We start from the raw sequence: 115,343 nt of genomic DNA, 5'->3' as shown, positions 1-115,343 counted from the left end.
CCGCCCCCTCCTGGAGAACGAACGGCCGCGGCCGCGTCCGACGCCCGAGCCGCCGTCGGCCCAGCCGGTCGATCCGGTCACGCCGGTGGGGGCCCAGCGCTCGGTCCTCGGCTTCCGCCTGCCCTTCCAGCGCGACCGGGACGAGGACGAGGACCGCCCGTCGACGCCCGCGCCCCGCCTCGCCGCCCCCGTTCCCGGCGCGCCCGCGCCGCCGGCGGGCGCCGACGCCTGGCAGGTGCGGCCCGACACCCTGAGCGACCGGGTCGGGCGCGGCCTGCGCACGCGGGGGCCGGGCTGCGTCAGCCCTCAGCTATTGAGCCGCGAAGAGCGCGCCGTCTGCGAGGAGCGCTTCGGCGAACGGGCCGCCGCCGCGCCTCCGATCGAGGGCACCGGCAATCCCGAACGCGACGCCCAGTTCGCCCGCGAGGGCGCGCGGGCCCTGGCGCAGTACGAGGCCCGCCGCCGCCCTCTGGCCGGCGGGACCGGCGTGGTGGGCGTGCAGGACGGCCCCGGCTCCAACTTCGGCATGGGCGTGGCGGGCGCGCATCTGGATCCGTCGTTCCAGCCGGATTCGACCCAGAACATCCGCACCCGCCGCGACGGCCCCCGTCCGGGCGGCGGGTCTCTGACCCCCGGCTCATCTGCCCCAAGGGACTAGGATCGCCCCCGTTACGGCCCGGTCCGGGTTCCCAGCTCCAGATAGCCGCCCGGCAGGAACCGGACCGTCAGCGGGTCCCCCGCGTCGGCGATCGATTCGTCGCTGACGTCGCGGCCCGTCCCGTAGTTGATCTGGACGTCAGGCCGGAACGGAACCCCGACCAAGGCGACGATCCGACTGCCCGGAGCCAGCCGGATTCCGGCGACCGTTTCGCTTTCGAACGCCAGACTGCGAGGCTCGCCCGGCGTCAGAAGGCGGCGGACCCGCCGGTCGCCCACATAGCTGGCGCGGCTCATCCATGAGCTCAGTCTGAAATAGCCGCCGTCCGCGCGGTGTTCGAACAGGGTCACCTCCAGATCCACGTCGCGCTTGTTGGTGACGATCTCCAACCGCCCACGGAAAGCGCCCGCGATCTCCAGGCCCTGCGCAAACGGCTCGGTCTCAAACAGCAGGGCGCCCGTCGTGACCAGCCGGTCGGGCGGAACCTCGGCGTCCAGGCCGCTGCGGTCGGCCAGGTCCACTGTCAGATCGATCGCCGCGTCAGCGGCCGGGGCCGTCGGGGACAGGACGTACGCGCCGCCCGCCTCGGCCGCCGCGCCCAGGAACAGCCGCAGGCGATCCGGAGCCATCGCCTCCAGCGTCGGAACATGACGCCAGAGGTCGGCGCCCATGACTTGGAAATTCACCCGATCGCTCAGGGCTTCGGGCAGGGGCGCGCCCCGGAACACGTGGTCGAACCACTGCATCCGGATCTCCGTCAGATCGACCAGGGCGCTGCGGTCCAGATCATAGCCGTTGATCGACGCCAGGACCCCCGACTGCTGGGCGGTGTGGTGATAGGGACCGACGATCAGGCGGTGGTCCGCGCCGGGTCGATAGCGCAGATGCTCCCGGAAATAGTGCAGCGCCCCGACCATGCCGCCGTCGAAATAGCCGGTCTGGACGTAGACCGGGATGTCGATGTCGGCGAACTCCGCCCCCTGCGGGATCATCGCCTGCCAGAAGGCGTCGTAGTCCGGATGATCCAGCCACGAGGCGAAGATCGGATTGGCTCGCCCGTCGATCCTCGGCAGGTCGCGATAGGGCCGCCCGCTCAGGAACCATTCCCGGTTCAACCGCGCCCAACGCTCAGTGTCGCCGTAGGTGGTCTCGTCCAGCGCCGATCCGCTCGCCGCATACAGGGGCCAAGGGTACATGAAGCTCTGGAAGATCCCGCCCTGCATCGGCGTATCGATCCCGGGGGCGTTGGAGGCGTTGGTGGCGATGGCGCGCAACGCCTTGGGCCGATGCTTCAGGGCCGCCCACTGGGTGAAGGCGTTGTAGCTGCCGCTGAACATCCCGACCCGGCCGTCGCTCCAGTCCTTCGCGGCCAACCAATCGATCACGGCCGCCGCATCGGCGCCGTCGTGCAGATAGGGAACCGGGTCGCCGGTGCTCCGGCCCTTCCCGCGCGAATAGGCCACCGCGCCCGCATAGCCCCTGGACGCCATCTGGACGGCGTCCGCGAAGCTCCAGTCGTCGCGATTGTAGATGGTGAAGCTCATCAGGGTCGTCAGCCGCTCCGCAGGCGCCGTCCGGAGCCGCACCAGCAGGACCGCGATCTCGACCCCGTCGGCGGTCGGAACCAGAAGCGTGTCATCGACGATGAAGCGGCGTTCGGCGTCGGCGCGGATCAGCGCTTCGGACGCCGGGATCAGATAGCTCCAGGCCTCCAGGGACGCCCGGGCCGACACCGCGTCGGCGCCGGTCTCGCACTCCGTCAGGGCGACCCCCGCGCAGGCTGCGGCGGTCTGCGTCGCCCGCTCGCGCATCTGCTCAAGGTTCGCGCCGTAATACGGCAGCACCGCCGCCATCTCCCGGTCCGGCAGCACGGCGTACAGTTCCGCGAACGCCCGGCCGAGAGCCGCGTCTTTACCGGCCCCCTCCCCTTCATAGGCCCGCGCCCGGGCGTAGATGCGCAGCGGCGTCAGGGCCGCGGCGCTCCCGGGCTGCCGCGGGCGAAGCTGGTTGGCCAGCATCACCGCCATCGCCTCGGCCTCGGCATAGCGTCCGGCGGCCAGCAGCAGTCTCAAGCGCTGGCCCGTCGGCGCGCTGTCGGCGGAACGCTCAAGAATGCGACCGGCGGCGACGGCGAAGCGCGCGTCGGGTGTCGGCGCCTGGGCGAGAACACCCGAGGGCCAGACATACAGGGCCAACGTCAGCACCAGACCGGGCGACAGAAAACGGATCATCGGGGACACCTCCAGCTCCATGCCGGGATAGCGTCGCCGTGACGGAGCGGGGCGGAATGCGGTCGTTCGACATCCGGCGTCGGTGAACCGACGGCTGGTTTCGGCTAGAGGACGCGGTCGCGCACGCGCTTCGAACCCGCGCGGCTGGTCTGGATCAAATCCCCGTCCTCCATGTGCAGCAGCAGGCGTCCATTGCCCGCCGGCTCGGCCCGGGCGATGCGGTCCAGATTGACGATGTGCGACCGGTGAACCCGGGCGAAACGGTCGACGTCCAGGGCCGCCTCGAACTCCGCCAGGGTCATTCGCACCAGATGGCGGCCGCCGGTCGTCTTCACCTCCGCATAGTCGTCGGCGCCGGCGATGCTGACGATGCCCGCCACCTCGATCGGCCGCAGGTCGTCGCCGCTGCGGATGAAGTATCGCGACAGGCTGTTCGGTTCAGCCTCCGCCTGCCCCGCCTCGACCAGAACGGCGGGCGCCGCGACCGGCCGCGCGTCCAGATGGGTCAGGGCGGCGATCAGGCCATAGGTCGTCAGGTTCTGCAGCGACTGCCAGGCCATCGCCCGGGGATCGAAGGGACGCACGTCGAACTCGGTCGCCGACACGCCGTTGACCAGACCCAGAAGGACCAGCAGCAGCCAGTAGGCCAGCAGGACGAACGCCGCGGCCAGGACCGCGTGCCCCACCGCGGTCCTCACGGGCGACCGGCCCAGCAGATGGCGGATGATCAGCTCGCGCGCCGCCAGTCCCAGCAGGACCACGGGGACGGCGTTGGCGATCGCCCCCGCCAGCGCCTCTGGAACCCCGCCGACGCCGACGACCAGGAACACCGTCGTATAGGCGGCCACGACCAGACAGACCCCCGCCGCCGCCCAGCGAAGGGACAATGGTCGAACGGACTCTCGCGGCGGGGCGGTCTCGCGGCTCATCCGAGGCTTATGTTATCCGCGCGGCCCCGCGCGCAATAGCGACGGTCGGCCAATTGAAAAGGGGCGGCTCCGTCGCCGGAACCGCCCCCGTTTCAGTCTTTCAGGTCCGTGACCCGGATCAGCCTTCCGACTGTTCCAGCTCCAGGGCCAGGTCGGCCGGCAGCGGCTCGACCGAGTCCTCGCGGGCCTGGGTCAGTTCAGCGTCACGCTCGTTGGCGATCTTCTGCAGGGCCCGCAGGTAGGCGCCCGTACCGGCCGGGATCAGGCGGCCGACGATGACGTTTTCCTTCAGGCCTTCCAGGGTGTCGCGCTTGCCGTTGACCGAAGCGTCGGTCAGCACGCGCGTCGTTTCCTGGAACGAGGCCGCCGAGATGAAGCTGCGGGTCTGCAGCGACGCCTTGGTGATGCCCAGCAGGACCGGCTGCGTGGTGGCCAGACGGCCGCCGCGCTTCTCGACCTTCTGGTTCTCCAGAACGGCTTCGGCCACTTCGACGGTGTCGCCGCGGATCAGGGTGGTTTCACCCGAATCCAGCACTTCCACCTTCTGCAGCATCTGACGGACGATGACCTCGATGTGCTTGTCGTTGATCGGCACGCCCTGCAGTCGGTAGACCTCCTGCACTTCGTTCACCAGATACTCGGCCAGCGCCTCGACGCCCTGGATGCGCAGCAGATCGTGCGGATCCGGGTTGCCGTCGATGATGTAGTCGCCCTTCTGGATCAGATCGCCGTCGTGGACGGAGATGTGCTTGCCCTTCGGGATCAGGAACTCGACCGCTTCGCCCTGGTTGCCGTCGGCATCCGGCTCCGGGGTGATCTTGATGCGGCGCTTGTTCTTGTAGTCGCGACCGAACTCAACGCGGCCATCCATCTCGGCGATGACGGCGCAGTCCTTCGGACGGCGGGCTTCGAACAGTTCGGCCACGCGCGGCAGACCGCCGGTGATGTCGCGGGTCTTGGCGCCTTCGGTCGGGACGCGGGCGATGATCTCGCCCGGCTTGACCTCGTCACCATTGTTCACGGACAGAACCGCGCCCACCGGCAGCAGGTAACGGGCGTCGGAGCCCGAGGCCAGCTTGGCGTAGGCGTCGCCGTTGGTCACGCCCATGGCCGGACGCAGGTCCGAACCGCGGGGCGAGGCGCGCCAGTCGCTGACGACGCGCTGGGCGATGCCCGTCGCTTCGTCGGTCTCTTCCTTGACGGAGAGGCCTTCGACCAGGTCCTCGAAGCGCACCGTACCGGCGACTTCCGTCAGGATCGGGGTGGTGTAGGGATCCCACTCCGCCAGACGTTGGCTCTTGGCGACATCGCCGCCTTCCTTGACGCGGATGCGGGCGCCGTACGGGACCTTGTGGGTCTCGCGGTCCTTGCCGTCGACCACGATGGTGATCGTGACGTTGCGGCTCATGGCCACCAGATCGCCGTGCGCGGCCTTGACGGTCGGGCCGTTGATCCGGGCGGCGCCGGGGTTGGTCGCCTCGTAGAACGAGGTTTCCGCCACCTGGGCCGTACCGCCGATGTGGAAGGTCCGCATCGTCAGCTGGGTGCCGGGCTCGCCGATCGACTGGGCGGCGATAACGCCGACCGCTTCGCCGATGTTGACGTTGGTGCCGCGCGCCAGGTCACGGCCGTAGCAGAAGGCGCAGATGCCGGCTTCGGCTTCGCAGGTCAGGGCCGAACGGACCTTGATCGACTGCACGCCGGCCTTGTCGATGACCTCGACTTCTTCTTCCTGCAGGTAGGTGTCCGCCGGGAACAGGACGGTGTCGCCGCCCGGCTCCTTGATGTCCTCGGCCGCGTAACGGCCCAGGACGCGTTGACCCAGCGAGACCAGCACGTCGCCGCCTTCGACCACGGCGCGCAGGGTGATGCCCCGCGTCGAGCCGCAATCGTCCTCGGTGACGATCGAGTCCTGCGCCACGTCGACCAGACGGCGCGTCAGATAGCCGGAGTTGGCGGTCTTCAGCGCGGTGTCGGCCAGACCCTTACGGGCGCCGTGGGTGGAGTTGAAGTATTCAAGGACGGTCAGGCCTTCCTTGAAGTTCGAGATAATCGGGGTCTCGATGATCTCGCCCGACGGCTTGGCCATCAGGCCGCGCATGCCGCCCAGCTGCTTCATCTGCGCCTGCGAACCACGGGCGCCGGAGTTGGCCATCATGAACACCGAGTTGATGTCGGGGTTCTGACCCTTGATCAGCACGCGAGGCTGGGCGATCTCGCCCATCATCGCGTCGGCGATCTTGTCCGTGGCCTTGGCCCAGGCGTCGACGACCTTGTTGTACTTCTCGCCCTTGGTGATGAGGCCGTCAGCGTATTGCTGCTCGTACTCTTCCACCTGGGTGCGGGTGTCGGCGACCAGACCGGCCTTGGCGGCCGGAATGACGATGTCGTCCTTGCCGAACGAAATGCCGGCCTTGGCCGCTTCGCGGAAGCCCAGCTGCATCATCTGGTCGGCGAAGATGACCGTCGCCTTCTGACCACAGTGACGGTAGACCTGATCGATCAGGTTGCCGATTTCCTTCTTGGTCAGGTTCTTCTCAAGCAGACGGTAGCCGATGTTGGCGTTGTGCGGCAGCAGCGCGCCCAGCTTCATCCGGCCCGGGGTCGTGTCGATGACCTTGGTCACGACTTCGCCGGCGGCGTTCATCTCGGTCCAGCGGGCTTTGATCTTGGTGTGCAGCGTCACGACCTTGGCGTCGAGCGCGGCGTCGATCTCACCCATGTTGGCGAACAGCTTGCCTTCGCCGACTTCGCCTTCCTTGACCAGCGACAGGTAGTACAGGCCCAGGACGATGTCCTGCGACGGCACGATGATCGGCTTGCCGTTGGCGGGCGACAGGATGTTGTTCGTCGACATCATCAGGACGCGCGCTTCCAGCTGGGCCTCGAGGCTCAGCGGGACGTGCACGGCCATCTGGTCACCGTCGAAGTCGGCGTTGAACGCGGTACACACCAGCGGGTGCAGGCGGATGGCCTTGCCCTCGATCAGCTTGGGCTCAAACGCCTGGATGCCCAGACGGTGAAGCGTCGGCGCGCGGTTCAGCAGGACCGGGTGCTCACGGATGACCTCGTCCAGGATATCCCAGACCTGCGGCTGCTCGCGCTCGACCATGCGCTTGGACTGCTTGACGGTGCCCGACAGGCCCTTGGCGTCCAGGCGCGCGTAGATGAACGGCTTGAACAGCTCCAGCGCCATCTTCTTGGGCAGGCCGCACTCGTGCAGCTTCAGCTCGGGACCCACGGTGATGACCGAACGGCCCGAGTAGTCGACGCGCTTGCCCAGAAGGTTCTGGCGGAAGCGGCCCTGCTTGCCCTTCAGCATGTCGGCCAGCGACTTCAGCGGACGCTTGTTGGCGCCCGTGATCACGCGGCCGCGGCGGCCGTTGTCGAACAGGGCGTCGACGGATTCCTGCAGCATCCGCTTTTCGTTGCGGATGATGATGTCCGGCGCGCGCAGCTCGATCAGGCGCTTCAGGCGGTTGTTCCGGTTGATGACCCGGCGATACAGGTCGTTCAGGTCGGAGGTCGCGAAGCGGCCGCCGTCCAGCGGCACCAGCGGACGCAGTTCCGGCGGGATGACCGGCACGACCGTCAGGATCATCCACTCAGGCTTGTTGCCGCTCTCGAGGAAGGCCTCGATCAGCTTCAGGCGCTTGGAGGCCTTCTTGGCCTTCATTTCCGAGGGGCTGTCGGCCAGTTCGCCGCGGTGCTTCTCGGCTTCCTGGTGCAGGTCGATGCCCATCAGCAGGTTGCGCACGGCCTCGGCGCCGATCTCGGCGGTGAAGCCGTCATCGCCGAACTCTTCCTGGTAGCGGTAGAACTCGTCTTCCGTCAGCAGTTGGTTCTGCTTCAGCGGGGTCAGGCCCGGCTCGGTGACGATGTAGTTCTCGAAGTACAGGACGCGTTCCACGTCCTTCAGCGCCATGTCCAGCATCAGCGAGATGCGCGACGGCAGCGACTTCAGGAACCAGATGTGGGCGACCGGCGAGGCCAGTTCGATGTGGCCCATGCGCTCGCGGCGGACGCGGGCCAGGGTGACTTCAACACCGCACTTCTCGCAGATGATGCCCTTGTACTTCATGCGCTTGTACTTGCCGCACAGGCATTCGTAGTCCTTGGTCGGGCCAAAGATACGGGCGCAGAACAGGCCGTCACGCTCGGGCTTGAACGTGCGATAGTTGATGGTTTCCGGCTTCTTGATCTCGCCGAACGACCACGAGCGGATCTTCTCGGGCGAGGCCAGGGCGATCCGGATCTGGTCGAAGGTCGGGGTGACCGGGACCGGGTTGAAGATGTTCAGGACTTCCTGGTTCATCTTTATTCCTTCTGCGGCAGAGCCGCCTAAATTCATTCAGGTGGAGAGAGCGAGAGACCGTCCCTCCCCGCTTGCGCGGAGAGGGATCATTCGGTCGGTCAGCTGTTCTCCAGCTCCACGTTCAGGCCCAGCGAGCGCATTTCCTTCACGAGCACGTTGAACGACTCGGGGATGCCCGCCTCGAAGCTGTCGTCGCCGCGGACGATCGCCTCGTAGACCTTGGTCCGGCCGGCCACGTCGTCGGACTTCACCGTCAGCATTTCCTGCAGGGTGTAGGCCGCGCCGTAGGCTTCCAGCGCCCACACTTCCATTTCGCCGAAGCGCTGGCCGCCGAACTGCGCCTTGCCGCCCAGCGGTTGCTGGGTGACGAGCGAGTAAGGGCCGATGGAGCGGGCGTGGATCTTGTCGTCGACCAGGTGGTGCAGCTTCAGCATGTAGATGTAGCCGACCGTGACCGGACGCTTGAACTGCTCGCCGGTCTGACCGTCATAGACGATCGACTGGCCGGTGCGGTCCAGGCCCGCCTTCTCCAGCAGGTCCTCGATGTCCGAGATGTGCGCGCCGTCGAAGACCGGGGTCGCGAACGGAACGCCCTTGGACAGGTTGCGGGCCAGCTCGACCAGGTCGTCCTCGCCTTGCGGCAGGGGGGTGTCCGGTCCGTAGATGCTGCTCAGGTGGTCGATCAGCGCCTGCTTCTGGCCGCCCTGTTGCCAGGCTTCCAGAAGGCCCTGGATCTGCTTGCCGAGACCGGCGGCGGCCCAGCCCAGGTGGGTTTCGAAGATCTGGCCGATGTTCATGCGCGACGGCACGCCCAGCGGGTTCAGAACGACGTCCACCGAGGTGCCGTCTTCCAGGTGCGGCATGTCCTCGATCGGCAGGATCTTGGAGATGACGCCCTTGTTGCCGTGACGGCCGGCCATCTTGTCGCCGGGCTGAAGCTTGCGCTTCACGGCCACGAAGACCTTGACCATCTTCATCACGCCCGGGGGCAGTTCGTCGCCGCGTTGCAGCTTCTCGACCTTGTCCTCGAAGCGGCGGTCGAGGGCCTTACGGGCGTCCTCGAACTGCTTCTTCATGGCCTCCAGCTCGCCCATCGTCTTCTCGTCGTCGAGAGCGATCTGCCACCACAGGCCCTTGGACAGCTCACCGAGCTTGGCGTCCGTGATCTCGCCGCGGCCCAGGCCCTTCGGACCCGAGACGGCGGTCTTGCCCAGCAGCAGGGGCTGCAGGCGACCGTACACGTTGCGCTCAAGGATCTTGAGCTCGTCGTCGCGGTCCTTGCCCAGACGTTCGATCTCGGCGCGTTCGATCGCCATGGCGCGCTCGTCCTTGTCGACGCCGTGGCGGTTGAAGACGCGCACGTCGACGATCGTGCCGGCGACGCCGGGCGGCAGGCGCAGGCTGGTGTCGCGGACGTCCGAAGCCTTCTCGCCGAAGATGGCGCGCAGCAGCTTCTCTTCCGGAGTCATCGGGCTCTCGCCCTTCGGCGTCACCTTGCCGACCAGGATGTCGCCCGGCTGGACTTCGGCGCCGATGGCCACGATGCCCGCTTCGTCGAGGTTGCGCAGGGCTTCCTCGCCGACGTTCGGGATGTCGCGGGTGATTTCTTCCGGACCCAGCTTGGTGTCGCGGGCCATCACCTCGAACTCGTCGATGTGGATCGACGTGAAGATGTCGTCGCGCACGATGCGCTCCGAGATCAGGATCGAGTCCTCGAAGTTGTAGCCGTTCCACGGCATGAAGGCGACGAGCGCGTTCCGGCCCAGGGCCAGTTCGCCCAGGTCCGTCGACGGGCCGTCGGCGATCACGTCGCCGGTCTTCACTTCATCGCCCACGCGCACGATCGGGCGCTGGTTGATGCAGGTCGACTGGTTGGAACGCTGGAACTTGGACAGGCGGTAGATGTCGACGCCCGAACGACCGGCTTCCAGGTCGCCGGTGGCGCGCACGACGATGCGGGTGCCGTCGATCTGCTCGACGACGCCGTCACGACGGGCGACCACGACGGCGCCGGAGTCCACGGCCACGACCGCTTCCATGCCGGTGCCGACCAGCGGCGCGTCCGACTGCACCAGCGGCACGGCCTGACGCTGCATGTTCGCACCCATCAGGGCGCGGTTGGCGTCGTCGTTTTCCAGGAACGGGATCAGGGCGGCGGCGACCGAAACGACCTGTTTCGGCGACACGTCCATCATGTCCACGTCGGCCTTGATCAGCAGCTGGGATTCACCGTTGATCCGGCCGGGGACCAGGTCCTCGACGATCTGGCCGTCCTTCAGCTCGATGTTGGCCTGGGCGATCGTGTATTTCGCCTCTTCCATGGCCGAGATGTAGACCACCTCGTCCTGAGCCTGGCCGTCCTTCACGCGGCGGTACGGGCTCTCGATGAAGCCGTACTTGTTCACGCGGGCGTGGGTGGCCAGCGAGTTGATCAGGCCGATGTTCGGGCCTTCCGGCGTTTCGATCGGGCAGATCCGGCCGTAGTGGGTCGGGTGCACGTCGCGGACTTCGAAGCCCGCGCGCTCACGCGTCAGACCGCCCGGGCCAAGCGCCGAAAGGCGGCGCTTGTGGGTGATCTCGGACAGCGGGTTCGTCTGGTCCATGAACTGCGACAGCTGCGACGAGCCGAAGAATTCACGCACCGCGGCCGCGGCCGGCTTGGCGTTGATCAGGTCGTGCGGCATGACCGTGTCGATATCGACCGAGCTCATGCGCTCCTTGATGGCGCGTTCCATGCGCAGCAGGCCGACGCGGTACTGGTTTTCCAGCAGCTCGCCCACCGAGCGGACGCGGCGGTTGCCCAGGTTGTCGATGTCGTCGATCTCGCCCTGGCCGTCCTTCAGGCCGACCAGGATCTGCAGGACCTTCAGCACGTCTTCCTTGCGCAGGACGCGGATCTCGTCCGAGACCTCCGGGCTTTCCAGGCGCATGTTCATCTTGACCCGGCCGACGGCCGACAGGTCGTAGCGCTCGCTGTCGAAGAACAGCGACTGGAACATGGCTTCGGCGGCCTCCGGGGTCGGCGGCTCGCCCGGGCGCATCACGCGATAGACGTCGAACAGCGCGTCCTCGCGGCCGGTGTTCTTGTCGATGCGCAGGGTGTTGCGCATGTAGGCGCCGACCGTGACGTGGTCGATGTCCAGCACGTCGATGGTGGTGAAGCCGTAGCTTTCCAGCAGTTCGATCGTGGCCTGGTCCAGCTCGTCGCCGGCCTCGGCGTAGATCTCGCCGGTCTCGTAGTTGACGGCGTCGGCGGCCAGATAGCGGGTCAGCAGGGCGTCGGCGGCCAGCGACAGCGAGGTCGTGGTCTCGCCCAGCTTCTTGGCCTGACGGGCGCTGATCTTGGTGCCGGCGGCGGCGATGACTTCACCGGTGTCGGCGTCGACCAGGTCGAACTCCGGCTTCACGCCGCGCCAGCGCTCGGCCTTGTAGGGCGTGACCCAGCCTTCGCCGCGCTTCTCGTAGGGCACGGTGTCGTAGAAGGTCTTGAGGATCTCCTCGCCGTCCATGCCCAGGGCCATCAGGAAGGTCGAGGCCGGCAGCTTCCGGCGGCGGTCGATGCGGACGTAGACGATGTCCTTGGCGTCGAACTCGAAGTCGAGCCACGAACCGCGGTACGGAATCACGCGGGCGGCGAACAGCAGCTTGCCCGAGCTGTGCGTCTTGCCCTTGTCGTGGTCGAAGAAGACGCCCGGCGAACGGTGCATCTGGGACACGATCACCCGCTCGGTCCCGTTGACGATGAAGGTGCCCTTGTCCGTCATGAGCGGGATGTCGCCCATGTAGACGTCCTGCTCCTTGATGTCCTTGACCGAGCGCGCGCCGGTCTCTTCGTCCATCTCGAACACGATCAGGCGCAGCTTCACCTTCAGCGGCGCGGCGTACGTCATGTCGCGCTGGATGCACTCCTCGACGTCGTACTTGGGCTCTTCGAACTCGTACGAGACGTATTCCAGGATGGCGCGTTCGTTGAAGTCCTTGATCGGGAAGACCGACTTGAAGACCGCCTCGATGCCTTCATCGGTGCGCAGGCCCGGACGGCCCTCGCGCTGAAGGAACTGCTCGTACGACGCGCGCTGAACCTCGATCAGGTTCGGCATCTGCACCGCTTCCGGAATACGACCGAAGGAGTGACGGATGCGCTTCTTGCCGGTGAACGAGGTGGCGGTGAGGAACTGACCGCTGACGGTGAGTTCCGCTTTGGACTTGGCCATTCTGTCTTCCCAATGCGGCCCGGGCAGGCCGCTTTAAATGCAGCAGCCACGGCTCGCCGGACGGCGACCCGTGACAATCGGTTTCGGCGTCCACCCTCGGGCCTCGCGGTCCCAGGACACCTGAATTGTATGGCTCCTATGGGGAGGAGCGCGCCTTCGCACCGGTCGGAGGGCGACAAACCGGGCCTCGGCGCTTTCGCGCGGGACTCTTTGAGAGAGATTGCGGAACCGGGTGATATACTCGCTTTGGCGGCGAAATAAAGGTCGCTGTGGAAAATCTTGGCGCCTCGGCGGAATTCGCCTTGCCCTTCCCGCAACACCTGCCGCAGCCGCACGATATGGGGTCTCTTCCCGTCACCGCCAACTCCCTGCTAGCGTCGCCGTATGACCCGTATCCTGACCCTCTCCGCCGCCACCCTGATCGGGGCCCTGTCGCTCGCCGCCTGCGCCTCCGCGCCCGAGGCCCCCGCCCCCGTGGCGCTGGGGACCGGCACCGCCGAGGGCTGGACCGCCGGCAACCTCGAATACCTGCGCGTCAACGGCGCCCGAAAGGGCTGGACCACCACCGAAAGCGGCCTCCAGTACCGCCGCGTCGGCGCCGCCCACCCGGAGGGCCGCCAGCCGGTCGCCGCCGATACGGTCAAGGTCCACTATCGCGGGACCTTCGTGGACGGCCGCCAGTTCGACAGCAGCTATGACCGCAACGAGCCCGCCGAGTTCCCGCTGGGCCGCGTCATCAAGGGCTGGACCGAGGGCGTCGCCCTGATGCGCGAGGGCGAGAAGTTCGAGTTCGTGATCCCCGCCTCCCTCGGCTACGGCGAGCGCTGGGTCGGCGGCGACGAGCTGCCGCCCAACTCGACCCTGCTGTTCACGGTCGAGCTGCTGGAAGTGAAGCCGGCGGCCTAATTCAGCGCCGCGCCCGGCCGCCACCCGCTGGCGGCCAGGAAGGCCTTCGCGTCCGTCATCCGCAGCATGTCGGCGACCGCCTGTCGCTTGTCGGCGGCGTTGCCGTGATACGCCTTGGCGATCCGGTAGCCGACCCAATAGCCAAGGTCGCCGGGCGCCTCCGGCGTGGAATTGTAGACCCAGGCCGACAGATCGGTCTTGTCCACGTCGGGCGCGAAGGCGGCCTCGATCTCGGCCTCGCGCCCGGCGACCAGGGCGTCCAGATAGGCGTAGGCCCCGTCGCCGGAGACCAGTTCGGTGACGAACTCGGCGATCCCCTCCACCAGGGAAACCTCCAGCACCGTCAGCCCCTCCTTCTCGGTCAGCGCGGCCGCCTGTTGGCTGTGCACATACTCATGCACCAGCACCCGCACGAAGCGGTCCTCCATGTCGGGATTGATGAAGTCGCTGGCGCACAGCGCTTCCAGTCCCACCTGGATGCCGGTCACGGGACTGCCGATCGCGATCGGCTTGCCGCGCCCGATGACGAAGGTCGCCGGCGGGAAGCGCGCTTCGGGATAAAGGTCGGCGAATCGCTCCATCGCCGAGGTCACCCGCGCGCGGACCTGCGGCAGCATGCGGGCGCAGTCCCGCGCCTCGACATAGATCTCGGGCCGCGAACCGATGGCGTCGGCGATCCGAGCGCCCGTCACATTGCGCACCCGGGCCAGGTTCCTGAGTCCGTCCGAGCCTTCGTCCAGATAGGCCTGCAACTGCTCCGCCGTGGGCCGCCCGTCCGCGTCGTCGTACAGGGCGTAAAACCGGTCCACATCGACAGTCTCGATGACCGGCCCCCGCGCTTCGGACGACGGCGCCGTCTCCTGCGCGGCGCTGAAGGTCGCCGCACCGGCCGTCGCCAGACAGGCCGCGACGCAGGTCAGGATGCGATGCAGGCGCATGGGGTTTCTCTCGGTCTCGTGGCTTTGAGCGCCTTGGCTATCACGCGACCTTGGCCGGACAAGTCCATTCCGCCCGAGGCGACGGATTCGGAACATGACGGCGATTTAATGCAGCGGCCGTCCCATCGGGTTGACCACTGTCCCGGCGCGCAGTGATCTGCGCCTCCCTGCCGCTCACGAGTGCCCTGTGATGATGCGTCCGTCCGTCCGCCTGCTCGCCTCCGCCTGCGCCGCGGCCCTGCTGCTGGGCTCCGCGCCCGCCCTGGCCCAGGTCGGCACGCCGGCCCTGCCGGTGGCTCTGGCGCCGATCCCCGCCCCGCGCGACGTCGCCTATCCGGGGGTCATCGGCATCGAGGTGGACGCCACCGACATCGACCGCCGCATCGTCTCCATCAAACAGACCGTGCCGGTGACCGGCCCCGGTCCGCTGATCCTGCTCTATCCGCAGTGGATCCCCGGCAACCACAGCCCGGCCGGCCCGGTCGACGACATCGCCGACCTCAGCATCACCGCCAACGGCCAGCCGCTGCGCTGGGTCCGCAACACGGTCAACACCAACGCCTTCCAGGTCCAGGTCCCGGCCGGCGCATCGGCGGTCGAGGTCACCTTCAAATGGCTGACGCCGATCGAGGGCAATCAGGGCCGGATCGTCATCACCGACGACATGCTCAACATCCAGTGGGAGAAGGCCCTGCTCTATCCGGCGGGCTACTATTCCCGCCAGATCAGCTTCCAGCCGACCCTGCGCCTGCCCGCGGGCTGGCAGTACGGCACCGCGCTGGACACCCGCTCGTTCCAGAACGGGGTCGCCGTCTTCGCCCCCATCACCCTGGATCATTTCGCCGACAGTCCGCTGTTCGCCGGCCGCTACTACCGCCAGATCGACCTGGACCCGAACGGCCGCTCGCCCGTGCGCCTGAACGTGGTCGCCGACACCGCCGAGCAGTTGGCCGCCACCGACGCCCACATCACCCAGCACCGCGAGCTGGTGCGGCAGGCCGACCGCCTGTTCGGCGCCCGGCACTATAATCACTATGACTTCCTGCTGGCCGTCACCGACCGGCTGGGCGGGATCGGGCTGGAGCACCAGCGCTCGTCCGAGAACAGCGTCGACACCAAATACTTCACTGATCCGACCGGGACACTGGCCGACCGCGACCTGTTGGGCCACGAATACACCCACAGCTGGAACGGCAAATGGCGTCGCCCCGCCGACCAGTTGACGCCGACCCTGAACGAGCCGCTGCAGAACTCCCTGCTGTGGGTCTATGAGGGCCAGACCCAGTACTGGGGCCTGATCCTGACCGCGCGGGCGGGCCTCATGACCAAGCAGCAGGCGCTGGACGTCTTCGCCAACACCGCCGCGACCTACGCCGACGGCAATCCGGGGCGCGAATGGCGCGCCATGCAGGACACCACCAACGATCCGATCATCGCCCAGCGCCGGCCCCAGCCCTGGCCGAGCCGCCAGCGCAGCGAGGACTACTATCGCGAAGGCGCGATGATCTGGCTGGACGCCGACACCCTGATCCGCGAACGGACCGAGGGCCGCAAGTCGCTGGACGACTTCGCCCACGCCTTCTTCGGCGTGCAGGACGGAAACTGGGATCCGGCGCCCTATACCTTCACCGACGTGACCTCGACCCTGAATGGGGTGCAGGCCAATGACTGGCCGACCTTCCTGCGGGACCGTCTGGACGCCGTCGGCCCGAACGCCCACGGACCGCTGGCCGGGATCGAGCGCGGCGGCTACCGGCTGGTCTGGCGCGAGACGCCCAATGACTATTCCAAGGCCCTGAACACCGAACTGGGCCGGGTCGATTTCCAGTACTCGCTGGGTCTGTCGCTGAACGCCGCCAACCGGGTCACCGGCGTCCGCTGGGGTTCGCCCGCCTTCGAGGCCGGTCTGACCTCGGGCTGGGAAGTCGTGGCGGTCAACGGCCGCGCCGCCAGCGCCGCCGCCATCGCCGCGGCCATCACCGCCTCCAAGAACAACAGCACGCCCATCCAGATGATGCTGAAGAAGGACGAGCGCTTCCGCACCATCGACTTCGACTACCACGGCGGCCTGCGCTACCCGCACCTGGAGCGGATCGACGGCGCCCCCGACCGGCTGGGCGACATTCTCGCCCCGCGCCGCCGCTAATTCCGAGGACCGACCGCATGCTGAAGCCCGCCGCCCTCGCCCTTCTGCTCGCCTCGACGGCTCTGCCCGCCCTGGCCCAGACGCCCGCCTCTCAGGCGCAGACGCCCCTGCCCGCGCCCACCAGTCTGCCGCACGCCCTGCCGCCGATCCCCGCGCCGCAGGACCGCGACTATCCGGGCGTCATCGGCATCCGCGTCGATCTGACGGACCTGGACCACAAGATCATCCGCACCCGCCAGACCATCCCGGTCGCGGCTGGGCATCTGGTGCTGCAGTATCCGAAATACATTCCCGGCAACCACGCCGACACCGGCCCGATCCAGCTGATTTCCGGCGTCACCGTCACCGGAAACGGACAGCGGATCGAGTGGGTGCGCGATACGGTCGATCCGCACGCCTTCCACCTGGACATCCCGACCGGCGTCTCGACCATCGAGGTCGCGTTCGAGTGGCTGACCCAGCCCGACAACGCCGTCTGGCGCGTGGTCATGACGCCCGAGATCGTCAACCTGCAGTGGGAGAAGGCCCTGCTCTATCCGGCGGGCTACGCCCAGAGCCGGATCACCTTCGCGCCTGCCGTGGTGCTGCCGACGGGCTGGGACTATGGCGTGGCCCTGGATGGCGGTCGCCGTCGAGGCGATGTCGTCGAATTTGATCCCATCTCGCTGGAGCATCTGGCCGACAGCCCGATGTTCGCGGGCAAGCACTATCGCCGCATCGACATCGATCCGGGCGGGCGCTCCCCGGTCCATCTGAACCTGGTCGGCGACACCGCCGCCTCGGTGAACATCACGCCCGAATGGACGGCGAAGTACGAGGCCCTGGTCGACCAGGCCGACCACCTGTTCGGCGCCCGCCACTTCGACCACTACGAATTCCTGTTCGCGATGACCGACAAGCTGGGCGGCATCGGGCTGGAGCATCACCGCTCGTCCGAGAACACGGGCGCGCCCAACTACTTCTCCAGCGCCAACCCCGCCTATGGCGCGCGGGGCCTGCTGCCGCACGAGTTCACCCACAGCTGGAACGGCAAATTCCGCCGCCCCGCCGACGAGTACGTGCCCAACCTCAACGTCCCGACCCAGAACAGCCTCATGTGGGTCTATGAGGGTCAGACCGAATACTGGGGCGATGTCCTGACCCCGCGCTCGGGCCTGGGCACGGTCGAGGAGGCGGTGATCAACCTGGCCGAGATCGCGGGCTTCTATGACCAGCAGCCGGGCCGCCAGTGGCGGGCGCTGCAGGACACCACCAACCACAACCTGTTGGGCTACCGCACGACCAATCCGTGGTCGTCGTGGATGCGCGGCACCGGCGACTATTATCGCGAAGCCTCGCTGATCTGGCTGGACGCCGACACCCTGATCCGCGCCGAGACCAACGACCGCAAGTCGCTGGACGACTTCGCCAAGGCCTTCTTCGGCGTCGAGGACGGCGTCTGGGAAGCGCGGCCCTATACGTTCGAGGACGTGGTCGCGACCCTGAACGCGGTGCATCCGCACGACTGGGCGACCTTCCTGCGCACCCGCCTGGACGCGGTTGGGCCCGACGCCAAGGCGCCGCTGGACGGTCTGGAGCGCGCGGGCTGGCGCCTGACCTGGGTCGACAACCTGACGCCGGTCGAGAAGCAGATGTTCGGCGGCTGGGCCAGCGACTTCCAGTATTCGCTCGGCTTCAACCTGGGGACCGGCAACCGCATCACCGGCGTGCGCTGGGGTTCGCTCGCCTTCACCGAGGGGCTCGGCGCGGGCTGGGACCTGGTGGCCGTCGGTGACCGCACGGCCTCGCCCGCGGCCCTGCGCGCCGCCGTCACCGCGGCGAAGACGAGCGCCGACCCGATCCGGCTGGTGGTCAAGCGCGGCGACGAGTTCCGCACCCTGTCCTTCGACTACCACGGCGGCCTGCGCTATCCGCGTCTGGTCCGCATCCCGGGGACCCGCGACCGGCTGGCCGACATCTTCGCTCCGCGCCGGCGCTGATCGCGGACGGCCGGATTACGGAAACATAATCAGGCGGCGCGCATCCACGCAGGGGGCGGGCCGCCTCTTCCTTCACCGGCGTGACCGTCACGCTTCAAGGGGTTTCCATGTCCAATCGTAAGCTTTCGCCTTCGCGCATCCGCGCCCGCCTGACGTTCGCCGCCCTGGCCGCGCTCATGGTCAGCGCCGGTCCTGTCCTGGCCCAGGACGTCGGCCGCATGGAGCAGATCATCAGCGCGTCCGCCGCCCGCGATGAATTCGCGGGGTCGGTTCTGGTGGCGCGCGGCGGCGAGGTCCTGCTGGACCGGGGCTACGGCATGGCCAATCGCGAATGGGCCATCCCCAATGCCGGAGACACCAAATTCCGCCTCGCCTCGGTCAGCAAGCAGTTCACCGCCGTCGCCGTCATGCTGCTCAGCGAACGTGGACAGCTGGATCTGGACGCGCCCCTGAAGACCTATGTGCCGGACGCCCCGGCGGCATGGGATCGGGTGACCGTCCGTCATCTGCTGACGCACACCTCCGGCATTCCCAACCTCACCGACTTCCCCGACTTCCAGGCCTCCAAGACCCAGGCGGCGACCCTGCCGCAGCTGATCGCGCGCTTCCGCGACCGCCCGCTCGACTTCCAGCCGGGCCAGGGCTGGAACTATTCCAACTCCGGCTACATCCTGCTGACCGCCGTCATCGAACGGGTCAGCGGCAAGCCCTACGCCGCCTTCGTGTCGGAGGCCCTGTTCCAGCCGCTGGGCATGACCGACAGCGGCTACGACAGCCACGCCGCCATCCTCCCCCGCCGCGCCTCGGGCTACACCCCGTCCGCCCAGGGCGTCGTCAACGCCGACTATGTCGACATGAGCGTCCCGCAGGGCGCGGGCGGGCTGTACTCCACGACGCGCGACCTCCTGAAATGGGAACAGGGCCTGTTCGGCGGCCGCATCCTGAACGCGGCCTCTCTCGCCCAGCTGATCACGCCCGTGCGCAATGACTACGCCATGGGCCTGGAGGTGGCGCGCGCCGGCGAGGGCTCGATCGTCAGCCACAACGGCGGCATCGAGGGCTTCAACACCTGGATGGGCCACGACACCGCCGGCGGCATGACCGTCATCGTGCTGGGCAATCTGAACGGACCGGGGCCGGACAAGCTGGGCGCGGACCTGATGACGCTGGCGCGCGGCGGAAGCGTCTCCCTGCCCGGCGAACGCCAGGCCGTCGCCCTCGGGGCCGATGCGATGCAGGCCTATGTGGGCGTCTACGAACTGGCTCCGACCTTCGCCATCACCGTGTCGGTCGTGGACGGCAAGCTCATGGGCGTGGCGACCGGCCAGCCGCCCTTCGAACTGTTCGCGGAAGGCCCGGACGCCTTCTTCGTGCGCGTCGTCGACGCCCGGATCACCTTCACCCGCGACGCGGCGGGCGCGGTCTCCGGCCTGGTCCTGCACCAGAACGGCCGGGACATGCCCGCGCCGAGGAAGTAGCGGCCAACGCCATCAAGTCGCCGAAGGCGGTAGGGCAAAAACAAAACGGGCCGGGGATCGCTCCCCGGCCCGTTCAAGCTTTTCAAGCCACTGCCTCGAGAGGCAGCCGCCAGATCCCCGATCTTACTTGATCTGGACCTTGGCGCCGGCTTCCGTGAGCTTCTTGGCGACTTCGTCGGCGGCTTGCTTCGAGACGTTTTCGACGACGTTCTGCGGAGCGCCTTCGACCAGGTCCTTGGCTTCCTTCAGACCCAGGTCCGAACGCACGCCACGGACTTCCTTGATGACGTTGATCTTCTTGTCGCCGCCGTCGATCAGGACAACGGTGAACTCGGTTTGCTCTTCAGCAGCTTCAGCCGGAGCGGCGGCGCCGCCGCCGACAGCGGCCACGGCGACCGGAGCAGCGGCGCTGACGCCCCACTTTTCTTCCAGCAGCTTGGACAGTTCAGCGGCTTCGAGGACGGTCAGCTTGGACAGGTCTTCGACGATCTTGGTCAGGTCGGTCATAGTCAGTTTCCTTCGGAGGAATTGGGTTCAGAGAGTTTTTGCAGAGATGAAAGAGGCGGTTCCGCTTACGCGGCGTCCTTCGTGGCGTAGGCGTTGAAAACGCGAGCCAGTTGGCCGGCCGGGGCTTGCACGACGCCGGCGATACGGGTCGCAGGCGTGTTGAGCAGGCCGAGGAACGACGCACGGATCTGATCCAGCGACGGCAGTTTGGAGAGAACCTCCACGCCCTTCGCGTCCAGAACCTTGTCACCCATGAAGCCGCCCAGGACGACGAACTTGTCGTTGCCCTTGGCGAATTCGGCGGTGACCTTGGCGGCCGTCACCGCGTCGTCGGCATAGGCGATGCCCACGGGACCCTTGAACAGGCCGTGGTAGTCGCTGCCTTCAGCGGCTTCGAGCGCCTTCAGCGCCAGGCGGTTCTTGACCACCTTGAACGCGCCGCCTTCTTTACGAAGACGGCCACGCAGATCTTCCATATCCGCAACGGTCAGACCCAGGTTGTGGGTCACGACCACGGCGCCCGCGTCGGCGAAAACGCCCTTCAGCGTTTCGATCGACTCGGCTTTTTGTGCGCGGTCCATTGCGGTCTCCAGTCTTGTATTCGCCGCCGGGCTTATTCCCGACGACGGATTGGCCAAAGCGCCGCGCATCGCTGCGAGACGTTCAGGCCGGTCGTATTGTCCGAAGGAAGCTCAAACCCCGTACGCCCGGATACCGGGTGACGGCGGTCGTCTGCATCCCCATCTCCCCACGGCGCCAGAGGGCTCTCTGACAGTTACGGCATGGGTGACCCCCACGCCCCGAAGTTCTCGGACAGGACCGCCGCGTCCCGAAGGCAGCGACGGAGAAGGCGCGCTCTATACACGCAATCCCCGCAAACTCAAGCCCGGACGTCCCTGTACGGCGTCTGCACGGGAAATCCTCAAGACAGCGACGGGAATCCGGCGCAGGTTCGCTCTCATAAAGGGAGGGGACCCCCATGACCGACGCCGTCGAGGCCACCGGCCGCAACAATCTGGGCCATGCGGGTACGCCCGCGCTGGCCGGATTCCGGCTGGTCATCGGCCTGCTGCAGGGCGCGGCCCTGTGGTGGCTGTACCAGTCGGCCCAGGCGCTGACGATGCGAGGGTCGGCCGAAGCCTTGCTTGCGGCCCATGGCTCGCCTGCCGCCGAAGTGGCGCGCGCGAGTTGGCCCGCCACCGTCCCGGAACTGTTCGGGCCGCTGGCGCTGATCTTCTCCATGGTCCCGGTCCTGATGCTGGCCGGCGTGGGCCGCATGCGCTGGAGGACCCTGCTGCTGTGGGCGCTCGGCGCCACGGCCTTCCTCGCCTTGCTGGGCTGGCACAATGTGGTGTCCCAGGCGACCTCGCCGGGCTACGGCCCGCGCGAATATCCCCCCTTCCTGAACATGCCCATGCCGCTGTTCGCGGCGGCCGCCCTGTTCATCGGCCACCATCTGATCCTGGCCGCCGATATGGAGCGGAAGTGGATCGCGGCCTTCCCCACCTATTTCGACACGGCATGGAAGGCCGGGGTGCAACTGGCCCTGTCGATCGGCTTCACCGTCGCCTTCTGGATCCTGCTGCACCTCGGCGCGGCCCTGTTCAACGTGATCGGCCTCCGGTTCCTCGAGGACCTGCTGGGGCGGGACTGGTTCGCCATCCCGGTCACCACCCTGATGTTCGCCGTCGCGGTGCATCTGACGGACGTGCGCGACGGCCTGATCCGGGGCGTGCGCAGCGTGGCCCTGATGCTGCTGTCCTGGCTGCTGCTGCTCATGACGGTGCTGGCCGCGGGCTTCCTCGGCGCCCTGCCCTTCACCGGCCTGGACGGTCTGTGGGAGACCGGCAGCGCCACCGCCCTGGTCCTCGCGGCCGCCGCGGCCCTGATCATCCTCATCAACACCGCCTATCAGGACGGCCGCGCCGACAATCTGCCGCCGCTGATCCTGCGCTGGGCCGTGCGGGTGGCCGCCGTCCTGCTGACCCCGTTGGTCATCCTCGCCTTCTGGGGTCTGGCCCTGCGCATCGGCCAGTACGGCCTGACCCCGGAGCGGGTCATCGCCCTGGCCTGCGCCGTCGTCGGCGCCGCCTACGCCCTGGGCTACGGCTTCGCCGCCCTTCAGCCCTTCTGGCGCAAGGGCGCGGACTGGATGCAGCCCCTGGAACGGACAAACGTCATCACAGCCGTGCTGGAGATCGCGGTCATCCTGGCCCTGTTCAGCCCCATCGCCGACCCGGCCCGCCTCTCGGTCGCCGATCAGGTCGCCCGGCTGGAGCGCGGCGCGGTCAAGCCGGACCAGTTCGACTTCCGCTTCCTGCGTTTCGAAAGCGGCAAGGCGGGCGAGGCGGCGCTCGCCCGACTGACCCGATCGACCGACGCCGCCGTCGCGGACCGCGCGAAACGGTTCGCCGCCCTCAAGGATCGCTCGGAAGCCCAAGGCGAAAGCTCTCCCGTCCCTATCCAGGTGTTCGAGGCCGTCGGCGCCCCCCTGCCGCAAGACTTCACCGGCGAGGCCCTGTCGGGCTTTGACCAGCACATCTGTTTCAAGAACGGTGATTGCGTCGCTCGGGCCCTCGATCTGGACGGCGACGGCGTGATGGAGGTGCTGGTGGCGACGGACTTCGACACCAGCCTCTGGGCGCGTAACGCGGAAGGCCGCTGGACGCCCCAGGGCAGCTACCAGCACCTGAACTGCAGCGGCGGCCCCCGCCCCGATCCGCGCGAGTGGCTGCGTCGCGACGCGGTGCGGGTGGGCCAGCCGCGCTGGCCCGCGCTCGCCTTCGACGACGATCCGCCGACCGCGGCGAAACTGGACCGCGACGTGCAGTGCGGAAAGCCGGAGGCCACGCCCCCCCGTTAACCCCCCGCTCACCCTGCCCGACCACCCGATCTTCACCTTGTGAGGCCTAAAACGTCCCGGAATGAGCCAGCTCCACCATTGAGAGCCGGCCGGACGTGATGGAACAGGGGCCCGCATGGCGAAGACCGTACTTGTCGTCGACGACGATCCGACCCAGCGCCGTCTGGCGCAGGCGGTGCTCGAGCGCGAGGGTTACGTCGTCGTCCATGCCGAGAGCGGCGGCGAAGCCATCGACCGCCTGACCAAGGGCGGCGGCGCGGACGTGGTCCTGCTGGACATGGTCATGCCGGGCATGAGCGGCATGGAGGCCCTGGCCGAGATCCGCACCGCGGGCGTCAGCACCCCCGTCATCGTCCTGACCGCCAACGGCGGCGTCGACGCCGTGGTCAAGGCCATGCAGGCCGGGGCCCAGGACTTCTTCGTCAAGCCTGTGTCGGCCGAACGCCTGCTGGTCGGCGTCCGCAACGCCCTGCAACTGACCCAGCTGACGGCTGAGGTCGGTCGCCTGAAGAAGCATCACGGCGGCCGCACCTCTTTCGACGACCTGGTGGGTCAGAGCGCGCCCATGCGCATGGTCAAGTCGCTGGGGGCCCGCGCCGCCAAGTCCGGCATTCCGGTGCTCATCACCGGCGAAAGCGGCGTCGGCAAGGAAGTCATCGCCCGCGCCCTGCACGGCGCCTCGGACCGCTCCGGCAAGCCCTTCGTGGCCGTCAACTGCGGCGCCCTGCCCGTCAATCTCGTGGAATCGATCCTGTTCGGCCACGAGAAGGGCAGCTTCACCGGCGCCACCGACAAGCATCTGGGCAAGTTCGCCGAGGCCTCGGGCGGCACCCTGTTCCTGGACGAGATCGGCGAACTGCCGCTGGACATGCAGGTCAAGCTGCTGCGCGCCCTGCAGGAAGGCGAGATCGACCCCGTCGGCTCCAAGCGCTCGGTCAAGGTCGACGTCCGCATCGCCTCGGCCACCAATCGCGACCTGGCCGAACAGGTGCGCGAAGGCCGCTTCCGCGAGGACCTGTTCTACCGCCTGAACGTCTTTCCCATCGAGGCCCCGGCCCTGCGCGAGCGGCGCGAGGACATCCCGGCCCTGGTCGACCACTTCATCGCCCGCTTCAACATCGAGGAAGGCAAGCGGGTCGCCGGCCTGTCGGGCGAGACCCTGGCCCTGCTGACCGCCTTCGACTGGCCCGGCAACGTCCGCCAGCTGGAGAACGCCGTCTATCGCGCCATCGTCCTGGCCGACGCGCCCTTCCTGCAGCCGCACGACTTCCCGGCCATCTCCGGCCTCTCCTCCCCCCCCATGGGGGAGGTGGATCACCACGACAGCGGCGAGACGGAGGGGGCGTCTGCGGACGCTCAGTCCCACTTCTCCGACATCGACCTGCCACCCCTGCCCGACACTCCGATCCGCATCCTGGACGACCGCGGCCACCTGCGGACGCTGGAGGAGATCGAGCGCGACCTGATCCAGCACGCCATCGAGGTCTATGCTGGCCACATGTCCGAGATCGCCCGCCGCCTCGGCATCGGCCGCTCGACCCTCTATCGCAAGGTGCGGGAACAGGGCCTCGAAGGCGCGCTCAAGGACGCCGGCTAGGCCCCTTCGACCATCGCGATGATGGCCCGCGCGAGTGCGTCGCGGGCCTCGACCGGCGGCAGCCCGCCGGTCGCCGCGGCGCGGGACAGCCCCTCCGCCGCGCCCAGCATGCCCCACAGGCCTGAAGCCCGGATGTCCCCGGCTGCCGCAAACGGAGCCAGGGCGATCCGGCATTTCTCCATCCAGCCCGCCTCGTACTCGCGCTTGACCTTCTCCAGTTCGGACGAGGCGGCCAGCGCCGCGCTGACGCCCGGTATCTCGCTGCCCTGTTGCAGGACGCAGTCGATATAGGTTTCGGCGATCACCGCGGCCTTGGCCGTCAGGGTGGGTTCGCTTGCGTCCAGGGCGGCGTCCATCGACCGGTTCTGGCGCGCGTCATATTCCCGATAGAGCGCGATCAGCAGTCCGTTGCGGGTCTCGAAATGATCGTAGACCAGCGGCTTGGTGACCCCCGCCTGTTCCGCCAGCCGGCCCAGCGACAGGGCGTCGGCGCCCTCGTCGCGCACCAGCCGCCAGGCCACCTCCAGCAGCTGCCGCCGACGCGCGTCCCGCGCCAGCCGCGTCCGCGCGGGTGGTCCCCCGTCCGTTGACACCGGGCTTGAGCTCATCATATGTACCAATAGTAACTTACTTATAGTATATAGCTTGAAGCCGCCCGCTCAAGCCCTGGCAGGAGTTCAAGATGCACGCGCTCGTGGTCGTCGCCCATCCCGATCCCTCGTCGCTCACCCAGGGCCTCGCCGCGGCTCTGGGTGAGGCGGTCATGCGCTCGGGCCACACGTTCGAGATCGCCGATCTGGCGAAGGAAGGCTTCGACCCTCGGTTCACCCTCGCGGATCGCGCCGTCCACCATCGCACGGGTCCCGCGCCGGCCGACGTCGCCGCCGAACAGGCGCGCATCGAACGCGCCGACGCCCTGGTCCTGGTCTATCCCGTCTTCTGGTGGTCCATGCCGGCCCTGCTGAAGGGCTGGATCGATCGCGTCTTCTCGAACGGCTGGGCCTTCGAGGACGGGCCGGGCGGCGTCGGCCTGGTCAAGAAACTCCGCCATCTGCATGTCCATCTCGTCGCCGTCGCCGGCGCGGATCAGCCCGTCTACAGCCGGCACGGATACCTGGACGCCATGAAGACCCAGATCGACCACGGCGTGTTCGACTACTGCGGCGCCGTCGTCTCGACCTCGCGGCTCCTGTTCGATGCGGAGGTCGGGGATTCGCGCGCGCATCTGGAGACCGCTCGCGAGGTCGGTCGCACGCTGTTCGCGTCCGGTCCGCTCCGGGAATCGACCGAAGCGGCCTGAAGATTCGCCGCGTTCGCACCGGGCATAATGGCCACACCCGATGTGCGGTCTTGCAGTCTGACAGAAAGTTCACTGGCCCGGTCCGCCGGCCCCGTCAAAGACGGGAGGTCGCGTGCGCACGCGGGCCGCAGCCAATGGTTTCAACGCTGAAATGCGACGGAAACACGGGTACGGAACGTTTGCTGCTCAGTTCCATCTCCCCCCGAGGCCCCCCGAATGCTGCTTGTGACCACCGCGCTGACCGGCCTGATGTCCGGCGTGATCCAGACCGCGCCGATCCCGCCGCAACAGCCGCCGCAGCAGCCCCAGACCCCGGCCACCAGCACCTCGGCCCCGGCGGCCACAGCCGTCGACGACGACGCCTTCGACCTGGGCACCGTCTCGGTCGTCGGCGCGCGCCCGCGCGGCAGCGTCGACACCGACATCCCCGCCGACGTCACCCTTTCGGCCGAACAGATCCAGGCCTACGGCGCCTCGAACATCGCCGAACTGATGACCTATCTGGAGCCGCTGACCCGCAGCTCCAGCGGCCGCACCGACCTGCAGCCGGTGTTCCTGGTCAACGGCCGTCGCATCTCGGGCTTCCAGGAAATCCAGGGCATCCCGACCGAGGCCATCGAGCGCACGGAGATCCTGCCCGAACAGGTCGCCCTGCAGTTCGGCTATCGCGCCGAGCAGCGGGTGGTGAACTTCGTCCTCAAGGCCAATTTCAACTCCATCACCGGCGAGCTGACCGGCCGGGGCCCGACCCAGGGCGGCCGCACTACGACCGAGATCGAGGGCAATGTCCTGCGCATCAGCGGCTCGAACCGCTGGTCGATGGACGCCGAATACGAACGCTCCACCCCGCTGTTCGAATCCGAGCGGGACATCACCCGCCAGGCGGGCTCCACGCCCTATGACCTGATCGGCAACGTCACCAGCCCCGGCTATTCGCCCGGCTGTCTGACGGCCAACCCGGCCACCTGCGCCGTGATCGATCCGGCGCTGGGCGCGATCACGCCGGTTCCGGGTTCGACCACCACCCCGACCCTCGCGGACTTCATCGCCGCCGCCGGCGGCGGCGCGCGCACCGGCGACCTGGGCGCCTATCGCACCCTGCTGTCGGAAAGCGAACGCACCACCGTTCGCGGCACGATGAAGCGCGACCTCAACAGCACCACCCAGGCCACCGTCAGCGGCAGCATCGACGACAACTCCAGCCGCAGCTTCAACGGCCTGCCGGGCGTCAGCCTGAGCCTCCCGGACAGCAACAACTACTCGCCGTTCGCGGGCCCCGTGCAGGTCTTCCGCTATCTCGACGACGCGGCCTCCCTGCGCCGCGAGACGGATTCGCTGAACGCCAAGCTGGGCGTGGTCGTCGATGGCTTCCTCGGCGAGGACTGGCGCTGGACCCTGACCGGCAACTACGAGCGCACCGAAACCGACACCATCACCGGCCGGGGCTATGGCGCCGCGTGGTTCCAGAACCGCCTGAACGCCAACGACCCCACGGCCAATCCGTTCGCCGCGCTGACCCCGACCGATTTCACCCGCATACCCAACGACACCGCCAACTCGGTCTCGCAGCTGCTCAGCGCCGAGGTCGTGCTGAACGGCGACATCTATGACCTGCCCGCCGGCAGCATCTCCTCGACCTTCAAATTCGGCGCCGACACCCGTTCGCTGGATTCGACCAGCACCCGGGCGGACAACGCCGGCCTGCTGGTGACCACCGACCGCTCCCAGTCGCGCGACCGCGTCAACGGCCAGGGCACCTTCAACTTCCCGATCGCCAGCCGCCGTCAGGAGGTTCTCCCCTTCCTCGGCGACCTCTCGGTCAACGCCACCGTCGGCTATGAGGAGCTGTCCGACTTCGGCGGCCTGCCCAGCTACAACATCGGCGTGAACTGGTCGCCGATCGCGCCGCTGAGCTTCCTCGTCAGCTATGCCGACGAGCAGGGCGCGCCCAGCATCAGCCAGCTGAACGATCCGGCCGTCTCCACGCCCAACGTCCCGGTGTTCGACTTCGCCACCAACCGGACCGTGCTGGTCACCCAGACCACCGGCGGCAATCCGAACCTGGACGCCGACAACCGCAAGGTCATCCGCGTCGGCGGCACCTGGCGGCCGATGACCAGCCAGGACCTCTCGTTCCAGACGACCTGGACCGTGAGCCGGACCGACGACTATCTCGCCGCCTTCCCGACCATCACCCCGGACCTCGAGGCCGCCCTGCCGGGCCGCTTCACCCGCGTCAACGGCGTGCTGACGGCGATCGATTCCCGCCCGCTGAACTTCTCCAAATACGAGCGTCAGGACATCCGCACCGGCATCAACTATTCGCGCGCCTTCGGGACGCCGAACCCGGTCGCCGCGAACCAGTCGCCCCTGCCCGGCATGCCCGGCGGCATGCGTCCGCCCGGCGGCGGCGGCATGCAGATCCGCATGGAAGGCCCCGGCGGTGGCGGCGGCGGTGGTGGTGGCGGGATGCAGGTGCGCATGGGCGGCGGCGGCGGCGGTCGCGGCGGCCCGCCGATGCAGCCCGGCCAGGGCCGCTTCAACATCTCGCTGTACCACACCATCCGCCTGCAGGATGAGATCACCATCGCCGACGGCCTGCCGGTCATCGACTTGCTGGACGGCGGCGCCACCTCGTCCCGCGGCGGCAGCCCGCGCAACGAGCTGCAGCTGGTCACCGGCGTGTTCCGCAACGGCTTCGGCGGCTTCATGTTCGCCAACTGGCGCGAGGGCACCCGTGTCGACGGCGGCACGGGTCCGGACCTGAATTTCGCCGACCAGACCACGGTCAACCTGAACGTCTTCATGGATCTGAACCAGCGCGCCGGCTGGGTCGCGAAATACCCGATCCTGAAGGGGACGCGGATCCAGTTCGGCATCCAGAACCTGTTCGACACCCGCCCGGAGGCCTCCGTGGCGTCCGGTGACGTGCCGACCAACTACCAGCCCGACTACCTCGACCCGCAGGGCCGGGTGGTCAGCCTGACCCTGCGCAAGATCCTGTTCTAGTCCTCGGCCTTGGGGGGCGGAGCCTTCCGCCCCCATCGCCGCTTCGGTTCCTCGCCGTTGGCCTTGGCGGTGATTTCCTTGAGCTTGCGGCCCTGCATGGACGACAGGGCCTGCCCCGGCGCGCCCAGTTCGGGGTCGCCGAACGCGCGGCCGTGGGTCTTCACCCGCTCCGAGACCGAGTCCAGGAACTCGCCCTCCCATTCGGACAGCGAAACGCCCGCCTTCTCTGCCGAGCGGCGGGCGCGCTTCAATGCGTTGAGGGCCGCGCGCTGGGCGGCCTTTCGTTCGGCCTCGAACGGGCTGGCGGGCGGTTTCTTCGAACCGCCCTTGCCGCCGCCGAACCCTGTCCGCTTCAGGCTCAGATTTCGCCCAGGGCCGACAGGTACAGGTCGAGGATCGCTTCCTCTTCCTGACGCTTGGCCTTGTCCTGCTTGCGGATGCGGATGACCTTGCGCAGCACCTTGACGTCGTAGCCCTCGCCCTTGGCCTCGGCGAAGACCTCCTTCATGTCGGTCATGACGGCCTGCTTGTCCTCTTCGAGGCGCTCCAGGCGCTCGATGATGGAGCGCAGGCGGCCCTGGGCCGTGGCGGTCAGGACGTCGGGCGACGAATCGAAGGCGGCGTCATCGGCCATGGGGGGAACTCCGGAAGAAGGGAACTGGCCTCGCCTCGCCCAAGGGCGGCGGGGACGATGTTGGTCTGGACGCTAACCACGTCGTTTCGCCCGGCTCAACACCAGACGCGAAAAAGGCTGCGGACAAGATCCGCAGCCCTGTTCATACCCGACCGCGCCGCAAAGGCGCGGGCGCGCTCAGCCTTGCTTGGCTTTGAAGCGCGGGTCGGTCTTGTTGATCACATAGACCTTGCCCTTGCGGCGCACGACCTTGCAGTCGCGGTGGCGGGTCTTCAGCGACTTGAGCGAGCTACGGACCTTCATGGTCGTCGTCCTAGGCAAATCAAAACAGAAAAGCCGCGGGCGGACCTGCGGCGGAGCGGTGCGTATAGAGAGGACTCGCCGGATCGTCAACGGGGATATGGAGCACGGCGTCTCCTCCCCATTGCTCCGCAACGGGGAGGAGACGTCAAGGAGACGCCAATCCAGGGTGGGGCTTATTGTGAACTTCGCGCTCAAGCAGCGAGCCGCCGCGCGGCGAGCGATAGCGCCCTTCAAAGAAACCAGGGCGAAGCCCTGGAGGCCTGGCCTCCGAGTTGAACGGAGGGTCTGCGGAGTTGCACCTCCGCCGCGTAGCCCCTCCGCCACCAGGCCGTATCAGAGGACAGCGTTCTCCCTACCCCCGACACGCTCACCATTCCAAAAAGAAAGAGGGTTAATGACGCCGCCGGGCGAACCACACGGCAACGCTTTCGCCATCCGGGCGCTTTATGGCGAGAATGGCGACTCGCGCACTTGTTATGAGGCCGCCGCCCGAGGGGACACTAGACTCACCATCATGCGTATCAGCCTTCGCCTTCTCCTGCTCGGAACCGTCGCCGCCTGCGCCCCCATGCTGCCGGAACCGCCGACCGTCCTGCCGACGCCCGCGCCGGCTCCGGAACGGCCCTCCCCCGCCCCCGCCCAGCCCTCGACGCCCGCGCCGACGCCCGTCGTCGATCAGGCCGGGTTCGACGGCTGGAAGCAGGGCTTCCTCGCCCGCCACGGCGGCGTGCGCCGCGCCCAGTACGAGCGCGAACTGGCCGGCCTGACGCCCGATCCGTCCGTGATCCGCCTGGACCGCAACCAGCCCGAGTTCAGCCGCCCCGCCGGCGCCTATGTCCAGAACGCCGTCACCGCCACCCGCATCGCCCAGGCGCGCCAGCGCACCGACCGGGTGCCGTGGGCCGTGGTCCAGCGCTTCGGCGTCCCGTCCGAGATCCTCGTCGGCATCTGGGCCCAGGAGTCCGCCTTCGGTCAGGTGCAGGGCGACTATGACGTCATCCGTTCGCTGGCGACCCTGGCCTATGACGGCCGCCGCCGCGACTGGGCCGAGGGCCAGCTGAAGAACGCGCTCGACATCGTCGTCGACGGCAGGCGCGCCCGCGCGGGCCTCAAGGGCAGCTGGGCCGGAGCCATGGGCCAGACCCAGTTCATGCCGGACAACTACCTCAGCCTCGGCGTCGATCAGGATCAGGACGGCATCGTCGACATCTGGGGCGACGACGCCGACGCCCTGGCCTCGGCCGCCAACCTGCTGGCCCAGGGCGGCTGGAAGCGCGGCCAGACCTGGGGCTATGAGGTCACCCTGCCCGCCGGCTTCGACTATGCCGAGGCCGAGGGTCCGCGCCACAGCTGGCGGCAATGGGCGGCCAAGGGCGTCACCTTGTCCGGCGGCGGTCAGCCCAATGAGGCGGAGGCGCTGGAAGAGGCGGCCATCCTGCTGCCGCAGGGCGCGCGCGGCCCGGCCTTCCTGGCCCTGCCCAACCACTATGTCATCCGCCGCTACAACAACTCGGTCAGCTATGCCCTCGCCATCGGCCTCACCGCCGACGGCATCCAGGGCAAGCCGGGGCTGGTGAAGACCTGGCCGACCGACGCGCCCCTGTCGCGTGAGCAGCGGATCGGCGCCCAGCGGGCCCTGACGGCGCTGGGCTTCGACACCCAGGGCGTCGACGGCGTCGTCGGCGCCAACACCCGCGCCGCCCTGCGCCGCTGGCAGATCGCCAACAACCGCCTCGCCGACGGCTATCTGACCGCCGACCTAGCCGATGAGCTGATCCGCAGGGGCGGCTAGCCGCCGCGAATCTTTCGCGACTAATCCATTGATCGCGCTCGACAACACCTTGTCGATCCGCGTCCGCGCCGGACCGGGTTAAACTAGGGCCCCCGGCGCCTCGCCGCGGATATCGTATTTGACGTTCCGGCCGACTTTGAAACACGCCGCCCAGGCCGGAACCCAACACATGATCGTTGTTTACCCGCCCGGCCTTCGCTAGGCGTTTTCAAACGCTACGCAGGAGCCGCCATGTCCCGGTTTGAAGGCACGTCGAACTATATCGCGACCGACGACCTCAAGATCGCGGTCAACGCCGCCGTCGCCCTGGAGCGTCCCCTGCTGATCAAGGGCGAACCGGGCACCGGCAAGACCGTGCTGGCCTATGAGATGGCCCGCGCCCTGAACGCGCCTCTGATCACCTGGCACATCAAGTCCACGACCAAGGCCCACAACGGCCTGTACGAATACGACGCCGTCAGCCGCCTGCGGGACAGCCAGCTGGGCGAGGAACGCGTCCACGACGTCCGCAACTATCTGAAGAAGGGCAAGTTGTGGGAGGCCTTCACCTCCCCCGTCCGCCCCGTCCTGCTGATCGACGAGATCGACAAGGCCGACATCGAGTTCCCCAACGACCTGCTCCAGGAACTCGACCGGATGGAGTTCTACGTCCAGGAAATCGACGAGACGATCCGCGCCGAAATCCGCCCGGTCGTGGTCATCACCTCCAACAACGAGAAGGAGTTGCCGGACGCCTTCCTGCGCCGCTGCTTCTTCCACTACATCCGCTTCCCCGACGCCGAGACGATGAAGGACATCGTCGAGGTCCACTTCCCCGGCATCAAGGGCCGGCTGGTGTCCGAGGCGCTCAAGACCTTCTACGAGATCCGCGACACGCCGGGCCTGAAGAAGAAGCCGTCCACCTCCGAACTGCTGGACTGGCTCAAGCTGCTGCTGGTCGAGGACATCGACGCCGAGACCCTGCGCGAGAAGACGCCCAACAAGCTGATCCCGCCGCTGCACGGCGCCCTGCTGAAGAACGAGCAGGACGTGCACCTGTTCGAACGCCTGGCCTTCCTGAACCGCCGCGAGGGCGGTCGTCCCGGCGCCTGACGACAAGGGTGACGCGGCGCGCAAATAGAGGCAGTCTGATCGGCGATGGGTCCGGGGGGACACAATGATCAGCTCAAGGGATGCGAGGCCGCATCACGCCCTTGCGGGCGATCCGCCACACCGGCGGACAGGTTTCGTCACGCCGGTTACCGCGATTTCACTGGATTCAGCCCCCGCGACGCGCAGGATGTCAGTGACTTGAGGATCAGGATCATGCCGCTCCGCCCCTTCCTTCTACCCACCGTCTGCGCCCTTGCCGCGCTGACCGCCGCCTGCGACGGCGAGCGCTCGGTGCACATCTCGTCGACCACCACCCAGGACAATGACGCCAAGGGCGTACTGAAGGTCGTGGAGACCCTGCAATGCCCGCAGACGATGGGTTCGCTGACCCGCAAGGGGTCCGCGTCCAACGAGGGAACCGTCTGCACCTACGTCGGACCCAAGGGCGCTGAAGTGACGCTGCAACTGGTTGCGCTCGGCGACCGCACCCCGCCGCAGGTGCTCAAGACCTTCGAGGAACGCCTGTCGTCCGACATGCCCCAGGCCGTGGCCGGACTGCGGGCCGGCGCCCAGGCCGACGCCGCCCGCGCCCAGGCCGACGCGGCTCGGGGCCAGGCTGACGCCGCGCGCGCCCAGGCCGAGATCGCCCGCGCACAGGCCCGCTCCGACGCCGCCTCCGCCAACGTGAACGTGGATGGCGACGACGCCGACATCCGCCTGCCGGGCATGCACATCGAGACCAAGGGCGATCAGGCCTCCGTCCGCATCGGCGGCATCCACATCGACGCCAACGACGACTCGGGCACGGTCGATGTCAAAGGCGGCGACAACGGGGACAGCGTCAGCATCCGCGCCCAGGACGACAGCGCCGAGGTCCGCGCCATGGCCGCGGGCGACGCCACCCGCGCCAGCTGGATCCTGACCGACAACCGGCCCTCCGCCGCGGGCTGGCGTCTGGTCGGCTACGAAGCGCGCGGCCCCGTCGGCGGCCCGCTGGTCGTGGCCACCGTCCGGTCCCGCGATCGCAACCGCGGCCGGGTGTTCGAGGACGCCAAGGACTTGGTGGCGCTCAACGCCGGGGAATAGACCCCTGACCGAAATCCGGGGCGCCGATTTCGCTCCGGCCTTGATCACGCGGGCTCTATGGGTCACCACGTCCAGCCAATCGAACTGGATCACGCCTTGGCTTCCGCACCTCGACCTTCGTCCAAAGCGCCCCGCGCCTGGCAGCGCATGCTGTCGGGCCGCCGCCTCGACCTGCTGGACCCGTCGCCCTTCGACATCGAGATCGAGGACATCGCCCACGGCCTGGCCCGGGTGGCCCGCTGGAACGGCCAGACCATCGGCGAGCACGCCTTCTCGGTCGCCCAGCACTCCTGCGTCGTCGAGGAGATCGCCGCCCACATCAAGCCGGGGCTGGAGCCCAAATGGCGCCTGGCGGCCCTGCTGCATGACGCCTCCGAATATGTGATCGGCGACATGATCTCGCCCTTCAAGGCGGCCCTGGGCGTGAACTACAAGGCCTTCGAGGCCCGGCTGGAAAGCGCCATCCATGTCCGCTTCGGCCTGCCGCCCAAGAACCCGGTGGCGATCAAGACCCTGATCAAGAAGGCCGACCGCGCCTGCGCCTATTTCGAGGCGACCCAGTTGGCCGGCTTCAACAAGCCCGAGTCCCTGACCATCTTCGGCGCCCCGCCGGCCGGCTATGACCTGGTCATCGAGCCCCTGCCCGCCCCGGTGGCCCAGCAGCGCTATCTGGAGCGGTACCGGGTGCTGGCCGAGGCCGTGGGCCTGATCTCCGCCCCCGACGCCTGGCACACCGAATAGCCATGGCCGAACAGGGGGTTCGCATCGGCCTGTCGGCCGTGGTCATCGCGCTCAGGGACGGCAAGGCCTGCGTCCTGACCACGACCGGCGACGACGGTTCGGCCGCCCTGCCCTTCGGCCCCTTCGATCCAGCCCGCGACCGCACCTTCGAACTGGCCCTGCGCGCCTTCGTGACGGCGCAGACCGGATTTCGGCTCGGCTTCGTCGAGCAGCTCTACACCTTCGGCGATCTCGGCCGGGCCAGCCCCCGCGCCACCCCCGGTCCCGACCGCCATCGCGAGGTCTCGGTCGGCTATCTGGCCCTGACCGCCGACGCCGCCGACGCCCCGGCGGCCGAGGCCCACTGGACCCCCGTGCTGGACTTCTTCCCCTGGGAGGACCGCCGCGACGGCGCCGCCTCGTGCCAGGCGTCCCTGATTGAAGGCCTGCGTGACTGGGCCGCCGACGACAGCCGCCGCGCCGCCCGCATCGACGCCCTGTTCGCCGCCGCTCCCGGCCAGCGCTGGAACGAGGGCCGGGTGCTGGAACGCTATGAACTGCTCTACGAGGCCGGTCTGGTCGCCGAGGCGGCGCGTGACCTCGACAAGCCCGCGCCCGCCGTCGCGCCAGGCCGCCCCATGGTCTCGGACCACCGCCGGATTCTGGCCACCGGGCTGGGCCGCCTGCGCAGCAAGCTGAAATACCGTCCGGTGCTGTTCGATCTCATGCCCGAGACCTTCACCCTGTCCGGCCTGCAGGCCGCCGCCGAAGCCGTGGCGGGCCTGTCCCTGCACAAGCAGAACTTCCGCCGGGGCGTCGAGCGCACCGGTCTGGTCGAGGCCACCGGTCGCCTGTCGGCGGCCACGGGCGGCCGCCCGGCCGAGCTTTTCCGCGTCGCCGACGGCGACCAGTCCACCGGCGAGGCCCTCGGCCTTCCCCTTCCGGCCCTACGCTGACGATTTTCGTCATTTCCCTGCTTGCGGCGCAGGGGCTCCCCGATTAGAGAAGCCGCTCGCTCGACCAAAGCGTTTCGGCCCCGCGGAGAGGTGGCAGAGTGGTCGAATGTACCGCACTCGAAATGCGGCGTGCCTTTACGGGTACCGTGGGTTCGAATCCCACCCTCTCCGCCACCGGCCTTCTGCAGTGCAATCAATAAGCTGAAGGCCTTTCGGCCAAGGCCGATCGGTCAGGGACGGAATTCGATCCGCCAGCCGACGGCGGCCTCGCGTCCCACCGCCGTCTCGCAGGCCACGACCGAGTTGAACGCCCCGACCGGCGAGCGGTGAACGCGCGGATCCGGTTCAGCCATGGCGCAATCCAGACCCTTCGGCTCGAACCGCGCGACCTCGCCCTCACGGAAGTCGAAACCATCGCCGGCGGGCTCGGCTCCACGCGAGAACGACGGGAACTGGAGCGCGATCCGGGCCCCCTCCTCCCCGCCCGCCAACCGGATGACGTCCGAACGGGACACGGCGCCGGGGGCCAGCTCGACCCGCGTCTCGATCGCCGCGCGGGCGTCGCGTTCGGGCGCGGGTCCGCCCATGCGATCCATGAAGTCCTGGCGCCAGGTGACGACGGTGCGGTCGCCGTCGACCTCCACCTTCACGTCCCTGAACCAGGCCAGCGGCATCAGCACCGAACCGTCGGCCAGCGTCAGGCGCGGGGTCAGATAGGGATAGGTCTCGTCCGCCGCCCCCGCCAGCACGCCCGGTGAGAAGGGCGCCGGGAAATAGGGCGTGTTCATATGCTGGGTCGGGCCGCCGTTGATCAGCGGCAGGCCGATCACCCGGTCGCCGTCACGGTAGGTGACCAGCAGCCGGTCGAACGCGCCGCGTGCGAACCAGGTCGTCGTCGAACGAGGCAGCGTCTCGAGCCATGCTCCGAAGGCGGGCGATGGCTCGCGTTCCGACCAACCCAGCCGGTTCCAGATCGCGTTCGTATAGATCAGCTGATGGCCCAGGCTCAGGTTCTCGCCCAGGATCCGGTGCTTGCCGCGATAGGCGTCCGTCTTGCGCCCGTGGTCCCACAGATTGACCGAGCCGGTCCCGGGATCGAGCCAGAAGTCGGCATAGCGGGCCGCGACCCTGGCCGAGAAGGCGTAGGCCATGGCCTCTTCCTCATCCGTCAGCAGGTCCAGCGCGGCGGCGGCCGTCAGAACCTCCAGGAAGGCGGTCTCGCCGTAGACGCCGATGCTGCGGCCGTACTCGAACCCTTCTCCCCGCAGGTTCAACCGGGGCAGCAGGACATCGACCGAGCCACGCAGCCAGGCCCTGACCTCGGGGGGCGGCTCCACCCCGGTCTCGATGAACCGCTGGGCGATTTCGCCGATCAGCAGCACGCTGTAGCGGTCGAACCGCCCCTGCCCGTCCGTCTCGTCCGCGAAGCCATATTCGCCTGAGTAGGTCCGATAGTGCTCCAGCGTCCGGACCAGCAACGCCTCGCTGGCCTCGGCGCTCTCCCAGCCCAGCAGGAAGCGCAGCCGCGCGATGCTGAAGGCGACGCCGTAATAGTTGTTCGGCAGGTCGATCAGGGTCAGGTCGGGCTCGCGCACGAAGGCGCGCCAGTCCAGCCGCTCGCGGAGCCGCGCCAGGGTCGCCGGAGCCACCGCCTGCTCCAGCAGCCCGGCCTCCCGCAGCCGATGGAGCGCGGAGACATAATAATAGATCCCCCAGCTGTCGTTGGGGTCCTCAAGCGTGAGGTCCGCCAGCCGGCGGAAGCCGGCGAGGTACTCGCTGAATCGAGGGTCGTCGCGCGGCGTCTCGACGAGGACGTGGGCCATGGCGATGGCGATCTTGCCGGGCAGGAATTTGTCCTGGGCCTGGAACACCTCGACCCCGTCCAGGCGGTAGCTCCGCCCCTCGGCCAGCAGATCTTCCAGAAGCGCCTCGACCTGGGGAACGATGCGCGTCCGGACCGTCCGGTCCATCGGCGGGGCCTGTTCGTAGATCGGGCCGCGCGGGTCCGCGGCGGCCGGCGAGACCAGGGTCAGGACCACGCTTGCGGCCAGGCCGGCCAGGAGACGACGAGGCATGACGGTTCCCCCGAACGAAAACGGGAGCGGCGCGAGGCCGCTCCCGGAAAGTAGGCCGTCCACATTAAAGGAGGAGACGGTTGCAAGGAGGCTATTCCGGTAAGGCCGCACCGTCAACTGGCCTTACCAATTTTCGCGACGCGCCACCTGAACGGCGGCCAGGAGATAGGCGCCGACGCCGAAAAGCTGGGTGTCGGTCGCCGTCACCCGGTCCGGCGCATAGCCCACCTGCTGCACCCACCCCAGGCGACCGTCGGGCTGAACGGCGCGATCCAGGGCGGCCCAGCCGCGGGCGACGGCGGGGGCGTAGACCGCGGGATCGAGAAGGCCCTCGTTCACCCCCCAGGCCAGGCCGTAGACGAAGAAGCCCGTGCCGCTGGTTTCCGGCGGACCGCCCGGATCGAGCAGCGAGACCGGCCAGTATCCTTCGGCGCCCTGCAGTCCGATCAGCGTCGCCGACATGTCGCGGTACAGGCCCAGATACATCTCTCGCTGAGGATGGTCGGCCGGCAGCACCTCAAGCACCCGCACCACCCCGGCGTAGGACCAGCCGTTGCCCCGGCTCCAGAACACCTTGCGCCCCTGCGGCCCCGCTCGGCCGATGAAGCGGCTGTCGCGATAGAACAGGTGCTCGTCGCGATCGTAGAGCGCATCGACCGTGGCCCGGAACTCCGTGTCGGCGTGGGCCAGATAGCGCGGATCACCGGTCAGCGCGGACAGTTCGGCCCAGGCCGGCGGGGCCATGAACAGGGCGTCGCTCCAGCACCAGCGGACCTGGCACGGCCGCTCGCCGCGGCCTTCGTCAAAGATCATCGAGACATCCGACGGCGCCGCCAGCACCGCGTCGAAGCGAGCGCGGACGGGAGCCAGCCGGGCGACGCGTTCGGCCCCGGATACCCTCCCGGCCGCCCAGATCCAGGCCTGGCCGACCGCGTCGGCGTCGGCATGGCGGGGGCGAGACCCGAAGCCCCAGCCCGCCTTGCGCCCGCGCGTTTCGATCGCGGCGGCATAGCGGGGATCCCCGGTGGCGTCGGCGAAATCGGTCAGGCCGACGAGAAGGGCCGCCTGTATCCAGTCCACGGGGTCGGCGGCCTGCTCACGAAACGTGGCGACATAGGAGAAGTCCTCCATCCGTCCCAACTGCCAGTCCGCGACGATCCGCGCCCGCTCCAACACCGCCTGGTCAGCGATCACCGGACGCGCGCCCCCCGTCGCATGTCCGGCATGGGCCGCGCATCCTGTCGCCAATGCGGCGGCCACGGCCACCGCCGCCAGTCGAATCCACATTTCACCCTCCCCGGATCATGCGGTCATACCCGCCTTAACTTTTTGGTCAGACCAATGTTGCCACCGGTGTCATTTTCGGTCTAGCCTGTTTGACAGATACGTTGCCCGACAAACGGGCACATGGAAACACAGCTCAGGACGGGGGAACCATCACCATGCTGTACAGGCCCAATTCCGCACGACGCGCGGTGCTGCTCGCGTCGGCCGCCATCACGCTCGGCACGCCCGGCATCGTCATGGCCCAGACCGTTCAGGCTCCGGCTCCGGCGCCGCAGACCGAGACCGTCATCGACGAAGTCGTCGTCACCGGCATGCGCGCCACCCAGAGAAGCTCCATCGCGGTCAAGCGAGACTCGGCGGTCATCGTCGACGCGATCGTCAACGACGAGATCGGCTCCCTGCCCGACAATTCGGTGGGCGATACGCTGGAGCGCGTGACGGGCGTCACCGCCGACCGCTTCAAGGGCAATGCGAACGAACTGTCCGTGCGTGGCCTGGGGCCGACGCTCAGCTTCTCAACCTTCAACGGACGCGAAGTGTCCACCGCCGGTCCCGACCGCTCGGTGGCGTTCCAGCAGTTCCCGTCGGAACTGGTCAACGGCGTCCTGGTCTACAAGAGCCAGCAGGCCGACTTCGCGGAAGGCGGCATCGCCGGCGTCATCGATCTGCGCTCGATCCGCCCCCTTGAGGCCCGCCCCCGCCTGCAGTTCGAGTATCGCGGCGCCTTCCAGGAGAAGGACAACGCCATCGTGGGCCGCGACGGCCTGGGGTACCGGGCCAACCTGTCCTGGACCAACCGCTGGCGCGACACGCCCCTGGGCGACTTCGGCCTGAGCATCGGCTACCAGCATCAGGATCAGGCCGCGCCCGAGGACTACTACACCACCAACTCCGCCTTCGTGCCGTGCAACACCTCGGCCAACAATCCGGGCGTGATCACCGGCACGGCGGCGGTCCAGACCGCCGCGGGGACCAGCTTCAACTGCGCCATACGCCCGACGCTGAGCGCCGCCCAGCAGGCCGGCACGACACAGTCGCCGCTCTACTTCGCCACCAGTTCGCGCACCTTCCGCCAGATCTCGACCAGCGAGATCCGCGACGGGATCATCGGCGCCCTGCAGTGGCGGCCGAATGATCGCCTCGACCTGGTGCTGGACACCCAGTACTCGAACCGCTCCAGCCTGGAAGACCGGAACCAGCTGGCGATCACCGAAGGCTTGCGCGGCATCCAGCCGCTCATCATCGGCGGCCAGGGCAATGACTTCAGCGACGGCGCGCTGATGCGCTACACCGGCAACTCCAACCTCGAGATCCAGCTTGAGCAGCGGCTGCGCGAGGAAGAGTATTTCGGCGGCGGCCTGTCAGGGACCTGGAATGGCGACCGGCTCAAGATCTCGGGCGACGTGTCCTATTCGGAGTCGCACCGCACCGAGCTTCAGAAGGCCACCAACATGCGCTCGCCGCGCCGGGTGGTTTACACGCTGGACGGCACGGACGACGTCGTGCCGACCGTCGATTTCGTCGGCTTCGACATCACAGACCCGTCGGCCTTCCTGACCACCGCGCCCGCGGCGAACACCAACTACGCCCGCTACCGCCTGGCCACCGACCGTCGCGACCAGATCGCCGCCGCCCGCTTCGACGGCGTCTATGATCTGTCCGACACGGGCTTCTTCCGCACCCTCAACGCCGGTGTTCGTCATTCCGAGCACACCCGCGAAACGGACCTGAGCAACAACGGAGATGTCACCATCCCGATCGCCCGGGACGGCCTGACCGCCGCCCAGCTGGTGGCCCAGGCGAACGCCAACTGTCGGGTTCCCTTCCCGTCGACGGACTTCATGAGCCAGTCGACGACCAACATCCGACGCTGGGCGACGTTCGACAACGACTGCCTGTTCCGGACCTATACCGGGCGGGACAGCAATCCGCTGATGGCGGACTCGCGCGGGCCGGAGGACATCAATGTCACCGAGACCATCAGCGCCGTCTATCTGATGACCACCTTCGCCGGCGACTGGGGGAATATCCCGATCAGCGGCAACGCCGGGGTGCGCTACGTCAAGACCCAGATCGACTCGACCGGCTATCGCTCCGAGGTCACGGTCGTCCCGTCCGTCGGCGGCTCCGCGGCGACCATCGCCGTCGTCCCGGGGACCCTGAGCGAGATCCAGGCCGAAGGCGAGTACGACTACTGGCTGCCCAGCCTGAACCTGAATCTGGATCTGAACGAGACCACCCGCCTGCGCTTCGGCGCGTCACGGGCCATCTCGCGCGCGGGCATCGAGGACTTCAATGTCGGCATCAATCCGATCGCCGACACCACCGCCACCACCGTCCAGGGGGTGTTGGCCAACTCGACCACCGGCAACCCCAACCTGCTGCCGATGGACAGCTGGAACCTCGATTCCTCGCTGGAATTCTACCTCAACCAGGACACCGCCTTCTCGGTCGCGGTCTACTACAAGTGGATCAAGAACGCGGCCTTCGACGCGGTTCAGCCGTTCACGACCTCGATCATCGCCAATGGCGTCGAGACCCAGTTCAACGCCGTGGCTCCGGCCAACGATACCGAGACCCGGCATCTGTCGGGCTTCGAGATCACCGGCAGCACCGTCTTCAGCCAGCTTCCGGGCCTGTGGTCGGGGCTCGGGGTCAGCGGAGGCTACAACTACGCCGACGCCGACTTCGAATTCCCCGATCCGTCGACGGTCGGCCCCTATGTTGATCCGGCCGGCCTGCGGGGCCTGTCGCGGCACAACTTCAACGGCTCGGTGTTCTGGGAAGGCGCCGGCCTGTCGCTGCGCGCCTCCTACCGCTACCGCTCGGACTACGCCAAGCCCAACAGCAGCACCAATCGGGGCGTCCGCGACTCGGGCATCCTGAACCTCTCGGCCCAGTACGACGTCAACGAGCACGTCCAGCTCAAGCTGCAGGCGCTCAACGTCACCAACGAGCGGGACATCATGTACAAGCCCGGCGAGGACGCGATCACCGAAGTCAGCGAGAGCAACCCGCAGTACTATTTCGGTGTCCGCTTCCGCTACTAAACCTGACGCCCTCCGCGGCGGCCCAGGTCGCGGCGGAGGGCTGGATGTTCCCATGAAACCTGTTCTCGTCCTTTCCCTGGCCGCGGCCATCGCGACAGGCCTTTCGTCAGGCGCAGTGGCGCAGGCCTCACCCGATCCGGCCTCCGCCACGCCGGTCTGCCAAGGATCGGACGGCTACGCCGAGGCCTTCGGCGGCCGCCGCACATTTCTGTGGCGGCCCGACTGGCTGACGACGCTGAAGGCCCGGGTCGACGCCGGCGACCCGGCGGTGAAGCCCGCCTATGACGCGGTGGTCGCCCGCGCCAACGCCGCCCTGACGCACGGCCCCTATACCGTCGTCGACAAGGTCCGCACCCCCGCCAGCGGCGACAAGCACGACTATATGAGCATGGGTCCCTACTGGTGGCCCGACCCGACCAAGCCGGACGGCCTGCCCTACATCCGGCGCGACGGCGAGATGAACGCCGAGCGCGAGACCAACGCCTTCGACCTGTCCGATCTCGAGAACATGAGCCAGGACATCCAGGCCCTGGCCCTGGCCCACTGGTACACGGGCGACGCGCGCTATGCGGCCAAGGCGGCCGAGATGGTCCGCATATGGTTCCTGGCGCCCGAGACGCGGATGAACCCGAACCTCAACCACGGGCAGGCGGTGCCCGGTCGGGTGTCGGGCCGAGCCGAGGGCGTGATCGACGCCTACCGCTTCGTCCGGATCATCGAGTCCGTCGGGTTGATCGGCCCCTCCGGGGCGCTGAGCGACGCCGAACAGATCGCGCTGCAGGACTGGTTCGCCGAACTGGTCCGCTGGATGGCGACCAGCCCGATCGGCCGGGCCGAGCGGGCCGCCGCCAACAACCACGGCGTCTACTACGATGTGCTGATCAGCCAGTTCGCCCTGTTCGCCGGGATGGACGACGTCGCCCGCACCGTCACGCAGAGGGCCGGCCCCGATCGCCTGGCCAAGCAGATCGAGCCGGACGGCAGGCTGCCCCTCGAACTGGCCCGTACGCGGTCGCTGCACTACACGGCCTGGACCCTGGTCGCCGCCTACGATCTGGCGGACCTGGGGCGGTGCGTCGATGTCGATCTGTGGACCTACCGGACCGACGACGGCCGTTCCCTGCGCGCGGCGGCGGACTACCTCGGCGCCTATGCGGGACGCGAGGCTGAATGGCCCTGGCCCGAACTGGACAAGACGGAGACCGGCGGCGTCTATGAGGTGATGCTGCGTTCCGCCTGGGGGTGGAGCGACCCCGCCTTCAGCGTCCGCGCCGCCGCGACGGCCCCAGCCCACCTCGACATGGACCTGAACGTCAGGATCCCGCCCTATGCGCCGTGACCCGTCAGATCGCGGTGCGGCGCGCCACCTCCTGGCGGCGTTTCTGAACGTCCGAGCGGCTGCGCTCCATGATATCGATCTCGGTGGCCGTCAGCAGGTCCTCGATCACCCGGCTGAGGTGCGCCCGCATGGCTTCACGCGCGCCGCGAGGATCGCGGGCCTTGAGGCAGGTCAGGATCTCGCGGTGGTCCTCGATCAGCGGACGCACGCCGACCTGCCGGGCCCGGTCCAGCATCTCGGCGCAGAGCGGCGAGCGGTAGCGCAGGTCCCACAGGTTCTCGACCACCATGACGATCGCGGCGTTGCGCGTGGCCTGGGCGATCGCGACATGGAACCGGCGGTCGGCCTGCTCGCCGATGGAGGCGGCGAATTCGTTCTCGACCGCCATCTGGCCGAGAATGTCCTCCAGCTCAGCCAGTTCGTCGTCGGTGATGGCGCTGGCGGCCAGGGCGCAGGACTCGCCCTCGAACAGGCGCCGCGCCTCGGTCAGCTCGAACGCGCCGATGTCCAGCTCCGGCGCGGGTCCCTGCGAGCCCGGCGTGGCGGTGACATAGATGCCCGAGCCCGGACGGGCGTCCACCAGGCCGCGGATCTCCAGCGCGATCATGGCTTCGCGCACCGTGGGGCGGCTGACGCCGTACTGCTCGGCCAGATCGCGTTCCGACGGCAGGCGCGCGCCCGGCGCATAGGCGCCCGAGGCGATATCCGCCGCCACCGCGCTGGCGACCTGCTGATACAGTTTTCGGGTTTCGGCGGTGGAAGTGGTCATACCACCTTGAATGTAGGCCACGCGTCCTCGTCAGGCCAGTCCACATCGCCAACCGGGTTCCAAGCATGAACGACAGCCTGCCTTCGCCCCGGTCCGCCCGCGCCGCGCGCGCCTTCGCGCCGATCACCGACGTTCGCGTGGTCGTGACCTGCCCGGGCCGCAACTTCGTCACCCTGAAGATCACCACCGCCGACGGCGTATACGGTCTGGGCGACGCGACGCTGAACGGCCGGGAACTGGCGGTCGCCGCCTATCTTGAGGAACACCTCGCGCCCCTGCTGATCGGCAAGGACGCCCATCGCATCGAGGACATGTGGCAGTACCTGTACCGGGGCGCCTATTGGCGCAACGGCGCGGTCGGCATGACTGCGATCGCCGCCGTGGACGTGGCGTTGTGGGACATCAAGGCCAAGATCGCGGGCCTCCCGCTCTACCAGCTCCTGGGCGGCGCCAGCCGTGACGGCGTCACGGTCTACGGCCACGCCAACGGCGTCGACATCGAAGAGACGGTCCAGGAGGCCCTGCGCTACCGGGCGCTGGGCTACAAGGCGATCCGTCTGCAGTCCGGCGTGCCGGGCCTGTCCAGCACCTACGGCGTCGGGCGGGACAAGATGTTCTACGAGCCGGCGGACGGCGCCCTGCCGACCGAGAACCGCTGGTCGACGGCCAAGTACCTGCGTATGGCGCCCGAGCTGTTCGCCGCCGCCCGCGAAGCCCTGGGCTGGGATGTGGAACTGCTGCACGACGTGCACCACCGCCTGACGCCGATCGAGGCCGGGCGGTTGGGCCGCGACCTGGAGCCCTGGCGGCCGTTCTGGCTCGAGGACGCCGTCGTCGCCGACAACCAGGCCGGCTTCCGCACCGTTCGTCAGCACACCACGACGCCCTTGGCCGTCGGTGAGGTCTTTTCCTCCGTCTGGGACTGCAAGACCCTGATCGAGGAAGGCCTGATCGACTTCATCCGGGCCACGGTCGTCCACGCCGGCGGCCTGACGCATCTGCGCCGGATCGCGGCGCTGGCCGAACTGCACCACGTCCGGACCGGCTGTCACGGCGCGACCGATCTGTCGCCCGTGTCCATGGCGGCGGCGCTGCATTTCGGCCTGTCGGTGCCGAATTTCGGCATCCAGGAATACATGCGCCACACGCCCGAGACCGATGCGGTCTTCCCGCACGCCTACGGCTTCGAGGACGGCATGCTGCACCCCGGCGACGAGCCGGGCCTGGGCGTCGATCTGGACGAAGACCTGGCCGCCCGACATCCCTATCGTCGCGCCTATCTGCCGGTGAACCGGCTCGAGGACGGGACGATGTTCAATTGGTGAGGCTTCTCATGAGCATCGTTGTCGGTTCCGCGCTCGCCGCGGCGAGCGGGGCGCCGTCGCCGGCGCAGGACGATCCGGCGCAGCGTCCGGCCGCCGTGGTTCGCTTCGTTCCGGAGCGTTTCGACGACCTGATGTGGGAGAACGACCGCGTCGCCTACCGCATCTACGGTCCGGCCCTGCAGGCCCAGGAACCGCCGTCCGGCTCGGGCGTCGATGTCTGGGCCAAGCGGGTCCGCCATCCCTTCATGGACCGCCTGCTGGCGTCCGGCCGCTATCACACCGATCAGGGCGAGGGCCTGGACTTCTACGACGTGGGGCGCAGCCGCGGGGCGGGCGGACTGGGGATCTGGTACGACAACAAGCTGTGGACCTCGCGCAACTTCCGCACCTACGAGATTCAGGAGACGGGCGGCGACACGGCGCGCTTCAGCGTCGACTACGCGCCCTGGCCGGTCGACGTGGACCGCCGGGTCTGGGAGACGCGCCGGTTCGAACTGCCGCTGGGGTCCAGCTTCACCCGCATGACCTCGACGATCGGGTCGGACAACGCCGAGCCGCTGACCGTCGCCATCGGCATCAGCAAGCGACGCAATCCGCAGGGCCAGGGCGTCGTCACGCGCGATGCGGCGCGTGGCCTGCTGGCCTTCCGCGAGCCCGATGATCCCGGTCACGGAAGCCTGGGCCTGGCGATCCTGGCGGACCCGTCGCAGGTGGTCGGTTTCGTGGATGACGCCGACAACTATCTGATCCTGCTGCGGGTCACCCCGGGCCAACCGTTCGTCTACTACATGGGCACGGCCTGGGATCGCGGGCTGGACTTCCCGACGGCCGCGGCCTGGGACGCGCACCTGGCGGCGCAGTCGCCCGACTTCGATCCCCGGTGAGGGCGCCATGACCCCGACGACCGCCCCGATCCGCATTGGCCGCTATCGCTGGATCATCTGCGCCCTGTTGTTCTTCGCGATCAGCATCAACTACGTCGACCGCCAGATCATCGGGGTCCTGAAGCCCCTGCTCCAGGACCAGTTCGGCTGGAGCGAGATCGACTACGGCGACATCGTCTTCTGGTTCCAGGCCGCCTACGCGATGAGCCTGCTGGTCTTCGGCCGCATCCTCGACATCGTCGGGACGCGCTGGGGGCTGGCGGTGGCGGTCGGCGTCTGGAGCGTGGCCGCCATGGCCCATTCGGGGGCCAGTTCGGTCATCCAATTCGCCATGGCCCGCTTCGCCCTAGGCCTCGGCGAAGGCGGCGGATACCCCGCTTCGATCAAGGCGGTGTCGGAGTGGTTTCCCAAGCGCGAGCGGGCGCTCGCCGCCGGCATCCTCAACGCCGGGGCCAATGTCGGCGCCGTCCTGACACCCATCCTTGTGCCCGTGATCGTTCTGACCTTCGGCTGGCGGGCGGCGTTCATCTTCACCGGCGCGTCCGGCCTGATCTGGCTGGCGATCTGGCTGCTGGTCTATCGCAAGCCCGCCGAACACCCCCGGGTCAGCGCGGCCGAGCTCGCCCTGATCGAGAGCGATCCCGCCGATCCGCCGGCCAAGGTCGCCTGGTCGGACCTGATCCGCAGGCGCGAAACCTGGGCCTATGTGTTGGGCAAATTCCTGACCGACCCGGTGTGGTGGCTGTTCCTGTTCTGGCTGCCTGACTTCTTCTCCAAGACCTACGGCCTGAACCTGGTCACCTTCGGTCCGGCGCTGGTCATCGTCTATCTGCTGGCGGACGTGGGTTCGGTGGGCGGCGGCTGGCTGTCCTCGCCGCTGATCAAGGCGGGCTGGAGCATCAACCGCGCGCGCAAGACCGCCATGCTGGTCAGCGCCCTGTGCGTCGTCCCGGTCACCGTCGCCATCTTCGCCGACAACCTGATCGTCGCCGTGGCGATCATCGGCCTGGCGGCAGCGGCCCACCAGGGCTGGTCGGCCAATCTGTTCACCCTGGTGTCCGATGTCTTTCCCAGGAAGGCGGTGGCCACCGTCGTCGGCATGGGCGGCTTCGCCGGCGCGGTCGGCGGCATGTTCATCGCCAAATTCGCCGGTTGGACGCTGGAGACGACCGGCAGCTACCTGCCGCTGTTGACCTTCGCCGGCGTCGCCTATCTGGTGGCGCTGGGCTTGATCCACCTGCTGACGCCCCGGCTGGAGCCCGTCACCCTGCCCGAACGGCCATGACCGCGCTGAGCCTGCATCCCGACCGTCTGTTCCCCGCGGATCCCGCCACCCGCGCCGTCGCGCGGAGCCTGTACGAGGCCGTGCGCGCCCTGCCCATCGTCAGCCCGCACGGCCACACCGACCCGGCCTGGTTCGCGTTGAACGAACCGTTCGCCGACCCGGCGGACCTGCTGATCAAGCCGGATCACTACGTCCTGCGCATGCTGTTCAGCCAGGGCGTTCCGCTGGAGGCGCTGGGCATACCGCGCCTGAACGGCGGTCCCGTCGAGACCGATCCCCGCGCGGTCTGGCGCCGCTTCGCCGAACACTACCCCCTGTTTCGGGGCACACCCTCCCGCCTCTGGCACGACTGGGTCTACGCCGAGGTCTTCGGCCTGACCGAGCGCCTCTCGGCCGACACCGCCGATCTCTACTACGACGCCATCGACGCGGCCCTGAAGACCGAGGCCTTCCGCCCGCGCGCCCTGTTCGACCGCTTCGGCATCGAGGTTATCGCCACGACAGAGGGGCCGCTGGACGACCTGGCCCACCACCGGACCATCGCCGCCTCCGGATGGAGCGGCCGGGTGATCACCACCTACCGGCCCGACGCGGTCGTTGATCCCGACCATCCGGCGTTCGCCGCCAACCTGGCCCGCTTCGGTGAGATCACCGGCCAGGACCTCTCCACCTGGGCCGGCTATCTGCGCGCCCACGAGGTTCGGCGGGCCGTCTTCCGCGCCCATGGCGCGACCGCAACCGACCACGGCCATCCCTCGGCGGCGACCTTCGATCTCTCGCCGTCCGAGGCCGAGCCCCTCTACGCCCGCATCCGGTCCGGCGTCTTCACGTCCGAGGAGGCCGAGCGGTTCCGTGGCGCGGTCCTGTTCGAGATGGCCAGGATGTCGCTGAACGACGGCATGGTGATGCAGATCCACCCGGGGGTTCATCGCAACCACAACGCCGGACTGATGGCCGCCTTCGGCCCGGACAAGGGCGCCGACATTCCCGTCCGCATCGACTATGTCCGCGCGCTCAAGCCCCTGCTGGACCGGTTCGGCTCGGAGCCGGGGCTGACCGTCATCGTCTTCACCCTGGACGAGACCAGCTACAGCCGCGAACTGGCCCCGCTGGCCGGCCACTATCCGGCCCTGCGGCTGGGCCCGCCATGGTGGTTCCACGACAGTCCCGAGGGCATGCGCCGCTTCCGCGAGCAGACGACCGAGACCGCCGGCTTCTACAACACCGTCGGCTTCAACGACGACACCCGGGCCTTCCTGTCCATTCCGGCCAGGCACGACGTCGCCCGCCGGATGGACTGCGCCTTCCTGGCCCGGCTGGTGGTCGAGCATCGGCTGGACGAGGACGAGGCTCATGAGGTGGCCCACGCCCTCGCCTACGGCCTGGTGAAGGCGGCCTACCGCCTGTGACGCCGCCCCCGCGCCTCTCGGATGCGACCCTCAGGCAGGCGTCCCCCGACGTCGAGCGGCCGGGGTACGACCGCCGGGGCGTGAAGGTAGGCGTCGTCCATCTGGGACTCGGCGCCTTTCATCGGGCGCATCAGGCGGTCGTCTATGACGACCTGATCCGCGCCGGCGACGGGCGCTGGGGCGTCGTCGGCGTCTCCATGCGATCGCCCGACGCGGCGCGCAGGCTCGCCGCACAGAACGGCCTCTACGCCGTCTCCGTCGATGACGGCGGGCAGATCCGAGACCGGATCATCGGCTGCCTCCTGCGGACCCTGACCGCCCCGGAACAGCCGCAGGCCGTCATCACCGCCCTCGCCGCCCCGGACACCCATCTGGTCTCGCTGACGGTCACCGAGAACGGCTACGGCGCGGGGCCGTTGTCGCCCGCCGCCCTGATCGCCGCCGGTCTCGCCGAGCGGCGGACGCAGGGCCTGGGCGGCTTGACCGCGCTGTCCTGCGACAATCTTCCCGACAACGGGGCGGTGCTGCGACGGGCCGTCCTCGCCGCCGCCGACGGGGTCGACCCGACCCTTCCCGGCTGGATCGAGACCGCCTGCGCCTTTCCATCGACCATGGTCGACCGCATCACGCCCGCGACGACCGAGGACGACATCAAGGCTTTCGAACGTCGGGCGGGCCTGAATGACCAGGCGGTCGTCCGCACCGAACCTTTCAGCCAGTGGGTGATCGAGAACCGGTTCGCAGGGCCACGTCCTGACTTCGCCGCGGCCGGCGTCACCCTGAGCGCCGATGTGGCCCGGTGGGAGACCGCCAAGCTGCGCCTGCTCAACGGCGCCCACTCGCTGATCGCCTACATCGGCGAGCTCGCGGACCTGGAGTTCGTCCACGAGGTCGTGGCTACGCCGGGCGGCCGGGCCCTGGTCGAACAGCTGTGGGATGAGGCCGAGACCACGCTATCCCCTGCCCCCGACATCGACATCGCGGCCTATCGGACCGCATTGATGACGCGCTTCGCCAACCCGGCATTGCGCCACCGGACGCGCCAGATCGCCATGGACGGTTCGCTGAAGCTGCCGCCCCGGCTGCTTGCGCCGATCACCGAGCGCCTTGACCGGAAGCAGGAAGTGGACGCCCTGGCTTTCGCCGTCGCGGCCTGGATCCGCTGGCTCGGCGGGCGCACCGACGGGGGTCTCGCCGTCCCTCTGGAAGATCCTCTGGCGGACGCCCTGCGCCACGCGCTGAAGGGCGCCCATACGACGGTCGAACGCGTCGAGGCCGCGCTGACCGTTCGGCGGGTCTTCCCATCCGCCCTCGCCGCCGACCCGCTGTTCCGCCGGACGCTGATCCGTCAATTGGGGCGGCTCGACAGCGGAGCGATCAGCCTGCTGACCGCCCGTACAGCGTGACGGCGCCGGCGATCAGGGCCTCGGTCACGGGCGCGCTCTCGAACTGAAGTCTAGACCGCGGCCGGCCCGGACGGGCCGGGCTGTTCCGCCGGCGCCTTGGCCGGAGGCTCAGGTGCGTTCCGCATGGCCAGCCAGTAGCCGCCCAGTGAGATGAAGCCGGTGATCACCCCCAGCCAGGTCAGGGTCATGCCCAGACCCATCGGTCCCTTGAACAGCACCGTCATCCAGGCGATGACCCCCGCCGTCACCGGTCCGCCGACGATCTTGGCGATGATGGCCAGGGCCGCCAGACTGGTCGCGCGTTCCTCGTTGGGCAGCAGGACCGCGATCGCGGCCGAGTTCACCAGGTTGATGATCACCCCGCCCAACAGGAGGGCGAACAGGACCCAGGCGAACAGGGTGACGTTCGGCATGATCGGATAGGCGCTGGCCGGAATGCTCAGGGCAGTGGCGATCAGCGCCGGAAGCAGAATGGCGCCGCGCATCTTCAGCTTCTGGCTGATGTCCGCGGTGAAGCCGCCGATGATCGAGCCGAGAATCCCCGAACCCAGGATCACCAGCCCGACCCAGCCGCCGAACTCGCCGGGCGACTGACCATATTGCCGGACCAGAACCGATCCGAGCCACAAGGCCGCGGCGCCCTCGGCGAACCCACCCGCGAAGTTGCCGACGTAGAGCCAGCCCAGAAAACGCCGACGGCTCCAGAAGGCTTTCAGCGCCACGCGAAGGGGCGGATTGACCTGTTCGACTTCGTGCCGTGCGGGCTCGCGGATCAGGAAGAGCGGAAGGACCAGAACGGCGGCGCCGATGCCGACCAGCAGATGCGCCTCGCGCCACGACGGCATGTCCGCGACGAACGCCGAGGGGTTGGCCTCAAGCCAGCCGAACAGGGTGCCGCCGATCGCGAACGCCGCGGCCACGCCGGCCCAGGCGCCGATCGAGATGAGCAACATGGACCGGCCGCGGCGTTCGGGCATGCACACGTCCGCCAGGATGGAAACCAGAACGGGGAAGGCGGTGGCCGCGCCGATGCCGGAGACCAGCCGCGCCGCGAACAGGCCGTAGAAGTCCTGCGCGAAGGCCGTCCCGATCGTGCCGACCGCCCAGAACGAGGCCAGGATGATCAACAGACGCGTCCGTGTGTGATGATCCACCATCCAGGCGATGGGCAGGGACAGGATGGCGGCGGGTATCGCCGTCGCGCTGCCCACGATCATGGCCAGCTGGAAGTCGCTCAGCCCGAGGTCGATCTTCACCGCTTCCTGGATCGGCGCCAGCAGGCCGCCGACCGTCAGGGCCGAGAAGATGGTCAGCGTCAGCAGCCAGACGACGCTCCACTTCGTCTTGCGGAACGCGCTGGGCGGCGGCGGCGCGGCGGCCGCAACATCCACTGTTGTCATCATCGTTTCCTCGGAATGCGGGCCTTCAGGCCCGTCTGTCGTTGGTGAAGATCAGAGCTCCGGCCGGGTCAGGGCCGCGTAGGTGAAGGTGCGGGCCTTGGCGCGGAACTCGCCGGAGATCGGGTCGGCGAACCGCTGGATCAGGCCGACGAAGACCAGGTCGTTCTCCGGATCGATCCAGAACCAGGTCCCGCCCATGCCGCCCCAGGCCAGGGTGCCCCGCCCCTCAATCGAGCCCATTCGACGCGGATCGTTGAACACCGAAAAGCCGAGGCCGAAGCCGAACGCCGGGTTGAAGGGCAACAGCCGAAGCGGATTCGTCGTGGCCAGAACCGCGTCGGGAATGACGTTTGTCGCCATCAGCTCGACGGTGACCGGCGCCAGGATGCGCGCGCCGTTCAGTTCACCCTTGTTGAGGATCATCTGAGCGAATCGGGCGTAGTCGCTGAGGGTCGAAACCAGTCCGCCGCCGCCATCCTCGAACTCTGGCGGCGCGGTGAACGGATTGATCGGGGCGCCGAGAACCTCCGCGACCTCCTTGAGGCCGCCCTCGCCGTCGTCTTGATAGAAGGTCACCAGCCGATCGACGTTGTCGGCGCGGGTCTGGAACCCGGTGTCGACCATCCCGAGCGGGGCGAAGATGCGCTGCTGAATGAAGTCGCCGAACGACTGGCCCGAGATCCGGCTGATGATCACGCCAAGAATGCCGGAGGCGACGGAGTAGAACCATTCCGCGCCCGGCTGGAACATCAGAGGCTGGGCCGCGATGCTGTCGATGAAGGCCTGGGCGCCTTCGGGACGCGCGATCCGGTTGTCGAGATAGGCGCGCTCCAGCGGGTGGAAGTCCGGGAACAGGCCGTAGGCGAAGCCCGCGGTGTGGCTCATCACCTCGCGGATCGTCGGCGGCCGTCTGGCGTCCTCCAGGATCATCTCGCCCTTGGGACCCACGCCTGCGAAGACCTTCAGGTCAGCGAACTCCGGAATGAATTTGGTCACCGGATCGTCGAGGACCCAATGGCCTTCCTCGAACAGGATCATCATCGCCGTCGCGGCGATCGGCTTGGTCATCGAATAGATGCGGAACACGGCGTCCGGCGACAGGGGCGTCTGGCCGCCCAGTTGGGCCGACCCGTGGGTCCTGAAGGCCGCGACCTTGCCGTGGCGCAGGATCAGGGTTGATACGCCCGCCACCCGCCCGTTCTCGACCATGTCGGCCATGTAGTCGTCGAGGCGTCCCAGTCGGGCGCTGTCGAAACCCAGGTCCTCGGGCCGGGCCGCGACGGGGAAACCTGCGAACTCAGCCATCGCTTGCGGTCTTTCTGTCCTGTGCGCGCTGCTGGCAGATCGCCTTGAAGCCCCCGGCCATGAAGCTGGCCATGCGGGTCTTGATCGCCTCGAAATCCTCGGACCGGCACAGGCCGCCCGACAGGTGATCGATCCGGCCGGTGCGGGCCAGGCTCAGAGTCAGGGCGCCGGTGACGAAATGGTAGCCCCAGAAGATGTCCTCCTCCGCGGCGTCCGGCATGGCCTTCTTCAGCAGGTCGATCAGTTGCAGCACGACGGGGTCGAAATTCTCCCACATCACGGCGGCGCCCCAGGCCGGGGTGTTATTCAGCTGGCCGCCCAGCGCCCCGTAGTTCCGCCAGCCCTCGCCGCCCTCGATGTAGAGATCCAGGTCGGTGTCCAGGAAGGCGCGCAGCGCGCCCTCGACCGTCGGATGGTCGCCCGTTTCCTCGGCGTAGCGCTTCATCGCCTCGACGCGGCGCCCGATGGTGATCGGCGCCCGGCGTTTCACGACCTGCAGGAACAGGTCCTGCTTGTCCTCAAAATAGTAGTGCATCAGGGTGGTGTGCACCCCGATCTTCTGCGCCACGTCCTTCAGCGTCACGCCATACATGCCGTGCTTGGAGAACAGGTCCTCCGCCGCATCGAGCATCTGCTCCAGGCTGTCAGCGCGCTGTTCGGCCTTGGAGCGGCCCTTGGCCACGGGATTGGCCTTGGTCGCGGACGTCTTGGTCGCGGGGGCCTTGCGACGGGTCGAAGCGGGTTTGACGGTCACGGCGGCCTCCGGCGGAATCAGTTCCGCGGAGGATCGGACGGCTGGGCTGGACTTGGAAGCCGCCATCAGCCCTGCCCGAACTCGGCGCGCAAGCGCGCCTTGTCGATCTTGCCCGTCGCGGCCAGCGGCATGGCGTCGACCCGCTCGATGCGTTCGGGGATCCACCAGTCGGCCACGCGGCCCTTGAGCGCGCCCCGCAGGGCGTCGTCGGACACGGCCTCGCGCAGTTCGACGACCAGCACCGGCCGCTCGCCCCATTTCGGGTCCGGCCGCGCCACCACCGCAGCAAGAGACACCGCCTTGAGCGCGCCGATGATCTCCTCGATCTCGACGGGATTGATCCACTCCCCGCCCGATTTGATCAGGTCCTTGGAGCGCCCGGCGATGGTCATGGCTCCGGTCTCGTCGATCATCGCCAGATCGCCGGTGTCGAACCAGCCGTCAGCGTCGACGGCCCGTTGAGCGGCCCCCAGATACCGGTGCACCACGCTGGCGCCCCTGACCTTGAGGTGGCCGACGACGCCCCGCTGTTGCGCCAGGTCCGCGCCCTCGGCGTCGGTCAACTTCATGTCCAGGCCGATGGAGGTTCGCCCCGAGGCGCGCGCCGGTTCCCCCGGAGGCGACAGGGTGCCGGTCGGCGACAACTCGGTCATGCCCCAGCTGGTCTGCACCCGGACGCCGAGGGTCTGCTCAAGCCTGTTCATCAGGCTTTCCGGACAACCGGAGCCGCCCAGCACGATGCGCTCGAGGCCGGGCACGCCCTCCCCGCTGGCGTCGACATGGTCGACCAGGCCCAGCCAGACCGTGGGCACGCCGGCGGTGATGGTCACGCCTTCCTCGCGGATCAGACGCGCGAGGCGCGCCCCGTCCGTGACCCGTCCCGGCAGCACCAGCTTGGCCCCCACGGCCGGGGCTGAAAAGGGGAAGCCCCAGGCGTTGGCGTGGAACATGGGCACGGCGACCAGCACTGAATCCCGCTGCGTCAGCCCCAGCGAGTCCGGGAGGATCGAGCGCAGGGTGACCAGGTAGTTGGAGCGGTGGGTGTAGACGACCCCCTTCGGCGCGCCCGTGGTGCCGGAGGTGAAGCACAGCCCCGCCGGCGAGCGCTCGTCGAAGCCGCCCCACGCCGCGGGCTCGCCGCCTTCGATCAGAGCCTCGAGGTCGAGCGTTTCGCCATTCGCCGGAGGCCGTTCGTCCAAAGCCAGTAGGCGCAGTCCGGGCCGCCGGGCGGCGATCTCGGCGGCCAGGGCGGCCAGACCGGCGCCATAGGCCAGCAGGGTCGCGCCCGACTGCTCCAGCATCGCGGCCAGCTGGACGGCGGTCAGGCGTGGATTGAGCGTATGGCAGACCATGCCCACGCCCATCACCGCATACCAGATCTCCATGTGCGGGCGGGTGTTCCAGGCCAGGGTGGCCACGGTGTCGCCCCGCTCCAGCCCGAGGCCGAGCAGGGCTCCGGACAGCCGTTCGCTGCGCGCCAGGACATCCGCATAACCCATCCGGCTGACGTCGCCGTCGATGTCGCAGGACACGACCTGAACATCACCATGCCAGCGCGCCGCATGGATCAGAAATTTGTCGACCGTCAGTTCGTAGGGCTGCATGCCGTCCATCATCGCGTCCAGCGGGCGGGCGCGCGCCGGGACGGCCTCTGCCGACGGTGTGTCGATGGTCTGGTGAACGGTCATCAAGGACTTTGGAACTCGGAGAAAACAGTTCGGGGCGGACCGCCAGGCCCGCCCCAAGGGACCTTAGAAGCTGCGGGTGACACGCAGGCCGTACTGGCGCGGCGGCGCGGCGTAGCGCTGTCCGGCCTTCACCGCGCCGATGTATTCCTCATCGAACAGGTTGGTGGCGTAGGCCTGCACCCGCCAGTCGCCGGCGCCGGGTTCGTAGGTCAGCTGAGCGTTGACGATGTCGCGCGGCTCCAGCCGGTCGCCGCGGGCCTGGTTGGCGAAGATCGTGCCCCAGGTCTGGGAAATGTGGCTGTAGTCCACGCGCGGCGTCAGGCGGCCGCCGCCCACGGCGAAGTCGTATTCCACGCCCAGATTGACGGTCAGCTCCGGCGCATAGGTCTGGGCGTTGCCGCCCACGTTCACGCAGTTGGCCGAGGCCGGACCCGTTCCCGGATTGCATCCGCCGGCCAGGGTCCCGCGCGGATCGATGGCGAAGAAGTCGCCCAGTTCCGATTTCGACAGCGACAGGCCGGCGTCGAATCCGAGCGCGCCGAAGCGGCCCTGGGCCGAGGCTTCCAGCCCGTAGATCTTCGTCTCGCCGAGCACGTTCGAGATCGAGGTGATGGTCGGCGTGGTCGGATCGCCGATGATGACCTGGAAGTTTTCGTAGATGTTGTAGTAGCCGCCGATCTGGGTCCGCAGCCGCCCGTTGAACATCGTGGCCTTCCAGCCCGCTTCGAAGTCGACGACCTCTTCACCCTCGAACGGTCCGGGGGGCACGCCCAGGATGTTCGGCCCGTTCAGCCCGCCCGCCTTGTAGCCGGTCGCCACGAAGCCATAGAGGAAGTTGTTGTCGTCCAGGGTCCAGTTCAGGGCGACCTTGCCGGTGACCTTGTCCTCCTCGACCTTGTCGTTCTGCGTGATCGCCAGGGCCAGGGCGGGGATGGCGCTGATGGCCTGGTTCTCGACCGTCGAGCGCGAGAAGCGGGCGCCGACCTGCAGTTCCAGCGACGAGGTCAGGTCGTAGCTCGCCTGGCCGAAGACCGCAGCCGTCGACTTCGGATTGCGGCCCTCCAGGGTGATCGCGATCAAGAGAGGAATCGTCGGGGACAGATACTGGGTGGTGGTGAACTGGCCCGGCGGGAAGGTGATCAGGTCATCCTGGTAGTAGGCGCCCAGGACCCAGGTCAGCGGACCGGTGTCCGGGGAGATCAGGTTGAACTCCTGCGACCACAGCCGCTGGTCCACCTTGATGTTGGAGGTGAACGGCAGGGTGGCCGTGCCGTCGGTGTCGGCGCGCACGGACGTGGTGCCGTCCTGATAGCCCGTGATCGACCGCAGGATCATCCCATTGTCGAACTCGTAGCTGACGTTCAGCACCGAGCGCAGGATCTCGTCCTGGGCCCGGAACGGTCCGTTGGTGCGGATGTCGAACAGACCGTCGGTCGAGTTGACGGGCGTCGTGGGATAGCCGCCGAGGTCGATGTGGCTGTAGTCGGTCTTGAACAGGACGCGCAGGGCCTCGGTCGGCTGCCACAGCAGGCTGGCGCGGATGCTCTGGTTGTCCACCGCGCCGGGGTCGCCCTCGGTCGGCGCGCCCTGGATGACGTTGTAGAAGCCGTCGCGATTGTCGGTGTTGAAGGCCAGACGCACCGCCAGGGTGTCGCTGAGCGGCATGTTGACCGCACCCTGCAGACGCAGGTGATCGTAGTTGCCGTACTGGCCGGTGACATAGCCGTTCACGCCCGAGAAGTCGGGATTGCGTGAGGTGATGAAGACCGCGCCGCCGGTGGCGTTCTGCCCGGCGAAGGTGCCTTGCGGGCCGCGCAGCAGCTCCAGGCTGGCGATGTCGTAGAAGGGCTCGTTCTGGAAGTAGGCGGGGAACACCGCCACGCCGTCGCGGTAGGTGATGACGCCCACGCCGATGCTGGACGAGTTCTCGGTCTTGCCGATGCCGCGAACGTTGAAGCTGTTGCCCTGACCGGAGTTCTGCACCGTCACCGACGGCATCGAGAACTGCAGTTGGTCGATGGCGTTGACGCCCTTGTCCTGCAGCTGTTCGCCGGTCAGGACCGCCGCGGCGATCGGGGTCGTCTGCAGATTGGTCGTGCGCCGTTCGGCGGTGACCACGACCTCGTCCAGCGCCGACGCCTCGGCGGCCTGTTGAGGCTGTTCAGCCTGCTGCGCTTGCGCCGCGCCGCACCAGAGCAGCGCGACCACGGACGTCGAAATCCAGATGCTACGGCCCATGACGGGTCCCCCTATCCTGTGGTGTTTCCTCGGCGATCTCCGTCGCCATGCGGCCATGAGTTTCACCGAACGGCCTCGCCGTCAACACTCATTCAGTCACGAATGAACATCTTGATTTTACCGGAACACCGATTGAGTGTGCGCCTTGAAGCGGTCGTCCTCCGGGGCAGAACAAGCCGCACACAGGGAGAGGTCGATGCGTTTTCTGGATCGTGACGGCGTGCGTCTGGCGTGGACCGAACAGGGCTCGGGCACGCCCATCCTGCTGATCATGGGACACCGCTACAGCTCCGCGATGTGGTATCCGGTCATCGAAGCCTTCGGTGATCGCTACCGACTGATTTCGTTCGATAATCGTGGCACCGGCCACAGTGACGCGCCCCGGCGCACGAGCGTCGAGGAGATGACCGATGACGCCCTGGCGGTGCTGGACGCGGCGGGGGTCGAGTCGGCCCACATTTACGGGGTGTCCATGGGCGGCGGCATCGCCCTGGAGTTCGGCATCCGCTACCCGGAACGGACCCGGTCGCTGATCCTCGGCTGCACCATGGCCAAGACGCCGGACATCAAGCCCCGGCCCGACTGGCTGATCCGACTGCTCTACAACGCCCTGCCGGTGCTCAAGCTGCTGGCCAAACCGAAGTTCAAGAACGGCTATGGCGACGCCGCGCCGGACGACGCGATCGCCCGCGACATGAAGGTCCTGGCCAAGGATCCTTACGACCTGAACGGCGTCATCGCCCAGGCCATGGCCATCTCGCACTACAGCATCGATCCGGAAGAGGTCCGCGCCGTGACGGCGCCCACCCTGGTGCTGCACGGCACCCAGGATCTGGCGGTGCCCTATGAGGCCGGCAAGGCGATGGCCGAAATGATTCCCGGGGCCCGGCTCGTGACCTTCCAGGACATCGGCCACAACTACTTCATCGGCGCTGGGGAGGTCGCCAACGCGGAGGTCGACCGGTTCATCGGCGAGGTCGAAGCCAAGCGCGCCGGGGCCTGATCATGACCGTGCTCGACCGATGGGAACTGCGGGACTTCGCGCCCGGGGACGGGGCCGCCGCCGACGAGGGCGGCGGCTGGATCGCGATCACCGCTCCCGGCGACGCCTATGTCGCCCTGATCGACGCCGGACGGCTGGCGCATCCCTTCGTGGGCCGTGGCGAGGCCGAGGCCGCGTGGGTGCGCGACCGCGAATGGTGGCAACGCACGACCTTCGTCGCCCCCGTCCTCGCCCCCGGAGAGACGGCGGAGCTGGTGTTCGAGGGACTGGACACGTTCGCGACCATCTTCCTCGACGGCGAGGAGATCGGCCGGGCCGACAACATGTTCCGCCGCTGGGTCTTCGATGTCGGCGAGCGGCTGAAGCCCGGGACCCGGCACGCGCTGGCCGTCCGCTTCGATCCGCCCGCCCTCGCGGCGCCCGATCTCCCCCTCCCGCCCTGGAACGCCTTCACCGACCGGGTCAGCCGTTCCCGGCGCAACCAGATGCGCAAGGCGCAATTCGGCTGGGGCTGGGATTGGGGTCCCGACCTGCCGACAGTGGGGATCTGGAAGGAGGCGCGGCTGGATGTGCGCGCGCCGGCCGGCATCGCGGACCTGCGCTTCGCCACCTTGACCGTCTCCGCCGAAGCCGCCGAGGCCCGGATCGATCTGCGGACCCAAAACGCCGGCGCGGCGACCCTCGAGGTCATCGTGGCCGACCCGGACGGCCGCGAGATTTTCCGCCACGAAAGTCCGGCCGAAGAGACGCTGTCCCTGCCCGTCCGCCTGGATCAGCCCCGGCTGTGGTGGACGACGGACCTGGGCGAACAGCCGCTGTACGCGCTGACGGCCCGCCTGCTGCGGGATGGACGCGTGGTCGATGAGGCGCGGCGCGAGGTCGGCCTGCGCACCATCCAGCTGGACCAGTCGCCGGACCCGGACGAGCCGGGCGCGACCTTCTTCCGCTTCGTCCTGAACGGCGTGCCGATCTTCGCCAAGGGCGCCTGCTGGGTGCCCGCCTCGTCCTTCGTGGGCGAGGTGGACGAGGTCGCTTACGAACGCCTGATCGACCAGGCGATCCGCGCCAATATGAACATGATCCGCGTCTGGGGCGGCGGGATCTATGAGCCGGACCTGTTCTACGACCTGTGCGACCGGCGCGGCCTGCTGGTCTGGCAGGACTTCATGTTCGCCTGCGCCCAGTATCCGGAGGACGACGCCTTCGCCGCGTCCGTGAAAGCCGAGGCCGAGGATCAGGTGCGCCGCCTGCGCCACCATGCCTGCATGGCCCTGTGGTGCGGCAACAACGAGAGCCAGGCCATGCACCGGATCAACAACGACAAGGCCGGCGAGGACGGCCGGCTGTCGGGCCTGAAGCTGTATGACGACATCCTGCCCGAGGTGGTGGAGCGGCTGGATCCCGCCGCGATCTATTGGCCCGGCAGTCCGTGGGGCGGCCCCAATCCCAACAGCATGAAGGCTGGAGACGTCCATGACTGGACCGTCTGGCATGGGGTGCCGCCGATCCCGGACGACGAAATGGTCGGGGATTTCCAGTCTTCACCCGAGGGGGTCGCCTACACCCGCTACACCGAGGACACCGCCCGCTTCGTCAGCGAGTTCGGCCTGCAGGCCGCGCCCGTTCTGGAGACGCTGCAACGGTGGATGGACCCGGCCGACTTGGCCCCGGACAGCGAGGGCTTTCTGGCCCGGATCAAGGATGAGGCCCGCAAGGCCGACGCCATGATGATGCCTGTCACCGGCTTGCCGAACACCCTGCGCGACTACGTCGACTTCACCCAGTGGTGTCAGGCCGAAGGTTTGAAGTTCGGCATCGAGCATTTCCGCCGTCGCCGCCCCCATTGCTCGGGGGCCTTGCTGTGGCAGTTCAACGACTGCTGGCCCTGTGTGAGCTGGAGCCTTGTCGATTACGACGGGGTCGAGAAGGCCTCGTACCATGCGGTCCGTCGGGCCTTCGCCCCGGTGATGGCCTCGTTCAGGGCCGCGCCGGACGGCGTGATCGAGCTGTGGATCACCAACGACACCCTCCAGCCCGTCGAAGGTGAAGTCGCTATCATACTGGAATCCCTCGACGGAGAGATCGACCAGACGTGGACGGTCTCCTTCTCCGCACCGCCCGGCGGCCATGCCACGCCCTGGCGGCAAGCGCTCGACGGCGGGAATGATCGGGTCCTGCGCGCCCGATCCCCGTCAGGGGCGTTCGAGGCCGCCCGTCACCTGTTCGTTCCGATCCAGCGACTGGCCCTGAAGCGCGGCGCGGCGCCGATCATGGCGATCACGCCGCTGTCGCCCACCCGCCTGCGGGTCGACCTGAGCGCCGATACCTGGCTGGCGTTCGTCCACCTGACCTCCGCCCGGGCCGACCTGCGGTTCAGCGACAACCATTTCGACATGGCTGCCCGCGAGATCCGTTCGGTTCTGGTGACGGCGCCGCGCCCGCTCGATCCGACCGATGTCGCCGTCCGCTGCTGGAATGATCGTTCGACGCCCTGACCGCCGGTGCGGGCCTATTTCGAGAATCTCAGGGTGACGCCGACCGTTCGCGGACGTAGCGGCGTGGTGGCCAGGGCCTCGGGCAGGCGGAACGGGTCACCGAACGAGAAGGTGTTGGCCGTCGTGTTGAAGGGGTTATCGATGAACGCCATGATCGCCCAGTTGTCCGCTTCCAGACCCGTCGACATGCGGCCGTTCAGGTAGTTGCCCATCCGGTAGCGGCGTTCGGCGTCGAACGTCAGCCGCGATGGGCCGACGTAGGACAGGCTGGCGTCCACGAAGCCGGTCAGCCCTCCGCCGACGGGACGCCGCCAGGAGAAGTTGATGTTGGCCGAGGCGGAGGGAACGCCGGGCAGGCCCGCATCCCCCCGCGAGTTGAAGTTTGCGCTGGGCCGGGTGATCCGCGGGTCGGCGAGCAGGGCGTTGGCGCGGATCTCGATCTCATCGTTCGGCCTCCAGTTGGTCTCGATCTCGATGCCCCGGTTGGCGCCGTCGCCCACGTTCACGGCGTAGGCCAGACCGCTGGGGAGGAACTGGTCGCTCTGGATGTTCTGCCAATCGGCCACGAAGACGGCGACGCGGGCCTGAACCCGTCCATCCCAGAGCACGACCTTGGTCCCGACCTCATAGTTCCAGAGCGTGTCGCCCGAATATTCCCGCATCGGGTTCCCAGGGCCGCCGTCGAAGTCCTGCCACAGCGGTCCCCCCGTGTTGAAGCCGCCCGTCCGGTGCCCCTGACTGATGAGGGCATACAAGCCCATGCGGTCGTCAGGGCGGTAGTCGAGCCCCAGCTTGGGCGAAAAGCCCCAGGTGCTGCGCCGCCCCTGGAACTCGCGCTGCCCGAACCTCTGGATCACGTCGGAGCGTGTGTCATAGTCAAAGCCGTAGAGCCGCCCCCCCGCCGTCAGCGTCAACGTCGGGGTGAGGGCGTAGGAGATTTCACCAAACGCCGCCGCCTCGCGGAGTTCGTCATTGCGAACTTCACCATAGACATCGGCAGGCGTGGGCCGCAGGGCTGAAAGCAGGGTTTCGGCCCGCGTCTCACCCTGCGAAAAGAACCCGCCGGCCAGCCATTCGACCTTGTCGGACGGCGGCGAACGGAACGTCAGTTCGCCCACCACAAGATGGATGGACTTCGCCTCGTCCAGAGCTCCGGTCCGGGCAAGGGACCCGAATAGCAAAAGCGCGGTCGAGGCGTCGTAGCGGCTGCGGAAGCGGTGATCGAGGTAGGCGATCGATCCATCGACACGCCCCCAGTCGCCCCGGCCTTCGATGCTGACGTAGGCCTGGTTGAAATCGTTCGTATGGGGCTCGCGCACCAGATTGGCGCGCCTCAGCCCGCCCAGGGTGCGATAGACGTAGTGCGTATCCTCGGTGTCGATCGACTGATGGACGACCCCCACGGTCGTGCTCCAGTCGGGAGCGAGGCGCAGGCTGGCCGCCAGCCGCCCGCCCCGCCGCGACGAGGCGTTGACCCGGCGCAGGCTCAGGCTGACATCGTCGATATAGCCGTCGAAGGCCTCCTCATACGCCAGCCCGCGAATGGCGCCCCGCTCGCCCGGCAACGGCAGGTTCACGACGGCCGAGTATTCGGTGTTGGCGCCGCCGCCGGCCGTGACCGATCGGGTCCCGGACACGTCCACGGCATAGGTCAGCGGATCCGGCGATCGGGTGACGATACGGACCACGCCGCCGATCGGACCCGTGCCGTACAGCGCGCCCTGCGGCCCACGCAGCACTTCGACCCGATCAAGGTCGATCAGCTTGAGGTCCGGATCCGGGGCGCTGTAGGTGATGGGAACGAGATTGAGGTACAGCCCCACCGTCGACTGGGTCAGCCCCGTGAAGGCGCCGTCGGACATGCCTCGCAACAGGATCTTGTTACGGCCCGACCCCAGGTTGGTGACCGTCATTCCCGCGATCAGATTGCTGAGGTCGTGAGCGTTGGCCGCTCCGGCGAAGCCGATCTGTTCACCGGTCACCGCAGTCACCGCGATGGCGGCGCTCTGGGGCGACTCCGGCCGACGCTCGGCGGTCACGATGACGTCGCTGAGCTCCGAGGTGTTTTCGAACACCGCCTCGACCGGCCTTAGAGCAACGGGGGGAAGCGACGGCGCCGGCATGGAGACCGCGGGCCGGGCGCGCCCGGCGCGGCGGATGATGATCGCTCCGCTGCCGCTGGTCGACCAGGTGCAGCCCGAGCCGGCCAGCACCCGGGTCAGGGCGGCGTTCAGCCCCATCGTTCCGTTCAGCGCGGGGGCGACGCCACGGCAGGCCGACAGATCGCCCCCCAGCGAAACCCGGGCCTGAAGCGCCAGATCCAAAAGAGCGCTCTCGACCCGTTGTGACGGGATATGAAGGTTCAACCGCCGGTCAGGCGTCGCCTCCGCGGGCCGCGCCGCGCCGAGTACCGTTACAGTCAGGATTAGGCCGAGGCCAACGACGCGAAATCGTCCCGTTCTGCCGCCTGAAGAAGGATCAGCGCGAGTCACGCCCAGTCAAATCCACCCCGTCGGCGGATCGAGTGACCTCAACCGGAGCCAGCTCCTTGAGCTGTTCCAGCATGACCGCCTCATCCGCCACCCGCAGAACTCCGGTAAACCGCAGATTCTGCGCTGAAACCGATACGTTAACCGGTTTGCCGAGGTAGCGCGACAGGTCGTCTCCGACCTCCGCGAGAGAGGCGTTGCGATAGACCAGAACCCCAGTGCGCCAGGTCGAGGCGCTGGCGGGATCGACGCGGCTCAGAACGGCCTGTTGGCGACCAAGCTGGTCGACCCGCTGACCGGCCGTCAGCCGCATGACGTCCCCGCTGCTGGCCGGCGTCACCGCGACCACGCCACGCTCGACGCTCACCGAGAACCGTCCATCGTGGTTGACCACGTTGAATGCGGTCCCCAGGACCTGGACGCTGCGGTCGCTGGCGGTGATCACGAACGGGCGAGAGGCGTTGTGCGCGACGTCGAAGGCGGCCTCGCCGTCGGAAAGGGTGACCTCGCGCCGTCCCGACTCCATGCGCACGCTCAGGTCGGAGTGACGGTTCATGTAGATGACCGAGCCGTCCGACAGTTCGACCGTGCGCGGCGCCGATTCCGTCCGGTAGACCTCGGTGCGGGCGCCGAACAACGGCCACACCCCGACGGCCAGGACCAGAGCCGCGGCCATGCCGATCGCCGGATACAGCCAAACAGGCCGCGACCGTCGCGCACCCGGGAGGTCATCGTTCGCCGGCAGGGCCGACGGAGGAACCTCATCCAGCGCGATCCACAGAGCTTCCACCCGGTCGTAGGCGTCGCGATGCGCAGGCGCCGCCTCGATCCAGTCCTGGAAGGCGAGCCATTCCGCCTCGGACGCATCCGGACCGTTCAGGCGCACGAACCAGCCCCGGGCCGTCTCCTCAATGTCGGTGTGGATGTTCATCTGTACGACTGTCGATCTTCAGCCACGGCGAGCGGCTCTCTGAGGGTAGGACGTCGCAGGTGCGGCGCCACCTCCGAGGAAAATCACGCCAAACGCGAAAAATGCGCCCGTCACCGCGGCGCCCTCGCGGCCAGGATCCTAAGCGCGTCCATCATATGCTTCTCGACTGAACTGCGGGAGATCCCCAGGCGGGCCGCCACCTCAGCGTAGCTGAGACCGTCGAATTTGTGCATCCGAAAGATCGTGGCCGTCTTGCGGGGCAGCGTCTCCAGCGCCGCGATCAGCGCCGACAGCCGTTCACGGCTCGCCACCACGGCCTCGGCGGACGGGGCGTCATCGATGTCCTCGTAGGCGCCGACGACGTGGGAGGTCATGCGCCAGGCCCCGTCCCGGGCAGCGCCCCTCAACGCCGAACGCCGCCTGTCCAGCAACAGATTCGAGGCCAGCCGGTACAGGAAGGCTCGCGCGTCCCGGATCTCGACCTCCGGACTGACGGCGGACACCTTGAGATAGAGGTCCTGCAGCAGATCCTCGACATCGGGAGCGCCGCCTAGGCGCGCGCGAAGGAACCGCGCCAGCGCATCGCGCTGCTCGAAGTAGACATCGGTCAAAGGATGCGCGGTCGGCGCTGTCAAAGGAGTGCTGCCCTCTCGTCGGTTCAGAACACCCGACGCCGCCGGACGGACGCCGCCTTCTCCAGACAACGCCGTTTCATGCCGTGCAGTTTCTTTTGAGGCAAGCCGCGCGGGGCGCCGTCTTACCCATCGAGGGCATGTGAGCCCCTTTGACATGCCCCCCTGTCGTCCGGATCCGGTTTTCCGCCCGGGTCCGGACGACCCCCCGGAGAGTGACGACACGATGCAGACCCGGGCGCGCTCAGATGTTTGATCTCTGGCGCGCCGGCTATGTCCGCAGTCCCCTGTCCCATGCGCTTGAACCCGACGGACTGGACCCGGCGAAGGTCGTCTGGCTGCCCGCGGGCGATCGCTCTTTCCAATTCGTCGCCGACCCGTTCGGCCTCGAGCGTGACGGGGTGGTCACCGTGTTCGTCGAGGCGTTCGACTATCGGGTTCGCCGCGGCGAGATCCACTATTTCCAGTACGACCAGAACGACGTCCTCATCGGTCGGGGAGTGGCGCTGGCCGAGCCGTTCCACCTTTCCTACCCAAGCCTGATCGAGGACGGCGGCGAGCTCTACATGCTGCCCGAGGGGTACAAGAGCGGCGTCCTGACCCTGTACCGTTGTGTCCGTTTCCCCGACCGTTGGGAGCCGGTTCAGAAGCTTCTCGATGTTCCCGCGATCGACGCCACCGTCGTGCGGTCCGGCGCGCGCTGGTGGATGTTCTACGCCCTGCCCGGGCCGGATGACCGCGCCATGCGGGAGCTCCATGTCGCCTGGGCCGATCGGCTGGAAGGCCCCTGGACGCCGCATGCCCACAATCCGGTGCGGACCGGGTCGGCGGATTCCCGCCCCGGTGGTTCTGCGTTCGAACGCGATGGCGTCCTTCACCTGCCGGTGCAGGACTGTTCCGACGCCTACGGCTCGCGGATCCGGCTGTTGCGGATCGACAGTCTCGGACCCGACCGGTTCGAGGCGACCGAAGTCCGCCGGTTCGAGCCGGAAGGCCTTCTCGACGGCTTCAGCGACGGCCTTCACACCCTTTCAGGAACCGGCGGCATGACCTTCATCGACGTCAAGAGCGTCAATCATTCCCCGCTCGAGCGCTACATCCGCGCCCAGTACAAGCTGCGCCGCCTGTTTCGGCTGAACGGTCCGCGCCCGCAACGCGCCGAGGCGGCCTGAGATGCGGATCGCCGTTGTCATGCCTCGTGGCTGTCTGATGGAGCGTGGCCAGACCAACTCCATGGAGACGGTCGCCCTCACGTTGAACCTGCGCAGCCGGTTCCAGGACGATATACGGATCATCTGCGACGCGGGGGCCGCCGATCCGGCGATGCCGGGCCTGCTGACCATTCCCGCCGGGCTGAGCAAGTCGGAACGCCGGAACGTCGTCGCGGCCGTGTTGCGCGATCTGGCCCCCGACATCGTTGAGTACCACCAGCAACTCGGACCGGCCGCCGAGCTGGCCCGCCTCCTGCCCGGCCCCATGCACGTCCTCTATCGACACACGCGCATCAAGCCGCCCGGCAATCCGATCGAGCGGTTCCGTTATCGCCGCCGGCTGCAGGCCTTCGATCACCTCCTGTTCGTCAGCGAGGCGGCCTGCGCCGAATTCCGGACCGACTATCCCCGTTTCAAGGGGGCGATTTCGGCGGTCTGCAATCCGATCGACATCGCAGCCTGGCGCGGTGACGTCACGGCGCGTGAGCCGCTGATCCTGTTTTCGGGCCGCGCGCTGCCCGAGAAGGGGCTCGACGCCTTCTGCGAAGCGCTGGCGACCGTTCTGGACCAAAATCCGACCTGGCGCGGCGCCCTTATGCTCGGCGAATGGGAACGGAACCAGGCCTGGGCCGAACCGCACGTTCGCGCCCTCGATCGGTTCGGCGATCGGGTCGAACTCCATAAGTCCGCGTCGATGGCGAAGGTCATCGAGGTGTCGCGCCGCGCCGCCATCGCCGTGACCCCGTCACGAGTCGCCGAGGCGCTGGGCCTGACGGCGCTCGAAGCCCACGCCGCCGGGGCGGCGCTGGTGTCGTCCGGACGCGGCGGCCTGCGCGAGGCGAGCGGGGTCCACGCCCTGTACGTCGATCCGCCGGAAGCGCCAGGGCTCGCGGACGCCATCGCCCGGCTGGTCACGGACGACAAGCTGCGCCGGAGGATGGCCTCCGCGGGCCAGACGCATGTCGTGGCGATCCACAATCCCGTGGCGCGAGCTCGACAGCTCGACGACCTGCGCCAACATATCGCCGATGAAGGCCGTGTCCGCTCTGGCCTTCGTCCATCACGCCTGCGCATGATCGGCAAATCTTCCGGATCCCCCGTGATTGACCGAGGCCTGCCATGGGCGGACGCACCTTCCTGACGACCCTTCTCTTCGGCAAACGGGCCGCGGCGCGCTCCGGCGACATTCGAGATCTGCCCGACCGCCGGCTCATGGCCGATGCCTATATTCCCGCCTTCGCCGCGGCCGGCGGCCGGATTCTGTGGGTCGGGTGCCGCGCCTACACCGCGACCGACTACGCCGCGCTGGAAACCGGCGGGGCCGAAGTCTGGACGACCGATATCGATCCCAAGGCGGCCCGTTGGGGCCGCAGCGGTCGCCACCGGACCGGCGACGTCTGCGCGATCGACACGATCTTCCCCGACATCACCTTCGACGCCATCATCTGCAACGGCGTCTTCGGCTACGGGGTCAATGCAGCCGAACAGCAAGGTCGGGCGATGGCGGCGATGGCCGCGATCCTGCGGCCCGGCGGACAGCTTCTGCTGGGCTGGAACACCGACAAGGTGGAGGATCCCGTCCAGGCGGGTCTGACGGCCCCGTGGTTCGATCCAGCGCCGTTCGGCGGCCAGGATCAGAGGGTGGGGTTCGACACCGTCACCCACGTCTATGACACCCTGATCCGACGCGCCTGACGGTCTTCGAGGCGACGCGACATCGATCCTTCACGGACCGCGGCTAGGAGGGCCGCCGTCGGAATCGAAGGAGCGCGCCATGTTCACCCTGCTGACCATTCTGCTGGCGGGCCCGCTGCAGACCGCGCCCGAACAGGCCTGCGCGGCCACGGCGGCCGACGTCGGCGCGGCGGGCGGCGACGCCTGCGCCAGGCCCTGGATGGACCGGACCTTGCGCCTCAACGACCTGTCGGCGGTCGGGACCCACAACAGCTACAAGCTGGCCATCCCGGGCGACGAACTGGCCGTCATGACCGCCGCGAACCCGGCGGCGCGCGGACTGGACTACGCCCACCGTTCACTGGCCGACCAGTTGGACGGCGGCGCGCGTCAGATCGAGATCGACGTGCTTAACGATCCCGAGGGGGGACACTACGCCCATCCGCGCACGGCGTTGGGCGGCGGCGCGGCGGTCAGCCCGGCCTTCGCCGAAGCCATGGCCCGACCGGGCTTCAAGACCCTGCACATGCCGGATGTGGACTTCCGCAGTTCCTGCCTGACCTTCGTCGCCTGCCTGGGCGAGATCCGCGACTGGTCGCGCGCCCATCCCGATCACGCCCCGATCCTGATCATGCTGAACGCCAAGACCGGAGCGCCCTCCCTGCCCGGCAGCGTCGCCCTGCTGGACTTCGATGCCGCAGCCTGGGACGCGCTGGACGCCGAGATCCGTTCGGTCTTCGCCTCCGACAGCCTGATCACGCCGGATCAGGTCCAGGGCGGCCGGCCCACCCTGCGCGAGGGTGTCCTGGCGGGCGGCTGGCCGACGCTGGGGCAAGCGCGCGGCAAGGTCTTCTTCGCCCTCGACGAAGGTCCCCAGAAGGTCGCGAGCTATCGCGGCGAGCGGCGCTCGCTGGAAGGCCGCGCCATGTTCGTCAACACGGACGAGACCTCCCCCGCCGCCGCCTATCTGACGCTGAACGACCCGGTCGGCCAGCAGGCGCGCATCCGGGCGGCGGTGGAGGCGGGCTTCGTCGTGCGCACCCGCGCCGATGCGGACACGGTCGAGGCGCGCGCGGCGAGCGTCGCCCGGCGCAGCGCCGCCCTGTCCAGCGGGGCCCAGTATGTCTCGACCGATTATCTGTGGGCCGACCCGCGCTTCCCGACCTATGAGGTTCGCCTGCCCGGCGGAGCGGCGGCGGTCTGCAATCCGGTGCGCAACCCGGGGCGCTGCGATGGCCTGGCGGTCGAACTGACGGCGGGCGCTCCCCAGCGGGGCTATCTGGCGCGCGAGGATCGCCCGGACCTGACCATGGTGCTGGCCCCGCCCCCGGCCCCCGGCTCGGCGCGCGACACCGCCAATGCGGGCGTCTTCCGCGAGACCCGTCCCCTGCAGGGCACGCCGCGCTGGGCGCTGGCGACGGACGACGTGCGCGGGACGATGTACCACCACTTCGCCGGCGCCCTGGGCATCGAACTGACCGAGGCCGAGACGCCGGTGCTGACGGCCCTGCTCCAGCGATCGGGCGACGACCGCTCCGTGGTCGGCGACGCCAAGACCCACTGGGGCACGCAGCGGCCCTACATCGGCACGGATCAGCCGATCTGCGAGGCGAAGACCGATCATCTGGCGGGCAATCCCGACTATCCGTCCGGCCACTCCGCCCACGGCATGCACGTGGCCATGATCCTGGCGGAACTGGCCCCGCAACGGGCCGATATCCTCTATGCCCGGGGGCGCGAGTTCGCCGAGAGCCGCTACATCTGCGGCTCGCACAGCTACAGCGCCGCCGAGGCGGGCATCCTGTCCGGGGCCGTGATCTACGGCGCCGAACAGCGCTCGGAGACCTTCCGCCGCGACATGGAGGCGGCCCGCGCCGAGGTCCAGGCGGCGCTGGCGAAGGCCGGCTCCGGCGGCGAACAAGACACCGCCGTGAACTTTGAATGAAACCTGCTGTCACACGCTGAGGGACCTCGCCGCGAGGTCGTTGAGGGCCACGGGGGCGCAGGCCGGACGGAACGATCCGCCGGCGGCCGCCGACGTCAACATCGACCCAGCGGAGATTTCGAAGTGACCGGATCGAACCAGAATCGCGGCCAGGCCCGCATCGGCCGCATGGCCTTCCTGATGGGCGGCTGCGCCGCCGTCAGCCTGATGAGCGCCGGCGCCGCGGCGGCCCAGACCGCCCCGGCCGCCACGCCGCAAGACGAGTCGACCCAGCTGGACGAAGTCGTCGTCACCGGCGGCAGCTATCAGCGCAGCCTGGAGCAGGCGATCGACATCAAGCGTGAGAACGTCGGCTTCTCGGACGCCATCGTCGCCACCGACGTCGCCAACTTCCCGGACCAGAACCTGGCCGAGGCGCTGCAGCGCATCCCCGGTGTGACCATCGAACGCAACCGCGGCCTGGGCAGCCGGGTCAGCGTCCGCGGCCTGCCCGCCGAGTTCACCTTCGTCAGCATCAACGACCTGGCTACGGCTTCCGGCAGCGGCGGCCGCGAGGTCGAGCTGGACATCTTCGCCTCGGAGGTCATCCAGCAGGTCGTCGTCCAGAAGTCGCCCCGCGCCTCGGACGAGGAAGGCGGCATCGCCGGCACCGTCGACATCTCGACCGCTCGTCCGTTCGACTATCGCGAGCGCCAGTTGGTGGCCTCCGTCGAGGGCTCGCACAACTCGATCTCGGAAGAGATCGACCCGAAGGTCTCCTTCCTGGCCAGCGACACCTGGGGCAACTTCGGCGCCCTGATCTCGTTCTCGACCGCCCAACGTTCCAACCGCACGGACTCCAACTCGGGCATCAACTTCCGCCCGATGTCGCGCTTCCTCGCCAGCTCCACCGGCGCGCGGGGCACGCAGGCCCTGGCCGTGCTCGCCCGCGACGCCGGCATCGTCATCCCGGCCGCCGACCGCAACAACACCGCCATCACCAACCGGATCATCTTCCAGGACAAGGTCGGCGACCGGATCTACATGAACGAGCAGGACCAATGGGGCGGCACCCTGTCGCTGCAGTACCGGCCGTCGTCCAACCTCAGCCTGACGTTCGACGCCATGCTGGGCGGCTATGAGACGACCGAGGACGAGTACGACGCCGCCGCCTATTCGGCGTCCAGCCGCAGCACGCTGGAAACCATCCACTCGTACGACGCCACCACCCTGGCCGACCAAGGCATCATCGTCCTGCGCGACGTGTCCTACACCGCCACCCAGCACGAGATGCTGAGCAAGGAGCGGATCAACGAGACCGACTACTCCCAGTTCGCCGGCACGCTGGACTGGAGCGGCGACAGCTGGGAACTAAGCGCCATGGTCGGCTATTCGGGCGCCGAGAAGACGCTGGATTCGTCCAACCTGAAGCACGTGGCCTACGCCCCGTCACGGACGCGCTGGACCGCCAACGGCGGCGAGACCATCCCCAGCGCCACCTCGGGCGGCTTCGACATGTACAGCTCGTTCGACCGCTATCTGTTCGAGGCCTACGAGACCACGCTCGAGCACATCACTGACGACAAATACGCCGCCCAGCTGGACTTCACCCAGCATTTCGCGCTGGACGCCTTCCCGGCCCTGACCAGCATCCAGGTCGGCCTGCGCTACACCGACAGGAACAAGGAGCGTCAATACGGCGCCCTGAACATCCAGGGTCCGACGGCGGGCAGCACCGCCTGGCTCAACACCCGCCGCCTGTCGGACAGCCAGCTGACCAGCAGCAACGACCTGGCCCCCGGCGGCGCCTACACCATCCGCGATCTGACCTGGAGCCAGGTGTCGAACGACTACGCCCGTCGCACCTTCCGCTACGCCGGCTTCTCCACCCCGTTCAACGTCGGCGACTATTATGAGGTCTCCGAGGAAGTCCTGGGGGCCTACGCCATGGCCAATCTGGACTTCGACCTTGGGCCGGTTCCGGTCAGCGTGAACGGCGGCGTGCGCTACGTCGACACCTCGATCACCTCGTCCGGCTATCACCAGATCCAGACCCCGACCGGCGGCACCACCTATACCCCGGAGCCGGTGTCGAGCGACGGCGCCTACGACAAGCTGCTGCCCAGCCTGAACTTCACCGCCGAGCTGACCGACAGCATCGTGTTCCGCGGCGCCGCCTCGGAGACCCTGATCCGTCCGGCGCTGACCGACCTGGCCTACAAGCGCACCGCCAGCTGGAGCTCGTTCCGCTTCACGGACGGCAACCCGAACCTGAAGCCGACCTACGCCAAGCAGTGGGAAGTGGGTCTGGAGAAGTATCTTCCGGAGGGCGGTCTGCTGGCCGTGTCCTACTTCTCGAAGACCATCGAGGGCGTCGTCCGCCAGGCCCTGACGGGCACCGTGCAGGACGTCACCGTCTATAACGCCAACGGCACGGTCAACGGCATCTTCGACTTCGACGTCTACAGCCCGATCAACGAACCGGGTTCGTACGATGTCAGCGGTGTGGAGCTGGTGGCCGTCGTTCCGTTCGGCATGTTCTACGCGCCGCTGGACGGCTTCGGCATCAACGCCAACTACACCATGCTGGACAGCTCGCTGACCGGCTCTTCCACCCTGGGCATTCCGACCCCGCCCATCGGGCTGGCCGACAACACCTACAACGTCACCCTGTTCTACGAGAACGACCGCTTCCAGGGCCGTGTCTCGTACAACTACAAGGACGCCTACGTCGAAGGCATCGGCTACGAAATGTATCCGATCACCCGTGACGGCTACGGCCAGACCGACGTGTCCGTCAGCTACAACCTGACCGACAATATCCAGCTGAACCTCGAGGCCATCAACCTCACGGATGAGAGGACCACGGGCTACACCATGGATCCGTCCTTCCCGGTGATGGACGAGATGTCGGGACGCCGCGTCACCTTCGGCATGCGCATGGACTTCTGACCTTGCACGACGCCTGCACCAGCACACGGGCTGTATCCTGATCCCCGGGAATACAGTCCAGGTGGACGCCCCCTCCGACGGAGGGGGCGTCTTCGCGCGTCCGACGGGCGAAGCCGCGCGGCAGGCCGGAGCCGTCGCGGGCCTGCGCCGGGATGTCGTCAGCTATCTGCAACGCAAGGGTCAGCCCCTCGGCGACGCCGAGGACGCGGTTCAGGAGGCCTTCGTCCGGTTCCACCGCGCCGGTCATGACCTGTCGTCTCCCGACGCCCGCCCGCTGCTGTTCGTCATCGCCCGCAACATCCAGAACGACCGATGGAAGGCCGCCGCGCGGGAGTCCCGCCGTCTGGTCGCCGAGAACGTCGAGACCCTGGACGCCGGTCCGCGCGCCATCGCCAGCGACGACCGCCCCGCCGACGACCGGCTGATCGGCCGGCAGAACCTGGCCGCCGCCGCCGCCGTGATCCGCGCCCTGCCCCAGCGCACGCGCGAGGCCTTCCTGATGCATCGCTTCGAGAACCAGACCTACCGCCAGATCGCGGCCAGGCTGGGCGTCTCGGTCAGCATGGTCGAGAAATACATCGCCGAAGCGCTCCGACAGCTGAAGATATCGGCGGAGGACTGAGGTGTTTGGCTTCCCCGTCGTTGTGAGTTGTGAAGCACATGCCGCGCACGCTGCGCGCGGTTGTCCCAACGAGAGATTCGCCCGTCCATGATCGACCGCCTGACCGCATTGTTCGCCCGCCGGCCGGAGGCGGCCGAGGACTGGCTGGCCCGCATGGGCCGGCCGGGCGTCAGCGCGCGCGAGCAGGACCGGTTCGCGGCCTGGCTGGAGGCCGATCCGGACAATCTGGACCGCTATGAAAACGCCAAGGCGCGGAGCGCGGGGCTGGAGCCGTTGCGCGGAGTCTTCGAGGCCGATCTGGCCCGGATTCGTTGGCGGCGCCGCGAACCCGCCCTGTCCCGGCGGCTCCTGCTGTCCGGCGGCCTGGTCGCCGCCGCCGCGGTCGGCGGCCTTCTGATGTGGCCCTCTCTGTCCGCGCCGACGGGGCGGCTGTACGAAAGCGCGCCCAGTCGGATTTCGGACGTCGTGCTGGACGACGGTTCGCGTGTGACGCTGGACGCCGGATCGGCGATCCGCGTGTCCCTCGACGACAAGGTGCGCCGCGTGACGCTGGAGCGCGGCGCGGCCTATTTCGAGGTGGCGCATGACGCCGGTCACCCGTTCCAGGTCGGGCTGATGGACCGCAATGTCATCGTCACCGGCACCCGTTTCGTGACCACGCTGAAGGGCAAGGCCGCCGAGGTCGCCCTGCTGGAGGGCCGGGTGGTCATCAGCGCCCGTGACGCCTCCGACGCCCGGTCCCTGGCGGACGGGGTGTCGATGGCGCCCGGAGATCAGGCCGTCTTCCGGCCCGGTGAACCGGTCGTCCGACACATCCGTGAAGACCTCGAGATCGCGACCGCCTGGCGCAAGCGCCGCCTGATCTTCCGCGACGCCCCCCTGTCGGAAGTCATCGCCGCGGCGTCCCGCTATTCCGACCGCCCGCTGACGATCGCGGATTCCCGGCTGGGCGCGCTGCGCGTCACCGCCATCCTGCCGCTTGACGGCGATCAGTCGCTGATCGACCGGATCGACGCCCTGCTGCCCGTGACAGTCGAACGGACGGCCGACGGCCGCGCCCTGGTCCGGGCCGAATAGGCGCTATCGCAGACCTGTCATGCCCGGGCTGTAAGGACACGCGGTTCCTTCCACCGTCACCTGACAGGGTCCCGCGCTTGGCTCCGACCGCCCGATCGCTGCCGGCGCGCAACGCGTGGCGCGCGCCAGGTCTGGCGGCGGCGCTGGCGCTTCTGGCGACGACGCCGGTCCATGCCCAGACGGCGGGGTCGCAGACCTTCGACATCCCCGCCCAAGATGCATCCTCGGCCCTGATCCAGCTCTGCGCCGTCGCCGATTGCGAACTGGCCTTCGTCCAGCGTCCGGGCGCCGCAATCCGCACGCGGGCCGTGCGTGGCCGCATGTCCTGGCGCACCGCCCTGGAACAGATGCTTCGCGGCACCGACCTGCGCCACCGGTTCATCGGAGCCCACGGCGTGCGCGTCTGGGCCGATCCCCGTCCACCCGTCGCTTCGCCACAGCGCCCCTCGCCTCCGCCCCCGGAGGACGAGCCGGTCGAGCTGGAAGCCGTCGTCGTCGTGGGCCGGCTGTCGGGGCAGATCGACGAAGCCCTGCGCCGCAAGCGCGAGGCGGACGTCATCTCCGATGTCGTCACGGCCGGGCGGATCGGCGACCTGCCCGCCGCCAACCTGGCCGAGGCCCTGCAACGCGCGCCCGGCGTGGCCGTCGAACGCGAGGTCGGCGAGGGCCAGTTCGTCAGCGTGCGCGGCCTCGGCCCGCTGTTCCAGTCGGTGACGTTGAACGGCGCTCCGGTGGCCTTCAACGAGAACATCCGCAACTCGACCCAGAGCGGACGCCAGTTCCGCTTCCGCGCCCTGTCTCCGGACCTCCTGGCCGGCGCCACCCTGTCCAAGTCGGCCACGCCGGACATGATCGACGGCGGCATCGGCTCGAACATCGACATCGAAACCATCGGCGGACTGGACGGCGAACCCTTCCTGACCGTGCGCATGGGGGGCGAAATGGAAGCCCACACCGACCGTGTGGGTCCGGAGGTGTCCATCGCCGGCCGGATGGTGTCGCCCGACGGCGACCTCGGCCTCGTCGGCGGCCTGGCCGAAGAGCAGCGGTCCGTGCGCTACGATCGCTTCCAGATCCAGCGGTACTACGACCTGCCGATCGGCGGAGCGACGGTCACGACGCCCAGCGATGTCCGCACCACCGTCGAACGGGAGGATCGGCGCCGACGCAGCGCCTTTCTCGGCTTGGACTGGCGCGCGACGCCCGATCTTCTGCTCGATTTCGACGGCCTGGTCTCCACCTTCGACAATGCGATCCGGGAGGACCGGCTCGTCTATATGCTCGGCGAGCGGCTGGCCCTGCCGGGCTCTACCGTCACCGTCCGGAATGGCGTCGTCACGGCCGCGACGGTCGAGAACGGCCGCATCGACAACAACACCGAGGTCTCGGATCAGTCGCACCTGAACCTCGCCGTCTCGTCCGGCGCGCGGATACGGATCGGCGAATGGCGGCTGGAGCCGCGCATCAGCGCCTCGTTGGCGCGGTCGGTGCTCGATACGCCGCTTGAGCGGATCTCGGCCCAGTCGCCGACAGGCGTCGCCTACGCCTTCGATCTGGGCGACGCCGTCGACAGCCGCAGGGCCGCCCGCCTGACCACCGGTCTGGACCTGACCGATCCGGGTCTGCTGCTGCCCCCCCGCCTGGCCGTCCGGGCCGTGGAGTCCCGGGACGACGATCTGACGGCCGTGATCGACGCCCGCCGTCCGCTCGACCGGACCCTGGGCGCGCTGCACCTGTCGGTCCTGCGGATCGGAGGCCAGTTCACGGACCGCAACCGTGACTACCAGCGCCGCGACCGGATGGCCGCGCTCCGGCCCGGCGTCATCCCGCCCTCCGAGGCCTACGGGATCATCACCCCCCGCGACGTGTTCGAACGCCTGATCGATGAACGCTCGACGCCGTGGACGGCGGCGGACTTCCGCTGGTTCCGGGAGGCCTTCATCCTGCCCGGCGAACGGGACGGCGTCGTCTTCCAGCCGGACGACCTGACGCCGAGCGGCGCCGACCTGCAGAACTCCTACGCCGTCGGCGAACGGGTCGCGGCCGCCTACGTCAGGCTGGACGTGGACACGGTCGGTCTGCGCTGGCCGATCTCGGGCAATTTCGGCCTTCGGGTGGTGGAGACACGCACCGAGGTCGAGGGGTCGATCCTGGGCATGAGCGGCGGCGCGATGGAGGTCCGGCCGGTGGCCTATGCCGGCTCGCACCGGATCTGGCTGCCCAGCGCCAATCTGACCCTCGATCTGGACGACGACAGCCTGCTGCGGTTCGCGGCGTCCCGGTCCATCACCCGACCGTCGTTGGCGGACCTCAGATCAGCGACCGTCCCGGCGAGCGTGCTCGTGTCGGCCATCTATGAGCGGGGGCAGGCCGAGATCGACGCACCCTCCCCCGGGATCATCTTCACCGGGGTCGGCGGCAATCCGCATCTGACGCCCTATGTCGCGACGAACCTTGATGTCTCCTACGAACTGACCCTGCCCCGCGGCGCGTTCAGCGTCGCCCTCTTCCACAAATCGATCGACGACTACGTCCAGACGCTGGCGGCGCCGGAAGTCTTGACGTTCGAGACCCGCGCCGGACCGCCGGTGCAGGCGACGGTCATGATGTCCCGGCCCCGCAATGTCGGCCGCGCCCGTGTCGACGGCATTGAAGTCGGCCTGCATCGGCGCTTCGCCACAGGCTTCGGCTTCTGGGCCAGCGCGACCTGGACCGATAGCCGCATCGAGGGTTCGGGAACGGATCTGCTGGGCGTTTCGGAGCTGTCGTATTCGATCAATCCGTTCTTCGAGCGCGACCGTCTGGCGGTCAATCTGTCCTGGTCCTGGCGCTCGGCCTTCCGGTCGGAGGCCGACATGCAGGGCGGCGGCGTGTCCAGCTTCGTGGTCGCTCCGGCCGGCTATCTGGACGCCCAGGCGACCTTCGATCTGACGGATCACGCCCAGATCGTACTGACCGCCTCGAACCTGACGGACACCGTCGATCAGGCCTGGGAGGGCTCGCCTGATCGCCTGCTGCAGCTCGGTCGGGCCGGTCCCGCCATGTCGCTGTCCTTCCGCTGGACCCTGTAGCCAGGCCTCGAATTTCCCACGGCAAATTACTGCCCGTGGACGGCCTCCATCGACCCTGCGCGCAAGAATTTTGCTTAACCCGCTTGTGCGGCGCAGCAAGGCGTGGTTTCCTGAGGCTCTTCTTCAGGAGCCACCGTGGCCAACCGCGCTTACACCGCTGACCGCAAGACCGCCGCCATGGCGATCGCGGCCGTGCGCGCGCCGTCGGTCGAACTCGCCCTGAACACCCTTATTCTCACGGTAATTCTTGTGCTGCTCTCCGGAGCGGTGTGGATGCACGTGACCTGACCTAACCCAACATCAGGATCGCCCGCAGCCACCCGCTCCCGAAAGGAAGCGGGTTTTTTGTTGTGCGCGGTCCGGACACCTCCGGAACCGACTTCGCCCATGACGCAAGATTTCACCCCGAACGACCGGCCACCGAACGCGAGAAGTCGCGCCGTCACGGCCGGTCCGAACCGCGCCGCGGCCCGCAGCTATCTGCGCGCCGCGGGCATGCAGGACGCCGACTTCGACAAGCCGATGATCGCGGTGGTCAACACCTGGTCGTCGGTCACGCCGTGCAATATGCACCTGGACCGCCTGGCCGCCGACGTGCGCGCCGGCATCGTCGCGGCGGGCGGCTATCCGGTCGATTTCAACACCATTGTCGTCACCGACGGCATCTCGATGGGCACGCCCGGGATGAAGGCCTCGCTGATCAGCCGCGAGGTCGTCGCCGACAGCATCGAACTGGCCGTCGAGGGTCACCAACTGGACGGCGTCATCTGCATCGTCGGTTGCGACAAGACCATCCCGGCCGCCGCCATGGCCCTGGCCCGCATGGATATCCCGGGTCTGGTCTACTACGGCGGCACGATCATGCCGGGGACCATCGGCACGAAGGAGGTCTCTGTTCAGGAGATCTTCGAGGCCATCGGCGCCCACGCCGCCGGCGCGCTGGATGACGCGGGCCTGAAGGCGGTCGAGACCGCCGTCTGCCCCGGCGCCGGCGCCTGCGGCGGCCAGTTCACCGCCAACACCATGGCCATGGCCCTGACGGTCATGGGCCTGTCGCCCATGGGCGCCAACGATGTCCCCGCCGTCGATCCGGCCAAGGCCGCCGAGGGCGAGCGTTGCGGCCGCCTGATCGTCGAGCGGGTCTTCGCCGGCGACAGCGCCCGCAAATACATCACCCGCGCCTCCTTGCGGAACGCCGCTGTCGCCGTCTCGGCCTCGGGCGGCTCGACCAACGCGGTCATGCACCTGACCGCCATCGCCGCCGAGGCGGGGGTCGAGTTCGGCGTCGAGGACTGCCACCAGGCCTGCGTCGACGCCCCGGTCATCTGCGACCTGAAGCCCGGCGGCCGCTTCCTGGCCTCGCACCTGTTCGCGGCGGGCGGCACCCGTCTGGTCACCCAGCGGATGGCGGCGGCGGGCAAGATCGTCAACGCCCCCACGGTCAGCGGTCGCAGCCTGTTCGCCGAAGCCGCCGAGGCCGAGGAAGCCCCCGGCCAGCAGGTCGTGGCGGACTTCGACGCCCCGATCATGGATCGCGGCAGCTACGCCGTCATCTACGGCGACGTCGCCCCGGACGGCGCGGTCATCAAGCTGACCGGCCACAAGGTTGATCGGTTCGAAGGCCCCGCCTGCGTCTTCGACAGCGAGGAAGACGCCTTCCACGCCGTTCAGGACGGCTCGGTCGGCGAAGGCGACGTCATCGTCATCCGCTACGAAGGGCCGAAGGGCGGCCCCGGCATGCGCGAGATGCTGCAGGTCACCGCCGCCCTGAAGGGCCGCGGCGTTCACAACATCGCCCTGATCACCGACGGCCGCTTCTCGGGCGCCAGCTACGGCTTCGTCGCCGGCCACGTCTCGCCCGAAGCCGCCGTCGGCGGCCCTATCGCTCTCATTCGCGACGGCGACCGCATCGCCATCGACGTCACCAACCGCCGGATCGACGTGGACGCCGATCTGGCGAAGCGCCGGGCGGGATTCGCCCCCAATCCGACCCGCCCGGCGCACGGAGTCTTCGCCAAATACCGCGCCTCGGTGGCCTCCGCCGCCCAGGGCGCCGTGACCATTCCCAACCCTCCCCCGGTTCAGCGCCCCGCTGAAACCGAAGCCCGATCCGCCCGAGAGGACGCCTGAACCATGGCCATCACGATCTACACCAACGACGACATTCGCCCCGGCGCCATCGCCGGCCAGCGCATCGCCATCATCGGCTATGGCTCGCAGGGCCGGGCCCACGCCCAGAACCTGAGGGACTCGGGCTTCGACGTGGTCGCCGGGGTCCGCGAGGGCGGCAAGGGCTGGCGCAACGCCACCGCCGATGGCGTCCCGACGGCCGAGCCCGCCGAGGCGGTCAAGGACGCGGACATCATCGCCATCCTGACCCCGGACATGATCCAGGCCGAGGTCTATCGCGACATCATCGAGCCCAACGCCAAACAGGGCGCGGCCATCCTGTTCGCCCACGGCTTCTCGATCATCTACGGCCGCATCACGCCGCGCGCCGACATGGACGTCATCCTGGTCGCGCCCAAGGGGCCCGGCGACCTGGTCCGCCGCGAGTACCAGCGCGGCCGCGGCGTCCCCTCCCTGTTCGCCATCGAACAGGACGCCACGGGCAAGGCCCGCGACCGCGCCATGGGCTACGCCAAGGGCAACGGCGGCGCGACCGGCGGCCTGCTGGAGACCACCTTCCGCGAAGAGACCGAGACCGACCTGTTCGGCGAGCAGGCCGTCCTGTGCGGCGGCGCCAAGGAGCTGGTCATGTCCGGGTTCAACACCCTGGTCGAGGCCGGCTACCAGCCCGAGATCGCCTACTTCGAGTGCATGCACGAGCTGAAGCTGATCGTGGACCTGTTCTACGAAGGCGGCATCACCAAGATGAACGAGTTCATCTCGGAGACGGCCAAATGGGGCTCGGTCAAGTCCGGCCCGCGCGTCATCACCGACGAGACCCGCGCCCGCATGAAGACCATCCTGGACGAGATCCAGTCGGGTCAGTTCGCCAGCGAATGGATCGCCGAGAACGAGGCGGGCAAGCCCCGCTACGACGCCTGGGTCAAGGCCGACGGCGAGCAACCCATCGAGATCACCGGGGCGAAGCTGCGCGAACGCATGGCCTGGCTGCACGCCCCCAAATCGGAAGCCGCCTGAGCCATGACCGCTTCCGCCGCCCGCATCCCCGAACCCGCCGCCGCCCCGAAAAGCGGCGCCCGCCTGCTGGTCTCCACCCTGGAGCGGCTGGGGGTGGAGGTCGTGTTCGGCTATCCGGGCGGCGCGATCATGCCCGTCTATGACGCCCTGGCCGGATCGTCGCTGCGCCACATCCTGGTCCGCCACGAACAGGCCGCCGCCTTCGCCGCCGACGCCTACGCCCGGCGCAGCGGCAAGGTCGGGGTCTGCATGGCCACCTCCGGCCCCGGCGCGACCAACCTGATCACCGGCATCGCCAATGCGATGATGGATTCCATCCCCATCGTCTGCATCACCGGCAACGTCGCCCAGGGCGTCATGGGCACCGACGCCTTCCAGGAGATCGACATCCTGGGCGTCACCCTGCCGATCGTGAAGCACTCCATCCTGGTCCGGGATCCCGCCGACATCCCGGCCGCGGTCGAGGAAGCCTTCCACATCGCCGCCTCGGGCCGGCCCGGGCCGGTCCTGATCGACCTGCCCAAGGACGTCCAGGTCGGCCAGACCAGCGAGGATTTCGGCTTCCACATTCCGAACGCGGTCACCCCCATCGACCACGACGCCATCGCCCGGGCGGCGGAGATGATCCGCGCCGCCGAGCGCCCGCTGATCTACATCGGCGGCGGAGTGAAGATCGGCCGCGCCGTCGAACAGGTCCGCGCCTTCGCCGACCAGACCGGCATCCCGTCGATCTCGACCCTGAACGCCCTGGGTACCGTCCCGACCGACGCCCCCGGCTTCCAGGGCATGCTGGGCATGCACGGCACGCGCGCCGCCAATGAGGCCGTGCAGGAGGCCGATCTGCTGATCGTGTTCGGCGCCCGGTTCGACGACCGCGCCACCGGCAAGCTGGCCGAGTTCGCGCCCCATGCCCGGGTCGTCCATTTCGACATCGACGCTTCCGAGATCGGCAAGCTGCGCGAGACCCATGTCGCCGTCGCGGGCGAAATCGCGCCGGGCGTCGAGGCCCTGTCCGCACACCTGTCGGGCACGCCGCTGGCCATCGACCCGTGGATGATCCGTTGCGACACGCGGGTCCGCCGAACCGCCTTCCGCTATGACGACGCGCCCGGTGAGGGCGTCTACGCCCCTGCCTTGCTGAAGGCGATCTCCGAAGCGGCGGGTGATGATTTCGTCGCCGCCTGCGATGTCGGCCAACACCAGATGTGGGCCGCCCAGCACTGCCGGTTCGCCAAGCCGGAAGCCCACATCACCTCGGGCGGACTGGGGGCCATGGGCTTCGGCCTGCCCGCCGGCATCGGCGCCAAGCTGTCCGACCCGGACGCCACGGTCGTGGTCATCGCGGGGGACGGCGGCTTCATGATGAACGTCCAGGAGCTGGCCACCCTGAAACGCTACGGCGTCGCGGTGAAGGTCCTGCTGCTGGACAACAGCTCGCTGGGCCTGGTCCGCCAGTGGCAGGAGCTGTTCTTCGACGGCAACTACTCGGAGATCGACCTGTCCGACAATCCGGACTTCGTGAAGGTCGCCGAGGCGTTCGGCATCGAGGCCTTCCGAATTAGTCGGCGCGAGGAGGTTCAGGCCGGGATCGCCCGCCTGCTGGCCGCCGACGGCCCCTGCCTCGCACACGTCATCATCGATCCCCGGGAGAACGTGTGGCCGCTGGTCCCGCCCGGAAAGAACAACGCCGAAATGATGGAAGGCGCCTGACCATGAGCACCGAAACCCTGCACCTGAACATTGACCGCGCCGACGGTTCGCTCCAGCGCCTGATCGGGCTGGTCGAGCGCCGCGGTTTCCACATCGACGGCATGACCCTGAGCGACGAAGGCCACGGTCGTCATGTCGAACTGGCCGTGCGCGGCCGCGACGCCGCCCGCTGCACCCAGACTCTGGGTCGTCAGATCGACAAGCTGTTCGGCGTCACCCGCATCGCCGCCCCCATCTCTGGCGCCACCTCGACCTTCCATCCCGAGGTAGCGGCATGACCAAGGTCCAACAGGCCGTCGCCGCCGATCCGAACAAGGTCGTCGTCTTCGACACCACCCTGCGCGACGGGGAACAGGCGCCCGGCTTCTCGATGAACCCGGACGACAAGGTCCGCATGGCCCATGTGCTGGCCGCGATGAAGGTCGACGTGATCGAGGCCGGTTTCGCCGCCGCCTCGCCCGGCGACGAGGAAGGCGTGCGCCGGGTGGTCGGCGAGGTGGAAGGCCCCGTCTTCTGCTCGCTGGCCCGCGCGAACGAGGCCGACATCGACGCCGCGTATCGCGGCCTGTCGGGCACGGACGAGCGTCGCATCCACATCTTCCTGGGCACCAGCCCGATCCATCGCTCGGCCAAGCTGAAGATGTCGAAGGCCGAGGTGCTGGCCGCCGCCGAGCGTTCGGTCGCCTACGCCCGCACCCGCTTCGAGGATGTGGAGTTCAGCCCCGAGGACGCCATCCGCACCGAGCCGGAGTTCCTGGCCGAAGTGTGCGAGGCCGCCGCCGCGGCGGGGGCCACCACCCTGAACATCCCAGACACCGTCGGCTATTCCACCCCCGGCGAGATCGCCGAGATCTACCGCAACCTGATGGCCGCCGTCCGCGTCCGCCATCCGCACGTGGTCTTCTCGGCCCACTGCCACGACGACCTGGGCATGGCCGTCGCCAACTCGCTGGCGGCGGTGGAAGCCGGCGCGCGTCAGGTCGAGGGCGCCATCAACGGCATCGGCGAGCGCGCGGGCAACGCCTCGATCGAGGAGATGGTCATGGCCATCCGCACCCGTTCGGACCGTTACGGGCTGCACACCGGCGTGGACGCCACCCACCTGGTCCGCGCCAGCCGCCTGCTGAGCGAGATCACCCACACCCCGGTGGTTCGCAACAAAGCCATCGTCGGCCTGAACGCCTTCGCCCACGAGGCGGGCATCCACCAGCACGGCATGATGGCCGATCCCTCGACCTACGAGATCATGCGGCCCCAGGACGTCGGCTTCGAAGGCACCTGGTTCGTGCTGGGCAAGCACTCGGGCCGCCACGCCGTCGCCAAGCGCGCCGAGGCGCTGGGCCAGCCGGTCAGCGGCCCGCACCTGGTCGCCGCCTTCGCCGGCTTCAAGCGCCGCGCCGACGAAATCGGCGAGATCAACGACCACGAATTGCTGGCGATCATCGAGGCCTCGCGCCCAGACGCCGCCCCCCGACAGGAGTATGCTTATGCGGCCGCTGGCTGAACATATCTGGGTCAACGGCGAGCTGACGCCCTGGGCCGACGCCAAGGTTCACGTGATGAGCCACGCGCTCCATTACGGCACCTCGGTGTTCGAGGGCATCCGTGTCTATGACACGCCGAACGGACCGTGCGGCTTCCGCCTGACCGACCACGTGCGCCGCCTGTTCGACAGCGCGCGGATGTACCATTTCCAGCTGCCCTACACGGAGGATGAACTGGTCGAGGCCTGTCGCGCCACCGTGCGTTCGACCGGGCTGAAGTCCGCCTACATCCGCCCCATCGCCTTCCTGGGCGCGTGCGGCATGGGGGTGACGCCCTCTCCCGACAACATGAACGTCGATGTGGCCGTCGCCGCCTTCCCGTGGGGGGCCTATCTGGGCGAGGAGGCGTTGGAGAAGGGCGTCGACGCCTGCGTCGCCTCATGGTCGCGTATCGCCCCCAACACCGTGCCCTCGGGCGCCAAGGCAGGCGGCAACTACCTGTCCTCCTATTTGATTGGGCGTGAGGCCCGCGTCGGCGGCTTCGGCGAGGGCATTGCGCTCGGCACCGACGGCCGCCTGTCCGAAGGCGCCGGCGAGAACCTGTTCCTGGTCAAGGACGGCGAGATCATCACCCCGCCTGCGGCCGCCTCCATCCTGATGGGCATCACCCGCGACAGCGTGCTGAAGCTGGCCCGCGGCCTGGGCTATGAGACCCGCGAGCAGATCTTGCCGCGCGAGGCCCTGTACGTCGCCGACGAGATCTTCATGACCGGCACCGCCGCCGAGATCACCCCGGTGCGCTCGGTCGACGGCATCCCGACCCGCGCCGCCGGTCCGGGGCCGGTGACCAAGGCCGTCAACGCCGCCTTCCGCGGCCTGTTCACCGGCGCCACGCCGGATCGTCACGGCTGGCTGGAGCCGATCAACGCGCCCGCCCCGGCTCCGCAGCGCGAGGCCGAATATGCCTGAGACCCTGTTCGAGAAAGTCTGGAACCGGCACGTGGTGCAGGCGGAAACGCCCGACGCCCCTGCGGTGCTCTACATCGACCTGCATCTGGTCCATGAGGTCACCAGCCCGCAGGCCTTCTCCGAAATCGAGAGCCGGGGCCTGAAGGTGCGCCGTCCGGACCGCACCTTCGCCACCCTGGACCACTCCACCCCCACCCTGCCCGCCGATGCGAGCGGCGAGCGGCCCTACTACACCCCCGCCTCGAAGACCCAGGTCGAGACGCTGGAAGCCAATTGCGAGCGCCACGGCGTCTCGCTGGCGGGCTGGGACTCGGCGGATCGGGGCGTGGTCCACGTCATGGGGCCCGAGCTGGGCCTGACCCAGCCGGGCATGACCGTCGTCTGCGGCGACAGCCACACCGCCACCCACGGCGCGTTCGGGGCCCTGGCCTTCGGCATCGGCACCTCCGAAGTCGGCCATGTGCTGGCCACCCAATGCCTGCTGCAGCGCAAGGCCAGGACCATGCGCGTCACCGTCTCCGGACAGCTGCAGCCCGGCGTCTCCGGCAAGGATGTAGCGCTCGCCGTCATCGCCCGCCTGGGCTTCGGCGGCGGCACCGGTTTCGTGGTCGAATATGCCGGCGAGGCCATCCGGTCGCTGGACATGGAAGGGCGGATGACCGTCTGCAACATGTCGATCGAGGCCGGCGCCCGCGCCGGCATGATCGCCCCCGACCAGACCACCGTCGGCTGGTTGAAGGGTCGCCAGCACGCGCCCTCCGGCACCGCCTGGGACCGCGCCGTCGCCGACTGGCTGTCGCTGGCCTCCGACGAGGGCGCGGCCTTCGACGCCGAGATCCACATCGACGGCGCCGCCATCCGGCCGATGGCCACCTGGGGCACGACGCCGGACGCGGGCTCCGCCATCGGCGAACCCGTCCCCGCCCCGCGCGACGCCTCCGGCGAGAAGGCGCTGGCCTATATGGGTTTCACCGCTGGCGAAGCCACGACGGCCCATCCGGTCGATGTGGTGTTCATCGGCAGTTGCACCAATGGCCGCCTGCCCGATCTGCGCGCCGCCGCCGAGGTGCTGCGCGGCCGCAAGGTGAAACCGGGCCTGCGCATGCTGGTGGTCCCCGGCTCCGAGGCCGTGCGCCGCGACGCCGAGGCGGAAGGGCTGCATACCGTCTTCACCGACGCCGGAGCTGAATGGCGCATCCCGGGATGTTCCATGTGCCTGGCCATGAACGGCGACATGGTCGCGCCGGGCCAGTTGGCCGTCTCCACCTCCAACCGCAATTTCGAGGGCCGTCAGGGGCCCGGCTCACGCACCATCCTGGCCAGCCCCGCGACCGCGGCGGCCACGGCGATCATGGGCGTGCTGACCGACCCGCGCGTGTTCCTGCAGGAGAAGGTCGATGCCTGACCCGTTCAAGACCCTGACCTCGAAGGCCGTCGTCCTGTCACAGTCGAACATCGACACCGACCAGATCATCCCCGGTCGCTTCCTGAGCACCACCAGCCGCGAGGGTCTGGGGGCCTGGGCCTTCTATGACTGGCGCTACGAAGCCGACGGTTCGCCCAAGCCCGAAGCCATCCTGAATCGCATCGACCCGACCGAGCGCCGCATCCTGCTGGCGGGCCGCAATTTCGCCTGCGGCTCATCGCGCGAGCATGCTCCGTGGGCTCTGATGGACTACGGCTTCCGGGCCGTGGTCTCGACCGAGATCGCCGACATCTTCACCTCCAACGCCCTGAAGAACGGCTTCCTGCCCATCGTCGTCGATCAGGCGACCTGGGATGATCTCGCCGCCCATCCCGACCAGCCGATCACCATCGACCTGGAAACCTCCGCCATCCAGCGTGGCAATGCACAGCCTGTCGCGTTCGCCGTGGAGAGTTTCGCGCGCCAGTGCCTGCTCGACGGGGTCGACACCCTCGGCTGGCTGCAAGCCCGCATGCCCGCCATCGAAGCCTTTGAACGCCAGAAAGAAACCGTCTGATGCCCTCCCCCAAGACCTATGACATCGTCGTCCTGCCCGGCGACGGCGTCGGCCCCGAAGTGACCCATGCGGCGAAGGCCGTGCTGACGGTCATCGGCGATTTCTATGGCCATGAGTTCCGCTTCCACGAGCATCTGATCGGCGGGGCCGGCATCGACGCCGTCGGCGATCCCTTGCCGCAGGAGACCGTCGACGCCTGTCTGGCCGCCGACGCGGTGCTGCTGGGCGCCGTGGGCGGACCGCAGTGGGACGGCGGCAAGCGTCGTCCTGAAGAGGGGCTGTTGGGCCTGCGCAAGGCCATGGGCCTGTACGCCAACCTGCGCCCGCTGCAGGTCTCGCCGGTCCTGGCCCACCGCTCGCCGCTGAAGAAGGAGATCGTCGAGGGCGTCGACCTGATCGTCTTCCGCGAGCTGACCGGTGGCATCTATTTCGGGGAAAAGACCCGCACCGCCGACCGCGCCACCGACCTGTGCGAATACACCGTCGGCGAGGTCGAGCGCGTCGCCCGCGCCGCCTTCCAGACCGCCCAGCAGCGGCGCGGCAAGGTCACCTCGGTCGACAAGGCCAACGTCATGGAGACCAGCCGCCTGTGGCGCGAGGTCGTGACCCGCATCCACGCCGAGGAGTTCCCGCGCATCGAGCTGGAGCACGCCCTGGTCGACTCCATGGCCATGCATCTGATCCGCAAGCCGCGCGAGTACGACGTCATCCTGACCGAGAACATGTTCGGCGACATCCTGTCGGACGAGATCTCGGTGCTGGGCGGCTCCATCGGCCTGCTGCCCTCGGCCTCGCTGGGGTCCGGCGGTCCGGGACTGTTCGAACCGATCCACGGCTCGGCCCCCGACATCGCCGGCCAGGACAAGGCCAATCCGGTCGGGACCATCCTGTCCGCCGCCCTGCTGCTGCGTCACAGCCTGGGGCTGGAGGACGAGGCCGGCTCCATCGAGGCCGCCTGCGCCGCCGTCCTGTCGGCCGGAGCGGTCACCGCCGATCTGGGCGGGACCCTGGGCACCCGCGACGCCGCCAACGCAGTGATCGATGGCATCCGGGCGATCCACTGGGCCGCCGCCCATCGCGTCCAGATGCACTGGGCCTGAGGAAGAAACCGTGCCTTCGCCGCCGCAAATCCAGGGCGACGGCGCAATTTTTCACCTTTCACTTGACGGACCCCGCCCTTGTCCGTCAGCCTTCTCCCGAACTTGAACTGAGCAGGTCCGCCGTGAACCGCCTCGACGCCCGCACCGCCATCGCCTCGACCGCCTCGTGCGGCGGCGCGACCGTGCGCGTCATTGGTACCACCGGTATGACCACCACCACGCCTCCGGCGGGGACAGGTTAGCGCGCACCGAAAGCTCAGGAACGCAAAAACCCAACCCCGCCCGGATCGCTCCGGGCGGGGTTTTTCTTTTCTCCCCCTCACCTCCTCGAAAGACCCCTCTCATGTCCGCCCAGTTCGCCGTCCTTGAACGCCCCGTATCCGCCGTCGCCGCCTCGCCCGAGGTCGTCGTCATGAAGTTCGGCAGCTCCGTGCTGGTTGATCCCGCCGACGCGCCCAAGGTCGCCTCCGACATCTACGCCGAAGTCCGACGCGGTCGCCGGGTAGTGGCGGTGGTGTCCGCCCTCGCCGGTGAGACGGACCGCCTGCTGGCCGAGGCCAGGGCGCTGGGTCTCGCCCACGACAACAGCATCCTCCCCGCCTATGTCGTGCAGGGCGAGGAACGCTCCGCAGCCCTCGTCGCCCTCGCCTGCGACCGGGTCGGCCTCAGCGCCGCGACCCTGTCGGTCCGACAGCTCGGCCTCGTCGCCGAGGGACCGTGCGAGCACGCCCGCCCGATCTCGCTGGACCGCGCCGCCCTCGACCGCGCCCTGCTGAAGCATGAAGTGGTGGTCGTCCCCGGCTTCGGCGCCCTGTCGCCCGCCGGCGACGTGGTCCTGCTGGGCCGGGGCGGGTCGGACCTGACCGCCCTGTTCCTCGCCGCCGAACTGGAGCTCGACAGTGTCCAGTTGGTGAAGGACGTGGACGGCCTCTACGACCGGGACCCCAACGTCCATGCCGACGCCCGCCGCTACGACCAGGCCAGCTGGGCCGAGGCCAAGGCGCTGGGCGGCGGCCTGGTCCAGCCCGACGCGCTGGATCTCGCCGAGGCGCGCCGCCTCAAGGTCGAGGTGCGCAACTATCTGGACGGTCACCGCACGGTCGTCGGACCGGTCGGCGCCCCGCCCCGGGTCGCGCCGCCGCATCGCCGCCTGCGCGTCGCCGTGGCCGGCTGCGGCGTGGTCGGCGGCGGCGCCCTGGCCCGCTTGCTGGTCGATCCGCGTCTGGACGTGGTCGGCGTGCTGGTCCGCGATCCGTCCAAACCACGCGACGTGCCCGGGGCCACCGACGCCCGCCTCGCCCCCCTGCTGGTCTCCAGTCCCGACGCCCTGCTGGCGCGCAACCCGGACATCGTGCTGGAAGCCCTGTCCGAAGCGGCCGCCGGTCATGCGGTGATCCGCGCCGCCCTGTCGCGCGGCGTCGACGTGGCCACGGCCAACAAGCAGGCCGTCAGCGTCGATCCCGCCGGACTGCTGGCCCTGGCGGAGGCCAATGGCGCGACGCTGTTGTGGTCGGCCTCCGTCGGTGGCGGCGTGCCCATGGTCGAGGCCGTGCGCGCGGCCCGCGCCGACGCCCCGGTCGCCGCCTTCGAGGCCGTGCTGAACGGCACCGTCAACTTCATGCTCGCCCGCCTCGGCGAGGGCGCGTCCTTCGATCAGGCGCTTTCCGAGGCCCGCGCCGCCGGCTTCGCGGAGGAGGATCCGTCGTCTGACCTGGAAGGTCTCGACGCCCTGGCCAAGGTTCGCCTGCTGGCCTTCGAGGCCTTCGGCCTCATGCCAGAGGAAGCCGACATCCCCCGTGACGTGCTCGATCCCGCCGCCCTGCCGCCCGCCGGCGCGCGTCAACTCTGTCGCTGCGAGCTGAAAGACGGCAAGCTGATCGCCAGCGTGCAGCTGGTTTCGGGTCCGCTCGATCCGCTGTTCGCGGAGTTGAAGGGAGAGGGCAACGCCTTGAAGGTCATCTCGCACGACGGATCCGCGGTGCGCCGCCGGGGGCGCGGCGCCGGGCGCTGGGCCACGGCCGAAAGCCTGCTGGCCGACCTGTCCGACCTCGCCGCCGCCCGCCTCGTCGAGCCCGCCTGACCATGGCCGTCTTCACCCCCGTCGGGGAGGCCGACGCCGAGCCCTTCATTAGTCGCTACGGGCTGGGCCTCGTCGCGCTCACGCCCATCGCCGAAGGAGTGGAGAACACCAACTACCGGCTGAATACGAACAAGGGCCGGTTCGTCCTGACCCTGTTCGAGAACCGCACCGACGCGGCGTCCCTGCCTTTTTGCCTGGGCCTGACCGCCCATGCCGCCGACAAGGGCCTGCCCGCCGCCCGTGCCCTGATCAACAGCGAGAGTGAGGCGGTCGGCGCGCTGAACGGTCGCCCCGCCGCGGTCCTCGAATGGCTGCCCGGAGACTGGAAACGCGATCCATCACCGCAGGATCAGAGACGCGCGGGCGAACTGCTGGCCCGGCTGCATCTGGCCGCCGCCGACTTCCCGCTCGAGCGCGTCGATCCCGTCGGCCCCGCCGCGCGCCGGGCCCTGTTCGAGCGCAGCCTCACCCGCGCCGACGCCGCCGATCGCCTGTTGCTGGACCGGATGGCGCCGTGGGTGGTGGGCGCGACGCCAGATCCCGCCGCCGGCTTGCCACGCGGGCCGATCCACGCCGACTACTTCCCCGACAACCTGCTGTTCGAGGGCGAAGCCCCCAGCGGCCTGATCGACTTCTATTTCGCCTGCACCGGCGCCTACGCCTACGACCTGGCCATCGCCCTGTCGGCCTGGGGCTTCGACGCCGACGGCCACCCCCTGCCGGCGGCCCTCGCCGCCTTCCGCGACGGTTATGAGTCCGTGCGTCCGTTGACCCCGGCGGAGGACGCCGCCCTGCCCGCGCTCGGCGCCGTCGCCGCCGTGCGGTTCACCCTGACGCGCCTGCATGACCGCCTGTTCCACGACCCGACGCGCCTGGTCACGCCCAAGGACCCCACGCCCTTCCTGCGGCGGCTGGACTGGTGGACGGAGCAGGCTGCGCTGGCGGCTTAGGTTCTCTCCCTCCCCTCATGGGGAGGGAGAAGAATCATCCGATCGCCGCCAGCACGGCGTCCAGCGTCGCATCCACCGTCTCGAACCGCTCGGTCCGGCCTTCCAGGCCCTGTAGTTGCGGCGGGCGTTCCGGCGCGAAGCCCAGCGCGGCCTCGACGCTGTCGGGGAATTTCGCCGGATGCGCGGTCGACAACGCCACCACCGGCCCCGACCGCTCGACGCGCCGCGCCGCATGCAAGGCCACGGCGGTGTGCGGGCAGATCACCCGCCCGTTCTCGCGCCAGGTCCGCTGCATCTCCGCCACCGTCTCCGCCTCGCTGACCGACACCGCCGACACCTCGCGCCGAAGCGCCGCCAGCACGTCGTCCGGCAGGGTCACCCGGCCCTGTCTGGCGAAGTCCTCGAACAGGCCGCGCGTCAGGTCGGCGTCGCGGCCCGTGGCCTCGAACAGCAACCGCTCGAAATTGGAGGGCGCCTGCACGTCCATGCTGACGCTGGCGGTCGGCTCGGCCTGGGTCCGCTCATAGACGCCGGTGTGCAGCGCCCGCACCAGGGCGTCATTGCGGTTGGTCGCCGCCACCAGATCGCCGATGGGCAGGCCGCACTGACGCGCGACCCAGCCGGCGAAGGCGTCGCCGAAATTCCCGGTCGGCACCACATAAGTCGCCGGCTCCGCCAGCCGTGAGGCCGCGGCGGCATAGTAGGGCGCCTGTCCGGACAGCCGGGCCCAGTTGATCGAATTGACCGAGCTGACGCGCCGGTCGGCCTTCAACGCTGATACGCCCAGCAGGGCCTTCACCAGCCGCTGGCAGTCGTCGAAGTCGCCGCGGACCGCCAGGTTCAGCACATTGGATGCGCCGGTCGTCGTCATCTGCAGCCGCTGCATCGGCGACACCCGGCCCAGCGGATGCAGGACCACCAGATCGATCCGGTCCGCGCCGGCGAAGGCGTTGACCGCCGCCGCGCCCGTGTCGCCGCTGGTCGCGGTCAGCAGCAGCAGTCGCTCGCCCGACGCCGCCAGCAGGCTCTCGGCCATTCCGGCCACCAGCTGCATGGCCAGGTCCTTGAACGCCGCCGTCGGCCCATGAAACAGTTCCAGCACATGCAGGCCCGGCTCCAGCTCGACCAGCGGGACCACGTCGGGATGCAGGAAGCGGTCCTGCACCCGCCGCGCGGCGGCCGCCAACGCACCCGCGGGCAGGGCCTCGCCGACGAACGGGGTCAGCAGGCGGGTCGCGATCGTCGCATAGTCCGCCTCGCCCGCCGTCAGCTCCGCCAGAGCCAGATTCGGCCAGCGCGACGGCGCGAACAGGCCGCCGTCGGGCGCGATGCCGTTGATCACCGTGCCGGCGAAATCGGTCAGGGGTGAGCGGCCGCGGGTGCTGACGTAGGACAGGGACATGATCCCTTCGTCGGCAACTCCGGCGCGCCCGTCAATGACGGACAGGCGCGCCGGGGGCGCTTTAGAACTTCATGCGCAGATTTGCGCCGACCGTGTGGCTTTCGACCTTGTCGCCGAACTCGCCGACGTAGTTCAGGCGCAGCGACATGCCGTTGTCGTTTCCGAACCGGACATCGGCTCCGACCCGCCACGCCTGCTCTTCGATCGGCGTGGTGATGAAGGCCGGCGCCGCATCCGGATTGGAGCCCAGAAGGCGCATCGGAGCCACCAACTCGTCTTCCGAATGGAAGACCCGGCCCACGGTGAAGGCGGCCGACGCGCTGGATCCCTGCCCGTAGTCCGAGCGGAAGCCGAAGGCGACCTCGGGGTTCAGGGTGCCGATCACCTCGGTGTCCGCAAAGCCCTCGACGCCCAGGCCGGCCATGCCCTCTTCGACGAAGCCGTCGCGGTACAGGGCCGTCACCGATCCGCGCAGGGCCGGACGGACATAGAAGCCGCCCGTGCTGAAGATGTGCGCCACTTCGGCGTCCATCCGCAGATAGCCGGTGTCGTTGTTCGACTCGCCCTTCAGCGGCTGGAAGACGTTGCTCAGGCGCGTCGTGTCGATGGCCTGCCAACCGCCGCTGATCGACACGCCCATCTGGCCGCCGTCCGGCGCCGTCTGGCGCAGGCCAAGGCCGCCGTGGAAGCCGTCGCCCTCGAACATCGCCCGGCCGTTGTCCACGAAGTTGTGGCCCAGGTCGTCGTAGCCGAAGGCTCCGCCCACCACCCAGCCTTGCCCGACCGGCTGCTCGAAGCCGGTGCGGAAGCGGGTGGCGGCGTCGCCCGTGATGCCGAAGAACTCGCTGTCGCCCTCGCGCTCGAACTCGCTGGTTTCGATCTGCGCCCAGGCGCAACGGTCGCTCGCCGGGGCGAAATCCGAACCGCAGCTGAAGATCTGGTCGGCGAAGTCGCGCGACGCGCTGAACTGCGTCACCGTCGGAGCCAGCAGAGGCTCCGGGTTCAACTCATTGAAGATATAGCTGTAAACATCCTCGTCACCGACCTGGAGGTTGCCGATCAGGGCCATCAGCTGGCCGATGCCGGAGGACCCGCCGGCGGCGATGGCCGAGTCCATATGGTAGCCGAGGGCCCGCCCGTTCCGGTTCAGGAAGTCCTGGCCGAAGTGGGTGCTGAACGCGAGGTGCACGCCGTCGGCGTCCGCCTCGATCCGGTAGTCCATGGCCAGCGTGTCTTCGATCTCCAGGCCGTTATCGACGCCCACGCCGCCGGTGGCGAACAGGGTGACGCGGTCGGAGTTCTCCAGCCAGGTCAGGATCACTTCGCCGGTGCCGTCGACGGTGGCGTCCCCGGTCGCGTTCACGCGGTCCGAGGCATAGGGACCGTAAGCCACATCGAAGACCAGGTGGCCGGTTCCCGTCTGGACGTAGTTGCCGTCCAGCGCGACCGTGTTGATGACCCGCGAGCCGTAATACAGGTTGGTCGACGGATCGCCCTCGGCGTCCAGATTGCCGAACGTCGCCCCGTTGGCGAGGTCGATCGGGGTGCGCGAGGCGCTGAGCCCCATCAAGAACGAGCCGGCGTTGGTGAACACGCCGCTGCTGCCCGGACCGTCCTGCAGGTCGATGGCGTTGAACGCCAGGAAGGTCCCGTTCACACCATTCAGAACGGAGTTGGTCCCCGATCCGAGGTCGATGTTGCCGAAGATCGCGCCGGTGTTCTCCACCCGGTCGTCGCCCGCGCCCGTGTCGATCGCCAGACCCGAGATGGCCGAGACCGAACCCGAGGTGCGGATCATATTGGATGCGCCGCCCGACAGGCGGATGCCGACGCCGGCGCCCGTGCCGCCCCGAACCATATTGTCGGACAGGACGGTGATGTTCCCCGCTCCCGTGCCGCCCAGGCTCTGGGCGAAGACGCCGATCGAGTCCTCGCCCGGAGCGAAGACCACGCCCGAAACATCGAGGTTGATCGCGCCGCCCGCGCCCGCGCCGCCGGCCGTGCCGGCGAAGACGCCGTCGATCCAGCCGCCGCCGCCGCCCAGGCTCTGGGCGATGACGCCATAGGCGCCCTCGCCCATCACCACGATGGAGCCGGTGTGGTTCAGGGTGATGACGCCGCCGTTGCCGCTGTTGGCGGCGTTGAGGTTCACCGTGGCGTTGTTGAAGGATCCGAACACCGCGCCGCCGCCGCCGCCGATAGACTGCAGCAGCATGCCGTGCGAGCCGGCGCCGATGGTCTGCAGATCCCCGCTGTGGGTCAGGTTGATGATCCCGCCGTCGCCGGCCGCGCCCAGGACTCCGCCCAGATTCACGATCGGCGCGTTGACGCCGCTCATGAAGGTGACGCCGCCGCCCGCTCCGATCGACTGCACGACCAGCAGGGGCGAATGATCGCCCAGGCTGACGGCTCCGCCGCTGATGTTCGAGGTGATCGTGCCGCCATCGTTCCCGGCGCCGCCCGAGGCGCCCAGGCTGACGGTGGCGACCGTATCGCCCGGGGCGGCCAGCGGATCGAAGATCACCGGCTGGACCATCGGGGTCAGGCCGTCGTTCTTGTCCATCAGACCTTGCAGAGCCTGCGGTCCCCCCGCCACGACGACAGGGCTGACCTTGGTCGAGACGCCAGTCTTGGCCGACAGGACCGGCATCACTTCCGGCGCCGGAGCGGCCGGAAGCGCCGGGGCGCCGTTGGCCGAGCCCGTGCCGCTGACGGTCACGGTGGCGAAGCCGCCGCCGCCGCCGATCGACTGCAGGATGGCCGCCGCGGACAGGTCGCCCGCGGTGCCGATCCGACCGACCTGGGTGCGGTTGATGTCGCCGCCGTCCGAGGTCTGGCTGTTGACGGCGCCCAGGGTGACCGAAACGTCGCCCAGCAGGGTCCCCGCCGGAGCGGTCAGGTCCATGATGCCGCGGCCGCCGCCGCCGCCGATGCTCTGGAACAAGGCGCCCGGAGCGCCTTCACCCACGGTCGTCAGGCTGCCCGAGTGGCCGCCGAGGATATCTCCGCCCTCGTTATCGACGCCGTCGACGCCGCCGAGGTCGATCTGGAACGCCAGGGGGGCCGCCGGCAGGATCACCGTCGGATCGTTCAGCGCGGCCAGGGTGGCCGACAGGTTGACCGTGCCGCCGCCGCCGCCGACCGACTGCATGAAGGCGCCCACGCCGTGATCGCCGCCGACGCCGAAGGTGCCGCTGGTGTTCACGGTGACCGAGCCCGCATTCATGCCGCTGGCGCCGTCGGCGCCCGCGCGAGCCGCCACCAGGGGATCCGCCGCGGGCGGAGGAGTCCCGGAGCCGACGAAGGGCACGCCCGGCAGGCCGGTGATGCCTGAGAAGTCGAGCGCCAGGGTGCCGCCGCCGCCGTTGATGCTCTCGGCGTTGATGGCCATGGAGCCGGCGCCCAGCACGGTGATGTCGCCGCTGTGGTTGACGGTCACCGAACCGCCGATCCCGCCCGCGCCGCCGCCGAAGACACCGCCGATCAGGGCCGAAAGGGCGTTGCCGATCACCATGCTGCCCGGCTCGGCCGTCAGCGAGAAGCCGAGATTGGCGTTGCCGCCGCCCCCGCCGATCGACTGGGCCTGAATGCCGTGCGCGCCCGCGCCGCGGGTGGTGATCGAACCGCTGTTGGTCACCGTGACCGCGCCGCCGTCGCCGCCCGATCCGCCGAAGCCGCCGATGGTGATCAACGGCGCGTTGCCAGAAGCGCCGATGATCAGGTTGCCGGCGATCGCCATGCCGCCGTTGCCGCCGCCGCCGCCCAGAGACTGGGCGAAGATGCCGTGCGCACTGTCGCCGGTGGTGTCGATGACGCCGGCGTTGTCGACGATGACCGTCCCGGCCGAGTTGCCCGTGCCGCCGGTGCCGCCGTAGCTGAAGGTGAAGGTCCCGCTGTCCGCGCCCGACCGCATGCCGGTCAGCGAAAGGATGGACGAGCCGTTGCCGCCGCCGCCGCCCAGCGACTGGGCGAAGATGCCGTAGGCGCCGTCGCCCTCGGTGACGATCAGGCCCGTGCTGGCCGCCGCCGTCGGACGGTTGATGACGGTGACGTCGCCACCCGTGCCGCCGGAGCCGCCCGTACCGCCGATCAGAACGGCCAGACGGTGCGTGACCTGCTCGGTGGTGGTGAAGCCGGCCACCACGTCGAGCACCAGCCCGCCGTCGCCGCCGCCGCCGCCGATGCTGTTGGCGCTGATCCCCGCCGCGTCGCGGCCGGTGGTCCAGATCGCGCCTTCGTTCAGCACATTGACGACGCCGCCGTAGCCGCCCGAACCGCCGGACCCGCCGACGGAGACCGTCAGGTCGTTGCTATTGCGCGAGCCCTGCAGGCGGGCGTTGATCGCCGCGCCGCCGATGCCGCCGCCGCCGCCGATGGACTGGGCGCGGATGCCGTTGGCGTTCACGCCTTCGGTGGTGATGACGCCGGTGTTGGTGACGTCGACCAGGCCGCCGTAACCGCCCGAGCCGCCGCTGCCGCCGACATTGACCGATACGGTGTTGCTGGTCGCCGCGCCGGGCGAGCCCCCGACCTGGAAGGCCAGGGTGCGGGCGTGACCGCCCACGCCGCCGCCGCCGCCGATCGACTGCGCCAGAATGCCGTCCGAGTTCGCGCCGAAGGTGGCGATGCGGTCGTCGTTGGTGACGGTGACCCGGTCAGCCTGGCCGCCCGTGCCGCCCGAACCGCCGATCCCGACGGTGGCCGCGCCCGCGGCGCGCACGATGGCGTTCGCGCCCGTGCCGCCGACCCCGCCGCCGCCGCCGATCGACTGCGCGAAGATGCCGCGCGAATCGTCCTGACGGGTGACGATCTGGGCGTGGTTGAACACCTCCACCACGCCGCCGGTGGCGCCTGAGCCGCCTTCCAGCCCGACCGACAGGCCGGCGCTGTAGCCTTCGGCGTCCTGTCCGGTGCCGCTGGTGTGGGCCACCCCGACCGTGAAGGAGCCGCTAGAGCCGCCGCCGCCGCCGATCGACTGGGCCAGGATGCCCGACGACAGGCCGCCGTTGGTCTCGATGGCGCCGTCCGCCGTGACGGTGACGTCGCCGCCGTCGCCGCCCGTGCCGCCCAGGCGGCCGATGACCAGGTTCATGTTGTTGCGAGACAGCGGACCCATCGCCAGGTCGAACGAGGCGTTGCCGCCGCCGCCGCCGATGGACTGGGCCCGGATGCCGGAGGAGTTGTAGCCTTCGGTGCCGATGTTGCCCGTGTGGTCGACGGTGACAGCCTGGCCGATGCCCGCCGCGCCGCCGCGTCCGCCCAGGGCGAAGCTGACCGAGTTGGCGTTGCGCATCAGGCCCAGGCTGATGTTCAGGAAGGCGCTGCCGCCGCCGCCGCCCAGCGACTGGGCGTGCAGACCGTCCGCGCCGGCGCCGGTAGTGAAGATATTGCCCGCGTGGGTGACCTCGACGATGCCGCCGTCGCCCGCGTCGCCGCCGTTGCCGCCGATGGCGACCGTGGCCGCCATCGCCGCGTTCTGGCTGGGCGTACGGTTGGTCAGGGCCAAGGCCATGTTGATCTGGGCCGCTCCGCCGCCGCCGCCGACCGACTGGGCCAGCAGGCCCGTCGAGCCGTCGCCGAAGGTGCGGATCAAATGAGGATCCGCCACGCCGCCCAAGCCGCCCTGATAGCCGCGCACCACGGTGACGTCGCCGCCGTGGCCGCCCGCGCCGCCCGAGCCGCCGACGCCGATGGCCACCGGCTGGCCGCTGGGCGCGATGGCGCCGACGGCGTTGATGCCGCCCGAGCCGCCGCCGCCGCCGATCGATTGGGCCACGATGCCCATCGATCCGCCCGCGTAATCGACCGCCACGAACCGGTTCAGCCCGGTCAGCGGGTCCGCTTCCAGTCGCGCGTTGACTAGCACGTCGCCGTTCGAGGTCAGGTCCACGTCGCCCGCGTCGGCGCCCGCGCCGCCGTTGCCGCCCATGCCCGCCGCGAAGGCGAAGCCGTTGGTCCGGCTTTCGCCGCCCGCCAGCGAGATATTGGCCGCCACGTTCAGGGCGCCCGCGCCGCCGCCGCCGGCGACGCTCTGCACCAGGATGCCGGTCGAATTCGTGCCTTCGACCATGACCTGGCCGTTCTGCACCACGGTGACGTCGCCGCTGATGTTGCCCGCGCCGCCGAAGCCGCCCAGGCCGAAGACCAGCGAAGGCTCGGTCGTCGAGGGGTCAGAGGTGAAGCCGCCCGAGATGTTGATGCCGCCCGCGCCGCCGCCGCCGCCGACCGACTGGATCAGCAGGCCGCGCGAGTTGACGCCGCTGGCGAAGACGTCGGCGTCGATGTCCGCCGTTACGCCCATGCCGAAGCCGCCGCCGCCGCCGAAGCCGCCGATGCCGGCGACCAGCTGGCCGTCCATCGAGATGCCGCCCGAGATATTGATGCCGCCGGCGCCGCCGGAGCCGCCGATGGACTGGGCGCCCACCGCGATCCGGTCGTCGCCGACCGAAACGACCTGCACCCGGTTCGCGCCGGGCGCCCGGATGGTCAGTTCGACCTCGCCCGCGTCGCCGCCCACGCCGCCGAAGCCGCCGATGCCGATCGCCGCCGTGCGGCTGGTTCCGCCGCCGGCGCCGGGGACGGTCAGGCTGATCTGGCCGGTGACGTTCAGGCCGCCCTGGCCGCCGCCGCCGCCAATCGACTGGACCAGCACGCCGTGCGAGCCGTTCGACCGTTCGCGATAGCCCGGAATGGTGAAGTTCAGACCCGGGAAGATGCCCGACAGGTCGATCGGGGCGTGGACGATGTCCGTGCCCACGCCGTTGGCGATGACATTGCCGGTGATGGTCGCGGAGGCGCCCTGCGCCGTGCCGCCGCCGCCGCCGAAGCCGCCCAGGCCGAAGCCGAAGCCGCCCGCCGTGCCTCGCGTCGTCCCGGCGATTCCGCCCGTGACGTTCAGGCCGCCCGCGCCCCCGCCGCCGGCGACGCTCTGGACGATAATCCCGTCCGAGTTGGCCCCGCTGGTGAAGGTGTCGCCGGTGCGGATCAAGGTGGCGGATTCGGAATTGCCGCCGCCGCCGCCGAAGCCGCCGATGCCGATGCCGACCGTGCCCGCCGTGCCGAGACCCAGGGCGATCGAACCGTTGACGTTCAGCCCGCCCGCGCCGCCGCCGCCGCCCAGCGACTGAACGGTCACGCCGTCCGCCTCGTCGCCTTCGGTCTGGTAGTCGCCGGTGATCGACGCGGTGACCACATTGCTATAGCCGCCCAGGCCGCCGAAGCCGCCCAGGCCGAAGCCCGCGGCCACCGCTGCGCTGTTGCCGGCGCTGATGGCCACCTGGCCGTTGATGTTCATGCCGCCCGAGCCGCCGCCGCCGCCGACGGACTGGATCAAGGCTCCGTACGAGCCGCGCCCCAGGGTGTTGACGTCGCCCGCCAGGGTCGCGGTCACGATGCCGGCATAGCCGCCGCCGCCGCCGAAGCCGCCCAGGCCCACGCCGATCACGCCGTTGACGCCCTGGCTGGCGCTGAAGCCGCCCGTGACGTTGAATCCGCCCGCGCCGCCGCCGCCGCCGATCGACTGGATCAGGGCCCCGTGGGCCTCGTCGCCGCCGGTGACGATGTCGCCGGTCAGGGTCGCGGTGACATTGCCCGCATAACCGCCGCCGCCGCCGAAGCCGCCGACGCCCACGCCCAGCACGCCCGCGCCGCCGCCGCTGTCGATCGACAGACTGATGCCGCCGGTGACGTTGAACCCGCCCGCGCCGCCGCCGCCGCCGATGCTCTGGATGCTGGCGCCGAACGAGCGGTCGCCCAGCGTCAGGATATCGCCGGTGAAGGTGGTGGTGACGTCACGCGCGAAGCCGCCGCCGCCGCCGAAGCCGCCCACGCCGACCAGCAGGTTGCCGGCGATCGTCTTGGAGCCCGCGATGCCGCCGGTGATGTTGAAGCCGCCTGAACCGCCGCCGCCGCCGACCGACTGCACCAGCAGGGCCGAGGCGTCATGGCCCTGGGTTTCGATGTCGCCGTTGATGGTGGCCGTGACCGCCTCGCCGTCGCCGCCGGCGCCGCCGCCGCCGCCCACGCCGACGCCGATGTTGCCGGCCCCGTCCTTGGCCACGCCGATGCCGCCGGTGATGTTGAAGCCGCCGTTTCCGCCGCCGCCGCCCAGGCTCTGGGCGGTGATGCCGCGCGCGAAGTCGCCCAGGGTCAGGACCGCGCTCAGGTCGTCATTCGGATCGGCCACGCCGACGTTGACGTTCAGGGTCACGGCTCCGCCGTCGCCGCCGGTGCCGCCCTGCCCGCCGACGCCCACGCCGACCGTGCCCGCGCCGTTCGCGGCCACCGCGATGCCCGCCGAGACGTTGAAGCCGCCCGAACCGCCGCCGCCGCCGACCGACTGGGCCAGAATGCCGTCGCTGTCGTCGCCGGCGGTCTGGGTCGTGCCCGTCACGTTCAGGGTCGTGTGGCCGGCGTTGCCGCCGCCGCCGCCCGAACCGCCGATGCCGACGTTGATCGAGCCCGAGATCTGGGCGTTGGCCGAGATGCCGCCCGAGATATTGAACGCGCCCGCGCCGCCGCCGCCGCCCAGGCTCTGGGCCACGATGGCGTCGGATTGCGCGCCCAGGGTGGTGACGTCGCCGTTGACGGTCGCGGTCACGCGAACCGCGTTGCCGCCGGTGCCGCCCGCGCCGCCCAGGCCGACCGACAGGCCGACCCCGCCGCCGCCCGAACCGACGATATTGCCCGAGACGTTGAAGCCGCCCGAACCGCCGCCGCCGCCGACCGACTGGGCCAGGAAGCCGCCCGACTGGTCGCCCTCGGTGCGGATGCCCACCGCCGTGGCGTCCACGGTGCCGGCGTGACCGCCGCCGCCGCCCGCGCCGCCCAGGCCGACCGAGACCGCACCCGCATAGCTGCCGCCGCCCCCGATCGTCCCGGCGACATTGAAGCCGCCCGAACCGCCGCCGCCGCCCAGCGACTGGATCACCACGCCCGCCGACTGGTTGCCCTGCGTATAGACTTGGCCGAAGGCGTCGCCGATCACGGCCATGCCGTCGCCGCCGCTGCCGCCCGCGCCGCCCAGGCCAAAGGCGCCCGCGCCCCCGAAGGTGCCGCCGCCGCCGATGGATCCGCTGACATTGAAGCCGCCCGAGCCGCCGCCGCCGCCGACCGACTGGACCAGCAGCCCCCCGGACTGGTCGCCGTGAGTCCAGATGGTGTCCGCGCTGCCGGTCACGGTCCCGGCGTTGCCGCCGCCGCCGCCGGAGCCGCCCAGGCCAATGGACAGGCCGCCGCCGAAGGTGCCCGCCGCGCCGATGGAGCCCGCGACGTTGAAGCCGCCCGAACCGCCGCCGCCGCCAACCGACTGGACGGTCACGCCGACCGACCGGTCGCCGAAGGTTTCGACCCCATCGCGGATATGGCCGGTCACCGCGCCGCCGATGCCGCCCGAACCGCCCGAACCGCCGACGCCTGCGGAAGCGCCGAAGGACGCCGTGCCCGCGGCGGTGACCGCCGCCGAAACATTGAAGCCGCCGCCGCCGCCGCCGCCGCCGACCGACTGGATCAGCGCGCCGCCCGCGTCGTCGCCGCGAGTCAGAATCGTCCCGTCGAAGGCCGCGTCGACGACGCCGCCGTTCCCGCCGACGCCGCCCGAACCACCGACGCCGACCGAAACCGAGCCGGAGACCCCGCCCGCGCCGGAGCCGCTCACGGCCACGGTCCAGCCGCCCGTGCCGCCGCCGCCGCCGACCGACTGGGCCACGAGCCCGGTCGAGAACTGGCCGTCCGTCTGGATCGCGCCACCCGAGTTGACGTCGACCTCGCCGCCCAGACCGCCCGCGGCGCCCGAGCCGCCCAGGGCCAGGGCGAAGGCGCCCGAAATCGTTTCGCCGCCGGAGAAGGCCATCGACAGGGCGAAGCCGCCCGAACCGCCGCCGCCGCCCACCGATTGGGCGAACAGACCTTCGGCGTAGTCGCCGTCGGTGATGATGGTGACGTCGCCGTCGACCATCACATGGCCGCCGTGACCGCCCGTGCCGCCGTTGCCGCCGACCGCCGCGCTGGCGCCGATCGCATAGCCGAACGAGGTCTGGGTCGCGAAGCCGCCCGAACCGCCGCCGCCGCCCACCGACTGGGCGAAGACGCCGCGGGACCGGTCGCCACTGGTGTAGATGACCGGCGCCACCGTCTGCGGAACGCCGCCGACGGTGACGGTGCGGTTGAAGAAGTTGACGTCCACGTCGCCGCCGAGGGCGCCGGTGCCGCCGGTGCCGCCGATGGCCACGCCGGCGAAGGCGCTGACCGAATTCGAAATGCCGCCGTTGCCGCCGCCGCCGCCGACCGACTGGGCGAAGACGCCGTGCGCGTCATCGCCGTGGGTGGTCAAGTTGTTGGAATTGTTGACGGTCACCAGGCCGGACAGGGCTCCGGCCCCGGCGCTGCCGCCGATGGTCAGGAACACCCCGCCCGCCGATCCGCCATCGCCGCCGCCGCCGCCCACCGACTGAACCTGCAGGGCGTGCGACCGGGCGCCGAAAGTCTCGATGGCGCCGTTGTTGGTCACGGTCACCGCCGCGCCGGTGCTGGCCGAGGTGCCGCTGCCGCCCAGGGTGACCAAACCGCCGCCGTCGCCGCCCGCGCCGCCGCCGCCGCCCACCGACTGGGCGAAGATGCCGCGCGCGAAACCGCCGTGAGTGGTGATCCGGCCGTCATTGTTGACGGTCACGACGTTGCCGTTGCCGCCCACGCCGCCTGAGCCGCCCAGCGCGGCCACGCCGCCGCTGGTGGATCCGGTGCCGCCGCCGCCGCCGACCGACTGGGCGAAGATGCCGTCGCCGCCGCGGCCCCAGGTGGTGATTTCACTCGCGCCCGTGGTGGTCACGGTGACCGTTCCCGCGCCGCCGGCGCCGCCGCCCGAGCCGCCCAGCGCCACGACGGCCCCGGTGCCCAGCGCATTGCCGCCGCCGCCGCCGATCGACTGGGCGAAGATGCCGCGCGCATCGCGCCCGACCAGCCCCGTCGTATCCGTGCTGCTGCCGACGGAGATGACCGCGCCGCTTTCCACGGTGACGTTGCCGCCCGTGCCGCCGCTGGCGCCGCGCGAGCCGACGGCCACGACCAGGGCGCCGCTGACGCCGCCATTGCCGCCGCCGCCGCCGATCGATTGGGCGAAGATGCCGTGCGAGGCTTCGCCGGTGGTGGTGATGAAGCTGCCGTTCTGGGCGAAGACCTGGGCGATCTGCCCGTTGCCGCCCGTGCCGCCGCCCGATCCGATCGTGCCCAGGCCGACGCTGAAGCCGCCTTCACCGCCGCCGCCGCCGATCGACTGGGCGAACAGGCCGTAGGCGGCCCGGCCCGACGTATAGACCTCGGACCCTGCTTGGCCGCGCACGATCGCCGTGCCGCCATTGCCGCCCGCCGCCCCGTCGGAGCTGAAGGTCACCAGACCTCCGGCGTTGCCGGCGTCGCCGCCGATGCCGCCGATGCTCCGGGCCGTCACGCCGGACGAGCCGTCGCCCGTGGTGGTGATGCGGCCGTAGTTGATCGCTTCCGCCGCGCCGCCATGACCGCCGGTGTTGCCCGAGCCGCCGCTGCCGAACAGGCCGTAGCTGCCGCCGCCGCTGCCCGCGCCGCCGCCCAGCGACTGGGCGTAGACGCCGTGCGAGGCGATGCCGCTGGTGGTGATGTTGCTGTAGTTGGTGACGGTCGCGCTGCCGCCCGCGCTGCCGCTGCCGCCCGAGCCGCCGGTGGAGAAGCCGTAGCCCGAACCGCCGGCGCCGCCGACGCCCGCCCGGCTCTGGGCCATGACGCCGTGCGAGCCGTTGCCCGAGGTCGAGATGGTTCCGACGTGCGAGGTCAGGTTGACGTTGCCGCCCTCGCCGCCCCGCCCGCCCGAGGCGCCGCTGGCGCCCAGGTAGCCGTCGCCGCCCGAGCCGCCGTTGCCGCCCACGCTGGCCACGATGATGCCGGGACGCCCGTTGGACGCGGTGCTGATATCGCCGTGGGCGGCCGTGACGTCGGTCGTGATGTCGGCGCCGCGCGCGCCGGCGCCGCCCGAGTTGGCCGAAACGAACAGGGCGCCGTCCCGGCCGCCGCTGCCGCCCGCCGCCTGACGGACGTCGGCATAGGCGTTGTTATCGCCGGCGCCCGAGGGCAGCGGCAGGGGGCCGGCGGGCCCGCCGCCGGGGTTGGTGCTCAGGGCCGTGACCGTGCTGACGACCTCGCCGTTGGCCAGGGTCACCGAAACGACCCGGCCCGAGACCGTGGTCTGGGATGCGATGGCCGAGGTCACCGCGGGGTTGGCGGGGCTCGGAAGGTGCGCGCCGACGGTGATGGTGGTCAGGATGAACTGGTCGCCGGTCACGATCACGCCGTTGGGGACCACGGCGGTGACGGTGACGTTCAAGCCGGTGACCGGATGCACGACGGTGTCGCCGACCACGACCGACAGCGGGCTGACGATGACCGGGGCGCTAACCGGAGCGCTGACCGGCGGCACATCCGTCGCGGCGGCCGCGGCCATGGGCCAGAAGGCGGCGCCCGCGGCGACGAGGGCGCCGATGCGGCGCAGGTTGCGGGCCAGACGGCGGTTGCGGATCGTGTCGCCGACGCGGGGACGCCGGGTCTCGCTCGCCAGCGCCATGCGCGCGCAAAGGCGCTGCAGCGAGGCGCGCAGGAGCCCATCCATATCGTCAGGGTGTCCGGCCAGCAGATCGCACAGGCTATCCAGCTCGGCGATCGAAGCCTGTCGGGATCGAGCCGGAATGCGTTCCGGTTCGAGATTGGCGGCCAGTTGATCCACCAGCAGCGAAACACGCGCCAGACGGTTCGCCCTCACGGAACGCCCCATAGCCTTAACCCCCGGTTATCCACACCCGTAGAAACACCTAATGCACAAAGATGCACAAGACGTTTCGCTCCTAAGTGGAATCGCTGACCGGGCCTCAGGGCGTGGGAAGGAACCGGCAGGACGAGGCGGCGGCCAGCGTCAGGCAGCGTTGCTGGAAGCCCGCGGGGTCAGGCTTTGCGCCGGCGCCGATCCAGCCTTCGAGCGCGTTCAGGGCCGTCAGGTAGCCGCCGTCTTCCAGCTTGCTGTGCTGGTCCTCGTCGGTCAGCGCCTGCGCCAGCAGGTCCGACCGGCCCGCCCGCGCCACCGTCTCGGCGTACATCGCATCGGCCTGCCAGGTGACGGTCGGGTCGTGGCGGGCGTGGATCGTGACGGTCGGGGCGACGATCTGGCCGGACAGATCGGCGTCATAGGCCAGCTGCTCCACCGCTCGCGGATCGGCCGTGAACCGCTCTACGCCCGCGTTCAGGGCCGCGTCGTCGGAAGACCCGCTATAGACAGTATGGCTGTTGTCGAACGGATTCAGCCCGCCCAGCCGCTTCTGCACCAGATCCTGGAACAGGAAGGTCGCCCAGCTCATGTGCGCGACCAGTTCGTCCTCTTCGATGCCTGTGACGGCCAGGATGTCGCGCAGGCGGCGCGTCTGGTCCGCGCGGCGATCGCGTTGCGACAGGCCCAAGCCCGTGCACTCCACGATCCGGCGACGCAACTCGGCCCGCGTCATCGTCGCATTGGCCGGCAACCCCTGCCAGACCGGATACGCGCCGTCCTGCCGGGCCGGGTGGTTGCGGCAGTAAAACTGATAGACGGCCCGCAGGTCAGCCCGGAACTGATAGGCCCGCGTGCCGCCCATCAAAACGCCATTGGTCAACAGCACGCCGTCGTAGTTCAGCCGGCCCGTCTCATCCTTGCCGTACAGTTCCGCCGCCTTGGCCGCGACGTTGCCGCCCCATGACTGGCCGTGCAAGATGGTGCGCGCGGGGCGTCCGAACTGGTCCCAGAAGATCTTGCGGCTGTTGTCCGCGTCCTCGGCGGCCATGCGGACGCCGTAGCCGCCGCGACGGTAGGTCGATCCGATCCAGGCGTAGCCCTGCTTCACCATCACCGAGAACCGGTCCAGATCCTCCAGGGAGTCCGGCGCCTCGGGATCGCCGGTGCGCGGACCGCCGTGCGCGTGGACGATCAATTCGTGGTTCCACGCCGTTGGCATGGCGATGATGTACCAGGCGCCGTTGACGTCCCGGCCCGACAGGCACTGGACCTCGCGCCCCACCGACGCCGGGCAGGCGATCGGCGTCTGCTCGCCGGCCGTCAGCGGTGACCGGGCTTGCGGGGCGACGGTCTGGGCGCACGCCGCCGCGGGCGCCGCCAGCATCAGGGCTCCGATCAGTCCGGCCAGTCGCTTCATGAGGGCTCTCGCGCATACAGGTCCGGCGCGGACCGTTCGATCCGCGCCGGTTCAGTTCAGTCTCAGAACGTCTTGGAAATGTCGACGTACAGGTAACGGCCATAGGGGCGCTGGACCGAGCCCAGATAGCCGCCGTCGGCCAGCGACGGACCTTCGTCGGTCAGATCCCGCACGCCGACGCGCAGCTCCGTCCCGGCGGCGGCCCCGAACTGGTCCTCGAACGTGTACTGGCCGTACAGGTTGAAGACCGTCTGGTCTGACACCTTCCACGGCGTGCCGGTCGCGCTCAGCAGGCTCGTCTGGAAGACCTCGCTCACATACTGGGTCGAGGCGCCGACCCGCCACGGACCGTGGCGCCAGGTGAAGCTGGCGTTGACCTTCCATTCCGGGCGGCCGTTCTGGGCGATCAGCTGGCTGGAGTCTGGCAGCGGGGTCAGCGCATTGATCGTTCCGGCCGCGCGGGCGGCGTACAGCGAGTCCACGATGTCCCCCGGTGCCCGCGAGAAGGTCAGCAGTTGCTGGGCGTTGGCGCGGAAGATGAAGGTGCCCCACTCGGTGCGGCGCTTGGCCCACGAGAAGCCGAAGTCCATGCCTTCCACCGTCTGAGGCAGCAGGTTGATGAACCGGTCGCTGATGGTCTGGGCCGTGCCGACCGGAGCCAGGCCGGTGCCGGCGAACAGGTCGATGTCATCCTGGTTCGGCGCCGAGCGCACCACGTTCGGGTTGGTCCCGCCCTGCACCCGGTTCAGGTACTCCAGCGCCAGGGCCGTCTGGGCGCCCAGCAGGCCGACGATCTGCTCCTGCTCGATCTTCCAGCGGTCGATCGTGAAGGTGAAGTCGCCCAGCACTTCCGGAATGAAGGTCGGCTGGAACACCAGGCCATAGGACCAGTTGGTGCTCTCTTCCGGCTGCAGGTCCGGGTTGCCCGCGATCTGCAGCGAAACGCTGGCGGTGCGGGTGCACTGGGTCATGTTGGCGATCGTGCCCTTGCGGATGTCCGCCTCGCAGCGGATGAAGTCCGGGGCGCTGGCCAGACGGGCGTACTGGGTGGCGTTCACCTGCTCCAGGTTCGGGGCGCGGAAGCCTTCCGAGTACGAACCGCGGATGCGCAGGCCGTCAACCACGTCCCAGGCGATGGCGATCTTGGGTTTGGCGACCGAACCGAAGTCCGAATAGTGCTCGACCCGGCCCGCCAGCTGCACGTCGATGCTTTGCACCAGCGGGATGTTCATTTCCGGCGAGACCACCGGGATGGCGAACTCGACGAAGGCGCCCGACACGGTGCGATCGCCCTTGGTGTCCGGGTTGGGGCTGACCGCCGACACGTTCGACAGATTGGTCTCGCCGGTCACCATGTCGACGAAGGTGTGGGTGCCGTCCAGATTCTCGTCGCGGTCGTCGCTCTGGGTCTCGCGACGGAACTCGACGCCCGCCGCAACCCCGACCGGACCGCCAGGCAGCTGGAACAGGTCGTTGCGCGAAATCTTGAAGTCGGCCAGCGCCAGGGTCGTGCGCGACAGGCGGCGCATGTCGAAGACAATGGCGTCGATGGCCGCCTGAGACGACGGCGTACAGTCGTTGTAGCTGGGCGTATCCACGCAGCCGCCGTTGAACGGATTGTAGGCGTCGGGCGTGGACAGGGCCAGCTGCTGCTGCAGCTTGGTCATGTTGATGTTGGGCGAGATGTCCTCGGCCTCGGCCTCGGAGTACAGCACCGCGCCTTCCCAGTCGAAGCCGCGCCATTCGCCGCGCAGGCCGCCCAGGATGCGCGTCTGGTAGTTCTTGACCGTCACTTCCTGGAAGCCGGCGTCGGCGAAGCGGTAGTTGCCCAGGCGCACGGCCAGGCCGCCGGCGGGGACGTTGGTCAGGTTGGGCAGGCGGTTCGGGTTCGGCTGGCCGTTGAAGGTCGTCGGGCCGAACGGGTTCCAGTAATTGGTGGCCGGGATCCACAGGCCGTTCAGGTTCACCACCGGCGGCTGGATCGCCTTGCTCTCGGCCGCATAGAACGACAGCTCGCCGAAGGCCGTGATGTTGTCCGTCAGGTCATAGTGGCCGGTCAGGTAGATGTTGGCGCGCTCGACCGACGGACGGACCGTGGTGCCCTTGCGGGTGTCGAAGCGCATCTCGCGGTTCACGCCGTTGTAGGCCGCCGCTCCACTGACCAGACAGGTCGCGCCCAGGTCCACGCCGACGCAGCCGAAGCTTTCGGGCTGATAGTGGAAGGCCCCGGCGGCGGTCGTCAGGACCACGTTGTTCGAACGCGGACGGGTCGCCGTCGTCACCGGGGCGATGCTCAGCGCGGCCCAGGTCGTGTGCGACGAGCGGGCGTCCGCCACGGTCGAGGTCTGGTAGCCGTCGAAGCCCGAGAAGAAGCCCCGCATGTCGTCGCTGGACGTGAAGTCCTGCTCATCCGCCATCAGCTGGGTGCGGTCGGCGTAGTTGAGGAACAGCGAGAGGTTGCCGCGGTCGAAATTCTTGCCCGCGAAGACATTGAACTCGAACTCGCGCAGGCCCGTGCCCTCGGCGCCGCCGTAGCGGGTCTGCAGGGTCAGGCCGTCGAAGTCGTCCTGCAGCACGGTGTTGACCACGCCGGCCACCGCGTCCGCGCCGTAGATGGCCGCGGCGCCGTCCAGCAGCACTTCGACGCGCTCGAGGCCCGCCACCGGAATGGCGTTGGAGTTGTAGCTGAGCACCGGCACCGTTCCGGTGTCCGACGTGCCCTGGCTGGTCGGGTGCTGCACCATCCGGCGGCCGTTCACCAGCACCAGGGTGTTGCCCACGCCCAGCGAGCGCAGATTGACCGAGTTCACGTCGCCGCGCGCCGAGTTGGAGGTCTGCGGGTTGTTGGCGCTGTCGAACAGCACGTCGCCCATCTGTGGGATCGAGCGCATCAGGTCGTCGCCCGACACCGCCCCCACGGCGTCGATCTGTTCCTGATCGACCACCACCACCGGCAGGGCGTTGGTCGTCGAGGCTCCGCGGATCTGCGAGCCGACCACGACGACTTCCCCCAGCTCGGCGGCCTCCTCCTGTGGTGACTGCGCCCCTTGGGGCGCGGTCTGGACCGGAGCTTCCTGAGCGGTCGCGGCGCCTGCGCTGAGCAGGGCCAGAACCGCCGCGCCGCCCAGCAGCGCGCCTCTATGCATCGACTTCATTCCCATTCCTCCCATTTAACCCCCAGCCGTTTCTCAGTCGGCTGTAAGAGCTTCCTTGTCCCCCGGCCCTGCGGCCGGATCCGGCGGCGCGGCGAGCGCCTTCGGTTGTGATTTCAGCGCGGCGTGGAGCGCATTGCCGTCCAGCTCGCCCTCCCAGCGGGCGACGACCAGGGTCGCCACCGCATTGCCCACGAAGTTGGTCAGCGCCCGGCACTCGCTCATGAAGCGGTCGATGCCGAGGATCAGCGCCATGCCGGCGACCGGCACGCTGGGCACCACGGCCAGCGTCGCCGCCAAGGTGATGAAGCCCGCCCCGGTGATGCCCGCCGCGCCCTTGGAGCTCAGCATGGCGACCAGCAGCAGCAGCACCTGCTGCTCCAGCGACAGATGGATGTTCATGGCCTGGGCGATGAACAGCGCCGCCATGGTCATGTAAATGTTGGTGCCGTCCAGATTGAACGAATAGCCGGTCGGCACGACCAGCCCGACCACCGACTTCGGCGCGCCGGCGGCTTCCAGCTTCTGCATCAGGCTGGGCAGCGCGGCTTCGGACGACGAGGTGCCCAGCACCAGCAGCAGCTCTTCCTTCAGATAGCCGATCAGCTTGAAGATCGAGAAGCCGTTGGCCCGGCAGACGAGACCCAGCACGCCCAGCACGAAGATCAGCGAGGTCAGGTAGAAGGTGGCGATCAGGGCGAGCAGATTGGCGATCGACGCCAGCCCATAGGCCCCGATGGTGAAGGCGAAGGCCCCGAAGGCGCCGATCGGCGCGGCCTTCATCAGGATGGCGACCAGACGGAAGACCACCTGGCTGAGCGACTCCAGCGCCCGCACCACCGGCGCGGCGGGCGCCCCGACGATGGCCAGCGCGATGCCGAACAGGATCGACACGAACAGGGTCTGAAGGATGTTCCCCTCGACGAAGGGGCTCAGCAGCGTCGTCGGGATGATGCCGGTCAGGAAACCGACGATGGTCGTCTCGTGCGCGGCGGCGGCGTACTGGGCCACGGCCCCGCTGTTCAGGGTGGACGGATCGATGTTCAGCCCGCGGCCCGGCTGGACCACATTGGCGATCACCAGGCCGATGATCAGCGCCAGGGTCGAGAAGACGAAGAAGTAGGCGAACGCCTTGCCGGCCACCCGGCCGACGCGTTTCAGGTCGCTCATCCCGGCGATGCCGGTCGAGATCGTCAGGAAGATCACCGGGGCGATGATCATCTTCACCAGCTTGATGAAGGCGTCGCCCAGCGGCTTCAGGTCTTTACCGAGCTCCGGCCAGAAATGGCCGATCAGCCCCCCGGCGACGATGGCCGCGAGGACGAGCACGTACAGGCTACGATACCAGGGCTTGCGCGCGGCGCCTGCCTCCGGCGTGGATGCAATCTGGATCAAAAGACCCTCCCGAAGAGACCGCTTGCCGGCCCCGGTTCGATTCACCGTCTGATGCGGTGACGTGGGGTCATTATCGTGAGCCCCGGTCCGGCCTCGCAAGCGAAAGGCCAGAATCGTCTACCGCATTGACTTCCCAAAGCTTACTGGCCTTTTCGCGCTTGCAAAAAACGCGATTTGAGCGGATTTCCGCACACGCCGTCTCGACATATGTGCGAAATCCCGCATTAGTCCTTCCATGCCCCGTTTTCTCGATTCCGCACAGGGCCAGTGGCGGGTCTTCGCCGCCTTCTGGCTGGTCGTCGCGATCGCCGCCGCCATGGTCGCGGGCGAGGTCGCGCGGCGCGAGGCGCGGGCCGGGGCCCTGCGTCAAGCGGCCACCGCCACGGCCCTGCACGCGGCTGTCCTGCGCAGCGAGCTGGAGCGGCATCGCTCCCTGCCCATGGTCCTGGCTCAGGACCCCGACCTGCAGGCCCTGCTGGCCCGCCCCGACGCCGGAAGCGTCGACCGGCTGAACCGCAAATTCGAGGGTCTGGCCCGTGAGACCCGCGCCGCCGTCATCTATGTGCTGGACGCCCGCGGCCTGGCCCTCGCCGCCAGCAACTGGAACCAGCCGATCAGCTTCGTCGGCTCTGACTACCGTTTCCGGCCCTATTTCTACGAGGCCATGCGCGACGGTCAGGCCAGCTTCTTCGCGCTGGGCACGGTCAGCGGCCGTCCCGGCCTCTATCTCTCGCGCCGTATCGCGGGCGCCGACGGGCGGCCCCTCGGCGTCATCGTCGCCAAGGTCGAGTTCGATGCGCTGGAGACCGAATGGCGGGCTTCGGGCGAACCGACCTACGTCACCGACAGCGACGGCGTGGTGCTGATCACCACCGTCTCGGACTGGCGATTCCACACCACCGGCGCCCTGCGCGCCGACCGCCGTCGGCGCCTGGCCGTGGATCAGACCGCGGGCCGCGCCGATCTCTCCGCCCTGCCGTTCGAGGCGTTGGCGCCCGGCCTGATCCGCCTGTCACGCAATGTGCCGCCCGACGTCTACGCCCGCGCCTCCGCCCCCATTCCGGACCTCGGCTGGCGGCTGCACCTGCTCTCTCCGGCCGGCGCCGGCATCGCGCGGTCCATCATGGTCGCCCGCGTCGTCGCCCTGCTCAGCGTCGCCCTGCTGGCGGGCCTGACCGGCATCCTGCTGCGCCGCCGCCAGCGCGCCATCGCCAAGGCCGCCGAAGACGTGGCCGCCCGCATCGATCTGGAGCGTCAGGTCGACGCCCGCACCGCAGAACTGCGCGCCGCCAACGGCCAGCTGAACCGTGAGATCGAGGAGCGCCGCCGCCTCGAGAAGGGCCGTCAGGACCTGCAGGACGAACTGATCCAGGCCAACAAGCTGGGCGCCCTGGGCCAGATCGCGGCAGGCGTGGCGCATGAGATCAACCAGCCCATCGCCGCCATCCGCACCCACGCAGACACGGCGTCCGTCTATCTGGAGCGGCAGGACACGGACGGCGCCAACCGCGCCCTGACCCGCATCGGCGAGCTGACCCAGCGGGTCGGCGCCATCACCGACGAACTGCGCGCCTTCGCCCGCAAGACCCGCTCGGGCGCCGTTGCCGTGGGGGTCGAGCCGGCCATCGACGGCGCCCTGCTGCTGGTCGGCGCGCGGTTGCGCGAGCGCGGCGTGACGCTCCAGCGCGGCCGGGTCCCCGCCGGTCTTGAGGTGCGGGCCGAGCGCAACCGCCTCGAGCAGGTCGTCCTCAACCTGCTGCAGAACGCCATCGAGGCGCTGGAGGGCGTCCCCTCCCCGATCATCGACATCTCGGTCACCGTCCGGGCGGGCAAGGTCACCGTGCGCATCTCCGACAACGGCCCCGGCGTCTCGCCCGAGGTGTTGGATCGCCTGTTCACCCCCTTCACCACCGACAAGCGCGACGGGATGGGCCTGGGCCTCGTCATCAGCCGCGACATCGTCGCCGGCTTCGGCGGCGAACTGGTCCACGAGCCCACTCCGCAAGGCGCCGTCTTCAAGATCGTACTGGCGAAGGCCGCATGAGTTTCCAGCCCTGCAACCGCGTCGCCCTGGTCGAGGATGACGACGCCTTCCGCGCCGCCCTGGCCGAACGGCTGAGCCTCGAGGGGCTGTCCGTCTCGGAGTTCCCGTCCGGCGACACCGCCCTCAAGGCGCTCGACGCCCGTTTCGACGGCGTGGTCGTCACCGATCTGCGCATGCCCGGTCTCGACGGCCGTCAGCTGGTCGACCGCCTGGCGGTGCTCGATCCCGACCTGCCCGTCGTGGTCATGACCGGCCACGGCGACATCGCCGAAGCCGTCGATGTGATGAAGCGCGGCGCCTACGACTTCCTGGCCAAGCCCTTCGCCCCCGAACGCCTGCTGGAGACCCTGAACCGGGCGCTGGAAAAGCGGGCCCTGGTGCTGGACAACCGCCGCCTCGCCACCCTGGCCATGGACGACGAGTGGTCGATCCCGCTCAGCGGCGAGAGCCGGGCCGTCACCGCCCTGCGCGCCGCCATCCAGCGTCTCGCCGACGCCGAGGTCGACGTCCTGATCGAGGGCGAGACCGGGGCGGGCAAGGAGGCCGTCGCCCGCGCCATCCACAACGCCGGCCGCCGGCGGGTGAAGCCCTTCGTCGCCGTCTCCTGCGCCACCCTCCGCGACGAGGGGCTGGAGAGCCAGCTGGTCGGCCACGCCGCCGGCGCCTTCGCCGGCGCTCTGCGCCGCCGTGAGGGCCAGATCGAGCAGTCGCACCAGGGCAGCCTGTTCCTGGACGAGATCGACCTGGCCCCCCGCGCCGCTCAGCTGCTGCTGCTCCGGGTGCTGGAGGAGCGCGAAGTCATGCCCCTGGGCGCGGGCGAGGCCCACGCGCTGGACCTGCGCATCGTCGCCGCCACCAAGGCCGATCCGGCCGAGGCCGTGGCTCGCGGCGATCTGCGCGAAGATCTGTTCTACCGCCTGAATGTCGTGCGCGTGCGCATCCCGCCCCTGCGCGAGCGGCGCGAGGACGTGCCCCTGCTGTTCGCCCGCTTCCTGGACCGCGCGGCGCGGCGGCTGGGCCGGGACATCCCGCCCATCGACCACGCCATCCGCCGCCGCCTGCTGGAGCACGACTGGCCGGGCAATCTGCGCGAGCTGTCCAACTACGCCAGCGAGGTCGCCGTCGGCATCGCCGCCCCGACCGAACGGCCGGAGACCGACCGTAGCCTGTCCAAACAGGTCCAGGACTACGAGGCCGAACTGATCCGGGAGGCTCTGACCGCCCACAGCGGCGACATGCGGCGGGTCACAGACAGCCTGAAGATTCCGCGCAAGACGCTGTACGACAAGATGGCCCGCCACGGCATCCAGCCGTCCGAGCACCGGCGGCGCTAGCCGAGCGCATCCAGCCCCACGGCGACGGCCCCCATCGGCCCCGCCTTCGCCCCCAGCCCCGGGGCCTGCACAAAGCGCTCGATGTCCGCCGCGATCTGCCCCGCCACGCCATAGCCCGCCAGACTCTCGACCAGCGAGGCGCGCAGGCGATCGAACAGCCACGGCTGGCCGTCCGCCACCCCGCCGCCGATCAGAATGCGCTGCGGACAGGCGGTCAGCACCACGTTGTGCAGCAGCCCGCCCAGCGCGTGCACCACCATGTCCCAGGCCGGGTCGTCCGGCGTCAGTTCCCCGCCCGGTCTGCCCGCGCGGGCCTCCACCGCCGGTCCGGACGCCAGCCCCTCGACGCAGTCGCCATGATAGGCGCAAACGCCGGGCCAGCTGTCGCCGGGCCGCCGCCCCACCTTCAGATGGCCCAGTTCCGGATGCCCCAGCCCGCGCACCGTCC

Annotated in this window: 73 protein-coding genes and 1 tRNA gene (2 of these 74 running past the window's edge); 46 read left to right on the top strand and 28 right to left on the bottom strand. The window is 69.1% G+C overall.

Annotated elements, in window-relative coordinates; genetic code table 11:
- Positions 1-658, top strand: partial view of a hypothetical protein gene (locus tag AC1RRF_RS02930; protein ID WP_492832650.1) — the 3' portion only. It extends 179 nt beyond the left edge of the window; 658 of the gene's 837 nt are visible here — the last part of the coding sequence; the start codon falls outside the window, past its left edge; it ends in the stop codon at positions 656-658.
- Between the two features lie 11 nt (positions 659-669).
- Here AC1RRF_RS02930 and AC1RRF_RS02925 read toward each other — a convergent pair whose 3' ends face one another.
- The 4 genes from AC1RRF_RS02925 to rpoB form a co-directional block, all read right to left on the bottom strand.
- Positions 670-2,889, bottom strand: coding sequence for a CocE/NonD family hydrolase (locus AC1RRF_RS02925; RefSeq protein ID WP_492832648.1), 2,220 nt, complete (start codon positions 2,887-2,889; stop codon positions 670-672).
- 104 nt (positions 2,890-2,993) lie between these two features.
- Positions 2,994-3,776 (bottom strand): LytTR family DNA-binding domain-containing protein, encoded by a 783-nt coding sequence (locus AC1RRF_RS02920; protein WP_492832646.1) that lies wholly within the window; start codon positions 3,774-3,776, stop codon positions 2,994-2,996.
- A gap of 160 nt (positions 3,777-3,936) precedes the next feature.
- Positions 3,937-8,133, bottom strand: a complete 4,197-nt coding sequence (rpoC, locus tag AC1RRF_RS02915) for a DNA-directed RNA polymerase subunit beta' (protein ID WP_492832644.1) — start codon at positions 8,131-8,133, stop codon at positions 3,937-3,939.
- A gap of 98 nt (positions 8,134-8,231) precedes the next feature.
- Positions 8,232-12,347, bottom strand: a complete 4,116-nt coding sequence (gene rpoB / locus AC1RRF_RS02910; RefSeq protein WP_492832642.1) for a DNA-directed RNA polymerase subunit beta — start codon at positions 12,345-12,347, stop codon at positions 8,232-8,234.
- Between the two features lie 384 nt (positions 12,348-12,731).
- Here rpoB and AC1RRF_RS02905 point away from each other — a divergent pair, with 384 nt between their 5' ends.
- The gene (locus AC1RRF_RS02905) at positions 12,732-13,253 is read left to right on the top strand and encodes an FKBP-type peptidyl-prolyl cis-trans isomerase (protein ID WP_492832640.1); all 522 of its coding nucleotides are present in this window, start codon (positions 12,732-12,734) and stop codon (positions 13,251-13,253) included.
- Here AC1RRF_RS02905 and AC1RRF_RS02900 read toward each other — a convergent pair.
- Positions 13,250-14,191, bottom strand: coding sequence for a DUF2268 domain-containing putative Zn-dependent protease (locus AC1RRF_RS02900; RefSeq protein ID WP_492832638.1), 942 nt, complete (start codon positions 14,189-14,191; stop codon positions 13,250-13,252). The two genes, AC1RRF_RS02905 and AC1RRF_RS02900, sit on opposite strands and share 4 nt — an antisense overlap.
- Before the next feature lie 193 nt (positions 14,192-14,384).
- On the opposite strand from AC1RRF_RS02900, the gene AC1RRF_RS02895 reads away from it, so the two are divergent.
- The 3 genes from AC1RRF_RS02895 (at position 14,385) to AC1RRF_RS02885 (ending at position 19,794) form a co-directional block, all read left to right on the top strand.
- A complete protein-coding gene (locus tag AC1RRF_RS02895) occupies positions 14,385-16,337 on the top strand; it encodes a M61 family metallopeptidase (protein ID WP_492834133.1) in 1,953 nt (650 codons plus the stop codon).
- Between the two features lie 17 nt (positions 16,338-16,354).
- Positions 16,355-18,316, top strand: coding sequence for a M61 family metallopeptidase (locus AC1RRF_RS02890; protein ID WP_492832636.1), 1,962 nt, complete (start codon positions 16,355-16,357; stop codon positions 18,314-18,316).
- A gap of 107 nt (positions 18,317-18,423) precedes the next feature.
- Positions 18,424-19,794 carry a serine hydrolase gene (locus AC1RRF_RS02885; protein ID WP_492832634.1) on the top strand — a complete coding sequence of 457 codons (1,371 nt, stop codon included), beginning with the start codon at positions 18,424-18,426 and terminating at the stop codon, positions 19,792-19,794.
- A 123-nt stretch (positions 19,795-19,917) separates the two neighbouring features.
- Here the strand turns inward: AC1RRF_RS02885 and rplL are convergent, their stop codons facing one another.
- Both rplL and rplJ read right to left on the bottom strand, forming a co-directional pair.
- Positions 19,918-20,301, bottom strand: coding sequence for a 50S ribosomal protein L7/L12 (rplL, locus tag AC1RRF_RS02880; protein ID WP_291835063.1), 384 nt, complete (start codon positions 20,299-20,301; stop codon positions 19,918-19,920).
- 65 nt (positions 20,302-20,366) lie between these two features.
- Positions 20,367-20,882 (bottom strand): 50S ribosomal protein L10, encoded by a 516-nt coding sequence (rplJ, locus tag AC1RRF_RS02875; protein WP_183204664.1) that lies wholly within the window; start codon positions 20,880-20,882, stop codon positions 20,367-20,369.
- A gap of 398 nt (positions 20,883-21,280) precedes the next feature.
- Between rplJ and AC1RRF_RS02870 the strand changes: the two genes are divergently transcribed.
- Positions 21,281-23,164 carry an FG-GAP repeat domain-containing protein gene (locus AC1RRF_RS02870; RefSeq protein ID WP_492832632.1) on the top strand — a complete coding sequence of 628 codons (1,884 nt, stop codon included), beginning with the start codon at positions 21,281-21,283 and terminating at the stop codon, positions 23,162-23,164.
- Positions 23,165-23,279: 115 nt separating this feature from the next.
- Positions 23,280-24,761, top strand: a complete 1,482-nt coding sequence (locus tag AC1RRF_RS02865; protein ID WP_492832630.1) for a sigma-54-dependent transcriptional regulator — start codon at positions 23,280-23,282, stop codon at positions 24,759-24,761.
- On the opposite strand, the gene AC1RRF_RS02860 is transcribed toward AC1RRF_RS02865, so the two are convergent.
- Positions 24,758-25,354 carry a TetR/AcrR family transcriptional regulator gene (locus AC1RRF_RS02860; RefSeq protein WP_492832628.1) on the bottom strand — a complete coding sequence of 199 codons (597 nt, stop codon included), beginning with the start codon at positions 25,352-25,354 and terminating at the stop codon, positions 24,758-24,760. The genes AC1RRF_RS02865 and AC1RRF_RS02860 overlap by 4 nt on opposite strands.
- Positions 25,355-25,443: 89 nt before the next feature.
- On the opposite strand from AC1RRF_RS02860, the gene AC1RRF_RS02855 reads away from it, so the two are divergent.
- Positions 25,444-26,061 (top strand): NAD(P)H-dependent oxidoreductase, encoded by a 618-nt coding sequence (locus tag AC1RRF_RS02855; protein WP_492832626.1) that lies wholly within the window; start codon positions 25,444-25,446, stop codon positions 26,059-26,061.
- 216 nt (positions 26,062-26,277) lie between these two features.
- The gene (locus tag AC1RRF_RS02850) at positions 26,278-29,070 is read left to right on the top strand and encodes a TonB-dependent receptor (protein WP_492832624.1); all 2,793 of its coding nucleotides are present in this window, start codon (positions 26,278-26,280) and stop codon (positions 29,068-29,070) included.
- On the opposite strand, the gene AC1RRF_RS02845 is transcribed toward AC1RRF_RS02850, so the two are convergent.
- The 3 genes from AC1RRF_RS02845 to ykgO form a co-directional block, all read right to left on the bottom strand.
- Positions 29,067-29,426, bottom strand: a complete 360-nt coding sequence (locus AC1RRF_RS02845) for a hypothetical protein (RefSeq protein WP_492834132.1) — start codon at positions 29,424-29,426, stop codon at positions 29,067-29,069. The genes AC1RRF_RS02850 and AC1RRF_RS02845 overlap by 4 nt on opposite strands.
- A 2-nt stretch (positions 29,427-29,428) precedes the next feature.
- On the bottom strand, positions 29,429-29,704 hold the full coding sequence (gene gapR / locus AC1RRF_RS02840) for a nucleoid-associated protein GapR (protein WP_291839000.1): 276 nt from the start codon (positions 29,702-29,704) through the stop codon (positions 29,429-29,431).
- 177 nt (positions 29,705-29,881) lie between these two features.
- The gene (ykgO, locus tag AC1RRF_RS02835) at positions 29,882-30,007 is read right to left on the bottom strand and encodes a type B 50S ribosomal protein L36 (RefSeq protein WP_045655953.1); all 126 of its coding nucleotides are present in this window, start codon (positions 30,005-30,007) and stop codon (positions 29,882-29,884) included.
- Between the two features lie 514 nt (positions 30,008-30,521).
- Here ykgO and AC1RRF_RS02830 point away from each other — a divergent pair.
- The 6 genes from AC1RRF_RS02830 (at position 30,522) to AC1RRF_RS02805 (ending at position 35,827) form a co-directional block, all read left to right on the top strand.
- Positions 30,522-31,799 (top strand): lytic murein transglycosylase, encoded by a 1,278-nt coding sequence (locus AC1RRF_RS02830; RefSeq protein ID WP_492832621.1) that lies wholly within the window; start codon positions 30,522-30,524, stop codon positions 31,797-31,799.
- Positions 31,800-32,030: 231 nt separating this feature from the next.
- Complete coding sequence (locus AC1RRF_RS02825; protein ID WP_492832619.1) at positions 32,031-32,891, top strand: AAA family ATPase; 861 nt, start codon at positions 32,031-32,033, stop codon at positions 32,889-32,891.
- A 213-nt stretch (positions 32,892-33,104) separates the two neighbouring features.
- Entirely contained in the window at positions 33,105-33,977 is an 873-nt protein-coding gene (locus AC1RRF_RS02820) for a methyltransferase type 11 (protein WP_492832617.1), read from the top strand.
- Positions 33,978-34,124: 147 nt separating this feature from the next.
- The gene (locus tag AC1RRF_RS02815) at positions 34,125-34,718 is read left to right on the top strand and encodes a YfbR-like 5'-deoxynucleotidase (RefSeq protein ID WP_492834131.1); all 594 of its coding nucleotides are present in this window, start codon (positions 34,125-34,127) and stop codon (positions 34,716-34,718) included.
- A gap of 2 nt (positions 34,719-34,720) precedes the next feature.
- Positions 34,721-35,653, top strand: a complete 933-nt coding sequence (locus AC1RRF_RS02810) for an NUDIX hydrolase (protein WP_492832615.1) — start codon at positions 34,721-34,723, stop codon at positions 35,651-35,653.
- Between the two features lie 84 nt (positions 35,654-35,737).
- Positions 35,738-35,827 (top strand) — tRNA-Ser (locus AC1RRF_RS02805).
- Between the two features lie 56 nt (positions 35,828-35,883).
- Here AC1RRF_RS02805 and AC1RRF_RS02800 read toward each other — a convergent pair.
- Positions 35,884-37,728, bottom strand: a complete 1,845-nt coding sequence (locus AC1RRF_RS02800) for a hypothetical protein (RefSeq protein WP_492832613.1) — start codon at positions 37,726-37,728, stop codon at positions 35,884-35,886.
- Between the two features lie 123 nt (positions 37,729-37,851).
- Positions 37,852-39,015 carry a glycoside hydrolase family 88/105 protein gene (locus tag AC1RRF_RS02795; RefSeq protein ID WP_492832611.1) on the bottom strand — a complete coding sequence of 388 codons (1,164 nt, stop codon included), beginning with the start codon at positions 39,013-39,015 and terminating at the stop codon, positions 37,852-37,854.
- A gap of 155 nt (positions 39,016-39,170) precedes the next feature.
- On the opposite strand from AC1RRF_RS02795, the gene AC1RRF_RS02790 reads away from it, so the two are divergent.
- Together AC1RRF_RS02790 and AC1RRF_RS02785 are read left to right on the top strand one after the other, a co-directional pair.
- A complete protein-coding gene (locus AC1RRF_RS02790; RefSeq protein WP_492832609.1) occupies positions 39,171-42,065 on the top strand; it encodes a TonB-dependent receptor in 2,895 nt (964 codons plus the stop codon).
- A gap of 52 nt (positions 42,066-42,117) precedes the next feature.
- Positions 42,118-43,404, top strand: coding sequence for an alginate lyase family protein (locus AC1RRF_RS02785; RefSeq protein WP_492832607.1), 1,287 nt, complete (start codon positions 42,118-42,120; stop codon positions 43,402-43,404).
- 4 nt (positions 43,405-43,408) lie between these two features.
- Here the strand turns inward: AC1RRF_RS02785 and AC1RRF_RS02780 are convergent, their stop codons facing one another.
- Positions 43,409-44,173 (bottom strand): FadR/GntR family transcriptional regulator, encoded by a 765-nt coding sequence (locus AC1RRF_RS02780; RefSeq protein ID WP_492832605.1) that lies wholly within the window; start codon positions 44,171-44,173, stop codon positions 43,409-43,411.
- A 65-nt stretch (positions 44,174-44,238) separates the two neighbouring features.
- Here AC1RRF_RS02780 and manD point away from each other — a divergent pair, with 65 nt between their 5' ends.
- The 5 genes from manD (at position 44,239) to AC1RRF_RS02755 (ending at position 50,482) form a co-directional block, all read left to right on the top strand.
- Positions 44,239-45,498: a D-mannonate dehydratase ManD gene (gene manD / locus AC1RRF_RS02775; protein WP_492832603.1), complete on the top strand. Its 1,260-nt coding sequence runs from the start codon at positions 44,239-44,241 to the stop codon at positions 45,496-45,498.
- Positions 45,499-45,506: 8 nt separating this feature from the next.
- Entirely contained in the window at positions 45,507-46,382 is an 876-nt protein-coding gene (locus AC1RRF_RS02770; protein WP_492832601.1) for a DUF4861 family protein, read from the top strand.
- Positions 46,383-46,389: 7 nt separating this feature from the next.
- The gene (locus AC1RRF_RS02765; protein WP_492832599.1) at positions 46,390-47,667 is read left to right on the top strand and encodes an MFS transporter; all 1,278 of its coding nucleotides are present in this window, start codon (positions 46,390-46,392) and stop codon (positions 47,665-47,667) included.
- A complete protein-coding gene (gene uxaC / locus AC1RRF_RS02760; protein WP_492832598.1) occupies positions 47,664-49,076 on the top strand; it encodes a glucuronate isomerase in 1,413 nt (470 codons plus the stop codon). Before AC1RRF_RS02765 ends, uxaC begins: the two co-directional genes overlap by 4 nt.
- A gap of 80 nt (positions 49,077-49,156) precedes the next feature.
- Positions 49,157-50,482, top strand: a complete 1,326-nt coding sequence (locus tag AC1RRF_RS02755) for a mannitol dehydrogenase family protein (RefSeq protein WP_492832596.1) — start codon at positions 49,157-49,159, stop codon at positions 50,480-50,482.
- Positions 50,483-50,532: 50 nt separating this feature from the next.
- On the opposite strand, the gene AC1RRF_RS02750 is transcribed toward AC1RRF_RS02755, so the two are convergent.
- The 5 genes from AC1RRF_RS02750 to AC1RRF_RS02730 all read right to left on the bottom strand — a co-directional run bounded on the left by AC1RRF_RS02750 (position 50,533) and on the right by AC1RRF_RS02730 (position 57,867).
- On the bottom strand, positions 50,533-51,882 hold the full coding sequence (locus AC1RRF_RS02750) for an MFS transporter (protein ID WP_492832594.1): 1,350 nt from the start codon (positions 51,880-51,882) through the stop codon (positions 50,533-50,535).
- Between the two features lie 51 nt (positions 51,883-51,933).
- A complete protein-coding gene (locus tag AC1RRF_RS02745; RefSeq protein ID WP_492832592.1) occupies positions 51,934-53,187 on the bottom strand; it encodes a serine hydrolase domain-containing protein in 1,254 nt (417 codons plus the stop codon).
- Positions 53,180-53,869, bottom strand: coding sequence for a TetR/AcrR family transcriptional regulator (locus AC1RRF_RS02740; protein ID WP_492834130.1), 690 nt, complete (start codon positions 53,867-53,869; stop codon positions 53,180-53,182). Before AC1RRF_RS02740 ends, AC1RRF_RS02745 begins: the two co-directional genes overlap by 8 nt.
- 137 nt (positions 53,870-54,006) lie before the next feature.
- Complete coding sequence (locus AC1RRF_RS02735) at positions 54,007-55,629, bottom strand: AMP-binding protein (protein ID WP_492832590.1); 1,623 nt, start codon at positions 55,627-55,629, stop codon at positions 54,007-54,009.
- A 63-nt stretch (positions 55,630-55,692) separates the two neighbouring features.
- Positions 55,693-57,867, bottom strand: a complete 2,175-nt coding sequence (locus AC1RRF_RS02730) for a TonB-dependent receptor (RefSeq protein WP_492832588.1) — start codon at positions 57,865-57,867, stop codon at positions 55,693-55,695.
- Between the two features lie 196 nt (positions 57,868-58,063).
- Here AC1RRF_RS02730 and AC1RRF_RS02725 point away from each other — a divergent pair, with 196 nt between their 5' ends.
- Positions 58,064-58,870: an alpha/beta fold hydrolase gene (locus AC1RRF_RS02725; protein WP_492832586.1), complete on the top strand. Its 807-nt coding sequence runs from the start codon at positions 58,064-58,066 to the stop codon at positions 58,868-58,870.
- A gap of 2 nt (positions 58,871-58,872) precedes the next feature.
- The gene (locus tag AC1RRF_RS02720) at positions 58,873-61,365 is read left to right on the top strand and encodes a glycoside hydrolase family 2 protein (RefSeq protein ID WP_492832584.1); all 2,493 of its coding nucleotides are present in this window, start codon (positions 58,873-58,875) and stop codon (positions 61,363-61,365) included.
- A gap of 14 nt (positions 61,366-61,379) precedes the next feature.
- Here AC1RRF_RS02720 and AC1RRF_RS02715 read toward each other — a convergent pair whose 3' ends face one another.
- The 3 genes from AC1RRF_RS02715 to AC1RRF_RS02705 all read right to left on the bottom strand — a co-directional run bounded on the left by AC1RRF_RS02715 (position 61,380) and on the right by AC1RRF_RS02705 (position 65,396).
- The gene (locus AC1RRF_RS02715) at positions 61,380-63,689 is read right to left on the bottom strand and encodes a TonB-dependent receptor (RefSeq protein WP_492832582.1); all 2,310 of its coding nucleotides are present in this window, start codon (positions 63,687-63,689) and stop codon (positions 61,380-61,382) included.
- 154 nt (positions 63,690-63,843) lie between these two features.
- Positions 63,844-64,785, bottom strand: a complete 942-nt coding sequence (locus AC1RRF_RS02710) for a FecR family protein (protein ID WP_492832580.1) — start codon at positions 64,783-64,785, stop codon at positions 63,844-63,846.
- Positions 64,786-64,895: 110 nt separating this feature from the next.
- Entirely contained in the window at positions 64,896-65,396 is a 501-nt protein-coding gene (locus AC1RRF_RS02705; RefSeq protein ID WP_492832578.1) for an RNA polymerase sigma factor, read from the bottom strand.
- Between the two features lie 269 nt (positions 65,397-65,665).
- On the opposite strand from AC1RRF_RS02705, the gene AC1RRF_RS02700 reads away from it, so the two are divergent.
- The 20 genes from AC1RRF_RS02700 (at position 65,666) to AC1RRF_RS02605 (ending at position 91,370) form a co-directional block, all read left to right on the top strand.
- Positions 65,666-66,589 carry a glucosamine inositolphosphorylceramide transferase family protein gene (locus tag AC1RRF_RS02700; protein WP_492832576.1) on the top strand — a complete coding sequence of 308 codons (924 nt, stop codon included), beginning with the start codon at positions 65,666-65,668 and terminating at the stop codon, positions 66,587-66,589.
- A gap of 1 nt (position 66,590) precedes the next feature.
- Entirely contained in the window at positions 66,591-67,769 is a 1,179-nt protein-coding gene (locus tag AC1RRF_RS02695; RefSeq protein WP_492832574.1) for a glycosyltransferase family 4 protein, read from the top strand.
- Positions 67,748-68,323 (top strand): class I SAM-dependent methyltransferase, encoded by a 576-nt coding sequence (locus tag AC1RRF_RS02690; RefSeq protein WP_492832572.1) that lies wholly within the window; start codon positions 67,748-67,750, stop codon positions 68,321-68,323. Before AC1RRF_RS02695 ends, AC1RRF_RS02690 begins: the two co-directional genes overlap by 22 nt.
- A 79-nt stretch (positions 68,324-68,402) precedes the next feature.
- Positions 68,403-70,247: a Ca2+-dependent phosphoinositide-specific phospholipase C gene (locus tag AC1RRF_RS02685; RefSeq protein WP_492832570.1), complete on the top strand. Its 1,845-nt coding sequence runs from the start codon at positions 68,403-68,405 to the stop codon at positions 70,245-70,247.
- Between the two features lie 123 nt (positions 70,248-70,370).
- Entirely contained in the window at positions 70,371-73,178 is a 2,808-nt protein-coding gene (locus AC1RRF_RS02680; RefSeq protein WP_492832568.1) for a TonB-dependent receptor, read from the top strand.
- Between the two features lie 61 nt (positions 73,179-73,239).
- Entirely contained in the window at positions 73,240-73,800 is a 561-nt protein-coding gene (locus AC1RRF_RS02675; RefSeq protein ID WP_492832566.1) for an RNA polymerase sigma factor, read from the top strand.
- Positions 73,801-73,887: 87 nt separating this feature from the next.
- The gene (locus AC1RRF_RS02670; RefSeq protein ID WP_492832564.1) at positions 73,888-74,877 is read left to right on the top strand and encodes a FecR family protein; all 990 of its coding nucleotides are present in this window, start codon (positions 73,888-73,890) and stop codon (positions 74,875-74,877) included.
- 77 nt (positions 74,878-74,954) lie between these two features.
- Positions 74,955-77,948 (top strand): TonB-dependent receptor, encoded by a 2,994-nt coding sequence (locus AC1RRF_RS02665; RefSeq protein ID WP_492832562.1) that lies wholly within the window; start codon positions 74,955-74,957, stop codon positions 77,946-77,948.
- Between the two features lie 135 nt (positions 77,949-78,083).
- Complete coding sequence (locus AC1RRF_RS02660; protein ID WP_492832560.1) at positions 78,084-78,236, top strand: hypothetical protein; 153 nt, start codon at positions 78,084-78,086, stop codon at positions 78,234-78,236.
- A 99-nt stretch (positions 78,237-78,335) separates the two neighbouring features.
- Positions 78,336-80,078 carry a dihydroxy-acid dehydratase gene (ilvD, locus tag AC1RRF_RS02655; RefSeq protein ID WP_492832558.1) on the top strand — a complete coding sequence of 581 codons (1,743 nt, stop codon included), beginning with the start codon at positions 78,336-78,338 and terminating at the stop codon, positions 80,076-80,078.
- A 9-nt stretch (positions 80,079-80,087) separates the two neighbouring features.
- Entirely contained in the window at positions 80,088-81,095 is a 1,008-nt protein-coding gene (gene ilvC / locus AC1RRF_RS02650) for a ketol-acid reductoisomerase (protein ID WP_492834129.1), read from the top strand.
- 3 nt (positions 81,096-81,098) lie between these two features.
- Positions 81,099-82,805: an acetolactate synthase 2 catalytic subunit gene (gene ilvG / locus AC1RRF_RS02645; RefSeq protein ID WP_492832555.1), complete on the top strand. Its 1,707-nt coding sequence runs from the start codon at positions 81,099-81,101 to the stop codon at positions 82,803-82,805.
- Between the two features lie 2 nt (positions 82,806-82,807).
- Entirely contained in the window at positions 82,808-83,083 is a 276-nt protein-coding gene (locus AC1RRF_RS02640; protein WP_492832553.1) for an ACT domain-containing protein, read from the top strand.
- Positions 83,080-84,309, top strand: coding sequence for a 2-isopropylmalate synthase (locus tag AC1RRF_RS02635; RefSeq protein ID WP_492832551.1), 1,230 nt, complete (start codon positions 83,080-83,082; stop codon positions 84,307-84,309). The genes AC1RRF_RS02640 and AC1RRF_RS02635 overlap by 4 nt, the downstream gene beginning before the upstream one ends.
- A complete protein-coding gene (locus AC1RRF_RS02630; protein WP_492832549.1) occupies positions 84,293-85,258 on the top strand; it encodes a branched-chain amino acid transaminase in 966 nt (321 codons plus the stop codon). The genes AC1RRF_RS02635 and AC1RRF_RS02630 overlap by 17 nt, the downstream gene beginning before the upstream one ends.
- A complete protein-coding gene (gene leuC, locus AC1RRF_RS02625; RefSeq protein ID WP_492832547.1) occupies positions 85,251-86,663 on the top strand; it encodes a 3-isopropylmalate dehydratase large subunit in 1,413 nt (470 codons plus the stop codon). Before AC1RRF_RS02630 ends, leuC begins: the two co-directional genes overlap by 8 nt.
- The gene (gene leuD, locus AC1RRF_RS02620) at positions 86,656-87,240 is read left to right on the top strand and encodes a 3-isopropylmalate dehydratase small subunit (protein ID WP_492832545.1); all 585 of its coding nucleotides are present in this window, start codon (positions 86,656-86,658) and stop codon (positions 87,238-87,240) included. Before leuC ends, leuD begins: the two co-directional genes overlap by 8 nt.
- A complete protein-coding gene (gene leuB, locus AC1RRF_RS02615; protein WP_291837214.1) occupies positions 87,240-88,340 on the top strand; it encodes a 3-isopropylmalate dehydrogenase in 1,101 nt (366 codons plus the stop codon). The genes leuD and leuB overlap by 1 nt, the downstream gene beginning before the upstream one ends.
- A 343-nt stretch (positions 88,341-88,683) precedes the next feature.
- The gene (locus AC1RRF_RS02610) at positions 88,684-90,420 is read left to right on the top strand and encodes an amino acid kinase family protein (protein ID WP_492832543.1); all 1,737 of its coding nucleotides are present in this window, start codon (positions 88,684-88,686) and stop codon (positions 90,418-90,420) included.
- A 2-nt stretch (positions 90,421-90,422) separates the two neighbouring features.
- Positions 90,423-91,370, top strand: coding sequence for a homoserine kinase (locus AC1RRF_RS02605; RefSeq protein ID WP_492832541.1), 948 nt, complete (start codon positions 90,423-90,425; stop codon positions 91,368-91,370).
- A gap of 34 nt (positions 91,371-91,404) precedes the next feature.
- Here AC1RRF_RS02605 and thrC read toward each other — a convergent pair whose 3' ends face one another.
- From thrC to AC1RRF_RS02580, 5 genes are all read right to left on the bottom strand, one after another.
- Positions 91,405-92,772, bottom strand: coding sequence for a threonine synthase (gene thrC, locus AC1RRF_RS02600; RefSeq protein ID WP_492832539.1), 1,368 nt, complete (start codon positions 92,770-92,772; stop codon positions 91,405-91,407).
- Positions 92,773-92,833: 61 nt separating this feature from the next.
- Complete coding sequence (locus AC1RRF_RS02595; protein ID WP_492832537.1) at positions 92,834-105,553, bottom strand: hypothetical protein; 12,720 nt, start codon at positions 105,551-105,553, stop codon at positions 92,834-92,836.
- Positions 105,554-105,659: 106 nt separating this feature from the next.
- Positions 105,660-106,970 carry a hypothetical protein gene (locus AC1RRF_RS02590; RefSeq protein WP_492832535.1) on the bottom strand — a complete coding sequence of 437 codons (1,311 nt, stop codon included), beginning with the start codon at positions 106,968-106,970 and terminating at the stop codon, positions 105,660-105,662.
- 62 nt (positions 106,971-107,032) lie between these two features.
- A complete protein-coding gene (locus AC1RRF_RS02585) occupies positions 107,033-110,125 on the bottom strand; it encodes a TonB-dependent receptor plug domain-containing protein (protein ID WP_492832533.1) in 3,093 nt (1,030 codons plus the stop codon).
- A gap of 33 nt (positions 110,126-110,158) precedes the next feature.
- Positions 110,159-111,508: a dicarboxylate/amino acid:cation symporter gene (locus AC1RRF_RS02580; RefSeq protein WP_492834128.1), complete on the bottom strand. Its 1,350-nt coding sequence runs from the start codon at positions 111,506-111,508 to the stop codon at positions 110,159-110,161.
- A 244-nt stretch (positions 111,509-111,752) separates the two neighbouring features.
- Here AC1RRF_RS02580 and AC1RRF_RS02575 point away from each other — a divergent pair, with 244 nt between their 5' ends.
- Positions 111,753-113,561 (top strand): sensor histidine kinase, encoded by a 1,809-nt coding sequence (locus AC1RRF_RS02575; RefSeq protein ID WP_492832531.1) that lies wholly within the window; start codon positions 111,753-111,755, stop codon positions 113,559-113,561.
- Positions 113,558-114,895: a sigma-54-dependent transcriptional regulator gene (locus AC1RRF_RS02570; RefSeq protein WP_492832529.1), complete on the top strand. Its 1,338-nt coding sequence runs from the start codon at positions 113,558-113,560 to the stop codon at positions 114,893-114,895. The genes AC1RRF_RS02575 and AC1RRF_RS02570 overlap by 4 nt, the downstream gene beginning before the upstream one ends.
- Here AC1RRF_RS02570 and AC1RRF_RS02565 read toward each other — a convergent pair.
- A protein-coding gene (locus tag AC1RRF_RS02565; protein ID WP_492832527.1) for an ROK family protein crosses the window boundary here: on the bottom strand, positions 114,892-115,343 show its 3' portion. Its footprint extends 454 nt past the window's final position; the window shows 452 of its 906 coding nt (coding positions 455-906); the start codon falls outside the window, past its right edge — the gene reads right to left on this strand; the stop codon is at positions 114,892-114,894. The genes AC1RRF_RS02570 and AC1RRF_RS02565 overlap by 4 nt on opposite strands.

The sequence above is a fragment of the Brevundimonas sp. GW821-FHT12C05 genome (assembly GCF_058807475.1).
The sequence above is the reverse complement of the archived record's forward strand: the minus strand, read 5'-3'. Positions and strand labels throughout refer to the sequence as shown.

Excerpts from the sequence above, each read along its gene's own strand:
- AC1RRF_RS02925 (WP_492832648.1), bottom strand. The coding sequence starts at position 2,889 with ATGATCCGTTTTCTGTCGCCCGGTCTGGTGCTGACGTTGGCCCTGTAT.
- rpoC (WP_492832644.1), bottom strand. The coding sequence starts at position 8,133 with ATGAACCAGGAAGTCCTGAACATCTTCAACCCGGTCCCGGTCACCCCG.
- rpoB (WP_492832642.1), bottom strand. The coding sequence starts at position 12,347 with ATGGCCAAGTCCAAAGCGGAACTCACCGTCAGCGGTCAGTTCCTCACC.
- AC1RRF_RS02905 (WP_492832640.1), top strand. The coding sequence starts at position 12,732 with ATGACCCGTATCCTGACCCTCTCCGCCGCCACCCTGATCGGGGCCCTG.
- AC1RRF_RS02900 (WP_492832638.1), bottom strand. The coding sequence starts at position 14,191 with ATGCGCCTGCATCGCATCCTGACCTGCGTCGCGGCCTGTCTGGCGACG.
- AC1RRF_RS02895 (WP_492834133.1), top strand. The coding sequence starts at position 14,385 with ATGCGTCCGTCCGTCCGCCTGCTCGCCTCCGCCTGCGCCGCGGCCCTG.
- AC1RRF_RS02890 (WP_492832636.1), top strand. The coding sequence starts at position 16,355 with ATGCTGAAGCCCGCCGCCCTCGCCCTTCTGCTCGCCTCGACGGCTCTG.
- AC1RRF_RS02885 (WP_492832634.1), top strand. The coding sequence starts at position 18,424 with ATGTCCAATCGTAAGCTTTCGCCTTCGCGCATCCGCGCCCGCCTGACG.
- rplL (WP_291835063.1), bottom strand. The coding sequence starts at position 20,301 with ATGACCGACCTGACCAAGATCGTCGAAGACCTGTCCAAGCTGACCGTC.
- rplJ (WP_183204664.1), bottom strand. The coding sequence starts at position 20,882 with ATGGACCGCGCACAAAAAGCCGAGTCGATCGAAACGCTGAAGGGCGTT.
- AC1RRF_RS02870 (WP_492832632.1), top strand. The coding sequence starts at position 21,281 with ATGACCGACGCCGTCGAGGCCACCGGCCGCAACAATCTGGGCCATGCG.
- AC1RRF_RS02865 (WP_492832630.1), top strand. The coding sequence starts at position 23,280 with ATGGCGAAGACCGTACTTGTCGTCGACGACGATCCGACCCAGCGCCGT.
- AC1RRF_RS02855 (WP_492832626.1), top strand. The coding sequence starts at position 25,444 with ATGCACGCGCTCGTGGTCGTCGCCCATCCCGATCCCTCGTCGCTCACC.
- AC1RRF_RS02850 (WP_492832624.1), top strand. The coding sequence starts at position 26,278 with ATGCTGCTTGTGACCACCGCGCTGACCGGCCTGATGTCCGGCGTGATC.
- gapR (WP_291839000.1), bottom strand. The coding sequence starts at position 29,704 with ATGGCCGATGACGCCGCCTTCGATTCGTCGCCCGACGTCCTGACCGCC.
- ykgO (WP_045655953.1), bottom strand. The coding sequence starts at position 30,007 with ATGAAGGTCCGTAGCTCGCTCAAGTCGCTGAAGACCCGCCACCGCGAC.
- AC1RRF_RS02830 (WP_492832621.1), top strand. The coding sequence starts at position 30,522 with ATGCGTATCAGCCTTCGCCTTCTCCTGCTCGGAACCGTCGCCGCCTGC.
- AC1RRF_RS02825 (WP_492832619.1), top strand. The coding sequence starts at position 32,031 with ATGTCCCGGTTTGAAGGCACGTCGAACTATATCGCGACCGACGACCTC.
- AC1RRF_RS02820 (WP_492832617.1), top strand. The coding sequence starts at position 33,105 with ATGCCGCTCCGCCCCTTCCTTCTACCCACCGTCTGCGCCCTTGCCGCG.
- AC1RRF_RS02815 (WP_492834131.1), top strand. The coding sequence starts at position 34,125 with ATGCTGTCGGGCCGCCGCCTCGACCTGCTGGACCCGTCGCCCTTCGAC.
- AC1RRF_RS02810 (WP_492832615.1), top strand. The coding sequence starts at position 34,721 with ATGGCCGAACAGGGGGTTCGCATCGGCCTGTCGGCCGTGGTCATCGCG.
- AC1RRF_RS02800 (WP_492832613.1), bottom strand. The coding sequence starts at position 37,728 with ATGCCTCGTCGTCTCCTGGCCGGCCTGGCCGCAAGCGTGGTCCTGACC.
- AC1RRF_RS02795 (WP_492832611.1), bottom strand. The coding sequence starts at position 39,015 with ATGTGGATTCGACTGGCGGCGGTGGCCGTGGCCGCCGCATTGGCGACA.
- AC1RRF_RS02790 (WP_492832609.1), top strand. The coding sequence starts at position 39,171 with ATGCTGTACAGGCCCAATTCCGCACGACGCGCGGTGCTGCTCGCGTCG.
- AC1RRF_RS02785 (WP_492832607.1), top strand. The coding sequence starts at position 42,118 with ATGAAACCTGTTCTCGTCCTTTCCCTGGCCGCGGCCATCGCGACAGGC.
- AC1RRF_RS02780 (WP_492832605.1), bottom strand. The coding sequence starts at position 44,173 with ATGACCACTTCCACCGCCGAAACCCGAAAACTGTATCAGCAGGTCGCC.
- manD (WP_492832603.1), top strand. The coding sequence starts at position 44,239 with ATGAACGACAGCCTGCCTTCGCCCCGGTCCGCCCGCGCCGCGCGCGCC.
- AC1RRF_RS02770 (WP_492832601.1), top strand. The coding sequence starts at position 45,507 with ATGAGCATCGTTGTCGGTTCCGCGCTCGCCGCGGCGAGCGGGGCGCCG.
- AC1RRF_RS02765 (WP_492832599.1), top strand. The coding sequence starts at position 46,390 with ATGACCCCGACGACCGCCCCGATCCGCATTGGCCGCTATCGCTGGATC.
- uxaC (WP_492832598.1), top strand. The coding sequence starts at position 47,664 with ATGACCGCGCTGAGCCTGCATCCCGACCGTCTGTTCCCCGCGGATCCC.
- AC1RRF_RS02750 (WP_492832594.1), bottom strand. The coding sequence starts at position 51,882 with ATGACAACAGTGGATGTTGCGGCCGCCGCGCCGCCGCCGCCCAGCGCG.
- AC1RRF_RS02745 (WP_492832592.1), bottom strand. The coding sequence starts at position 53,187 with ATGGCTGAGTTCGCAGGTTTCCCCGTCGCGGCCCGGCCCGAGGACCTG.
- AC1RRF_RS02735 (WP_492832590.1), bottom strand. The coding sequence starts at position 55,629 with ATGACCGTTCACCAGACCATCGACACACCGTCGGCAGAGGCCGTCCCG.
- AC1RRF_RS02730 (WP_492832588.1), bottom strand. The coding sequence starts at position 57,867 with ATGGGCCGTAGCATCTGGATTTCGACGTCCGTGGTCGCGCTGCTCTGG.
- AC1RRF_RS02725 (WP_492832586.1), top strand. The coding sequence starts at position 58,064 with ATGCGTTTTCTGGATCGTGACGGCGTGCGTCTGGCGTGGACCGAACAG.
- AC1RRF_RS02720 (WP_492832584.1), top strand. The coding sequence starts at position 58,873 with ATGACCGTGCTCGACCGATGGGAACTGCGGGACTTCGCGCCCGGGGAC.
- AC1RRF_RS02710 (WP_492832580.1), bottom strand. The coding sequence starts at position 64,785 with ATGAACATCCACACCGACATTGAGGAGACGGCCCGGGGCTGGTTCGTG.
- AC1RRF_RS02700 (WP_492832576.1), top strand. The coding sequence starts at position 65,666 with ATGTTTGATCTCTGGCGCGCCGGCTATGTCCGCAGTCCCCTGTCCCAT.
- AC1RRF_RS02695 (WP_492832574.1), top strand. The coding sequence starts at position 66,591 with ATGCGGATCGCCGTTGTCATGCCTCGTGGCTGTCTGATGGAGCGTGGC.
- AC1RRF_RS02690 (WP_492832572.1), top strand. The coding sequence starts at position 67,748 with ATGGGCGGACGCACCTTCCTGACGACCCTTCTCTTCGGCAAACGGGCC.
- AC1RRF_RS02685 (WP_492832570.1), top strand. The coding sequence starts at position 68,403 with ATGTTCACCCTGCTGACCATTCTGCTGGCGGGCCCGCTGCAGACCGCG.
- AC1RRF_RS02670 (WP_492832564.1), top strand. The coding sequence starts at position 73,888 with ATGATCGACCGCCTGACCGCATTGTTCGCCCGCCGGCCGGAGGCGGCC.
- ilvD (WP_492832558.1), top strand. The coding sequence starts at position 78,336 with ATGACGCAAGATTTCACCCCGAACGACCGGCCACCGAACGCGAGAAGT.
- ilvG (WP_492832555.1), top strand. The coding sequence starts at position 81,099 with ATGACCGCTTCCGCCGCCCGCATCCCCGAACCCGCCGCCGCCCCGAAA.
- AC1RRF_RS02640 (WP_492832553.1), top strand. The coding sequence starts at position 82,808 with ATGAGCACCGAAACCCTGCACCTGAACATTGACCGCGCCGACGGTTCG.
- AC1RRF_RS02635 (WP_492832551.1), top strand. The coding sequence starts at position 83,080 with ATGACCAAGGTCCAACAGGCCGTCGCCGCCGATCCGAACAAGGTCGTC.
- AC1RRF_RS02630 (WP_492832549.1), top strand. The coding sequence starts at position 84,293 with ATGCGGCCGCTGGCTGAACATATCTGGGTCAACGGCGAGCTGACGCCC.
- leuC (WP_492832547.1), top strand. The coding sequence starts at position 85,251 with ATGCCTGAGACCCTGTTCGAGAAAGTCTGGAACCGGCACGTGGTGCAG.
- leuD (WP_492832545.1), top strand. The coding sequence starts at position 86,656 with ATGCCTGACCCGTTCAAGACCCTGACCTCGAAGGCCGTCGTCCTGTCA.
- leuB (WP_291837214.1), top strand. The coding sequence starts at position 87,240 with ATGCCCTCCCCCAAGACCTATGACATCGTCGTCCTGCCCGGCGACGGC.
- AC1RRF_RS02610 (WP_492832543.1), top strand. The coding sequence starts at position 88,684 with ATGTCCGCCCAGTTCGCCGTCCTTGAACGCCCCGTATCCGCCGTCGCC.
- AC1RRF_RS02605 (WP_492832541.1), top strand. The coding sequence starts at position 90,423 with ATGGCCGTCTTCACCCCCGTCGGGGAGGCCGACGCCGAGCCCTTCATT.
- thrC (WP_492832539.1), bottom strand. The coding sequence starts at position 92,772 with ATGTCCCTGTCCTACGTCAGCACCCGCGGCCGCTCACCCCTGACCGAT.
- AC1RRF_RS02590 (WP_492832535.1), bottom strand. The coding sequence starts at position 106,970 with ATGAAGCGACTGGCCGGACTGATCGGAGCCCTGATGCTGGCGGCGCCC.
- AC1RRF_RS02585 (WP_492832533.1), bottom strand. The coding sequence starts at position 110,125 with ATGAAGTCGATGCATAGAGGCGCGCTGCTGGGCGGCGCGGCGGTTCTG.
- AC1RRF_RS02575 (WP_492832531.1), top strand. The coding sequence starts at position 111,753 with ATGCCCCGTTTTCTCGATTCCGCACAGGGCCAGTGGCGGGTCTTCGCC.
- AC1RRF_RS02570 (WP_492832529.1), top strand. The coding sequence starts at position 113,558 with ATGAGTTTCCAGCCCTGCAACCGCGTCGCCCTGGTCGAGGATGACGAC.